The following is a 115,343-nucleotide window of genomic DNA, read 5'->3' as shown; positions in this document are numbered from 1 at the left end:
ACAAGATCGTGAGCGCCGGTCTCACGTACGTCTCGCCGCTGGGCTTCTACTCGAAGAAGTTCAAGTCGCTGAAGGATCTGCCGAACGGCGCGAAGGTCGGTATCCAGAACGATCCGTCGAATGGCAACCGTGCGTTGTTGCTGCTGCAAAAAGAAGGCCTGATCAAGCTGCGCGCGGGGTTGGAAGGCAAGAACGCCACGCCGCTGGATATCGTCGAGAACCCGAAGAAGCTGAAGATCGTGGAACTCGAAGCCGCGCAACTGCCGCGCGCACTGCCGGATCTGGACGCCGCTTCGATCAACACCAACTTTGCTGCGCAAGCCGGTCTGGTGCCGAAACGTGACGCCATCGCTATCGAAGACCTGAAGGGGCCGTACGCCAACCTGATCGTCGTGCGCGCGCAGGATGCGAATAAGCCGTGGGTCAAACAACTGGTCGACGCCTATCACTCGGATGAAGTGAAGAAGTTCATCGAGACGCAGTTCAAGGGGGCGTTGATTGCGACGTGGTAAGCATTGAGGCCGCTTTCGATGCGCATTGTGCGCATCGGCCGAGGTCAATGAAAAACCGGGGTTTCGACCCCGGTTTTTTTATGCCTTCGCCGCCGGAAGATCGGGACACCGGTATGAAAATGCTTGACTAGAATGGAAGCGGGATTTCGACCGTCAGGAGGCCGCCATGTCCATGCTCAACGTTTCGATGATGCTCGTGGCGCTGCTCGTCGGCTTCGCCATCGGCATGGTCGTCGATCATTTCTGGGTGACGCATCACGATGAGCCGTTCGAGCACAAGCGTCTGAACTGGCACGAGATGTGGGATCGTATCCGCCACCAGCATTGACGAGAGGCGCTCGGGCGCAACGAGACTCAGCCGCTTGCGGCGTCGCGAAGTTTGCGCCAGAGCGTCGAGCGACTGATACCTAGTGCTTCGCAGGCGGCGCTGCGGTCACCGCCGCAGGCTGCTAGCGCGGCGTGTATGCGCGCGAGTTCTTCCGCTGCGCGGCGGGCACGGCCCGAGAGGGGGGGCGCAGGGTCGACGCCTGTTCCGGCAGGATCCGTGCCGTGATTGTCCAGAACGCCGATTTTCCGTCCGTTGTTCGCTTTTGAAACATCCGGCGGTGCCATCCCCAGTTCCGGGGCAATCTCGATCAATCGCGCGTGGCCGATCTCGCGGGCGTCGACAACGTCCGCGCACACGACTGCGATGCGCTCCAGCAGGTTTTCCAATTCCCGCACATTCCCCGGCCAGCGATAGGTCGCGAGCAGTGGCAGCAACGATGCTTGCAGCGCATCGACACTCATGCGCGCTCCTGCGCGAGCAAGTGCACGTTCGAGAAAGAGGGGGGTGAGGCGTGGCAGGTCGTCCATGCGCTCGCGTAGCGGCGGCAGGACCATGCGCAAGATGTTGAGCCGGTAGTAAAGGTCTTCGCGAAACAGCCCGGCAGCCACTTGCTGACGAAGATCGCGGTGCGTGGCGGCAATCACGCGCACGTCGCAGGGCACGGGCTCGGTTGCGCCCAGGCGAAGCACTTCGCGCTCCTGCAATACCCGTAACAGACGCGTTTGCAGCGGCATCGGCATCTCGCCGATTTCGTCCAGAAAAATGGTGCCGTTGTGCGCCGTCTCGAACAGTCCCGCCTTGCCGCCGCGCCGGGCGCCGGAAAATGCGCCGTCTTCGTAGCCGAACAGTTCGCTCTCGAGCAGCGTCTCGGGAAACGCGGCGCAGTTGATGGCGACGAACGGATAGTCGCGCCGCCGGCTGGCGTTGTGAATGCCTTGTGCGAGCAGTTCCTTGCCAGTGCCGCTTTCGCCGTGGACGAGTACCGTCGAATCGGTCTGCGCGTAACGGCGTGCCAGCGCGCGCACGTGTGTCATGGCGGCGGAGTCGCCGATCAGATCGTCGAGGCGGTAGCGCGCTACCAGATGCCGGGGACGATGGCGAGAGCGCAGCGAACGATCCACCCGCGCGAACGACTGCGAGTCCTGGCATGTGAGCAACGCGCCCGTGAGCGTGCCCTGATCGAGCAGCGGAATGCGGTTGATGACCCACGTCTTGCCCGCCATCGAGACGATGGCCTCGAGTTCGGCGCTCGCACTCTCCAGCGTGCGTGAGATCTCAAGCGGCGGTGCGATGGCGTCCAGCACCCGGCCGACGGCGTCGGCAACGGTCACGCCAAGCATGCTCGCCATCGACGCGTTGATGGCTTCGATGCGTCCGTTCAGATCGACGGCCGCCACGCCTTCGTGCAAATGCCGCAGCACGGTATCGAGCCGCTCACGCCGCTGCGCTTCGATTCGACCGAAACGCGCGACTTCGAGGGCGGTGTCGAACGCGGCACGCACTGAATCCTGCGAGTAGAGAAAGACGCCCGTCAGCCCGGCTCGCTCGGCCAATTCGGTCACAAGGCCGGGGCCGACGATGACTTCCGTGCCCTCGTCGTGCAACCGATGCACGAGATCTTCGGCATCGTGCGCATCGAAATAGGCGTGTTGCGAGACGTCGAGATGGAAGGCGCTCTTGAAGCGCTCGAACTCGGGGGCGGGCCGCGCATATGACACCAATGCAATACGTGAGGCGGGCGAGGAGGGCGGCAAGGCGCGACGCGCTCTTGCCAGCGCATGCATGACATCGAAACCGGTCACTTTCACGAGCACCACGGGCAGCGCAACGCGCTCGCGCAGAAATGCACCGTTCGATCCGGCCGCGACGATGCCGTCGACGCTGCCGGCGGGCAACCGCGCCAATGCGTCGATAACGGCTTCGTAGCCCTTGTCGATGATCTGCACATCGGCTTGTGCGGCGTAGTCGGGCACGATATCGCGGTATAGCTCGCCGAGCTTGCTGATGCCCACGGCCCAGATGACCGGCTTGCGCGTGGCGGTGATGGGGTGCGCGAGCGCCGCGCGGGCGACGCTCGTGGCGGAGGCGGGTAGACGATGCGGCAAATCGGCGGCGCTGGACATGAGGTGACTCATCGGCAAACGTGCGGCGATGGAATGGCGAAGCCGCGGGGAAACCATGGCGCATCGTAGCATAATGCGACGCGAAGTTTCAGATTGCGTTTCAATATGAAACATTATGCGACATGTTTGAGAGGGAGCACGCGACAATCGATTTGACGTAAACGTCACATCTGCGAAGAATTTCTGCTATTAAATGAACGTCTTAGGGACTCAGTGCCGATAGCGGTGTGCACGGTGATGTCTCGCTGGCACGTCCATTGCTAATGAAGTAACCGCAACTCAACCTACGTGCGATTCGGCGACATCAGACCGCCCATCGCGCACGACACGACCGAGGGATTCAAGTGACGCAAACCATTCGTTCGGCCGGCGCCGCCTTCCGCGAGGCCGTCAAGACCGAGCAACCGTTGCAGGTTGTCGGTGCCATCAATGCCAACCACGCCTTGCTTGCCAAGGCGGCTGGTTTCAAGGCGATCTATCTGTCCGGCGGCGGTGTGGCGGCGGGCTCGCTCGGCCTGCCCGATCTGGGCATCTCCACGCTCGACGACGTGCTCACTGACGTGCGCCGCATCACCGACGTATGCGATCTGCCGTTGCTGGTCGACGTCGATACCGGCTTCGGTCCGTCGGCATTCAACATCGCACGCACGGTGCAGTCGCTGATCAAGTTCGGCGCAGGCGCCATGCACATCGAAGATCAGGTCGGTGCGAAGCGTTGCGGCCATCGTCCCGGCAAGGCCATCGTGAGCCAGCAGGAGATGGTCGATCGCATCAAGGCGGCAGTCGATGCCCGCACGGACGAGAACTTCGTCATCATGGCGCGCACCGACGCGCTGGCGGTTGAAGGGCTTCAGGCCGCCATCGACCGTGCCTGTGCGTGTGTCGAGGCGGGTGCCGACATGGTTTTCCCGGAAGCGATGACCGAGTTGCCGATGTACCGCCAGTTCTCCGACGCGGTGAAAGTGCCGGTGCTCGCGAACATCACCGAGTTCGGCTCGACGCCGCTGTTCACCGTGGAAGAGTTGAAGGGTGCGCAGGTCGGTCTGGTGCTGTACCCGCTCTCGGCGTTCCGCGCCATGAACAAGGCAGCCGAGAACGTCTATCACACGATTCGTCGCGACGGCACGCAAAAGGCCGTACTCGACACCATGCAAACGCGCGCCGAACTCTATGAGAGCATCGGCTACCACGCTTACGAACAGAAGCTCGACGCGCTGTTCGCCCAACAGAAATAACCGAATCCCTGATCCTGGAGGAATGAGCATGAGCGAGACGACTGCCACTGGCTTCAAGCCGAAGAAATCCGTCGCCCTGTCGGGTGTGACCGCCGGCAACACCGCCCTGTGTACGGTGGGCCGTTCGGGCAACGATCTGCACTATCGTGGCTACGACATTCTGGATCTGGCCCAGACCTCGGAATTCGAGGAAATCGCGTATCTGCTCGTCTACGGCAAGCTGCCGACGGTGGCGGAACTGCGCGGTTACAAGGCCAAGCTGAAGTCGCTGCGTGGCTTGCCGGCGGCTGTTAAGGACGCCCTCGAAACCATCCCCGCCGCCGCCCATCCGATGGACGTGATGCGCACGGGCGTCTCGGTGCTCGGCACCGTACTGCCGGAGAAGGATGACCACAACGTACCGGGCGCGCGCGACATCGCCGACCGGCTGATGGCCAGCCTCGGTTCGATGCTGCTGTATTGGTTCCACTACAGCCAGAACGGTGTGCGCATCGACGTCGAGACGGACGACGACAGCATCGGCGGCCATTTCCTGCATCTGCTGCATGGCGAAAAGCCGTCGGATTTGTGGGTGCGTGCGATGCACACCTCGCTGATTCTGTATGCGGAGCACGAGTTCAACGCGTCGACCTTCACGGCACGCGTGATCGCGGGCACGGGTTCCGACATTCACTCGGCAATCACCGGCGCTATTGGCGCACTGCGTGGTCCGAAACACGGCGGTGCGAACGAAGTGGCGTTCGAAATTCAGAAGCGCTACGACTCGCCTGACGAAGCCGAGGCCGATATCCGCGCCCGCGTCGAGAACAAGGAAGTGATCATCGGCTTCGGCCACCCGGTCTACACCGTGAGCGATCCGCGCAACAAGGTCATCAAGGAAGTCGCGCACGAACTGTCGAAGGACCAGCACAACACGAAGATGTATGACATTGCCGAGCGTCTGGAATCGGTGATGTGGGACGTGAAGAAAATGTTCCCGAATCTGGACTGGTTCAGTGCCGTGAGCTACCACATGATGGGCGTGCCGACAGCGATGTTCACGCCGTTGTTCGTGATTGCCCGCACGTCGGGCTGGAGCGCACACATCATCGAGCAGCGTATCGACAACAAGATCATTCGTCCGAGCGCCAATTACACCGGTCCTGAAGATCAGCAGTTCGTGCCGATCGAAAAGCGCTGAAACCGTCTGAATCAGGCGTGCCTTGCGTGCATGGGCCGGGGCGGCGGTCGCAGGATCTCCGCCGCCGCCCGGTGCGTAAGTTCGCAACGCAGGCACGCCGTTTGAACACCGCCACAGGCCCGGCCGACACTTTCCTCACATGATGAACACCGAATACCGCAAAACGCTGCCCGGGACGTCGCTCGATTACTTCGACGCCCGTGCCGCTGTCGAAGCCATTGCGCCGGGCGCTTACGACACGCTGCCCTATACGTCGCGCGTGCTCGCCGAAAACCTCGTGCGCCGTTGCGATCCCGCAGCGCTGACCGATTCGCTCAAGCAACTGATCGAGCGACGCCGAGATCTCGATTTCCCCTGGTTCCCCGCCCGTGTGGTGTGTCACGACATTCTCGGCCAGACCGCGCTTGTCGATCTCGCCGGTCTGCGCGACGCGATTGCTGCGCAAGGCGGTGATCCGGCACTGGTCAATCCGGTCGTGCCGACACAACTCGTCGTCGATCACTCGCTTGCCGTCGAATGTGGCGGCTTCGATCCGGACGCGTTCGCGAAGAACCGCGCCATCGAAGATCGCCGCAACGAGGACCGCTTCGACTTCATCAACTGGACGAAGCGCGCGTTTCGCAACGTCGACGTGATTCCCCCCGGCAACGGCATCCTTCACCAGATCAATCTGGAGCGCATGAGCCCGGTGATTCAGGTGACGGACGGCGTGGCGTATCCCGACACACTCGTGGGCACCGACTCGCATACGCCGATGGTCGATGCGCTGGGCGTGATCGCCATCGGTGTGGGCGGTCTGGAGGCGGAGAGCGTGATGCTTGGCCGCGCGTCGTGGATGCGTCTGCCGGATATCGTCGGCGTGGAACTGACCGGCAAGCCGCAGCCGGGCATCACGGCAACCGATATCGTGCTGGCGCTCACCGAATTCCTGCGCAAGGAAAAGGTGGTGTCCGCCTACCTCGAGTTTTACGGCGAGGGTGCCGCGAACCTGACGCTGGGCGACCGCGCCACAATCTCGAACATGGCGCCTGAGTTTGGCGCCACCGCGGCGATGTTCTACATCGATGCGCAGACGATCAAATATCTGAAGCTCACCGGCCGCGACGACGCCCTCGTCGCACTGGTCGAGACCTATGCAAAACAGACCGGTCTGTGGGCCGACAGTCTGACGAAGGCGCAGTACGAGCGCGTGCTCACGTTCGATCTGTCGAGCGTCGTGCGCAATATTGCCGGTCCGTCGAACCCGCACAAGCGTGTGCCGACGAGCGAGCTGGCCGCCCGTGGCATCAGCGGCAAAGTCGAGAACGAACCGGGCCTGATGCCCGATGGCGCGGTCATCATCGCGGCAATCACGAGCTGCACCAACACGAACAACCCGCGCAACATGATTGCCGCCGGTCTGTTCGCGCGCAATGCCAACCGCGCGGGCCTCGCCCGCAAGCCCTGGGTGAAGAGTTCGCTGGCGCCCGGCTCGAAGGCCGTCACGCTGTATCTGGAAGCGGCCGGGCTGCTGCCGGAACTCGAGGCGCTCGGCTTCGGCGTCGTCGCCTATGCCTGCACGTCGTGCAACGGCATGTCGGGCGCGCTCGATCCGGTCATTCAGCAGGAAATCATCGAGCGCGATCTGTATGCCACGGCCGTGCTCTCGGGGAACCGCAACTTCGACGGGCGGATTCATCCGTATGCGAAGCAGGCGTTCCTCGCGTCGCCGCCGCTGGTGGTGGCCTACGCCATCGCCGGCACGATCCGCTTCGACATCGAAAAGGACGTGCTGGGTGTCGATGCCAACGGCCAGCCCGTGAAGCTTGCGGATCTGTGGCCGGCTGACGAGGAGATCGACGCGATCATCGCCAGCAGCGTCAAGCCGGAGCAATTCCGCCGCGTATACGAGCCGATGTTCGCCGCGTCCGTCGAGCACGGCGAGCCGGCCGCGCCGCTGTACGACTGGCGCGAGATGAGCACCTACATCCGTCGTCCGCCGTATTGGGAGGGCGCGCTTGCCGGTGAGCGCACGCTGCGCGGCATGCGGGCGCTGGCGGTACTGGGCGACAACATCACGACCGATCACCTCTCGCCGTCGAACGCGATCATGGCCGACAGCGCAGCGGGCGAATACCTCGCGAAGATGGGGCTGCCGGAAGAGGACTTCAATTCGTACGCCACGCATCGTGGCGATCACCTGACGGCGCAACGCGCCACGTTCGCCAACCCGACCCTCAGGAACGAGATGGTCGTGGTCGATGGGCAGGTCAAGGCGGGGTCGCTCGCGCGCATCGAGCCGGAGGGCAAGATCACGCGCATGTGGGAAGCGATCGAGACCTACATGGCGCGCAAGCAGCCGCTTATCGTGATTGCCGGGGCCGATTACGGTCAGGGGTCGTCGCGCGACTGGGCGGCCAAGGGCGTGCGTCTGGCAGGCACCGAGGCGATTGTTGCCGAAGGCTTCGAGCGCATTCACCGCACCAATCTGGTCGGCATGGGCGTGTTGCCGCTCGAATTCAAGCCGGGCACGAACCGCAAGACGCTCGGCATCGACGGCAGCGAAACCTTCGACGTGATCGGTGAGCGCACGCCGCGCGCGGAGCTCACCCTGGTCATTCACCGCCATAAGAAGGACGGAAGCCGCGAGCGTGTGGAGGTGCCGGTGACCTGCCGTCTGGATACGGCCGAAGAAGTGTCGATCTACGAGGCAGGCGGGGTGCTGCAGCGCTTCGCGCAGGACTTTCTGGAATCGTCGCAGGCGGCTGCCTGAGGAGAGATGTGATGGCGCATCAGCCACAAATTCGCATTCCCGCCACCTATATGCGTGGCGGCACCAGCAAGGGCGTGTTCTTTCGTCTGCAGGATCTGCCCGCCGCCGCCCAGGTGCCGGGCGCGGCGCGCGACGCGCTGCTCATGCGCGTGATCGGCAGTCCGGACCCGTATGGCAAGCAGATCGACGGCATGGGCGGCGCCACGTCGAGCACGAGCAAGACGGTCATCATCGCGAAGAGCGAGCGCCCGGGGCACGATGTGGACTATCTTTTCGGTCAGGTGTCCATCGACCAGCAGTTCGTCGACTGGAGCGGCAACTGCGGCAACTTGTCGGCGGCCGTCGGCCCATTCGCGATCAGCGGCGCACTGATGGACCCGGCGCGAGTGCCACGCGATGGCGTGGCCGTTGTGCGTATCTGGCAGGCCAACATCGGCAAGACGATCATTGCGCACGTGCCGATGACAAACGGTGCTGTGCAGGAGACGGGGGATTTCGAACTCGACGGCGTGACGTTCCCGGCCGCCGAAGTCCAACTCGAATTCCTCGATCCGGCCGCCGAGGAAGACGGTGAGGGCGGGGCCATGTTCCCGACCGGCAATCTCGTCGACGATCTCGAAGTGCCCGGCGTGGGCACCTTCAAGGCGACGATGATCAACGCCGGCATTCCGACGATCTTCCTCAATGCGGAGGACATCGGGTACCGGGGCACGGAGTTGCAAGACGCGATCAACAGCGATCCGAAGGCGCTCGCGATGTTCGAGACGATTCGCGCGCACGGCGCGATCCGCATGGGGTTGATCAAGGACGTGTCGGAAGCGGCGACACGTCAGCACACCCCGAAGGTCGCGTTTGTGGCGAAGCCGGCCGCTTACACGGCGTCGAGCGGTAAGGCCGTGAACCCGGGTGACATCGATTTGCTGGTGCGTGCGTTGTCGATGGGCAAGCTGCATCATGCAATGATGGGCACGGCGGCGGTATGCATCGGCGCGGCGGCGTCGATCCCGGGCACCCTGGTCAATCTGGCCGCCGGTGGCGGGGCGCGCAATGCGGTACGCTTCGGGCATCCGTCGGGCACGTTGCGCGTGGGTGCCGAAGCGAAACAGGAAGGCGGCGAGTGGACGGTCACCAAGGCCATCATGAGCCGCAGCGCCCGCGTGCTGATGGAAGGTTGGGTGCGTATTCCCGGAGACGCGTTTTGACAACGTGATCACAGGAGGTAGTCGATGTCTGCAGGTTTCTCGAACGTGCGTCCTTCGCCCGACAAGGTTCTCGCGGACATTGTCGACTACGTCCTGACCTATGAGATCCGCAGCGATCTTGCCTTCGACACCGCTCGCAATTGCCTGATCGATACGCTCGGGTGCGGTTTCGAAGCGTTGTCCTACCCGGCTTGCACCAAGCTGTTGGGTCCCATCGTGCCGGGAACGATCGTGCCGAACGGGGCGAAAGTCCCCGGCACGCCGTATCAACTCGATCCGGTGCAGGCGGCGTTCAGCCTGGGGGCGATGATCCGCTGGCTCGACTTCAACGACACCTGGCTGGCGGCCGAATGGGGGCATCCGTCAGATAATCTCGGCGGCATTCTGATGACGGCCGATTGGCTCTCGCGCACGGCCGTGGCGCAGGGCCAGTCGCCGCTGACGATGCGACACGTGCTTGCTGCCATGATCAAGGCGCACGAGATTCAGGGCTGTCTGGCGCTGGAGAACTCGTTCAATCAGGTCGGCCTCGATCACGTAGTGCTGGTGAAAGTCGCTTCGACGGCGGTTGTCGGCGAAATGCTGGGGCTGTCTCGCGACGAACTGATCAACGCACTCTCGCTCGCGTTCGTTGACGGACAGAGTCTGCGCACCTACCGGCACGCACCGAACACCGGGAGCCGCAAGTCGTGGGCAGCGGGCGATGCGACGAGCCGCGCCGTGCGGCTTGCGCTAATGGCGCGCACCGGCGAGATGGGCTACCCGTCGGTTCTCACCGCCAAGACGTGGGGCTTCTACGATGTGTTGTTCAAGGGCAAGCCGTTCGCGTTTCAGCGTCCCTACGGTTCGTATGTGATGGAGAACGTGCTGTTCAAGATTTCCTTTCCTGCGGAGTTTCACGCGCAGACCGCCGCAGAGGCCGCGATGACGCTGCATCGTCAATTGCAGGCCATGGGGCGCAGCGAGCAGGACATTCGCTCGGTCAGAATTCGCACGCATGCCGCGGCGATCCGCATCATCGACAAGCAGGGGCCGCTCGCCAATCCGGCAGACCGCGATCACTGCATTCAGTACATGGTGGCGGTGCCGTTGTTGTTCGGGCGCCTGACGGCGGCCGATTACGAAGATGCCGTCGCCGCCGATCCCCGTATCGATGCATTGCGCGCGAACATCGTCTGCGAGGAAGACCCGCAGTTCACCCGCGATTATCACGATCCCGACAAGCGTTCGATCGCCAACGGGCTGACCGTCACCTTGACCGACGGCACGACGCTGGACGAAGTGCTTGTCGAGTATCCGATCGGCCACAAGCGTCGCCGTGCCGAGGGGATTCCGCTGCTTGTGGAGAAGTTCAAGACCAATCTGGCGCGCCGCTTTGCTGCGCGCGCCCAGGCGCGCATTCTTGATGTCGCGCTGGATCAGCAGCGGCTGGAAGCGATGCCGGTGAATCAGTTCGTGGATCTGATGGTGTGACGGGTTGGGCCGGCGCCCGGCGCCATTGCGCGTCAATGTCATGGCGTGGCGGCGCGGCATCACTCGCGGAACTGGCCCAGACGGGATGTGACGATGGCGCGGCGGGCGGCCGCCGCGCTTGGCATCGTCGAGTGACGCAATGAGGCGATGTCGCTTCAGGCTCAGCGCTTGTGCGAATAGCGCAGGCGCGTCATCTGCTCCGCGCTGTCGGCCAGCAGACCAGCCGCATCGGCAATGGCTTTTTCCAGCGTGGTCGGGCCGAACGTCAGCGAGAAGCATCCCGAGAACACGCGCGAGAGGCTATCCAGCGCGCTGCGATCGATCGCACCCGAGAGCAGCGATGCCGTCGCCCCTGCCTTGATCGCCACCTGAGCCGCAATCATCGGGGTCTTGCCCGAGAGCGTCTGCCCGTCGCTGCGACCTTCGCCGGTGATGAGCCAGTCCGCGCCTTCCACCGCCTGCGGCAGTCCGACACGTTCGGCCACCACTTCAGCACCGGAGCGGAATTGCGCGCCCAGCAAATGCAACGCAAAGCCAAGCCCGCCCGCCGCACCTGCGCCGGCACGGCTTGCTGCCTCGTTGGCACTGAATGCCCGATGGGCGTGTCCGGCGAACTGCGCGATGGCGCGGTCGAGCGGTTCGACTTGCGCTTCGCTCACGCCCTTTTGCGGACCGAAGATGGCCGTCGCGCCTTGTGGACCATTCAGCGGGTTGTTCACGTCGGACATGGCGATCAGTTCGCAGTCCTTCAGACGCGCATCGAGCCCGTTCAGATCGATCGATGCGACACGATGCAGCGCCGCAGGCACCGGTTGCACGGCTTCACCCGACTCGTCGAGCAAACGCGCGCCGAGGCCGACGAGCAGGCCCGCACCGCCATCGTTCGTGCTGCTGCCACCCAGGCCGATCAGCACACGTCGCGCGCCGGTATCGAGCAGTGCGCGCAGCAGTTCACCGAGGCCAACCGTCGAGCGCTCGGCCACCGGCGTCTGCATGCCAATGGGGTCGGTAATGCTCACCACGTTAGCGCTTTCCAGTACGCCCGTACCGTCGGGCATGATGCCGTACTCGGCGCGCACCGACGCCTGACCTGCACCGCGCACGGACAGCGGCACACGGCGTCCGCCGGCGGAGAGCAGGGCGTCGAGCGTGCCTTCGCCGCCGTCGGCCATCGGGCGCAGGCGCAGATCGGCCTGCGGCAGCACGCGGGCGATGCCGGACGCGATGGCGCGCGCCACTTCCGGGGCACTCAGCGAACCTTTGAACGAATCGGGAGCGATGACGATGATCGGGGCTTGCGCATTGCTGGACATGGAAATCGGGACAGTCGCAAAAATGGTTATGGGTTGGCTGGGCTCACTGGCGCCAGGTGCGTGTCTACCGGCCCGCTTGTTGTTATCGCTTATGGCGTACCGGCCGGACGGTTTATCCAGTGCCCGGTGGACGGGATTGCACGTCGGCTCGCTGCAGGGTTGGGCGCGAGGCGGTGCGACGCAGTGTGACAGCAACCTGCAATATACGCGATTCGGGCCAGCGCGCATTGCGCGAATTGCCATGCTGTGAATAACACGAGTAAGATGAGCGCCAACTGGCGGCGCGTTGCCCGATAGGCCGCACGGCCCGCGAAGCAAAGCGCGGGGCGTGCGCGAGTGGCGTGCCGGCATGACCAGAGCAGAACGAACGAATCGGCGCGAGCTGCGGCCTGACACGGATGCAAGAAGACATCGCGTGGCCAGCAGCGATCCGGCGCCTGGACCAGATACCAAGTTGTCGCCACGACGATGCCCGGCCTGCTGCGTGAGCCGGAAGACATGCGCGTGCGACCGTCATTTGCAAGCGTGGAGCGGGGCATGAACCGGGGCAAAGACAAGAATTCCGGCACGACGCGTGTGACGCGGCGCGGTGCCGCGGGGGCGGTTGCCGCAGCGGGCGTGGCGCTCGTTGTGTTGCTGGGCGCGTGCGCGCAGACGGCGCCCGTGGCGTCGCAAGACGATCCGCCTGTAGGCAGCGTCGCCGACGTTGCACCGGAAAATGTAAAAGTCGAGACGTTGCCCCCCTATCGCGACACGGTCGACGATGCACGCAGCAACGGCGCGGTGTGGCAAGGCGCTTCGAAAAAAGCGTTTGCGCGTGTGAGTGCCTGCACGGCCCGTCTCTGGAAGAAGCAACTGCCCTATGCGCGTCTGCAACGGCAAAAGGCCGGCGCAGGTCAGACGCTCCAGCTCTCCTCACAAGACGACGGCATTCTCGCCATTCTTGATCTCACTCCGCGCAAGCCGGGCAGTGAAGGTTCGCTCTACCTCGGGTCGACCGGCCCGCAGTCGCTTGCCGACGCCGTGCGTCAGTGCCTCTGACGGGGCCGCAGCGCCGGTAAAAGGCAGGGCGTCATGCTGCTGTCACGGCGGCGTCATCCAACAGCGGGGTATCATGACGGCGAACGTGCCGCCGGCCGGGTGGCACGAAGGCTTTTATTGCGTGCGCGCCGATGTCCCATACCGAATCCGCCGAATCCGTCGATGTCTCCGAGGCGCTTTGCGCCGCCGTTGATGCCGGGCAGACCTCGCTGAACCCGCGCCAGCAGGCGCTCTTCGACGCGGTCCGCCGCGACGGTTTCCTCACGGTCGACGAACTGGCTGCACGCTTCGACGTCACGCCGCAGACCATCCGGCGCGACATCAACTATCTGGCCGAACGCAAATGGGTGCGCCGCTACCACGGCGGCGTCGGCCTGCCAGGCGGGGCGGAGAACGATGCCTACGACGCCCGTCAGACGCAACTGGCCGATGAGAAGCGCCGCATCGCCGTACGCCTGGCGGAGCAAATCCCTGATCATGCGTCGATCTTCATCAATCTGGGCACCACCACGGAAGCCGTGGCCCGGGCGCTGTCACGTCATCGTGGCTTGCGCGTCATCACCAACAATCTGCATGTGGCGGCCATGATGAGCGGCTATGCCGATGCCGAGGTCATCATCGCCGGTGGCGTCGTGCGCGCTCGCGATCAGGGCGTGACGGGCGAGGCTACGCTCGACTTCATTCGTCAGTTCAAGGTCGATTTCGGCATCGTCGGCATCTCCGCCATCGACGCCGACGGCACGCTGCGAGACTTCGACTATCGCGAGGTACGGGTCGCCGAAGCCATCATCGCGCACTCCCGCACCGTATTTCTTGCCGCCGATCACAGCAAGTTCGGACGTCCGGCGCTGGTCCGGCTGGGACACCTCTCTCAGATCGACGCCTTGTTCACCGATCGCCCGGTGCCCGAAAGCATGGCGCAGGTGATCGCCGAGGCGGGCACGCGCGTACACGTCGCGGACTGACACGAGTCGCAAGTCAGTCGGGCGCGAATTCGCACATCGAGACAGTGAAATGTGCGAATTCGAAACTTTCAAAGCGCTATCTGTTAGAATTCGAATGTTAATGTTCGTAAACGAACATATTCGAACTTTCTTTGATTTGACGCCCATCACCCGGGAGTGACGACGTGCAGACATCCGCCCAATCGCCATCGGACAACCTACTTGCGCCCTACGACCTGCTGGTTGTGGGCGGCGGGATCAATGGGACGGGCATTGCGCGCGACGCCACCGGTCGCGGTCTGCGGGTGTTGCTCGTCGAGCAGGACGATCTCGCGTCTCACACCTCGTCGGCGAGTACCAAGCTGATTCACGGCGGTTTGCGCTATCTCGAGTATTACGAGTTCGGTCTGGTACGCAAGGCGTTGCAGGAGCGCGAAGTGCTGCTGCGCGCCGCGCCGCACATCATGTGGCCGTTGCGCTTCGTGATGCCGCACATGCCGAGCCTGCGTCCGGCGTGGCTGATTCGCGCGGGACTGTTTCTCTACGATCACCTTGCCCGGCGCGAAATTTTGCCCGGCTCGCGCGGCATCGATCTGCGCCAGCATCCGGCGGGTGTGCCGCTGCGCCGTGACCTGACGCGCGGTTTCGTCTATTCGGACGGCTGGGTGCAGGACGCGCGTCTGGTGGTGCTCAACGCACAGGATGCGGCAGAGCGCGGCGCCACGATCCTCACACGGACCCGGCTCATCGGTGCGGATCGCGGCGAACACATGTGGACCGCTCAGCTCGAGACTGCCGACGGGTCGCACCAGACTGTGCGCGCGCGCGCCATCGTCAATGCGGCCGGTCCATGGGTGGGGCAACTGCTTGGCGACGTGTTGCGCCAAAAAGCGACGCATCGCGTGCGCATGGTCAAGGGCAGTCACATCGTGACGCGCAAGCTGTTCGATCACGATCACGCCTACATCTTCCAGAATCCGGACAAGCGCATCATCTTCGCTATTCCGTACGAACGCGATTTCACGCTGATCGGCACGACCGATATCGAGTACCACGGCGACCCGGCGCACGTCGCCATCAACGACGACGAGATCGCTTATCTCTGCAAGTCGGCCAGCGAGTACTTCACGCAACCCATCGTGCCTGGCGATGTCGTCTGGACTTACGCGGGGGTGCGGCCGTTGATGGAAGAGGAGGTCTCGAACCCGTCGGCCGTCACACGCGATTACAAACTCGAGCTGGACGCGCCCGGTTCGCGCGCGCCGCTGCTGTCGGTGTTCGGCGGCAAGATCACGACGTACCGTCGACTCGCAGAAGAGGCGATGTCGCATCTGCATGGCCCGCTGGGCTTCACGCACGGAGACTGGACGGCGGGCGCGCCGTTGCCGGGCGGTGACATGGCCGAGCCGGACGCCGGTTCGTTCGAGACGTCGCTGCGTGCCCAACTGCCGTGGCTGCCACAGGCGCTGGCACATCGCTACGCGCGCACCTACGGCACGCGCGCCCATGTGCTGGTGGGCGATGCAAATTCGCTCGATGGTCTGGGCCAACGCATTTGCGGCGATCTTTACGAAGCCGAGCTGCGCTATCTTGTGCAACACGAATGGGCGCGCACGGCACAGGACGTGCTGTGGCGCCGGACCAAACTCGGTTTGCATGTCGGAAAGGACGGCGAGGCCAGCGTGCACCAGTGGTTTGCACAGCACATGGAAATGGCCGCCTGACGTCCGCAGAAAAACAGGAGACAAGTGCAATGGCAGGAGGATCGTACATCCTCGCGTTCGATCAGGGCACGACCAGTTCGCGAGCGTTGCTGTTCGATCGCGACGGCCATGTCGTGGCGAGCGCGCAGAAGGAATTTCGTCAGATCTATCCGCATCCCGGCTGGGTTGAGCACGATCCGCGCGAGATCTGGTCGACACAAGCCGGTGTTGCCGCAGAAGCCTTGACGCACGCCGGAGTCGGCGGGAGCGACATGGCTGCCATCGGCATCACGAACCAGCGCGAGACGACTATCGTATGGGATCGTCGTACGGGCGAGCCGGTGTACAACGCCATCGTCTGGCAGGATCGCCGCACGGCAGATTTCTGCGACCAATTGCGCGCGAACGGCAAGGAAGATCTTGTTGCGAGCCGCACCGGGCTTCGTGTCGACTCCTATTTCTCCGGCACCAAGATTCGCTGGATTCTCGATAACGTCGACGGCGCGCGCGACGCTGCCGAAGCGGGGCACCTGGCATTCGGCACGGTCGATAGCTGGCTCGTATGGCATCTGACGGGGGGCAAGTTGCATGTGACGGACGTATCGAACGCGTCGCGCACCATGCTCTTCAATATCCACACGCTCGAGTGGGACGATGAACTCCTCGCGCTGCTCGGGGTGCCGCGCAGCATGTTGCCGGAGGTGCGCTCGTCGAGCGAGGTGTTCGGACACACGGCCACGTCGCTGTTCTCCGTGCCGGTGCCGATTGCTGGCATCGCGGGCGATCAGCAGGCGGCGCTTTTCGGGCAGATGTGTCTCTCGCCGGGCATGGTGAAGAACACGTATGGCACGGGTTGCTTCATGGTGATGAACACCGGCAGCCAGCCGCAGGCGTCCAGTCATAACCTGCTCACGACGGTGGCGTGGAAGATCGGTAATCGGGTGGATTACGCGCTCGAGGGCAGCATCTTCATCGGGGGGGCGGTCGTGCAGTGGTTGCGCGACGGGTTGGGCATCATTCGCCACTCGCGCGACATCGAAGCGCTCGCGACCAGCGTGCCCGATGCCGATGGTGTCGTCCTCGTTCCGGCGTTTGCCGGACTCGGCGCACCCCATTGGCAGCCCCGCGCACGCGGCACGCTGTTCGGTGCGACACGCGGCACAACCGCCGCTCACGTCGCGCGCGCCGCACTCGACAGCATCGCGTTCCAGACGCTCGACGTCTTGCGCGCCATGGAAGCCGACGCAGGGCTGCATGTGGCGGAATTGCGTGTCGACGGTGGTGCTGCGGCCAACGATCTTCTGATGCAATGGCAGGCAGATTTGCTGGGCGCAGACGTGGTGCGTCCCAAGGTGATCGAGACGACGGCTGCCGGTGCCGCTTATCTCGCGGGGCTCGCCGTGGGTTTTTGGCCCGATATCGACACGTTGCAACGCCAATGGCAATTACAGCGACGCTTTTCCCGGAAGCTCTCCGAGAGCGATGTCAGCCGCGCTGTGAGTGGTTGGCAACGCGCGGTGCGCGCTGCCAAGGTCTGGGCGGAAGAGGGCTGAAGCCACCTGACGAGGGCTGGCTTCAGCGCAAGGCTCTTCCGGGCGCCACATGGCGGCGGTCTCCGGCAGCATCATGCCGCCGGTGCCGCCAGCTCGCACACCGCTCACGCGGATGACGGCGGGCTGATTTGGCCGGACTCGCAGGCGCGAGCGACCTGACGCAGGGACTTAGGGCGCAAGGCCCGGTGCGGCGCATTTGCATGATCCCCTCCCTGAACATTACCCATCGTCTGACGTGAATCGGTCACTGGTGCAGTCCGTCCGCCTCCGGGGCGCTCCCGGCGAGGGATAGCGTCGGGCGTGCCGGGGCCATGTGGCGTGCATGGCGTGATTCCCGAGGCGGTCGACCCAGGCGAAGAGACTTCCCCGGAGGCAGACGGCTTGCACACATAGCAATGCGAGAAGCGTGCCAGTGGTTGCAACCCTTTGAATCGACAGGGAAGTTCATCAATCGAAACGGGGTGTTTGCTGTCTTTCCGAAGAAAACGTTTCAGGAATGAAAGGCGAGGCGGGTGTTGCGCGCGGGATGGTACTGCATGCGATGCGGCACCCGTTCGAGCGACCGGATGCCGCCCCGGTGACGGCTAATTAGGCAATGCACTTGACACGTAATGCCGGCGGGCGTTTGCGCCGCCGGCTGCGTACTTATGCAAAGGGTTATCAACAGTTGCTGTGGATATCCTTGCCGAGCGGACGTCGACTCGTCAGGCGGCCGGTTTTTCGCCGACGGTGAAGGCGATCTCACCCACACCGGCCACACCGGCGCTGACCTTGTCGCCCGGCTCGAGCGGCCCGACGCCAGCCGGCGTGCCGGTGAAGATCAGGTCGCCTGCAGCGAGCTTCACGCTGCGCGAGATCTCGGCGATCAGGTCGGGCACGGACCAGATCAACTCATTGAGATCGCCGGTCTGACGGTTCTCACCGTTCACGTCCAACCACACGCGTCCTTCCTTCGGATGACCAACCTCTGCCACGGCGTGAAGCGGCCCGCATGGTGCCGAGGCGTCGAATGCCTTGCCCCAATCCCACGGACGGCGCGTGTCCTTGGCCTGCTGTTGCAGGTCGCGACGTGTGAGATCGACGCCGACACCGTAACCCCACACCAGCGAAAGTGCCTGACTGGCGTCGACATTCTCGCCGTCGGCGCCGATGGCGACCACCAGTTCGATCTCGTGATGCAGCTCGCTCGTGAGCGGGGGATAGGGCAGAGTACCTTTGGCGGCAACGACGGCGTCAGCCGGTTTCATGAAGAAGAACGGCGGCTCGCGATCCGGATTGCTGCCCATCTCGCGCGCGTGCGCAGCGTAGTTACGGCCGACGCAGAACACGCGGCGCACAGGGAAACGGGCGTCGCTGCCTGCGACGGCGACCGACGCCTGAGGCGGGGCCGAAATAACGAATTGGCTCATGAGAAGACTCTCGGCTGAAACGAAACAATAACCAACAAAATACAGGCGCCGACACATGACGGTGCCTCGAATACCCTCGCGCCTATCGGCACGAACGACAACAGGGCGGCATTACTTGGCGAAGACCTGCGACAGGTCGGCAAACGCCTTGAACTCCAGCGCGTTGCCGGCCGGGTCGTAGAAGAACAGCGTCGCCTGCTCACCCACTTGCCCGGCAAAGCGAATATGCGGCTCGATCACGAAACGGGTGCCGGCGGCGCGCAGGCGCTCGGCCAGTGCATGCCATGCGGGCATGTCAAGGATAACGCCGAAATGCGGGACAGGAACCTCGTCGCCGTCGACCGGATTCGTGATGCGCTTGCCAGCCTCGTCCGGCGAGAGATGTGCGACCAGTTGGTGGCCGAAGAAATCGAAGTCGATCCAGTGATCCGAACTGCGGCCTTCGGCACACCCCATCACGCCGCCATAGAACCGGCGGGCTGCTTCGAGGTCGTCGACAGGGAACGCGAGGTGAAAGAGGGGTGTTGCCATAGGGGTCTCCGGTGCAATGTGGGGTTGAGCGAGGTTCGTGTGCCGCAAGGTCCCTCGGACGTCGTTTTCCTCGGTCCTCGGCGAGTTGAACCGCCTTGGCGATTTGCTGTAAATTCTATCCATCGATAAAAATAATCAGAAACGAATAATTCGACCACTCAGTCACAAAATTTTCGATCTGTGATCCGTTACCTGAAAACCTTTGTCACGGCAGCCGAAACCGCTTCGTTCTCGGCGGCAGGCGCGCGACTCGGATTGACGCAGTCGGCTGTGAGCGCGCAGATGCAGCGTCTCGAGGACGATCTCGGCGTGCAGCTCTTCGAGCGCACCGGACGCGCCGTGTCGCTCTCGGACGATGGCCGCCGTTTGCTCACGCAGGCGCAGGGGGTGATCGCGGGGTATCAGGCCATGCGTGGCGAGGCCGGGGCACACGACGGGCAGGCGGCGCTCGCGCCTATTCACGTCGGTGCGATCCTTACGGTGCAGCTTGGCCTGCTGCCGGGGGCGGTGCAACGCTGGACCGCGCTCGGTGCGATGCCGCATCTGAACATCGTGCCGGGCATGTCGGTGCAATTGCTCGGGCAGCTCGACGCGAAAGAACTCGATCTGGCGGTGATGATCCGGCCCCGCATCGGGGTGCCGGCCGATATGAAATGGCTCACGCTCATGCAAGAGCCGTATGTCGCCATCGCGCCGAAGGGAACACGGGGAGCGGTGGCCGATTGGGCGGCGCAGATGCCCTTTGTGCGCTACAACCGGCGTTCGTACGGCGGCGACCTGGTCGAGCGATACTTGCGGCGGCACCGGCTTTGGGTGCGCGAAGGCGTGGAACTGGACGAGCCCGAAGTCATTCTCCGCCTGGTACGCGCGAGACTGGGATGGTCGATCGTGCCCGCGACGCTCATCGGCCTGCCCGTCGACGGTCATACGGCTGGCAAGGCTGGCAAGGCTGACCGGGCAGGCAAAGGGGGCGGGACGGCCGCTCACGGCGTTCAGGTGCTGCCGCTCTCCGGGGCACCGCTGACGCGCGAGCTCGGCGTGCTCGTGCGTCAATCGGCGCTCAAACGAGCACCGGTGGCCACGTTGATGAAGTGTCTCGCCGACGAGGCTCAGTCGCGGGGATAGGGTGGCATCTGAGGGGGGGACGGTTCGTCCATCGCGCCACCCAACGCCTGCCACAGCGCAGCCGTGTCCGTCAGACGAACCCCTTGCGCGTCGAGCCGGGCGCGGGTGGCGTCGAGTGCCTGTCGTTGTGCGTCGAGCCACGAGAGATGACTGATGCCACCCACCCGGTATCGCTCGCCCGCAATCCGTAAGGCGGCTTCTGCCCGGCGTGCTGCATCGTCCCGGGCGGCGAGTGTGCTGGCGTCGGCTTCCAGCGCGCGCATGGCGTCGGCCACCTGAGCGAGGCCGAGCAGCACGGTGTCCTGATACGACGCCAGTGCGGCGTCATAGGCGGCGACGGCCGAGCGCCGTTGCGCGCGCAACTCGCCACCGCGAAACAGCGGCTGCAGCAGGTTCATGCCGATATTCCAGATGTTGATGCCGTTGCCCAGATCGGCTGTTCGCATGCGCTGGGTACCAAAGCTGCCGGACAGTGTGAATTGCGGGTAGAGGTTTGCACTCGCCACGCCGACGTCGGCGCTCGCCTTGTGCAGCAACGCCTCCGAGGCGCGAATATCCGGACGTCGCTGTGCCAGTGTCGATGGCAGGGAAACGGGAACCGTCTGCGGCAGTTGCAGGCTGTCCAGATCGATGACGGGAGACGTGAAAGCGCCCGGCGGCTGACCGGTCCAGCGGGCCAGTTGGTGATCGTATTGGGCGATCTGCAAGCGTAGCGCCGGCAACTGCGCTTCGGTCTGCGCAACGAGTGCGGCCTGATTCTCGACGTCCAGCGTTGCCACGCCGCCGGCGCGCTGACGCGAGCGCGTGATGTCGAGTTGTGCGCGTTGCGCGCTCGCCATGCCTTCGAGCGCCGAGAGCTGGGCCCGCGCACTGGCTTGCCGCAGGGCCGCCGTCACGACGTTGCCCGCGAGCGAGAGCCGGGCGGCTTGCGCTTCGAAGCGTTGGTAATCGATCTGTGCTGCCAGACCTTCCAGCGCGCGCCGATTCGCACCGAACACGTCGAGTGTGTAAGAAATGTCGACGCTCGCGTTGTACAGCGTGAACGGCCCGGGATTCGGCACGCTGGAGATGCCGAAAGACGCGAGGTCGACCTGCTCGCGCGTTCCCGCGAGTTTCAGATCTGCAGACGGCAGCAATCGCGCTCCCGCCTGCGCGCGGTAGTCTTCCTGCGCCTGGCGCAGCTTCGCCTCGGCTTGCCGCAGCGTTGGGCTATCTGCCAGGGCCTGAGCGACGAGCGCGTCGAGCGCGGTTGATCCGAAGCGTGTCCACCAGCGGGACGGCACATCGTCCCCTGCGACCAGCGTTTGCGCGTCACCTTGCGCCCCGGTGGTCCCGGCCGTCGTCGAGGGCTCTACGCCGGTGGTGTATTGGGCAATGTTGGCCGGCTCGGGGGTATGGAAGTCCGGCCCGACCGTGCAGGCGGTGAGCGTTGCACTCAGCCCGAGCACCCACCACAGCGAGACGCTGCGCTCAGGGCGTTGACGATGGGCACCTCGGTCAACTCGCATGATGGCCTCAGTCGAGCGTTCGTTTGTAGAGCTTCACAGCCATCGTCATGAGCACGGTGGAGAACACCAGCAGCGGCCACAGGTCGTGCCAGGCGTCGCCCCAGCCATTGCCCTTGAGCAGAATGCCGCGAATGAGCCGGTTGAAATAGGTTAGCGGCAATACGTTCCCGATGGCTTGCGCCCACCCGGGCATGCCGCTGAACGGGAACATGAAACCGGAGAGCAGCATGTTCGGCAGAAAGTAGAACACGGTGAGTTGCATGGCCTGCAACTGGTTCTGTGCGAACGACGACAGCGTGATGCCTACGGTCAGGTTGGCCGCGATGAAGACGAGCGCAGCGAGATAGATTGCGATCACGCTGCCCTCGAATGGCACGTGAAAGACGAAACGGGCAGCGATCAGAATGATGCTCGCCTGAATCAGCCCGATGGCGATATACGGCACGATCTTGCCCGTCATGACTTCGATGGGCAGCACCGGCGTGGCGAGCAGGTTTTCCATCGTTCCGCGTTCGCGCTCGCGCACGATGGCGAGCCCCGTCATCATGGCGAGCGTCATCGACAGAATCACCCCCATCAGGCCGGGAATGATGTTGTATTGCGTGATGCCTTCCGCGTTGTAGAGGCGGTGCACCTGCACGTCGAACGCACTCTGTCCCCCGGCCAATGGTGCGAGCGGGCCGGTCAGATCCTTCTGGGCGACGGACTGCGAGATGGCGGGTAACGCGCCGAGTGCGGACGCCATCGCCATCGGGTCCGTCGCATCGGCCTCGATGAGCACGGCGGGGCGCTCGCCGCGCAGCAGCCGGCGCGTGAAGTCGGCAGGAATGTTCAGCACGAACAGAACGCGTCCCTGCGCCAGCGCGGCACGTCCCGCTTCCTCGCTCGTGAGGGTCTGCGTGAAGCGAAAGTACTGCGAGTGCTCCATCGCTGCCACGATGCTGCGCGTGAATTCGCTGTCGTCCGCAATGATTGCCGCCGTCGGCATGTGTTTGGGGTCGGTGTTGATGGCGAAGCCGAAGAGCGTCAGTTGCACGAGCGGCACGCCCACGATCATCGCAAAGGTCACGCGGTCGCGGCGCAGTTGCAGGAATTCCTTGCACACGATGCTCCACCAACGCGCGACGGAGAACCCCAGTGGCGTGCTCATGCGTCCTCGCCGAAGTTGTCTTTCGCTTGACTCATCAGGTAGATGAACACGTCTTCCAGACTGGTGTCGATAGGCGTGACGCGCAGCCCGTGACTGCCGGCCAGTTCGTGGAGGAGCTTGGCCAACGCGCCGGCGTCCTGGCCGCTCACGTGCAGGGCGCCGCCGAAGGCGACGGTCTGCGCCACGGCGGGTTGTCCATGCAGTTCGCGCGCCAGACCGACGAGGTCTTCTCCCTGCACCGTCCACGTCGACAGATGCTGGCTGCCGATGATCTCGGTCGCGGTGCCCTCCGCCAGCAGTTCGCCATACGAAATGTAGGCGAGCTTGTGGCAGCGCTCCGCTTCGTCCATGTAATGCGTGCTCACCAGCACGGAGATGCCCCGCGAGGCCAACTCGTGCAACTCCTCCCAGAAGTCGCGCCGGGCCATCGGGTCGACGCCGGCGGTGGGCTCGTCGAGCAGCAGCACCTGCGGCTCATGCAACATGCATGCGGCGAGCGCGAGACGCTGTTTCCAGCCGCCGGACAGCGATCCCGTCAATTGCTTGGCGCGGCCCTTCAGGCCGAGCCCTTCGATGGCGCGCTCGACCGCTTCACGCCGGTTCGGCATGCCGTACACGCGCGCCACGAAATCCAGATTCTCGCGAATCGTCAGATCTTCCCAGTACGAGAACCGTTGCGTCATGTACCCGACCTGACGCTTGATCTGCGCGCTCTCGCGCACGATGTCGAAGCCGAGGCAAGTGCCGCTGCCCGAGTCGGGGGTGAGCAACCCGCACATCATGCGGATGCAGGTCGTCTTGCCGCTGCCGTTCGGGCCGAGAAAGCCGAGGATCTCGCCGCGCCGCACCTGCAATGACACATTCTTGACGACGTGCTTGTCGCCGAAGTGCTTGTTCAGTCCTTTCACGTCGATCGCGAGGTCGCCACTTCCGTCGTTGTTGCCGTGGGCAGCCGCAGTGCCGGGCGGCGGGATGTCGCGGCCGCTCATTGGCGCGTCACCTGAACCGGCTGGCCGGGATTGAGTTTGATGGCGTCGGCCGGGGCGGGATGGGCTTCGATCATGTAGACGAGCTTGTCACGCGTGTCGTTGCTGTAGATGACGGGGGGCGTGTACTCCGCCTGATTGGCGACATAGGTAATGCGGGCCTCGACGCCCGCGCCGCAACCATCGCAGCCGATGTGCACCGTCTGGCCGGCGCTCAGGCTGCCCAGCACCGCCTCGGGTACGAAGAAGCGGACCTTGATGTTGCCGGGCGGCAGCAGCCGCACGACAGGGCTGCCCGCCGCAACCCATTCGCCAACGCGATACATCGTGTCGTACACGAGGCCGGCAGCGCTCGCGCCCGGATGCTTTTGCGCAAGCTGCCAGTCGGCCTGCGCGAGCGAGGCACGCGCCACGTCGACTTGTGCGGCCTGTGCCTGCCGCTGGGCTTCGCGCCCCGGCAGTCTCGCCACGGCCAGACTGCTTTGCAATTCCTGCACGCGCGCCGTGCTGCTGCGCGCGTCGGCACGGCTGGCGTCGAGCTGTTCGCGGGAGATGCCCCCTGCGGCGTATTGCGCCTGATCGCGGTCGAACTGCGCAACCGATTTGTCGCGAACGGCGATGGCTTGCTTGAGTTGGGCGGCAGACACGGCAATTTCATCGGGACGCTTGCCGGTATCGAGATCGCGCAACTGCGCTTCGGCGCTGGCAAGGGTCTCGCGCGCGTGGGCCTGCGCGGCAAGCTCGAACGTGGATTCGAGATCGAAGAGGGCGTCGCCTGCCTTGACCTGCTGGCCGCGCTTGACCGACAGCGTCTGGAGCGTTCCGGCCTGCGAGGAGGCGACGTAGACGAACTCGCCTTCCACATAGCCCTGCCACGGCGCCGGGCCGTGATTGCCACAGCCGGCCAGTGTGGCCGTGACGGCAAGAGTCATCGCGTTAGTGCACATGCGAATGGATGCCTGCATGACACGCCTCGTGCGTTGCGGTTGTCCGCTGCCACCTTAGCGCAAAAGCGCCGGCATGGGCAATTCGGGGCGATCGGGGCGAGCGCCATGCGCGCGGAGGGACTCTCTGCTATTGTGCGCACATGTCCGGCGGCGCACGGGGCGCGCGAGCCGTAGCGGCGCAGCGCACCGGACCTCATGCAAGGAGCTTGATTGATATGTCTCACGACACGTTCGACGAAAACGACTGGAAGCGATTCCTGAAACACATCGGCGAAGACCCGGACCGCCCCGGTCTGCACGAAACGCCGTCACGCGTGCAGAAAGCATGGCGTCAATGGACGGCCGGTTATGGTCAGGACCCAGCCGAAGTGCTCAAGGTCTTCGAAGACGGGGCAGAGCAATACAACGAATTGATCGTCGTGCGCGGCATTCCCGTCTACAGTCATTGCGAGCACCATCTCGCGCCGTTCTTCGGCAAGGCGACGATTGGCTATCTGCCCAACGGCAAGATCGTCGGATTGTCGAAACTCACGCGTCTGGTCGACTGCTTCGCACGCCGCCTGCAAGTGCAGGAGCGTCTGACGACGCAGGTCGCCGAAGCGCTGATGACGCATCTGCAGCCGAAGGCCGTTGGCGTGGTGGTGTCGTGCCGTCACATGTGCATGGAAAGCCGCGGCATTCGCACGGCGGGTGAAGAGACCGTGACGTCTTCGATGCTCGGCGAGTTGCAGCCCAATCTCGCGCTGCGCACCGAGTTCCTTGCGCTCGCTCGCGACAAGTAAGCGAGCAACAGACGGGAAGCGAAAAAACGAAAAGCGCCGGCGGGGTGTGTCCCGCCGGCGCTTTTTCTATGGTGTCGCTACGTTTTACCGGCCGTAACGCGCCACGATGGTCGAGCCATTCAGCGTGTGACCGGCGAGTGCGGCGGACAGACCGTTGGCGTCGAGGCCGGCCGGCAATCGGCCCGGCTCGATATCGGTTGCCGTCACCGTGATGATGTAGTGATGCGGCGTATCGCCGACCGGCGGGCAGGCGCCGCGGTACGCCATCGCACCGCTGACGTTTTTGCCGACGGTGACCTGCTGGCTCGTTTCGTTGCCCGCACCGGCGGCGAGCGAGGAGACCGTGGCCGGAATGTTGTAAGCGACCCAATGCACGACCCCGCCGCCTTTCGCACCGTCCGGGTCCTTCATCGTGACGACCACGCTGCGCGTGGCTTGCGGCAGATTTTTCCACTCGATGGGCGGGCTGACATTCTTCCCGCCGCACTCACCCAGCCCGGCGTGGACGGCGGGCAGCAGGCCGCTGTCTGCGAACGCGCTCGACGAGACGCTCATGCCTTCGGCACGCGCCGTACCTGTGGCGAGTGTCATGGCGACGGCCGCCACGCCTGCCACGCACATCGCACTCGGGAATGAAAGCCGTTTCATGAGCCTGTCTCCTATTTGGCAGATGCAATGATGAGTTTGAATGGTAGTGCAAGCAATGCCGTGCCCGCTACACCGGCGCACCACAGCGCGACAAACCAACCCCAACGAATCAGCGCCTGCTGCCACGAACTGCGGGCGACGGCCCGCACGCGTTGCCTGCGCCCTGCCGGGCGTACGAGATCAGTGATAGTGCGCATCGTGAGTCACCTTGCCGCGAAATACCCAGTAGGCCAGCATCGTGTAAGCGATGATCACGGGAATGATGAAGGCCGCACCCCATAGCGTGAACGACAGACTCGAATGCGGTGCCGCGGCATCCCAGAGCGTGACGCCGGGCAGAATCGCGTAGGGATAGGCGCTGATGAGCAGGCCGCTGTAGCCGAGAAACACGAGTCCGATGGCGAGCCAGAACGGCGTGGCGTCGTGCGCACGGCGCAGCACGCGACGCATGACGAGCGTGGCGCCAGCGACGATGAACGGCACCGGCAGGCATCGCCAGAACCACTGGTCGTCGAACCAGCGCTCGGCCACGAGCGGCAGCCGCAAGGGTGTCCACAGCGAGACGATCGCCATGGCGGCCACGAGCGCCAGCGTCAGCGGCCAGGCGAGCACCCGCAGGCGGCGCTGCAAATCGCCCTCGGTCTTGCCGATCAGCCAGCACGCGCCGAGTAGCGCATACGTCACGAGCAGCCCCAGCCCGGTGAACAGATTGAAGGCCGTGACCCAGGCGAATGCGTCGCCCGCGAACTGCCCATTCTCGACGGGAATGCCTGACAGGTAAGCACCGAGTGCGACACCCTGAAAGAATGTGGCGCCAGCCGAGCCGCCGATGAACGCCAGATCCCACCACTGCCGGGTACGGCGTGACTTCCCGCGAATCTCGAACGCCACGCCGCGAAAGATCAGGCACACCAGCATGAACACGAGTGGCAGATACAGCGCCGAGAGCAATACCGAATACACCATCGGAAACGCGGCGAGCAAGCCGGCGCCGCCGAGCACAAGCCACGTCTCGTTGCCGTCCCACACCGGGGCGACGGAGTTCATCATGGTGTCGCGCTCGCCCGCGTCAGGAAAGAACGGGAAGAGAATACCGATGCCGAGGTCGAAACCGTCGAGCACCACGTAGAGAAACAGGCCGAGCGCGATGATGGCGGCCCAGGCTAAGGTCAGATCCATAAGAATTCTCGCTAAGGTCGATGTCGTGTCGGGCGGCGATCAGGTCGCGTGTGCGCGGTCGGTGTCCATTCGGCCGGACAGGCCCGACATAGCGGGGGCCGCTTGCGGCACGAGGTGGCCGTCATGCGGCGTATGGCCATTGCCGGGTGCCCTCGACGATTCGCCGGACAGTCCCGGGCCGCCGCGAAGAATCTTCAGCAGGTAGTACACGCCGGTGCCGAACACCAGGAAGTAGGCCAGCACGAGAATCAGCAGCGAGACCTGCACCTGCTGTGCGCTGACCGGCGACATGGCGTGCGCGGTGCGCATGACCCCGTAGACGACCCACGGCTGGCGTCCGGCTTCGGTCGTGACCCAGCCGGCGAGCAGGGCGACGAAGCCCGTCGGCGAGAGCGCGAGCATGACGCGGGCGAAGTTGCGCGATGTGAAGAGCGTGCCGCGACGGCGCAGCCAGACTGCGGCGATGGCGGCGGCGATCATCGCCACGCCAAGGCCGACCATGATGCGGAAGCTCCAGAACACCAACGGCACGTTGGGGCGTTCGTCTTTCGGAAACTCCTTCAGGCCACGAATCTCGCCGTCCCAGCTATGCGTGAGGATGAGACTGCCCAGATGCGGTATTTCGAGTGCGTAGCGCGTGGTCTCGGCTTCCATGTCGGGCCAGCCGAACAGGTTGAGCGGCGTGCCGCCGGTCTTCGTCTCCCAGAGACCTTCCATGGCGGCGAGCTTGGCGGGTTGGTGTTCCCGCGTGTTCAGCCCGTGAAGGTCGCCAACGAAGGCCTGCAACGGCGCGAAGATCAGCAGCAGCCACATGGCCATCGAGAACATGGTCTTGACGGCCGGGTCGCGGCGCCCGCGCAGCAGGTGCCAGGCGCCGGTGCCAGCCACGACCAGCGCAGCCACGACGAACGCGGCAATGCTCATGTGCGCGAGGCGATAGGGGAAGGACGGGTTGAATATCACGTCCCACCAGGACAGCACGACCACGCGGCCGTCGACGATTTCAAAGCCCTGCGGCGTTTGCATCCAGCTATTCGACGCGAGAATCCAGAACGTCGAAATCAGTGTGCCGATGGCCACACACAAGGTCGCGGCGAAGTGCGCTCGCGCGCTCACGCGATTCCAGCCGAACAGCATGATGCCGAGAAAGCCGGCTTCGAGGAAGAAGGCCGTCATGACCTCGTAGGTGAGCAGCGGGCCGGTGACCGCCCCCGCGAAACTCGAAAAGCCCGACCAGTTGGTGCCGAACTGATAGGCCATTACCACGCCGGAGACCACGCCCATGCCGAAGCATACGGCGAAGGCCTTCGACCAGAAGCGGCACAGATCGAGGTAGTGCGGCTTACCTGTTTTGAGCCAGAGACCTTCGAGAACGGCAATGAAACTCGCCAGACCGATGGAGACAGCGGGGAAAACGATGTGAAACGAGACCGTGAACGCGAATTGCAGGCGTGCGAGGTCCAAGGCTTCCGGAACGGCAGTCATGTTGCGCTCTATGTATGCAAATTAACCCTGTCTTGTATGGCGTCGATACGCTCTGAGCGCCATTTGTTTGCATGCATATTAGGCGGTGCTGCATCGCAGCACGCGTGACAAGTCGTCACATGTGGCGCATTGACGCGGCGCACGGCAGCCTGCCGGCGGGCGCTATTTGTATGTTTTTCAAGGGATTTATATCGGCACCCCGTGCGACGACATGTCACACGGGGGCGAGCTGCCGCGAGTGCAGCGTCTAGCTGAGCAGCCCGGCGCCGATATTGATCGACAGGCCAAGCACGGCCAGATTGAAGAAGAACGAGAGGATGGCCTGTGCGAGCGTGGCGCGTCGCATGCGGCGCGACTTCAGCGCCACGTCGGCGGTTTGCGACGCGACGGCGATGGTGAACGAGAAGTACAGGAAGTCCCAGTAATCCGGATCGCAGTCGCGGTCTGGCCAGGCCAATGCAAAAGGCGATTCTGTGTCCGTGAAATACAGGCGTGCGTAATGCAGCGTGTAGATCGTCGGCACGAGAAACCACCCGGCGATGAGTGTGGCCGCGGCGAACAGCACGTGTTCGGACGCGTGGTGCGGCGCGCCGGATTTAGCGCTGGCAAGAATGTGGATGATGGCGGCCACACTGGCGATAGCCGACAGGCTGACCACCGAGAGTACGACGGCCGCGCTCTGATCTTCCTGCTCGGCAAAGCGTTCGATGCTGCGCTTGGGCGCGGTGACCATCATGAACCAGATCATCGCGAGATAAGACCAGGCGCCTGCATTCCAGCCGATCAGTGTGCGCGTGACGGTGCTGAACTCACCCTTGACGGCGAGCTGAACGAACAGGCCAGCGAGCACGCCGATCACAATCGCGATAAGCAGTCGGGGGTGGAAACGAAGCAGATGAGGGAAGAGCTTGGCATTCATAGGCAATATCCGAATGGTGACGGCGAGCGGGTCGATTATCCACTAACGCCGTCACTGGTTCGGTCAATGGGCCAGCACCAGCACGACGAAAATCGCATTGATCACGCCGTGCAGCAAGATGGATGCGGCGAGGCCGCGCGTCTGCTTCGCCAGCCAACCGGCGGTAAGTCCGACCAACAGGTAGAACAGGAAACGCCTGGCGTCGACGTGAACGGCAGCAAAGATCACGGCTTGCCACAGGTTCGATGCGAAGAAGCTCATGTGCCGCGTCAGGCCCCCCAGCAGACAGCCGCGGAAAACGAACTCTTCGACAATCGGCACCGCGACGGCAAGCAGCAACAGGGCGAACCCCGGGCCACCCAGTTGTGCCGCACCGCGTGCGATCACCTCGGCCGACTGCGGCACCTGCACGCCTGTCGGAAGGTGGCGTGCGGACACCCAGCCACTGAGCGCAATGAGAGCGACGAGGATGACGGGCCAGATGAACCATCTCACCTTCCACTTGCCGCTGCCGAGCCATTGGCGCCAGCCGAAGCGCCATACCGTCACGCACAGGGCGAGCATGATGACGCACAGGGTCACGACGTGCGCAATGGCGATTCTGGGTTCCAGGAGCGGCATGTTGTTGCCGACCCTCAGTGTGAATTGTCCCGCCATGAGGACGGGAATGATGCCTATGGCTACGCAGAGCACTGCCAGGCCATACCACGCGTGGCGCAGACCGATGCCGTCAAACAGGGGAACGGTCGGGCGTCCCTTGCGCGCACGTACGGTGCCGATATAGTGCGCGGGGAACATCAGCACGCCCGGAGACACGGCGACAAGGAGCACGCTGAAAACAAGCGTGGCCAGCAGTCCGATGAAGGCCGGGCGAAACGCTGCGGCGGGATCGATCGTCAGCAGCACGCCGTACGATTGGGCGAGGGGCCAGAGATTGCCCCTTTCGTGTTCGAGCGATGCGAGAAGCGCAGCTTCCGTTGCTTTGGCATCTCCGGCGGCAAGGCCGACCCGCAGACGTAGCGCGCGATTTTGAGGGGTTTCGGTGGCGGCCTGCGGCGCGGTTTCCGCCAGAGCACGTTGCGCCCCGGCGGCATCTCCCGCCTGAAGCAGGGCACGCGCGCTTGCGTACGGATCGACCTTCAGCCCCGCCTTCTGCATACGCTGCAACACCTCGCGTGCCGTCGTGCCGGGCAACAAGTCGTGAGCGGTATTGATGAATGAATTCGCTACCCAAGGCGTCTTCGGCACAGGGGCGTTCATCAGCAGACGCTTTGCCTCGTCCTTCTGGCCTGTCGTTGCGAGATAACGAACGGCGGTCAGTAGCACGGGGGTATCGGGCGCCAGTCTGGCCGCTTTCACAGCCTGCAAGCCGGCATTGCGCGTGTCCTGCGTTGCCTGATAGGCGCTTGAGAGGGCGGCATGCAGACCCGCGCGATCCTTCTCGGGCCAATGCCCGGCCTTGGGCAGAAGGGCCGTGCCTTGCGCGACGGCGGCTTTGCCATAGACACTTTGCAGCAGGTAAAGCGCGATCTCCGGTTCATCGCCGAACCTGGCTTTCAGATCCTGCTGACACGTTTCCAGGTCCTTCTGGGCTTGCTCTGCCCATCGCAACTCGTCCGACCAGGAGAAGTTCTGCATGAACCGGCAGCGTGCCATCGCGAGCGCGGCGTCGCCGGGCCGGGTGCGCACGGCCGCGCTGTAGTCCGCAGCGATCTGACGATATTTGGCGAGAGAGGCGGCGTCGACCTGTCGGGAGGCCTCGTCGAGGTTCAGCAGGGCCTGAGGCGGCGGTGGAGCAGCTTGCGCGGCGTTAAGCCGCGCAAGTGGCGAGATGCCGAGCGCCGCGACCACCAGACAGAGAAGGATGCGGTACACGCGAGAGTTCCGGGAATGTGGTTGTCGCCGAACGCTGGAAACGCGGCCAGCCTGCTTGGGAATAACGACCGAAAGCGGCCGAACTGTAGCGCAGCCCCCCGTCATGGTGGGAGGCAAAGGGCACAGATATGGTGCGCCGCCGCATCGCGATGCGGCATCGTGCCCGTTGTGATGTCACCGCGCACGGCTCGCGCGGGCCATGCATCACCGGGCACCTGGCATCTTCATTCGTCACTCACTGCCCGCAAACCGCCGTGGCGTGGGCGTCTGCGGTGACATCCGCTTTGCCGAATGCCTGCTTGGCACGCCATTTGCTAACCCTTGCGTAAGGCCAACGGCGGCCGAGTGAAGACAAGCGAATTTTCTGCACCGCATGCATGCCCCCGCGTGAGCGGGGACTTCGGGGCAACGGCGTCCCGAAGCCATAGGCCTGTTCACAGGCGTACGGCTTCGGGACGCTTTTTTTTCGTCATACGAACACGAGGGTATCCATGAGCACGCTCACGCAATCGTTGAAAAGTGGCAACTGGCGCGCGCTGGTTGCGTGTTTTCTATACTTCGACACCGGTTTCACCGTCTGGGTGATGCTCGGCCCCCTGGCCCCGTTCATCGGCAAAGACATCGCGATGACGCCCGCGCAAACCGGCTTTCTCGTGGCCGTGCCGGTGCTGGGCGCTGCCATTCTGCGCGTCACGCTGGGCAATCTGTATCAGGCCTTCGACGGTCGCAAGATCGCCCTGATGGGTCTTACGCTGTCGGCCATTCCGTCAGTGGTATTGCTGCTCATGCCGGGCACACCGTCGTATACGCTGCTGCTGGTGCTCGGCGTGTTCCTCGGTATTGGCGGGGCGAGCTTCGCCGTAGCCTTGCCGATGGCCGGCAGCAACTATCCCCCGAAAGTGCAGGGGCTGGTGCTCGGACTCGCTGCGGCGGGCAATGTTGGCGCCGTGCTCGACGGCTTCATGTTTCCGGGGCTGGCCGAGCACTATGGCTGGGCACGTGCCGCCGGTGCCGCGCTGCCGCTGCTCGCGCTTGCCGCGTTGGCGCTGGTGTTCTGGGCCAAGGATCAGGGCGTGAAATCAGGCAGCGCGCCGCGCGCGTTCACGAGCTTCTTCATCACCGTGTTCGGTCTCATCGCACTCGTGCTATGCGTGCATGCGGGCGCCTTCGGGGAAGGCAAGGCAGGGGTGCTGTTGCTGCCGGTGCTGGGAGCCTTGCTCGCGATTGCCGTGTTGCCGCGTCACTATCGCGGCGTGCTGGCCGAGCGCGACACATGGGTCATCATGCTGGTCTACAGCATCACGTTCGGTGGTTTCGTCGGCATGTCGTCGTATGTCACGACGCTGCTCATCTCGCTTTACGGCATGCCCCGTATAGAAGCGGGGCTTTTCATGTCGCTGCTCGCGTTCCTTGGCGCGCTGGTGCGGCCCATTGGCGGTCTGGTCGCCGACCGGATCTCCGGCGTGCGGGCGCTGGTGCTGCTGCTCGCGGCGATTTCGATCATCGACCTGGTTTTCGCCGCATGGATGCCCCCGCAAGGTGCCGGTATCGCACTGCTTGTGCTGGTCTATCTGTGCTTCGGCCTTGGCAATGGCGCAACGTTCCAACTCGTGCCGCAACGCTGGCAGGGCAAGACGGGGCTGATGTCGGGCATCATCGGCGCGGCCGGCGGCATCGGCGGCTTCTATCTGCCGGTGATCATGGGCATTGCGAAGGAATCGACGGGCAGCTATCAGATGGGCTTTGCCACGTTCGGCGCATTGGCAGCGCTCGCGTTCGTGCTGGTCGTCGCGCTGCGCACGCACTGGATGTCGTGGGCGCTGCCGAAGGAAGTGGCGGGCGGCGCCGTCCTCGCGGCAGGCGTGGCGCACGTCGAGTAAGCGCAGCGCTTCGCTTGTCCCTCGCGGCGCGTCGTTGCTCCGGCACGGCGGGCCGCTTTGTTTCCCGGAGACGCTTCGCATAGACTGTCGGGCAAGATCGTATTCCCGCAGGAGCCACCATGCGTCTGGGCGTTCCCAGCCTCTCGGCGTTGCAGGCCTTCGAGGCCAGCGCCCGTCATCAGAATTTCGTGCAGGCCGCACAAGAACTCGCACTCACACATGGTGCTGTCTGCAAACGTGTTGGCGAACTGGAGAAGCATCTCGGCGTGGCGTTGTTCGAGCGCGTGAAGCAACGGCTCGTACTGACGCCGGCCGGTGCGGAATATGCCAAACGCATTCGCGTGCATCTCGACCAGATTCGACGCGACACGCTGGACGTCGTACAGCAGGGGCGGGAGACGGCGCTGGAAATCGCCGTCGGCGTGACGTTCGCCGCCCAATGGTTGATTCCGCGACTGGACGATTTCTATGCCAACACGCGCGATGTTCGTCTTCACCTTCTCGGGCGTGACCAACCGGTGTTCTTCGACGACTCGGCGTTCGACGCGACGATCTACTTCAGCACGCGGCTGTGGCCCGGCATGCCCGGCGCCGCGCTCATCACCGACGATACGCTCCTGCTCGTCGCGGCACCCCGCCTGCTGGAGGGGCGGACGTCGCTCTCACTCGAGCAGATCTCCGGATTGTCATGGATCTGCCCGCGAGATTTGCCGCGCGTCTGGGATGACTGGCTCGCGTCGGTGGGGGCGCTGCAGACGTCGGCTCTCGGGCAGGACGTCACGCCCAAGCGCAGTGCGCAGCGCTACGACATGTTCATCATGGCCATCAACGCGGCGGTCGCCGGGCTTGGCGTGGCCTTGCTGCCGCGCGTGCTGATCGAGCGAGAACTGGCGAGCGGCGCGCTTGTGCAGGCGCATCCGCATACGCTCGCCAATCCGCAAACCATCTACTTTTCCTATCCGGCACAGCGCCGTGACTGGGCGCCGTTGCGTCAGTTCGACGCCTGGTTGCGCCAGGCGGTCGACGCCTATCGGGCCGACAGATCGGGGCTTTCGCGCAGTACTTGTTCGTAAAGACCTTGATAGCCCAGCCACGCCACGTAGTCCGAACCGAGCAGTCGATGCACCTCGCGGGCCTCGCTGTCGGAGAGCACATCGAGCGGGCCTGAGGCTTCGGCGAGCAATTGCACTTGCGCGCATCGCTCCATCGCGAGAAAGCGATAGGCGGCTGCGTCGACCGACGAACCCACCGTCAGCAGCCCGTGATTGAGCAGCACGGCGGCGCGTTTATGCCCCATCGTCTGCGCGATACGACGGCCTTCGTCGGCACCGAGTACGAGCACGTCGCCGCGAAACAGCACATGGTCGTCATAGAAGAGGCACGCTTCCTGATTGATCGGGGCCAGTGGGCGCTTGCGTGCGGAGAAGGCGCGTCCGTGTGTCGTGTGCGTGTGCGCGGCGGCCGTCACATGGGGCAGGGTGGCGTGAATGCCGGCGTGTATCGCCATGGCGGCGGCATTGACCGGGCCTTCGCCGTGATGCAGACCACCGGCTTCGTCGACGAGAATCAAGTCGTCCGGATGAATCGATGAGAAGTGCTGCGCGTAGCGATTGACCCAGAAGCGATCGTGAAACTCGGGGTCGCGCACGGTGATGTGGCCGGCGATGCCCTCTGCGAGACCAAAGCGCGCGAAGATCCGGAACGCCACGGCCAGACGCAGTTTCCGATCGGCGCGCTCGTCTTCGACATTGCTGAAGACGCGCGGCTTGGGCAATGGGGCGCCAAGCGGCGTGGGAATGGCAAAAGCTTCGTGCGGCAGATTCATAGGGGCGCTCCGTCTGATGGGGACGCCGTGCGTGCCGCATTCGGAACACAGTCTGACGCGGCGCATCGGCTGACAGCGAATTGTCCCGGGACGTTGGCAGCACGTCCATCGACGAAAAGTCACTGGTCATCTACCTGCCGAGCCGATTGCGGTATTGCGTCGCGCAGGGACAAGCCGGGGGGGGGGATCACTCGCGCGGCTGGAACAGCCCGTTGAGCGTTGCGCCGCTGGCGGCGCCGTCAAAGCCGTCGAAGCGGCCCTCGGCCAGTGCCGTTGCTGCGCGGATAAAGCCGCCCCATGCGGCGCGGGCCAGCGCGCCGCCGACGCTCACGCGCCGCACCCCGAAATCGGCAAGGTCTTGCAGGGTGAGGGCAGACGTGGCCCCAATCAGCACGTTCACCGGCTTGGGCGCGACGGCTGCGACGACCCGCCGGATTTGTTCGGCCGACTGAATGCCCGGCGCGTAGAGGCAATCGGCACCGGCTTCGGCGTAGGCTTGCAGGCGCGCAATGGCGTCGTCGAGGTCAGGTACACCCGCGAAGAAGTTCTCGGCGCGGCCAATGAGGAGCGTGTCGCCCCCGGTCTCGTCGATGGCGCGGCGGGCCGCTTTCATGCGCGCGACCGCTTCATCGAGCGGGAATAGCGGCGCGTGAGCGTCACCGGTCGAGTCTTCGATGGACAACCCGGCGACGCCGGTCGCCACGGCCATCTTGACGCTTTGCGCGACTTCCCCGGGCGTTTTGCCGAAGCCGCTCTCGAAGTCGGCGTTGACCGGCAGAGCGGTGGCATCGACAAGGGTTCGCAAATGCGCGAGTACGGTGTCGCGCGTTACACCATTGTCGGGATGCCCGGTCGACCACGCGAAGCCTGAACTGGTCGAGGCGACGGCCTTGAAGCCGGCGTGTTCGAGATACCGTGCACTGCCCGCATCCCACGGATTCGGGATCACAAAACAACCGGCTAGATGGAGTTCGCGAAAGGCGGCGCGTTTTTCGGCGGTGCTGCGTGGCATGGATTGTCTCCTTGAAGGGGCGCAGTTCCGCTGTTCTTTATACGCTGCGCACAGAATGCCCGATCATCGCGGTTTTGTGCCGGGCTCGCAAGGCAGACCCGGCGCACGGGACGGAATCTGCCCAAGGCTGGCCATCTTCGTCTTATGGCGGCGTCACCCGTGAGTTCAACGTTGCTTCATGTGAAATTACGTTTCCTGAATTTCACTGTTTGGACATCTGGGACATGTCGACGAACATCACCTCCCAAATATGGCCATCGGGGTCTTCGAAGCTGCGGCCGTACATGAAACCGAGATCCTGCTTGGCATTGATGTCGGCCTTGCCACCGTGCGCAGCGGCAGTTTCAGTCATCTTGTCGACACTCTCGCGATCTTCCGCGCTCAGCGCCAGCATTACCTCGCTTTCTCGCCGCGAGTCCGCGATGGGCTTCTTCGTGAAATATGCCCATTTTTCATGCGTCATGAGCATGACGAAGATGGTGTCTGAAAACACCATGCAGGCACTCGTGTCGTCACTGAACTGGGGATTTCTGCTGGCACCGATGGCGGTATAGAAGGCTGTCGCCGTTGACAGGTCTCGCACCGGCAGGTTGATGAAGATTTGCCTGGACATAGTTTTCTCCGCTTAGTTGGGTTTGAGACAAAAAAATCAATGCTTCCCCTGCGCCCGTGCGTCATGCTCAGACGAGGCGCAAACCACCATCGCGCTCCATGATAGTGGCGGTGGTGTAGCCGCTTCCGATAAGAAAGGCGATGGCCTGCGCGACATCATCGGGCTGACCGACGCGCCCCACTGGCAATTCGCTTGCGTGCCGTTCGAAGCATGCCTGCCGGGCTTCATCGGCCATAGCGTTCCACCACGGCGTCTGCACAACGCCGCAAGCGCAGCCCAGTACCACCACCTTGCCAATGTCGCGGTTTTTCGCATCCTCCTGTGTTCACGCTGCCGCTGTTGCAGCGGGCGGGGATAGCATGCATCCTAGGTGGACTATCACTCCAATCGTTTGTCATGATCACATCCATCATTGAGAATGATCTTCGTCGATTCGATCTCAACCTGCTCCTTGTCTTCCATGCGCTCATGCAGGAGCGCCACGTCACACGTGCGGCGGCGCGGTTGTTTCTTGGTCAGCCCGCAGTGAGCGGAGCCCTGAAACGACTTCGCGCAGCCTTTGATGACGAATTGTTCGTGCGTGGTCGCTCAGGAATGGAACCCACACCTCGTGCGCTGGAGCTTTCCCAGCAGATCGATACGCTGCTCATTGGTCTTCACGAGACCATGCGGGTTGGCCGTCCGTTCGATGCTCGAAACGCCAATCGGACGTTCCGAGTGGGGGTTTCCGAGGCGATCGCAGTGACGCTGTTTCCATCCTTGTTTAAAGCGCTGGCTTCCGAGGCGCCGGGCGTGAAGATTATCTCCGTGGATACGGACTGCCACCGTGTCTCCAGCATGTTTGAACGCAATGAGATCGAGATCGCGCTGGGCGTGTTTAACGAGTGCGCTCGATGGCAACAGCAGTGCGCGTTGTTGGATTGGCGCTTTGTCTGCCTCTACAACCCGATGCTGATACGGCCGCAGGGAGACGCGTTAAGCTTGAGCGAGTTTCTGGCGCATCCGCATGCGCTCACCTCGTTCACAGGCGAGCTTCGAGGATTTATCGACGAGCGGCTGGAGGCGATGGGCAAGCAGCGGCGCGTGATATTTTCGAATCCGCACTTTGCCACTCAGCCTTTCATTGCACGTGACAATCCCGTGCTGGTGACGGTGCCCGACTACATTGCCCGCACATGGAGCCGCAGTCTTGGTCTGCGCATCAGCCCGTTGCCGTTCGATACACCGACGCATCAGATCAGTGCATTGTGGAAGACCTCGCATCAAGGAGATAGCGGCCTGCGCTGGCTCATCGGACTGACCGAGCAAGCCGCCCGCACGAGCTGAGCCCTCGCGCGCACGTGCACATAACCGGTGTTGTCCCCGCCATGAGCGGTGCCGGCGCATGCGCTGTTATCCGCCGTAACAATTTTTTGCAACAACGCGGGAATAAGCGCGATTGAACCCGCGTTATGCCATCATCTCCTCTGCGTTTTCAGGATGTCCGACGTGAACTCTCAGCCCCCTTCGGTTTCTTCCGCGTCTGCACGCAAGCCCGGCGTGGCCTTGTACGAAGACGCCAAGTACACCCGTGTCGCCATGCTGCTCCACTGGGCAGTAGCATTGTCGATGCTCGGCAACGTCGCTATCGGCCAGACGATCGCGTTGCTGTCAGACGCCACCCTTGAGAAGATCGACGTGCGTTTCTGGATCGATCTGCACAAGTCCATCGGCATCACCGTGCTGGGCCTCGCGATCCTGCGCATTCTGTGGCGCGCGACGCATCGTCCTCCTGCACTCTCGCAAGTCTTTGCTTCGTGGGAGCGCACGGCGGCCCATCTCGTGCATTGGTTGCTGTATGTCGTGATCTTCGCGCTGCCGCTCTCGGGCTGGGCACACGATTCGGCCTGGGTCGCCGCATCGACGCACCCGCTGGTGCTGTTTGGCAGCGTACCGTTTCCTCGCATGGGGTTCCTGATGACGATGAACGATGCGAGCAAGGATTACTGGCACGACGTGCTGGGTAACGTCCATGCGTATTGCGCCTACAGCTTGTACGTGCTGCTGGCATTGCACATCGGCGGCGCGCTCAAGCATCAGTGGGTCGATCGTCACCCGGTTCTCGGCCGGATGCTGCCATGAGCGCCGACATGACGACGAAGGCGTCGCAGCTCGAAGCCGCCCGCGAGGCGAACTCGCCGCGCTTCACGCTGCCGCCGACGCCGTTGGCGAGCTGGCTCGTCCATACTGGCGTGGCCGTGCTGTGGTGTCTGTTGTTCGCACAGGCGTTCTTCCTCAAGGGGGTGTTCGCGTGGGGGACCGGTGTGGCCTATGTCGTGTATGACACGGTGCTGCTCGCGTTCGTGTTCTGGCAGGCGTGGCGTCTGATGCGCCCCGATCCCGAAGAGACCGCCGCGCTTGCGGGCAACGACGCTGTCAACGTTCGGCTGACGCTCGGCGTCGTCGTTGCGGCACATAACGAGGCGGCGGCCCTGCCGGTCACGTTGCGCGCGCTCATGACAGGACGCAGGGTGCCGGACGCCATCGTCATCGCCGACGACGGCTCGCAGGATGGCACCGTGGCACTGCTCACCGGCGAATACGGCCTTTCGGACCCCGGCGTAGGAGGGCTCAGTGCGCCGAGCACCCGCTACCCGAATCTGCGATGGCTGCGCGTGCCGCATGGCGGCAAGGCGCGCGCGCTCAACGCCGCGCTGCTGGGCATGGATACGGGTATCGTGATGACGGTCGATGCTGACACACTGCTAGATGCCGAAGCGTGCGCCGCGATGCACGACGCGTTTGTGCGTCGCCCCCGACTGGTGGCCGCGACCGGTGTGCTGACGCCGGTGTGCGGCAACACGGCAAGCGGGCGAGTGCTGCAATTTTTCCAGACCTACGAGTACATCCGCAACTTCATCTCGCGCTTTGCATGGATGCGGGCAGACGGCTTGCTGCTGATTTCGGGCGCATTCGCCTGTTTCCGTCGCGAGGCGGTGCTCGACGTGGGTGGGTTTGACCCCGCGTGTCTGGTCGAAGACTATGAGCTGATCCATCGGCTGCGCCGCTACTCGGTCACGCATGGGCTGGGATGGGAAGTCCGCGTAGTGGGCGGTGCACAAGCGCTCACCGATGCGCCGGACACGCTGACGAGCTTTCTGCGCCAACGTCGCCGCTGGTTTGCGGGTTTTCTTCAGACGCAATACTGGTATCGCGATATGGTCGGCAACGGCCGTTACGGCAATCTGGGGCGTTGGATGTTGCCCGTGAAGGCGTTCGACACGCTTCAGCCGATCTTCGGGCTCACCGCTTTCGCGCTGCTCGTGACGTTCGTCTGCGAGGGGCATTACGGCGTGGTCCTGCCGGTCTCGGGCATCATCCTTGGCAAGATCGCCATCGATCTCGGCTTTCATCTCTGGTCGGTGCATGCCTACCGGCGCTGGACCGGGCACCGCACGGGCACGAGTCTGGGAATGGCGTTTGCCGCGGCCGTCCTGGAGCCGTTTTCGTTCCAGTTGATGCGGCACACGGGGGCGGCGCTGGGGTGGGGCCACTTCCTGACCGGACGCCAACGTTGGGGCGTTCAGGTGCGACGAGGTATTCTGTCGGGCGAGCGCGGGACGCAGGTGTCCCGCGACAGGTGACTTTCCGGCAGTGTCCTTTTTCTGATGAACCGATCTTTGACGTGTTTGGTCCTGGTCTGCGCGCTTGGCGGCGTGCTGAGTGTGGCCGGGTGCAGTGCGCCCGAGCGCAAGCCGTCCGGTCCCGACTATGCTGCGCTCGGTGGCGCGGCGGAAGTGCGTGGCGACTGGGATAGCGCGCGCCGCGCCTTTGGACAGGCCGTGCTTGTGGCTGACCAGTCGGGCTGGCCGGCGTCGCAGCGCGCGGCCATACACTTCGACTATGGCCGGGCGCTGGGCGTGACCTGCTACTACACCGAGGCCGAACGAGAGCTTGGCCTCGCCTACGATCTCGATATTCTGACGGCGCGTTACCGCTATCCGGCGCTGATCGAGCTGGCGCGACTGTCGCTCGCGCAGCGGCAATTTGCGCAATCTGCGAAGTACTTCGGCCGGGCGCTGGGTTCGCTCGATCGCATGGAGGCAGCGCGCAAGGTCCCGTTCGCCTATGCCGAGCTGCTCGATGACTACGCGCTGGCGTTAGGCGGCGCGGGCGACGCCGAGGCGGCCAACCGCATCATCGAGCGCGCCGCGAAGGTGCGCGCGGATCTTGGCGACGTGCTCCCCGGGCAGGCGACATCGCGCACACCTTACGGCACGCACTGCGGGCAATTGGCGGCGGGGGCACGATGAACCTTCAGCGCGTTGGTCTGGACAGTGCCGGCGACTTCGACGACATCATCGACGTTCGCACACCGCTCGAGTTTGCAGACGACCACATCCCCGGCGCCATCAACGTGCCGGTGCTCAGCAACGAAGAGCGCGTCATCGTCGGCACGATGTACAAGCAGGAGTCCCCGTTCGACGCCTCGCGCGTGGGCGCGGCCATGGTCGCGCGCAACATCGCGGCGCATCTCGACACGACGTTTGCCGACCGGCCGCGCAATTGGCGCCCGCTCATCTATTGCTGGCGAGGCGGTATGCGCTCCGCGTCGATGACCGTCATGATGAACATGATCGGCTGGCGAGCGCGGCAGCTCGAGGGCGGCTACAAGACCTACCGGCGTGAGGTCGTGACTGCGCTCGAGGCGCTGCCGCCGACGCTCGAGTACATCGTGCTGACGGGGCACACGGGTAGCGGCAAGACCCGCCTGCTGCACGCACTGGCCGGCGCCGGTGCTCAGGCGCTCGATCTCGAAGCGCTCGCCAGGCATCGCGGTTCTTTGCTCGGGGCGATGCCAGACGTTCCACAGCCGTCGCAAAAATCGTTCGATACGTCGTTGGTCGGGACATTGCGTGCTTTCGATCCGAAGCGGCCGGTGTTCGTCGAAGCGGAGAGCCGTCGTATCGGGCTCATTACGCTGCCCGAGTCGCTGATGTCGTCGCTGCGTGGCACGACGACATGTGTCGAGGTCAACGTCTCTCTTGAAGAGCGTGTCGACCTGTTAATGCAGGAGTACGGTCATTTGCTGATGGCGCCTGAGCACTTCCGCACGCAACTGCTTCGGTTGGTGCCGCTTCACGGACGCGCAGTCGTCGATCAATGGTTGACGCTGCTCGATGCCGGGCAGCAGCGCGAACTGTCGGAAGCGCTCATCACCCGGCATTACGATCCCGCGTATTCGCGAAGCTCGCGCAAGATGCTGCACGGGTTGGCGAAGGCCATCCCGTTCGAGTTTCATCCGGGGGCGCAAGACCTGCACACGCAAGCGCAGGCCTTGCTCGCGCTCACTTCACCGGCAGGCAGATCCGGGTGCGCAACTGCGCCGCAGGCGTCGAGCGGGGATCGTTGAGATACTGCTCGAACATCGGGAAGTCGGCTGGCTCCAGGCCGCTGTTGGGCAGCCACGCCGAAAAGAGCCACTGATATGGCTGGCTCATTTCGTTATACGGCCCGGTATAAGTCAAGACGGCACAACGCCCGGCCGGAATCTCGAAGCGCTCCAGATCGTTGCCGAGATCGGCATCGGCGGGCACCGATACGCCCGCCAGCGAACGCAATTGCTCGGCGGGGACCTGTTCAGGGTCGTCGAAATACACACCGAAGCCTGTGGCGTCCGGTTGTGCCAGCCCGTGGGCCGCGGCGAGCATGAACGCGCGCACGAACACGGGGCCGATTTCCTGATAGCTGCCGCTGTGCCTGAGCACGGCGAGGGTAGTGGCGGGGAACGACTCGACGGTAATCGGATACATGGTGAGCTCCTGGGGATCGATAGGTCCGGAGCGAGCGTCGCGGTAGCGTCCCGGCGGCATGCCGAAGAACGCACCGAAGGCCCGGTTGAAGGCCGCATCCGACGCATAGCCGGCTCGCGACGCCACAACACGCATCGAATCCTCAGACCCGGCCAACGCCACCGCCGCACGGTGCATGCGAATGCGCTGCACCGTGCCGTTCACCGTCTCACCGAGCAAGGCGCGGTAGATGCGGTGAAAGTGATACGGCGACAGGCATGCCAACTCCGCGAGGTGATACAGATCCGGTGTGCTGTCCGGATGGCTGGCAAGCCATGCCAGCACGGGCTCCATGCGTTGGGCATAACGAAGGCGGGTCTCGGGTTTCATCTGCGCTCCTTGGACACCAATGTATCGACAGACGATTTGCCGATTTTGCTGTTTTACCGCACCAGTGGACTCGTTTCGAATGGCCGTCGCGTCGGCGGCCTGAGCATCGCTGCGCTTCGCGCCGACGCGGTTGACACACCGTCGCCTACTGTCCGATATGCAATGGCGCTTCCGGATCGTATACGGCGTACAGCTTCGTGTAGCCGCTCGATTCGAACACCCCCGTCCAGCCCTTCGGCAAGGTGACGGCGTCCCCCGGGCCGGCGTCGACGACATTGCCGTCGCTTGAGGTGAACTTCGCCCCGCCGCTCAGAAAAACCAGCAATTCCGTGTACGGATACCCGGGCGCTGAACGGATCTCTTCCCGCACCGGGCCGGACTTGAACACCCCGGTCTGAAAGGCTTTGTCGCCCGAAGTGTACGTGTTGACGTCGACCGTTTCGTTGCCGTCCTCATTCTCATGCACGGCGTCGTCGCGATCGAATACCGGACCGGCCAGCGCGTGCCTGGACGTCTTGATGGGATGAAGCGTCTCGGCACCGGCACCCGGGGCGCATGGGGGCGTCCGGTCGCTGGCCGGCCGAGAGCTTATCAACCGCGTGCTGCGTCAGGCAAGGCCTGTGCGCGAGTCGGCCACAGGGGGCGGAGCCGTGGCGGCTCAGTCGCCGAACTGCGCGATCATGCGCTGCTTCGTATAGTCGACGAAGGCCTTTGCGAGTTGCGAGGGCGGGTGCTGCGTCGAGGTGACGAGCGAGAAGCCCGACAGGACTGCCGGCTCGAATGGCTTGACGATGACACGACCCGCCGCATAGCGGGCTGTGATCTGATCGATGATTGCCACGCCCGCACCGTGCTGCACCAACACGCAAATCGCTGCGGACAGTTGCGATTCTGCGCTCATCACCCGGTCGATCTGCCGCTCGGCGAAAATGCGGTCGATATACATCCGCCCGTCGAATTCCTTCGGATACGACACGAACGACTCGTCGCGCAAGTCTTCGGGATGGATCACATCGCGCTCTGCCAGACGATGGCCGAGGGGCAGGATACAGCGCATGGGCGCACGGTGCAGTGTCTCGACGTTGACCCCCGCATGCGTGAGTGGGTGAGCGATGAAACCCACGTCGCAACGGCGCCCGACCACCATATCCACCACGATGCTCGACGCGTGAATCAGCAACGTGGTGCTGATGCCCGGATGTTCGCGCATGAAGCCGGTCAGGGTCGTCGGCAGGAATTCCAGCGCGAGGGCGGGCGCACCGGCGATATGCAGCGAGCCGCGCCGCAGCGACTTGATCTGCTCGGCCGTTTGCGCGATACGGTCGATGCCCGCAAACGAGCGCTCCACCTCCTCGAACAGCACCATTGCTTCGGGCGTCGGGTTCAACCGGCCATTGATCCGGTCGAATAAGGAAAACCCTACGTCGGCCTCCAGATCGTTGATCAGGCGAGTGACCGCCGGTTGGGAGATGTGAAGCATGTCGGCTGCACGCGTGACCGTCTGGCGCAGGATCAGCGCGCGAAATGCCTCCAACTGCCGGATCTTCATCGAAGCCTCGTCTGACCCATTCCATAACATTTACGTATGGTCGGGCTAAAAAATGTGATTTGACGGTGGGTGTGTCGAAAATGACTCTACGAAAACCACGCAATAGTTTGATTTTTTTCGTAATGCCGGGCCATAACATCACATAACACTGCATCACGCAAGGAGCCTCTCGATGAAGACTGTCGTTCCCCAAACGCTTCGCACGCTTGGCCGCGCCGCCGCCGTATCCGTCGGTGTTGCCGGATGGGTATTCGGTGCCACGGCCGCTTATGCCGACACGACCCTGTATGTCGGCGCCTATGGCGGCTCGTTTGAGCAGATGCTCAAGAAGGACGTCATTCCCGGATTCGAACGGGCGAACCCCGGCACCAAGGTGGTGATCGTGCCTGGCGATTCGACGACAACCCTTGCCAAGCTGCAGGCGCAAAAGGGTAAAGCCGGCATGGACGTCGTCTTCCTCGACGATGGTCCGATGTATCAGGCCATTCAGATGGGCTTCTGCGGCAAACTCGCCGACGCACCGGTCTATCAGGATCTGTACGACATCGCGAAGTTCAAGAGCGGCAATGCCGTTGCCGCCGGGCTGATCGCTACGGGGATCGCTTACAACACGCGTCTGTTCCAGTCGAAGGGCTGGCCCGCGCCGACGTCGTGGAAAGAACTCTCCGATCCGAAGTACAAGGGCAAGCTCGTGATGCCGAGCATCAAGAACACCTATGGCCTGCATGCCCTGCTTGTCGAGTCGAAGCTCAATGGCGGCAGCGACACCAACATCGATCCGGGTTTCCGCGAAATGGAGAAGATCGCACCGAACGTACTGTCGTTCGATCCGTCGCCGGGCAAGATCGCCGAGCTGTTCCAGGCGGATGAAGTCGGTATCGCCGTATGGGGCAATGGCCGTGTGCAGGCGCTGCGTCAGCAGGGCATTCCCGTCGAGTTCGTGTATCCGAAGGAAGGTGCGGTAGCCCTCGGCATGGGCATGTGCGCGGTGGACAAGTCGGCCAACGACGCGCTCGCGCAGAAATTCATTCAGACGATTCTCTCGCCGCAGACGCAAGCTGTCCTCGCCGAAAGCCAGGGGGTTGCGCCGTCCAACAAGAAGACGCAATTGTCGATGTCCGTCGCGGCACGTGTGCCATCGCCTGCGCAGATCGACAAGCTCGTGCGTGTCGATTGGGACGTCGTCAACGCCAAGCGCGCTGAGTGGACGCAGCGCTGGAACCGTCAGATCGAGCGTTAAGGCGCACGGAGATCACAAGCGTCATGAGCACCCCATACTTGCGTCTCGAGCAACTCGGCAAACGCTTTGGTGACACCGTTGCGGTCGAGGGCGTCGATCTGTCGATTGCACAGGGCGAATTCATCTCCCTGCTGGGCCCGTCAGGCTGCGGCAAGACCACGACCTTGCAGATGATCGCCGGGTTCGTCGTGCCGAGCGCCGGCCGCATTTTGCTTGAGGGCCGCGACCTCACGCCGGTGCCGCCGGAGAAGCGCGGGCTCGGTATCGTGTTCCAGAGCTATGCGCTGTTCCCGCACATGACCGTGGCGCAGAATGTCGCTTTCGGTCTGGATATGCGCCGTGTGGACCCCGGGCAGAAGCAGCGCCGCGTGCAGGACGCGCTGGAACTCGTGCACCTCGGCCAGCATGCGCAGCGCTATCCGCGCGAACTCTCGGGCGGTCAGCGTCAGCGGGTGGCGCTTGCCCGCGCGCTGGTGATCGCCCCCCCGGTGCTGTTACTCGACGAGCCACTGTCGAACCTCGACGCGAAGCTGCGCGAACAGATGCAAGATGAGTTGCGCGCCATTCAGCGCAAGGTCGGCACGACCACTATCATGGTCACGCACGACCAGGCCGAGGCGCTGGCCATCAGCGACCGTGTGGTGTTGCTCAACGCCGGACGTGTGGTGCGCATCGATGCGCCGCACGAGGTGTACGAAGACCCGCGTGCCACGTTTGCCGCGCACTTCATCGGCCAGACCAATCTCATCACGGGTCAGCTTGACGTGCGCGGCGGCGTGGCGGTGCTCGACGCGCAAGGGCACCGGCTCGCCGTGTCGCCCGCGCACGCCGGCGCGGTGCCGGCCGGCGTTGCGATGGGTGCGAGTGGGCCGGTCACGTTCAGCCTGCGGCCCGAGCGCATTCGCCTGACACCGGCGAGCGCGGGACGGCTCGCCGGCCGCGTGGGCCAGCGCAGCTTCCACGGCAGCCATTGGGTGCTCACGGTGTCCACGGCGCTGGGTGAACTGCGTGTGCTGGTATCGAATGACGGCGTCGTTGCGGCGAACGATGGCGAAGCGGTCGGGCTTGATTGGGCCGACGATGCACTGCGTCTCGTGCAGGAGGGCACATGAACGCCGCGACGTCTACGCCATCGGGAGCCAGCAACATGCCCGAGATGAAGGCGACTGCGGCGGTCTCACCCGAGATGGCCAGCCAGCGTCGCGCGGCCTGGACGCTGGTGATGCCAGCGACGATCTACTTCCTCGTGCTGCTGGCGGTGCCACTTGTGCTGACGTTCGTGTTGAGCCTGCATGGCTTCGACCCGAATCTTGGCGGGATCCTGCCGACGATCTCACTGCAGCATTACGTCGACATTCTCACGGACAGCTATTTCTACGAGATATTCCTGCGCACGCTGCTGCTCTCCGTCGGCGTGACGGTGCTGTGTGTACTGGTCGGCGTGCCGGAGGCTTACTTCCTGTTCCGCATGCGCGATCCGTGGCGATCGCTTTGTCTGGTGCTGGTGCTCGGGCCGCTGCTGATCTCGGTCGTCGTGCGCACGCTGGGCTGGTCGATTTTGCTGGGCCGCGAGGGACTGGTAAACACGGTGCTCGTGAAGTTGGGGCTGATCGATCATCCGTTGCAGATGCTTTTCACGATGGGCGCGGTCACGGTGGCGCTGGTCCATGTGCTCGTGCCGCTTATGGTGCTTTCGGTGTGGACTTCGCTCACCCGGCTCGACCCGGCCGTGGCGCACGCTGCGCGCTCGCTCGGTGCGGGACGCGCGACCGTGATGTGGCGCGTGGTGCTGCCTCAGATCACGCCGGGAATTCTCTCGGGCAGCCTGATCGTGTTCGCGCTCACGGCAAGTGCCTTCGCTACGCCGGCGCTGATTGGCGGGCGTCGCCTGAAGGTGGTGGCGACCACGGCTTACGACGAGTTTCTCGGCACGCTGAACTGGCCGCTGGGTGCTGCTATTGCCATCGTGCTGCTGATCGTCAACGTCGTCATCATCAGTGGATATAACCGCGCACTCGAGAAGCGCTTCACGCGCCGTCTCGGTTGAGGAGGGGATATGAATCGACAAGATCCTCAATTCGATCGTAACGGTGCAGCGGCGCTCGCGTTTCACGTGCTGTTTCTCGTCTTCATTCTCGCGCCGCTGGTGGTGGTGTGTCTGGTGGCGTTCACGCCGGACAACTTTCTGTCGATCCCGACGCAGCACTTTTCGCTGCGCTGGTTTTCGTCACTGATGGGCGATGAGGACTTCCAGTCGGCGCTGCGCACGAGTCTGTGGCTGGGCGTGACGTCGGCCAGCGTGTCGACGGTGTTGGCGGTTCCAGCCGCGATGGGACTGGCGCGCTACCGTTTCCCGGGACGCGATGCGATCAATTCGTTTTTGCTCTCGCCGCTAATGATTCCGCCGGTGGTACTGGGCATTGCGTTCCTGCGGTTGTTCACGCTGCTCGACGTGGGCGGATCGTTCGTGAGCCTCGTTGCCTGCCACGCGCTGCTGATCTTCCCGTACGCGCTGCGTCTGATCATGTCGGCGCTGGTGGGGCAGGCCGACGAAGCCGAACGTGCGGCGCGCTCGCTCGGTGCGGGACGCTGGACAACGTTCCGCCGCATCACGTTGCCGGCGATTCTGCCGGGCGTGGCGGGTGGCTGGGTGCTGGCGTTCATCAACAGCTTCGACGAGCTGACAGCCACGATCTTCGTCACGTCGCCCACGACGATCACGCTGCCGGTGCGCATTTACATGAACATGAGCGAGACGGTCGATCCGAGTGTGGCGGCGATTTCGACGCTGCTCATCGGGCTGACGCTGGCAGTGATGCTGCTGCTCGATCGCCTCTATGGGCTGAACAAGGTTCTGGTTGGGAATCACTAAAACATGCAAAAGACATACGATATCGCCGTCATCGGCGGCGGCCTGGTCGGCATGGCGATCGCCTACGGGCTCGCCAAGCGCGGACAACGCGTCGTCGTTTGCGATGGCGAAGACAATTCGCTGCGTGCTGCCCGTGGCAACTTCGGATTGGTCTGGGTGCAGGGCAAAGGAGGCACCTGCACGGACTATGCGCGCTGGTCGCTGCACTCGGCCAATACCTGGCAAGGCTTTGCCGACGAGTTGTTCGCACGCACCGGTGTGTCCGTGGGCTTTCAGCGGCCCGGCGGCTTCAACATTGCGCAAACGCCGGAGGAACTGGCGATCAAGGTCGAGAGCATGCGCAAGTTGCAGGAGGCCGAGCCTGCACTCGTGTACGAGGTGCTCGATCACGACGCGCTGGCCGAGCGTCTGCCGGCCATCGGCCCCGATGTGGCAGGTGGCATCTACTCCCCGAACGATGGGCACGTGAGCCCGCTGTACACGTTGCGAGCGCTCTTCGCCGCGTTCGAGCAGGCGGGCGGCGAGTACGCGCCGAATGGACGTGTGACCGGTATTCGTCAGGTCGGCAGCGCATTCCGTGTGAGCATGGGCGATACGTCCTTCGACGCCGGGCGCGTGGTGCTTGCTGCCGGCCTTGGCAATCGCGATCTCGCGCCGATGGTGGGACTGAACGCGCCTGTCAAGCCGCTGCGCGGCCAGATTCTCGTGACCGAACGCGTCAAGCCGTTTCTCTCGTATCCGACGATCTATGTGCGGCAAACCGTTGAGGGTTCGGTCATGCTCGGCGACTCGGCCGAAGACGTGGGCTTCAACGATGGCGTGACCCCGGACGTGCTGGCCGACATCGCGCGTCGCGGCATTGCGCCGTTCCCTTTGCTCAAGAACGTGCGCGTGGTGCGCGCCTGGGGGGCGTTGCGTGTCATGACGGCCGACGGTCTGCCGATTTACGAGGCCTCTGAGGCTTGCCCGGGCGCATTTCTGGCGACCTGCCACAGCGGCGTGACGCTTGCCGCCGCACATTGTGAAACCATCGCGCCGTGGATTCTCGGCGCGCCGCGTCCCGCGCTTCTGGATCATTTCTATGCCAAACGTTTCGCTGCTTAAGTCGCTGGCGCGCAAGGATGGCGCGACAGTGCGGATGTTTATCGAAGGCACGCCAGCCGACGTGCCGGCCGACATGAACGTGGCCGCCGCCTTGCTCTTCGCGGGCGTGACAGCGTGCCGGACCACCCCTGTGACGGGCAGCGAGCGCGCACCGTTTTGCATGATGGGCGTGTGCTTCGACTGTCTCGTGGAGATCGACGGTGTGCCGAACCGGCAAGGGTGCATGACGCCCGTGCGTGAAGGCATGCAAGTGCGTCGAATGGATGGTGCGAGGAGTGTGGCATGAGCACGAAGATCGTGGATTTGTTGGTGATAGGCGCCGGGCCTGCGGGGTTGGCGGCGGCATTGGAGGCAAAGCGTCACGGGCTCGCACCGCTGGTCGTCGATGAAAACGCGCTGCCCGGCGGACAGATCTATCGCAGCGTGAGCCGCTCGCCGCTGGCCGACCCGGGGGTGCTCGGGCCGGACTATCTGCGTGGACGTGCGCTCGTCGACGCGTTCACGGACGCAGGCATCGCCTATTGGCCGCAAACGCTCGCCTGGCAGATCGGCGCGGACAGACGCGTGTCCGTCACGCGGCAGGGCGCAGGCGGCGGAACGCTGCAAGTCGAAGCGGGCGCCATCGTGCTGGCGAGCGGCGCGCAGGAGCGGCCGTTCCCGATTCCCGGCTGGACGCTGCCGGGGGTCATGGGCGTGGGCGCGGCGCAAACGCTGCTCAAAGCGTCGGCGCTGGTGCCGGACTCGCCTGCGGTGCTGGCCGGTTGCGGCCCATTGCTCTACCTGTTTGCGTGGCAACTCATCAATGCCGGCGTGCCGGTGCGCGCCATTCTCGACACGGCCGAGGCGAGCGGGCGTCGCGACGCCTTGCGTCACGCCGGCGGGGCCTTGCGGGCGCCGTCCTATCTGATGAAAGGCTTCAAGCTGCTGCGTGCGATTCGTGCGGCAGGCGTGCAACACGTCAAGCATGTGGAAGCCTTGCGCGTGCTCGGGGCCACGCGGGCCGAGGGCATCGAGTATGTTGTAGGCGGGCAGACGGCGCGCATCGACGCGGCGCTGGTGTTGCTGCATCAGGGCGTGGTGCCGAACACGCAGGTCACGCGCTCGATTGGCTGTGAGCACGAGTGGGACGAGGCGCAGTTGTGCTGGCGTCCGAAGCTCGACGCCTGGGGGGAGACGAGTCTTCCGGGCATCTTCGTCGCCGGTGACGGCGCGGGGATCGCCGGCGCGCTGGCCGCCGAGCCGTCGGGGCGGCTCGCGGCTGCCCAGGCCGCGGTGACACTCGGCAAGCTCGACGATGCGAAGCGCGACTCTCGCGCGCTTTCGCTGCGCCGCGAGTTGGCGGCACACACGGCGATTCGTCCATTCCTTGATGCGCTGTACCGGCCGGCGCAAGCGTTTCGCGCACCGGCCGACGACAGCACCATCGTGTGCCGTTGCGAAGAGGTGACGGCCGGAGACATACGTCGCATGGCGGGGCTGGGCTGTGTCGGCCCGAACCAGACGAAGAGTTTTTCGCGTTGCGGCATGGGGCCGTGTCAGGGCCGGTTCTGCGGACTGACGGTCGCGGAGCTGCTGGCGCAAGCCCAGGGCTGTGCGGTGCCGGAAGTCGGGTACTACCGGATCCGTCCGCCGATCAAGCCGGTCACACTGGGCGAGTTGGCTGCCGCAGTCGAGGCCCCTGAATTCCTGAGCGAGCGCGCAGGCTTCCCCAAGTAGGTGAGGTGGGCTCGCGCCTCTCACCCGCTTCTTTTTTCCTTTTGGAGACGTGGTTAATGAGCGACATTCAACGCCATCACACGAATGCACGGATGAGCCGTGTTGTGGTGCATAACGGAACGGTCTACATCGGAGGCCAGACGGCAGACGACCGAAGCCAGGACATCACCGGACAGACGCAGCAAGTGCTCGCGAAGATCGACGGTTATCTGAAAGACGCCGGTATCGACAAGTCGCGTCTGCTCTCGGCGCAGGTCTGGCTCAAGGACATCGAGTCCGATTTTGCGGGCATGAACGCGGTGTGGGACGCATGGACGAGCCCGGGCAACACACCCACGCGCGCCACCGTCGAGTCGCGTCTCGCGGCCGCAGATCTGCTCGTCGAGATTGCCGTGATCGCTGCTGCGAAGTAAGCGGCACAACCGCACGTCATCTGCATTTCAGGCCCGCGATTGTCTGCGGGCCTTTTTCATGGGGGCATGCGCCGGGGGCGATCGGATGATCCGGTAAATGCACTGATGAAATAAATGTGTCAGTTGTTTGGCGCTCCCATATGGTCGGAAAGAAAGGGGCGCAGGCATAATGCGCAGGCCGCCAGGCGAAGTGACTTTCCCAAACCGATGACGCCTTAGACGTTGGCGAGATGACGGATCAATCGACAGACCAGATCACACCCCCAAAATCACAAAGGGCGAGAGACTTCTCGCGTCGCGTGCTGGGCCTGCGCAGTCTCGGCTGTGCGCTGAGTGCTATCGCCGTTTTCACGGTGTTTCAGCATACGGGGGCGTCGCACTTCGCCTACGGTGTTTGGGCGCTCAACGCGTTCCTCTGGCCGGCCTGCGCCCATGCCATCGCAATGTCGGCGACGGATCAGGTCGCGGCGGAGCGTCGCAATCTCTTGTGCGATTCCGCATTCGGTGGTGGCTGGGTGGTGGCGATGCACTTCAGCGGGGCACCGTCGGCCGTCTTGATCTCGGTGTTGCTGATGCACAATGCGTCGGCAGGCGGCGGCCGGCTGCTGCGCGACGGCATTCTGGCCATGATCGCCGGCGGCATGCTCGCCGGCGCGGCCGTCGGCTTCGTAGTCAAGACCGAGATCGAACTCTCTGAATTGCTCGCGAGCCTGCCGCTGCTGCTGATCTATCCGACGCTCGTCGGGCTGACGAGCTTCCGGCTGGCGAAACGACTCTCGAAGAGCGAGCGCGCCTTGCGCCGCATCAGCGATCAGGACGATCTCACGTCGCTGCTCAACCGCCGCTCATGGATGCGCGCATTGACGAATTGCCATGCCGACAAGCGAACCGGCCGCTCAGGGACGGCGAGCATCGCGCTGCTCGATATCGATGGGTTCAAGGAAATTAACGACGTCCATGGCCATCTCCAGGGCGATTCGCTGATTCGGATACTCTCTGACGTACTCTCGAGCGAACTGGGCGGCCGCGACGTGATCGGCCGATACGGCGGTGACGAATTCTGCGTCCTGTTCGACGGGCAAGCGGCCGAGAAGGCACGCAAGAAGCTGGAGAAAGTGTGTGCGGCGTTCGCCGAGGCCACCCGGGGTCTCGATGCGTCGGGCAGCGTCACCCTGAGTGTTGGCGTGGCCAATTTCGACGGAGATCTCGTCTCGCCGACCGCATGGCTGGCACTGGCCGACGGGGCACTGTACTCGGCCAAGCGCTCGGGCAAGGATCGCATCGTGATTGCGCCTGCCAAGCGCGATTTCGAAGGCGCAGTGTTGCGGTAGCGATGCGGTGTTATCCGGCGGCCGGCCCGCGCGCCAGCTTGCCTTCCAGCGCGGCCTTTACCGTCGGCCACTCGTCGTCGATGATGCTGAAGCGCACCGAGTTGCGCTTGCGCCCGTCGGGCATGATGCGTTCGTGGCGGACGATACCTTCCTGCCTGGCGCCAATCCGCAAGATGGCGGCTCGGGACTTCTCGTTCAATTCGTCGGTCGTGAACTGCACCCTCACGCACCGCATCGTCTCGAACGCGAACGTGAGCAGCAGGTACTTGGCTTCGGTGTTGATGCTCGAGCGTTGAGCCGTCGCGCTTAACCACGTGTGCCCGATCTCCAGCTTCCGGTTCGCACGGTCGATTTTCCAGAATCGCGTGCTGCCGACAATCTGCCCGGTCGCTTTCGACACGATGACGAACGGCATGACGGTGCCGTCTTCGCGACCCTGCAAGGCCTTGTCGACGTAGCCGCCGACAGTCTCCGGGCCGGGCACGACGGTCACTTTCAGATTCCACAATTCCCCGTCTGCCGCGGCGGCGAGGAGCGCCTGCGCATGACCAGCTTCAAGGGGGTGGAGTTCGACGCTGTTGCCAACCAGCGTGGGGCGCATTTCGTCGGCCTGGAAATCGGTCGGGGACATGGGGAGGGGGTCTCGTAACGGGACTGCCTGCAAAAGACCGATTTTGCCCTGAGCGCTCTGCGTCGACAAGGCAATGGCAGCGAGGCGATGACAAGGCGCCGCCGCCCCTACATCCCGAATTCGCGCAACCCTTCCAGGTCGAGAATCGTCAGCACGCCATAGTCCACCTTCACCAACCCGGCTTGCTCGAGTACCTTGAGCGCGAGATTGACGCGCTGACGCGAAACCCCGGCGAGATAACTCAGCTCTTCCTGCGAAATCTGCACAGTGTTGTCGTCGGACGGGTACAGGTTCGGATTGAACATCGACGAGAGCGAACGAGCGACGCGGGCATCGGTGTCGAGCAGGCGCTCGTGTTCGACGGCCGCAATGAACTGACCAAGGCGCTCGTTGAGTTGAAGCGTCAGAAAGCGGTTGAACGGGATGCTGGTATCGAGCAACCAGTCGAACGTGGCAATCGGCATGTGAGCAACGACCGAGTCGCGCAGCGCCATCACATCGTATTTCCGGATCTCGCGCTTGAGAACCGATCCTTCGCCGAACCATGCCCCCGCCGGCACACCGGTGAATGTCACTGACTTCCCGCTTGCCGATGCCGTGGCAATTTTCACCAACCCTTCGATGACACCGAACCACGCATGGGTGGGATCGCCCTTACGACACACATAGCCACCATTCTCGACAGGGCGCACCTGAATCTCCGCCGCCACGCGTTCGCGTTGTTCTGGCGTCAGTCCTTGCGCCCACACGCTGCGCTGCAACAGGGTTTCGAGCGACATATAGGGATTTTCCCTTGATTGTCATCCGGGTGACAAATCCGTCGTGAGCCATGAGGTATCTTCGCCTTGCCTGGCAGCGCCGAGACAAGCATTCATGGCGGTTCGTACACGACGCCGAAGCACAAGTATAGAAGCTGCCGACTGCCGGGCATAGCCGTCATCGCTTCGTATTGCAGACTTTCGCAGACTAACGCAGGGCATCTAACAAAAGCGTCGTTCGAAGACGCGACCAGCACGAGAGCACTAGAGAGCGTGCCACACGCACGCGCGCCGACCGAGCCACGCCACTCCCCCTCGACAGACGTCGAATCGTGGCGAGACACAGGAGACAGGCATGCAGGAGCGGACCACATTCCCGCGTTTGTTGCTGGCCCATGCCGCGACGCGCGGCGCCCGCACAGCGTATCGGGAAAAAGATCTGGGAATCTGGCAAAGCTGGAGCTGGCAGGAAGCCGCGCACGAAGTTCGGATGCTGGCTTGCGCGCTGGCCGCCGCCGGATTCAAGCGGGGCGATAACCTCGCTATCGTTGGCAACAATCGCGTACGCCTGTATTGGGCGATGACGGCTGCCCAAGCGTTGGGTGGCGTGGCCGTGCCGTTATACCAAGACGCCGTCGCGGCGGAAATGATCCACGTCCTCGAAGATGCCGAGATCGATTTCGCCATCGTCGAAGACCAGGAGCAAGTCGACAAGCTGCTCGAGTTGCGCGAGCGCGTGCCGCGTCTGTCGAACATCATCTACGAAGACCCGCGAGGGCTGCGCAATTACGACGCTGCCGGTTTGCTGTCATACGCCGATGCCGTCGAGCAAGGGCGCGACTTCAACGCCAGACATCCGCGCTACTTCGACGAAGCCGTGGCGAGCGTCGATCCCGACGACACGGCGACGATCCTCTACACGTCGGGCACGACCGGGAAGCCGAAGGGGGTCTGCCATTCGCACGCTGGTCTGATCGGCGCAGCGTTTCACGGCAGCGCATTCGACAGGCTCGCCCCCGGCGACGAAGTGCTGTCGTACTTGCCGATGGCGTGGGTCGGCGATCATCTGTTTTCTTACGCCCAGGCATTGGTCGCGGGCTTCACCGTGAATTGCCCCGAGTCGCCCGACACGATCGCCACGGATATGCGCGAGATCGGCCCGACCTATTACTTTGCGCCGCCGCGTGTGTATGAAAACGTGCTGACGCAAGTGATGATCCGGATGGAGGACGCGAATCGTTTCAAACGAAAGATGTTCGCGCATTTCATGGACGTGGCGAACCGGTGCGGTGCGGCGGTGCTCGACCGGCGTCCGGTGCCGCTGCTCGACAGGCTGCAGTATGCGCTCGGCAATCTCTGTGTCTATGGTCCGCTGCGCAACACGCTCGGCATGAGCCGGATTCGCACGGCGTATACCGCCGGGGAAGCCATTGGTCCTGATCTGTTCCGCTTCTATCGGGCGATTGGCGTCAACCTGAAGCAGTTCTACGGGCAGACGGAGACGTGTGCCTATGTCTGTCTGCAACCGGATCGTCAGGTGCGATTCGACAGCGTGGGGCCCGTGGCGCCGGGAATGGAAATCAAGATCGGCGACAGCGGGGAAGTGCTGGTGCGCGGCGTGGGATTGCTCAAGGAGTACTACAAGCGGCCAGACGCCACGCGCGAAGCCCTCGACGAGGCCGGGTATTTCCGCACGGGCGATGCTGGCATCATCGACGCGGACGGTCATCTGCGCATCATCGATCGTGCCAAGGACGTGGGCAAACTCGCCTGTGGTTCGCTGTTTGCGCCGAAGTACATCGAGAACAAGCTCAAGTTCTTCTCCTATATCAAGGAAGCGGTGGCGTTTGGCGACGGGCGCGACGGGGTGTGTGCGTTCATCAACATCGACATGGATGCCGTGGGCAATTGGGCGGAGCGGCAAAGCCTCGCCTATGCCGGGTATGTCGACCTTGCCAGCAATCCACGTGTTGCCGAATTGATTCTGGGCTGTGTCGACACGGTGAATGCGGATCTTGCCAAGGAGCCGGCGTTCTCGGCAGCGCAGATTCAGCGCTTCGTCATCCTGCACAAGGAACTGGATCCGGACGACGACGAACTTACGCGCACGCGCAAGGTGCGTCGCGCGTTTATCGCGCAGAAGTATGACGTGCTTGTCGACGCGTTCTATTCGGGCAAGTCAACGCAGTTCATCGAGACGCGGGTGAAGTTCGAGGACGGACGCGAGGGCAGCGTAAGCGCCACGCTCACGATACATCCCGCTCGCGTGATCGGTGCCCGTGCGCACGTCGACGACCCTGCGCCTGAGAAGTTGCGCTGCGCCGCCTGATACTCGCAACGCCCCCCTCGTGGGAATTCAGCCAGGCATTTTGCAGGAGAAGGCATGAACGACAATCGCAAAAGCGGCGATATCTTGCTCGATTTGCAGCACATCAGTCTGTCGTTTGGTGGCGTGAAGGCGTTGACGGACATCTCGTTCAACGTTCGCGAGCACGAGGTTCGCGCGATCATCGGGCCGAACGGCGCGGGCAAGAGTTCGATGCTCAACGTCATCAATGGCGTCTACCACCCGCAGCAGGGCACGATCGTTTTCCGGGGGCAGGTCAGACAGCGCATGCACCCGACATCGGCCGCACGTCAGGGGGTGGCACGCACATTCCAGAACATCGCCTTGTTCAAGGGCATGACGGTGCTCGACAACATCATGACGGGGCGCAATACCCGGATGCGCGCCGGGTTGCTTGCGAGCGCGCTCTGGTGGGGGCGTGCGCGTCAGGAGGAAATGGCCAATCGCGCCAAGGTCGAGGAGATCATCGATTTCCTCGAAATTCAGCACATTCGGAAAACGCCGGTCGGACGGCTGCCTTATGGCCTGCAAAAGCGTGTCGAGCTGGCACGTGCGCTGGCTGCCGAGCCGGAGTTGCTGCTGCTCGACGAGCCGATGGCGGGGATGAATCTCGAAGAAAAGCGCGACATGTGCCGATTCATTCTCGAAGTGAATGAGGAGTTCGGCACGACGATCGTGCTGATCGAGCATGACATGGGCGTGGTGATGGATATCTCCGACCGTGTCGTGGTGCTCGACTACGGCAAGAAGATCGGCGACGGCACGCCCGCCGAGGTCCGGGAAGATCCAGAAGTCATTCGTGCCTATCTGGGCGCCGCTCAGGGCATGCCCGCCGCGGCGTGACAGGGGGAAGGGCAGGAACGTAACCGGCGGTTGGCGACGCATTGGCAATTTGGAGACATCGATGCAGTTCTTTCTGGAAATCCTGATCGGCGGATTGCTCTCGGGTGTGATGTATTCGCTCGTTGCGCTCGGTTTTGTGTTGATCTTCAAGGCCTCCGGCGTATTCAACTTCGCACAGGGCGCCATGGTGTATTTCGCGGCGTTGTCCGTGGTTGGCCTGATGGAGCGGGGCTTGCCGCTGTGGCTGGCCGCCATCGGCGCGTTCGGCGTCATGGTGCTGGTGGGCGCCGCCACGGAGCGCTTCGTGCTGCGAAAGCTGGTGAACCAGTCGCCCATCACGTTGTTCATGGCGACCATCGGCTTGTCATTCTTCCTCGAGGGACTGGCGCCGCTGCTGTGGGGCAACGAGGTGCGTCCGCTGTCGCTGGGCATTGTCGACGAACCTATCGCGTCGATCATGGATTCGACGGGCGTGCTGGTCAGCAGCTTCGATCTGGCGGCGGCGGGCATTGCCGCCGTGTTGGTGGCGCTGCTCGCGCTGTTCTTCAAGGCAACGAGTATCGGCCGAGCGCTACGCGCGGTGGCCGACGATCATCAAGCGGCGCTCTCGCTGGGTATTCCGCTGCAGCGGATCTGGGTGGTGGTGTGGAGTGTCTCGGGGTTCGTCGCGCTCGTGGCAGGCATGCTCTGGGGCTCGCGCAACGGTGTTCAGTTTGCGTTGACGATGACTGCGCTCAAGGCGCTGCCCGTGTTGATCCTGGGCGGTTTTACGTCGATCCCGGGGGCCATTGTCGGCGGGCTGATCATCGGTGCGGCGGAAAAGCTCGCGGAGATCTACGTGCCGCAGTTTCTCCAAGGCCAGTTCGGCGGGAATTTCGGGGGCATCGAGGGCTGGTTCCCGTACGTCTTCGCACTGCTGTTCCTGTTGGTTCGCCCGGAAGGGTTGTTCGGCGAGCGGCATATCGATCGGGTCTGAACCGGCGGTATTCAACTCAGGACGTACGCGCACGCATTCATCGCAGAGGCCATACATGTTCTATCGCGAAGCTGGGCAGTTCAAGACATCTTACGAAGCCGACAGCCAGATTTTCCCGATCCGGCAGGATCGAATTGCCGTATGCACCGTGCTGGCCGTTGCGTTCGGCGTGCTGCCGTGGATCGCCACCGAATACTGGCTGACCGCGATTCTTGTGCCGTTTCTCGTGTTTTCGCTCGCCGCGCTGGGCCTTAACCTCCTGACGGGCTACGCCGGGCAACTGTCGCTTGGGACGGCGGCGTTCATGGCGGTTGGCGCGTATGCGTCTTACAACTTCCAGTTGCGCATCGAAGGCATGCCGATTCTCGCGTCGTTTGCCCTGGGGGGCGTTTGCGCGGCACTCGTCGGCATTGCGTTCGGCTTGCCGTCGCTGCGCATCAAGGGCTTCTATCTGGCGGTCGCCACGCTCGCGGCGCAGTTCTTCGTGCTGTGGGTGCTGACGAAGTTTCCGTGGCTCTCGAACAATAGTTCGTCGGGCGTGATTACCGCGCAGAAGATCTCCATTCTCGGGGTGGACGTCGACACGCCGGTGCGCAAATACCTGTTTGTGCTTGGCGTCGTGACGGTCATGGCGCTCGTCGCGAAGAATCTGGTGCGCTCGCACATTGGCCGGGCCTGGATGGCGGTGCGCGACATGGATGTCGCCGCCGAGGTCATTGGCATTCCGCTGATGCGCGTCAAACTGCTGGCTTTCGCCGTGAGTTCCTTCTATTGCGGCGTGGCGGGGGCGCTTTACGCCTACTGCTACCTCGGTTCGGTCGAGCCGGATGGTTTCTCGCTGGATCTGTCCTTCCGCATTCTGTTCATGATCATCATCGGCGGCGTGGGCAGCATTCTCGGCAGCTTTCTGGGGGCGGCCTTCATTCTGCTGCTGCCGATTCTGCTCGACAGCACCCTGCCCACCATCGCTTCGTTCCTGCATTTGCCGTTCACTAACGCTACCGTCTCGCATATTCAGTTGATGGTGTTTGGCGGTCTCATCATCTTTTTCCTGATTGTCGAACCGCATGGGCTGGCGCGGCTCTGGCAGATTGCCAAGGAGAAGCTGCGCATCTGGCCCTTCCCGCATTGAGCTTCGACTGGTTTGCGCATCGGGATGTCGTGCGTTGCCAGACACGTTTTGCCACGAATAAAACCACAGATGGAGACACAGCATGATGACGAAAAACTTGGCGGTCTCGTTGGGTACGGCGCTTGTGCTAGGCATGGGGAGCATGAGCACATCGTTCGCGCAATCGAACGATCAGTTCATTGCGCTCGCTGACTATCGGGTCGGGCCCTATGGCGCGAACGGGCAGTCCTTCTACGGCGGGTTCATCGACTATCTGCAGTACGTGAATCTCAAGAACGGCGGCGTCAACGGCGTCAAGCTGACGTGGGAGGAATGCGAGACCGAGTACAACAACGCCAAGGGCGTGGAGTGTTACGAGCGTCTCAAGGGGAAGAATCCGGTCACCAAGGGCACGGCGTATCACGTGATGGCGACGGGTATTTCCTACGCGCTGATCGACAAGACGGCGACGGATCAGGTGCCGCTGGTGATGATGGGGTATGGCCGCACCGATGCCGTGGATGGCACGGTGTTCCCGTGGGCGTTCCCGCTGGTGACGACGTATCAGATGCAGGCGTCGGCCATCATCAAGTTCCTGGCCGACAAGAATGGCGGATCGCTCAACGGCAAGAAGATCGTCTTCCTCTATCACGACTCGGCATATGGCAAGGAGCCGATCGTCGCCATGCAGGCCGAGTCGAAGATCAACAAGTTCAACCTGATCGAGATTCCGGTCGCCCATCCGGGTAACGAACAAGGCGCGCAGTGGCTGCGCATTCGTCAGGAGAACCCCGACTACGTGGTGTTCTGGGGCTGGGGCGTGATGAACCAGACGGCGCTCAAGGCGGCACAGAAGGTCGGTTATCCGCGCGAGAAGATCGTCGGTAGCTGGTGGGCCGGCTCGGAAGAGGACACGATTCCGGCAGGCCCGGCGGCCAAGGGCTACATGAGCGCCACCTGGAACGTGGCGGGCAAGCAAGTTCCGCTGATCGCCGACATCGAGAAGGTGGTCTACGGTGCGGGCAAGGGCAATATGCAAGACCCGTCGAAGGTCGGCTCCGTGCTCTACAACCGTGGCGTTTCGGCGGCAGTGGCTACCGTCGAGGCGCTCAACACGGCGCAGAACAAGTTCGGCAAGGGCAAGGTCATGACGCCGGTGCAGGTGCGCTGGGCGCTCGAGAACCTGAATATCGACGCCGCCCGGCTGAAGGCCCTTGGCGCGACCGGTCTGCTGCCCGACATCAAAACGAGCTGCGAGGATCACGAGGGGTCGGGCAAGGTGCGCATCCAGCAATGGGACGGCGCGAAGTGGGTACTCGTGTCTGACTGGATCGAAGGCAACCGGCGCTTGATTCACCCGCTGTTCGAGGCGTCGGCCAAGCAGTACGCCAAAGAGAAGGGAATCACGCCTGCCTGCTACAAGATGTAATCGACGCCTTCGCCCGCATGGCATAGCGCGATGCGGGCGAGGGCTGACGAACTACGGCCGGTGCGTGAACCCGGCAGCATCGATTCCGGAGTCCTGCATGGAAGCGAGTTTGCGCGTCAACAATATCGAAGTCATTTATGACCACGTCATTCTTGTGCTCAAAGGCGTATCGCTCGTCGTGCCCGAAGGCAAGATCGTGGCATTGCTCGGGGCCAACGGCGCGGGCAAGAGTACGACGCTCAAGGCCATTTCGAATCTGCTTCACGCCGAGCGCGGCGAGGTGACGAAAGGCACGATCGACTATCGCGGCGAGCGCGTGGAGAGACTTACGCCGAACGGTCTGGTCAAGCGCGGTGTGATTCAGGTGATGGAAGGGCGTCACTGCTTCGGGCATCTGACCATTGAAGAGAATTTGCTCACGGGCGGTTATGTGCGTCATGCGTCGCGCAGTGCCCAGCAGCATGCGCTGGAACGAATCTATGCCTACTTCCCGCGTCTGAAGACGCGACGCAAATCGCAAGCGGGTTACACGTCGGGCGGCGAACAGCAGATGTGCGCGATCGGGCGCGCCATGATGGCGCAACCGTCGATGATCTTGCTCGACGAGCCGTCGATGGGCCTCGCGCCGCAGATCGTGGAAGAGATCTTTGACATCGTGCGCGACCTGAACCAGCGCGAGCGCGTCAGCTTCCTGTTGGCCGAACAGAACACGATGGCGGCGCTTCGATATGCGGACTATGGCTACATCCTCGAAAACGGCCGGGTGGTGATGGATGGCGATGCCGTGTCGCTGCGCGATAACGAAGACGTGAAGGAGTTCTACCTGGGGATCGCCAAGGACGGCGCCAGCAGTGCGGGGAGCTTCCGTAACGTCAAGAGCTATCGGCGGCGCAAGCGCTGGATTGCTTGAGCGTTGGAGCGCTTGCGTGCCCGGGTGAGTGGCTGACCGTTAATTCTCAACGTATTTCCGTCTATATGAACGATTACTTCGACACGCTGGAAACTCGTGCGCCGGAGGTTCGCGAGAAGGCCTTGCTGGCGGCGCTGCCGACGCACGTGTCGCATGCGCAGACGCGTGCGCCGTATTTTGCGCAGGTGCTGGGAGGTGTGGACGCGAAGGACATCGGCTCGCGTGACGCGCTGGCAGGCTTGCCGGTGACGCGCAAGTCGGATCTGTCGACGTATCAGTTGCGCCATCCTCCGTTGGGTGGCATGAACGCGACGCCGCTTGGCGGTCTGGCGCACGTGTATCAGTCGCCGGGGCCAATCTACGAACCGGACGGACGCGGCAGCGATTGGTGGCGCTTTGCGCGCGCCATGTTTGCGGCGGGCCTGCGGGCGGGGGATTTGGTCTACAACACCTACTCGTATCACTTCACGCCAGCCGGGATGATGATCGAGACGGGCGCTGCCCGGCTTGGCTGTTGCGTGTTCCCGGCGGGGGTAGGGAACACGGAGTTGCAGCTCGAGGCGATTCGCCACCTGCAACCGGTCGCGTATGCGGGAACGCCGTCGTTTTTGAAGATATTGATCGAGAAGGGCGAGGCGGCGGGGGCCGACATCAGCAGCATCCGGCGGGCGACGCTGTCGGGTGAGGCACTCCCGCCGTCGCTGCGCGACTGGTTCAAGACGCGAGGCATCACGGCGCGGCAGTTATATGGAACGGCCGATCTGGGGTTGATCGCGTTCGAGAGCGACGCCCAGGCGGGATTGATCGTCGACGAGAACGTGTTGGTGGAACTGGTGGAGCCGGGCGGCACGAAGCCGGTGCCGGACGGCGAAATCGGTGAGGTCGTGGTAACGAACTTCAATCCGGACTATCCGCTGATTCGTTTTGCGACAGGCGATTTGTCTGCGGTGGAAGCGGGCATTAGTCCGTGCGGGCGCACCAATGTGCGGCTAAAAGGCTGGCTCGGACGCGCCGATCAGACGGTCAAGGTGCGCGGCATGTTCGTCCATCCCGGACAGATCGGCGAGATCAGCAAGCGGTATCCCGAGTTGGTCCGCTTGCGTTTGCGCGTGGAGGGGCGAGTCGGCGATGATCGGATGCGGCTGCTTTGCGAGACGAACGCGTCGCCGCCTGAAGGGCTGGCTGCCCGTGTACAGGAAACGTTGCGTGACGTGACGAGGCTGCGCGGAGAAGTCGCTTTTGTTGCGGCCGGAAGCCTGCCGGCAGACGGGAAATTGGTGGAGGATGCGCGGGCTTACGACTGACGCTTTGGCTGCGCTCGCGAGGTGCTCAGTCAGATACGCCGTCCGGCATCTGGCGGCTGGCCTGACGGTAGCGTTGATAATCCACCGCTACCGCAGGCCGCTTTGACTTCTTCGTACGCCTCACTCGCGCCGACGCCAGTTCGCACTGACTGCACCCTTCGTTCCCGATGCCGGCCCGAGGGGCGACGCTTACTTTTCTGTCGTCGCGGAAATTCCGGTCAGGACTGTCGGCGCTACAAAGGCGACGTAGTCCTGCCCACGGTGCTGACCAATCTGCTCAAGGAAGCCCCGGAACTGCGACGACTTATCGCTGGTTTTCTTCCCCAAATCGGAATCGATCTCAAAGCCGAAATACGTCGGAATGACTTCCGTGTCCTTGACGGCCCACTGAATCACTTCCGTGACTGATTTCACACCGTCATATTTCTTGTGAAGATTGGCGATGTCGTCGGCGTAACGCTGTTGATAGCTTTGCCGCGATCCTTCCAGCGATGCGGTGTTCGCGCCGGCATTGGCCTTGTCCAGTTCTGCCTGGTAGCGTTCAAGTTCTGACGCCGCGTAAGCCCTGGAGGCATCCCACACTTGTTTGGCCTTCAACGCCGAGGGGCCGTCCATGCCGGCCATTTGCGCCTCGCGCTTCTCGTCGATCTCGTGCAATTCCGCCTTCTTCTCTTCGACGAGCTTCGCATAACGAGCCGCGTCGCCCGCCGCGCCCTCAATGGCCTTTCCGAGGTTGTCGTTGCTCGCCTTGAGGTAGCCGTTGATCGCTTCAATCTGCGCGTCGCGGACCTTGTTCAGCTCGGCGACAGCGTCGTTCAATTCGCAGCGATATTCGACCGACGTTCGATTGCTGCTGTCCTTGAACGTCTTCCAACTGATGTTCTTGCAGGCTGCGCGCTCGGACAACGCCGAGCCGTAGGTGTGCGTTTGATCGACGGGGTCATGGGCGGCTTTCACCTGACCGATTTCGGAGTCCCCGCAACCCGCCAGAAGGGCGCAGAGGAGTGCCGTGGCGACGCAATATCGTAATCTCAGATTCATTTCTTCTGCTTCTTGTAATGACGACGGCCCCTTATCTCTTGCTGCGGCGTGCCGAGATTCCGGTGGCGCTCGATCGGGGGACTGTGACGGTGTAGCCGTTGACGCTGAACCGCCAGAGAGATAACGGCACTTTTCTGCGGATGTTTAATACGCCTGATGATCTGTGCGGCATGCAACAGGGGGGGCTCGCAGCGATTGCACCCATAAAAAAATGGCGCCGCGAGCTGAATGCTCGCAGCGCCATTTCGCGGTATTCCCGCAGGATTACGGCACACGCAACGCGCCGTAACCCGGCTTCAGATTTACATCTTCACCGTGTCGGCGACTTCCTTGAAGTCTTCGATCTGGTCGAAGTTCATGTACTTGTAGATCTTGTCGCCGTTGGTGGTGAGCACGCCCATGTCGGCCATGTACTCTTCCTTGCTCGGGATCTTGCCCAGACGCGAGCAAATGGCCGCCAGTTCCGCCGAGCCGAGGTACACGTTCGTGTTCTTGCCCAAACGGTTCGGGAAGTTGCGGGTCGACGTCGACATGACCGTCGCGCCTTCGCGCACTTGTGCCTGGTTACCCATGCACAGCGAGCAGCCCGGCATTTCCGTGCGGGCACCGGCAGTCCCGAAGACGCCGTAGTGACCTTCTTCGGTCAACTGCTTCTGGTCCATCTTGGTCGGCGGGGCCACCCACAGCTTGACCGGAATGTCGCGCTTGCCTTCGAGCAGCTTGGATGCTGCGCGGAAGTGACCGATGTTGGTCATGCACGAGCCAATGAACACTTCGTCGATCTTCGCGCCAGCCACATCAGACAGGGTCTTCACGTCGTCCGGATCGTTCGGGCAGGCCACGATCGGCTCGTGGATGTCGGCCAGATCGATTTCGATGACCGCAGCGTATTCGGCGTCGGCATCCGGCGAGAGCAGCTTCGGATCGGCCAGCCACTGCTCCATTGCCGTAATACGGCGTTGCAGGCTGCGCGGGTCCTGATAGCCTTGGGCGATCATCCACTTCAGCAGCGTCACGTTGCTGTTGAGGTACTCGATGATCGGTTCCTTGTTCAGATGCACCGTGCAACCGGCGGCCGAGCGCTCGGCGGACGCATCCGACAGTTCGAACGCTTGCTCGACCTTCAGGTCGGGCAGGCCCTCGATTTCAAGGATACGGCCCGAGAAGATGTTCTTCTTGCCTTGCTTGGCAACGGTCAGCATGCCTTGCTTGATGGCGTACAGCGGGATCGCGTTGACGAGATCGCGCAGCGTGACGCCCGGCTGCATCTTGCCCTTGAAGCGCACCAGCACCGATTCCGGCATGTCCAGCGGCATCGTGCCGGTGGCAGCCGCGAAGGCGACCAGACCCGAGCCTGCCGGGAAGCTGATGCCGATCGGGAAACGGGTGTGCGAGTCGCCGCCCGTGCCGACGGTATCGGGCAGCAGCATACGGTTCAGCCACGAGTGGATCACACCGTCGCCCGGGCGCAGTGCGATACCGCCACGGGTGCTGATGAAGTTCGGCAGGGTCTGGTGAGTCTTCACGTCCACCGGCTTCGGATAGGCGGCGGTGTGGCAGAACGACTGCATGACGAGGTCGGCCGAAAAGCCGAGGCAGGCCAGATCTTTGAGTTCGTCGCGGGTCATCGGGCCAGTCGTGTCTTGCGAGCCGACCGAGGTCATCTTCGGTTCGCAGTACGTGCCCGGACGCACGCCTTGACCTTCAGGCAGACCACAGGCGCGGCCGACCATCTTCTGTGCCAGCGAGAAGCCGCGGCCGCTGTCGGCCGGCTGCTGCGCCAGGCGGAACAAGGTCGATGCGGGCAGACCGAGAGCTTCGCGTGCCTTGGCGGTCAGGCCACGGCCAATGATCAGGGGAATACGGCCACCGGCGCGCACTTCGTCGAACAGCACGTCGGATTTGACCTGGAATTCGGCGATGACTTCACCGTTCTTCAGGGCTTTGCCTTCGTACGGACGCAATTCGATCACGTCGCCCATTTCCATCTTCGACACGTCGAGTTCGATCGGCAGAGCGCCGGCGTCTTCCATCGTGTTGTAGAAGATCGGGGCGATCTTGCTGCCGAGGCAAACGCCGCCGAAGCGCTTGTTCGGAATGAAGGGGATGTCTTCACCCGTGAACCACAGCACCGAGTTGGTGGCCGACTTGCGCGAAGAGCCGGTACCGACCACGTCGCCCACATAGGCGACCAGATGGCCCTTTTCCTTCAGCGATTCGATGAACTTGATCGGACCGCGCTTGCCGTCTTCTTCCGGGGTGATGCCGGGACGTGCGTTCTTGAGCATCGCCAGCGCGTGCATCGGAATGTCCGGGCGCGTGGTGGCGTCCGGGGCCGGCGACAGGTCGTCGGTGTTGGTCTCGCCCGTCACCTTGAACACGGTGATGGTCAGGCTTTGCGGCACTTCCGGACGGCTGGTGAACCATTCGGCGTCGGCCCAGCTTTGCAGCACGGCGCGCGCATTGACGTTGCCCTTGTCGGCCAGTTCCTTGACGTCGTGGAACTGATCGAACATCAGCAGGGTTTTCTTAAGGGCGTCGGCGGCGACGGTGCCGACTTCGGCGTCCGACAGCAACTCGATGAGCGGCTGGATGTTGTAGCCGCCGAGCATGGTGCCGAGCAGTTCGGTGGCGCGGGCGCGCGAGATCAGCGCGCAGGCGGTCTCACCCTTGGCGACGGCGGCCAGGAAGCCAGCCTTCACACGAGCGGCTTCGTCCACGCCGGCGGGCACGCGGTGGGTGATCAGGTCGATCAGGGTTTGCGCTTCGCCAGCCGGCGGGTTCGTCAGCAGTTCGACCAGTTCGGCAGTCTGCTGTGCCGTCAGCGGCAGGGGGGGAATACCAAGCGCGGCGCGTGCGGCCACGTGAGCACGATAGTTTTCAAGCATGGGGAGACCTGCTGTGTTGCGTTTCGGGGGAAGGCTTTTCAGGCCTCCAAGGCGATACCGGGGGCTACTTTGCTCGTGATTTTAGTCCCGGCGCTTCGTCTCGTCAAATGTCTTATATCTTATATAAGAGTTGAGTGGCGTAATGGAAACACCGTCGCGGCCTGGCCCCGGATGCTGTCGAAGGGAACTTCAATGCGGTGGGTTGCCAGACGAGGGGGCGCGGCTCGCGATGCGTTCATTTTCCAGTGGGGGATGGCGGAACGGCTGCATCGGGTGCGCCGTCGTGCGATATGAGAATTGCCAACCACCGGGAGCTTTGAAACTGCGCGGCTATCACCATCACGAGGACGGTCAGCGGGGTCGAGAGAATGGCACCCGGCACGCCCCATACCAGTGTCCAGATTCCCAGTGCGAACAGCCCGACGAGAGGGTCTGTGTTCGTGCTTTTCGCCTGGAGTTTGGGTTGCACGAGATTGTGTGCAATCTGGAAGATGGACAGGGTGACGGCAAACACAGCGAGCGGCACGGTCATTGAATCGCTGTGAAGCGCCGCAAACAGTGCGGGCACGACGCTCGCAACGAACGGCCCCACGACGGGCATGAATGCGAGAAGAAACACCATCACCGCCCAGAACGCCGTATTGGGCAGTTCGGCGACGCGAAATACCAGGGCGGAGATCACGGCAATCGCAAGATTGATGGCCGTCTGGGAAATCAGGTACGCCTGTACGCCATGCACGATTTTGTTGAGAACCATGCGCTGGGAATTTGCTCGGGCCTCACTGGTCGTGATCCGCAGAATTTTGGGCTCAGTGTTTGTCATTGACCCAAGCAGCATAAACACGAGAAACATCAAGGTGAGAAATGCCGTCGACACGGCATTTCCCAACCTGGAGGCAAGGCTGTGTTCAAGTTGGGGCAGGTCGATCAATGCCAGAACCGTTGCCAGGTCGAATTTTCGCCCGAAGCCCACGCTGGCTGACCGTATGAGGCGGTCGAGTTGAGCGGGGAGGGCGGCGGACTGCTGGATGAGATCGCTGATTCCCTGGAGCGTGACGATGAAGATGCTGTAGGCACTAAAGCCCACAATTGCTGCGGTCGCCGCCAGGACCAGCCATTTCGGTGCTCGTGGAAGCAGGCGAACGACCACCGAAACGATGCCCGAGATGAGAATTCGCAGGAGCATGGCGAGAAAAAAAGGAATGAGTACCGGACGAAGAAAATACAGGATCGCCAGACCTGCGGCGACGCCCGTGGTGGTCTGTGCAACAGACCCAGGTGTTGATCTCATGATGGATTTTCGTAACGGTAAAGGCAGAAAGTGCGTCTCTGATGGCGCGCCTTTCGTCCGCAAGAATATCAGGCCAATGGGTGTCGGGGGATATGGCGTCAACGCCGCGGTGTGGCCCGAGCGCGGGCGGGCGCGACCGACCATCGATCTAGAAAAAATGCCCCGTAAGTCTTCCGACCTACGGGGCATTCTCGCTACAAGCCGTGCGGCTCCACGCCTCGGCTAATGACTGATCATCCAGGGCCGCCCGGCGGGCCGTTTGAGGCCACCTGACACTTCCCGGCTAGCCCCTGCCAACGTCACCTTCCCGCCCGCACAGCAACTGCACCCGGCCCGATGGTTCCGCGCCGGCCCATCGCCGGACTGACGTGGCGCATTCGCGGCCCTCTCGTTCGTTGCATGCGCGGTGCGACCGGTACTCCCCATCAACGCCAACGACGGTGCGGTAATCATCCGCGTCCCTTCGCTTCCGCAGTCCGGACAATGACACGGCGCATCGCGATCCGCGATCCGTCTCATCACCACAAACGGCCCGCAACTCGCGCATTCGAAGTCGTATATCGGCATGTCTTCCTCCGTTTGACGCGGCGCGTCAAGACTTCACAAGATCGGGCGAACACGGCATATCCACGCCGCTCTTCACATGCTGCACCGGACCATCCGCGTTCGGTCGGATGTCGAAATCGAAGATCTGCGTTGGCAGCCACAGCGTCGCGCAGGCATTCGGAATATCCACCACCCCGCTGATATGCCCCTGCACCGGTGCGCAGCCGAGGATCGAATACGCCTGCGACCCCGAGTAGCCGAACTTTTTCAAGTATTCGATGGCGTTCAGACATGCCTGACGATAAGCCACCGTCACGTCGAGATAGTGCTGTCCGCCTTGTTCGTCCACCGAGATCCCTTCGAAGATCAGATAGTCGTTGTACGCGGGCGTGATCGGACTCGGCTGGAATACCGGATTGCGAATTCCGTACTTTGCCATCCCGCCCTTGATGACGTTGACTCGCATGTGAACCCAACCAGCCATTTCGATAGCGCCGCAGAATGTGATTTCGCCGTCGCCCTGACTGAAGTGGAGATCCCCCACCGAAAGTCCCGCACCGTCTACGTACACTGGGAAGAACACCTTCGAGCCACGCGACAAGTCCTTGATGTCGCAATTGCCGCCATGCTCACGCGGCGGCACTGTCCGTGCGCCGGTCGCCGCTGCTTTATCGCGCGCGGCGCCGGACAACTTCCCCATATGCGCCGTCGCGGCAAACGGCGGATTCGCCAGCGGCGGCACGCGCTCGGGCGCCGTCGCGATCAGTCCGGTCTCACGCGCGTTCCATGTCTCCAGTAATTTCGGATCCGGCAGACAGCCGATCAGCCCCGGGTGAATCAATCCGGCAAAATTGACGCCCGGAATGTGGCGCGAACTCGTGTACAGACCGTGAAAATCCCAGATTGATTTTTGCGCATGTGGGAAGTGATCGGTCAGGAAACCGCCGCCGTTCGTCTTTGAGAAGAAGCCGTTGAAGCCCCACTGACTGTCCGCCTTTGCGCCAATATCCAGCAGATCCACCACGAGTAGATCGCCTGGCTCTGCGCCGCGCACGCCCACTGGGCCCGAAAGAAAGTGCACGATCGACAGGTCGATGTCGCGAACATCATCCGCACTGTCGTCGTTCTTGATGAAGCCGCCGGTCCAGTCGTACGTCTCCAGGATGAAATCGTCGCCGGGTTTTACCCAGCACGCCATCGGAATGTCCGGGTGCCACCGGTTATGCACCTGCTCGTTCTCGTACGCGGACTGCTTCAGGTCGACCTTGATGAGAGTTTCTGCCATTGCGCTCGCTCCTGGTTTCAAATGCCGGCGTTGTGACACCAGCGTTCTATTGGACGCCATCCGGCGCCGGTCTTACACAGAGAGGTATTCGCGGACGTACTGACACATCAACAGCACAAATGCTTCGCACTACATCGAATCAAAGCATAAACTACCGTAATCTCGCCTAGGAGATTTTCTTTTTTCCATTATCCGGGGTCTGTTTATATTTGCTGAGATGGGTTCACCCCTTGTCTTTTGCGCGAGCCGGTCGGCAAGATTCGCATGTCATTGAACGGTGAGGCGTGGGCACGAATCGAATCGGCGTTGCCGGGTGAGTCGGCCGCGCAGAAAATTGTGGAAGTCGCTGATGCCTCAATATCAATAAATGACCATCAAGAAATCGCGTCCTATGCGTTTGACCTTCCCTGCCACTACCGAATCCGACGCGGATGCCTTGGTTGACATTCGTATTGCTGCGATGCGCGAAAGTCTGGAGGGCATCGGCCGCTTTGATCCACGGCGTGCTCGCGAGCGCTTCCTGGCGTCATTTGATCCCGATCTGTGCAGATTCATTGAAGCCGACGGTATTCAGACAGGTTTTATCCTGATCCGCCCTTTGGAAGATCATTGGCTCCTCGACCATCTTTATATCCTGCCCGAACACCAGGGCAGAGGCATTGGCGCAGCCGTCTTGGCGGATATATTCAAAAGAGCCGACGCCCAGCGCATGCCTATCCGCTTGGGCGCCCTGCGCGGCAGTGATTCGAACCGCTTTTATCAGCGGCATGGCTTCGTACAGACTGGCGAAGCGGAGTGGGACATCTACTACGTGCGTCATCCGAGTTGAGTGACCGCTTTCGGAAACTCGGTAGTTAATGTCGGGGGAAACAAGGAAATCTGGCGGAGGCGGTGAGATTCGACGCCGAGGATTGAAACGTATTAGAAATCGAATGGTTAAGTTTTTCTTGATGAGCGGCTTTGTACCAGCGTGTTCGCATCAAATTTTGTGCCTGGATGGTTCGCCATTTCGTGTGAAAAAAATCGCAGCGAATTTTGCCAGCGTCTCTGGTTCCGGCGTAGTTCGCCCGGCCGCACGACGCAAAGCAGCAGTTTTGACTTCGGACTTCAGTTGTCGCTCGGACTACACCTCGTTGCCGCGACGTTGCTCATTGCAAGCGGCAGGAGGGCTCGCCGCGGGCGGTGGGTGATCGGAATGGGGGGCACAGGTGCACGCAAACAGCCTGACGGTGGGGCAAGCCGCGCTACCACTGATGCCACGCGCGCTGGGCGGACGTGAGATCGTAACGCAAGCGCTGCGCAGTCAGGTCGTCATTCTCACTTTCTCGGCAACCCGGTGCGAACAATGGCCGCGAGCCTGAGCTTTCCGTTGGGGTTTCCGGGCAGTGCGTACGCCCGGTGGGGACGGGCGAATCACGCGTATTCCGGTGAACTTCGCTATTGATCGTGCGCGCTGGTTGGCGCACAACGGGTGGGACAATCCGGCACCGCCCGCGTGGACCGCCGAACGTCTCGAGATGTTCGTCATGCCGCTATTGCGGGCTTCGCAATAGCGGCGGGTGGTGTGGTAGACGGGGAGGGGGGGAAGTCGTACTATGCCTTCACCTCTGCCGAACTGTCCTTTGCGCAGCGACTCAACCGTCAGAACGAAAATGCGGCGGTAACCGTCACCGTTCTCGGCAGCGCTGGAATGACCTGGCCGCCGAGGAAGTAGTTGGAGGGCACGAAGTACTTCTTGTTCGTCAGATTGAAGATGTTCAGCCCGTAGCGCGCCTTTCCGATGGTGTAGGACGCTTGCGCGTCCCATACCGTGGTTGCCGGTGTAAAGAACGTGTTAGTCGAGTTGCCCGGGAGCTCCGAGTTGAACGTCATGCCGAGACCCAGCCCGAGTCCGGCGAGCACCCCGGTGCGAAAATCGTAACGCGTGGCCAGTCGAAGCGTTTGCTTCGGCACGTTAAACAACTGTTTGCCGACCAATGCGGCGTTGCCATCGTCCTCGATTTCGGCGGTCTGCTGAGCGTAGGCAGCAATCCAGGTCCACGATGGCGTAGCCTGCCACCGCACATCGATATCAATGCCTCGCGAGCGCTGCTTGCCCGCCTGAATGTAATAACCCGCGTTGGCCGGATCGGCCACGGCAACGTTTTTGCGGTTCAGGTCGAAGAGGGCCACGGTCGCGGTGATCCCGGCAAGATCCTTGAGACGAAGCCCAATTTCCTTCTGGCTGTACTCCTCCGGCTTGGGGGGCGACGCGAACAGATAGAACGCTGGCACTCTGATGTCTTCGCCGTAACCTGCAAACGCCGATATCTTCGACGTGATTTCGTAGACGGCGCCAACGCGCGGTGAGACCTTCGAATTGCTGCTGACGTTGTAGATGCCGTAAGCGTAGTTGTTGTCGGTAATTCTGATGTCGGAATAACGGACGCTACCCAGGAAGTGCCAGCGGCCTACGTCGATCTGATCTTGCAAATAGGCAACCGTCGAGATGTAACGGTTCTGCTGATCCGGCGTTGACGGGGCAACGGGCTCCGACCAGGCCGGATACACTGGATTAGTCAGATTCACGTTGTCATACGAGACAGGCCCGAGCATGTTCGAATAGGCCATGAATTCGTCGTCACGCGTGTACTCGTAATCCACCCCGAGATTCAACGTGTGCTTCAACGCACCTGTCGTGAACTTGCCAGTGAGGCTTGGCGAGAGTGTGGTGGTCTTCAGACGTGCCCACATTCGCACGCCGCACATGGTGTTGTTGTACGGTGTAGCACTTCCGAAGTCACCACAGCCCATCGGGCTTTCCGAATCCACAAGCCAGGTCCCTCGCTGATCGAGCCGCACTTCGTTGTAAGCGCTCAACAGCGAGAAGCTCCAGCCGTCCGTCAGTCGCTGGGTCCATTGCAAATTGAGTCCCTTCGACGTGTTGGTCGTATTCGGCAGCCCAACGGCCGCAATATTGGTCTGCCTTGGCAGCGTGAAGATCGACGTATTCAGCGTGCCGCTCACCGGCAGACCGCTGTAGTCGAGCGTAGTGGTATCGAGATAGCGTGCCCTGAGCACGACTTTGGTATCGGCGTTCGGGGTCCAAGACAGACTCGGAAACAGCGCCCGCTTTCTAAAGAAGACGCGATCCGTTTCACTGTCGCTGTTCGACGCCTCTCCTGTAACCCGGAACGCCCATGCGGAATTCAAGGGCTGGTTGATATCGAAGTCAATGCCCCTTTCGCCGTAGGAACCGGCTTTAAAGCCAATCTTCCGCACGGTCTCCAATGTTGTCGGCTCCAGTGTGGTGATGGCGATAGTGCCCCCGGCCGTGTCGTAGGCACCCACGCCCTGAGAGCCAAAAAGCGCCCCCGCCGGGCCTTTGATGACATCGATGCGGTCTACGTTGACAAGGCTCTCTTGATCCGTAAAGTTGCCTTTCATTGCGACGCCGTCGACCACTGTGCCGGAGTGAAATCCACGAATATTGAACACCGTGTTGTTGGCGTCGCGCGAATCGATGGCATTCACATTGCTGACGTTGCGCAACGCATCCGAGACCGTCTTGGATCCCTGATCGTCGATCATCGCTCGCGGCACTGTGATGATCGATTGCGGGATGTTCTCGATAGGGGTATCGGTTCGCGTCGCCGCGCTACTCGATTCCACGACGTAGCCGTTGTCGCGCGCTGCACTGACTTCGGTCGGCGCGAGTTGTACCGCCTCGTCAGCCATCGCCATACCGATGCAGCCCGCAGCTAGCGAGCACGCCACCGTCGATTGCACGGCAATCAGCGCTGCCGAAGCATGTGTTCTGGACTTTTCCACTCAATCCTCGGGGACCTTTTTATTGAGCCCCTGAGGCTACTAGGAGTGAGATCTGTCACAAAGGCGACAATTTGTCGCACACTTATGCACATTCTCTTCGCAGTGATTACCTTATTTTCTTTGGAAAATCTCCGTAAGCGAAAGCGGGTACGGACAAAGCCGCAGACGTTGGTGACATACGCACCGCACGCAAGCCACTCGCTCATATAGGCGTCACGACTACCGAGTGCTGCATGCGGAACCATCGGGGCGCCAAGGCAGCGCCAACGCAATGATTCTTGACCGTATGACATGCATCCATATTGGCAATCGGCCAGCATCGGCCATTCAGATATTGCCGGACGAATAGCCGAAGTCTCGTCGAACCTCATATGCATGAATTGCGTTGCCGGGGCGTGTCAAGGCAGCCCGGGAGAGCGCCGTTGGTGAGGGAGAGCGACAGCACTCAAGACCCGAGAAGCCCGCTTGCCAAGCGCTGTCTTCTAGCGGGGTGAATTTTGCAACCGGGCGATGACAAGTCTCATCGCCGTATTTCGGCCTAGGGCTAAGGCGCCGCCTCAGGCGAAGTACTGGCCTGGCGTGCGTCCCAGGGATTTACGGAACATTTCGATGAAGCCTGTCGTGCTTTCGTATCCCAGTTCGTTGGCAACTGCGGAGACGGCCCTGCCTTCGGCGAGGCGGTAGAGCGCCTCTTGCAGGCGCACATGGCGCCGCCATTCGTCGAAGGTGAGATTCAGTTCGCGGGTGAAGAGCCGCGACAGGGTGCGAGCACTGGCCCCCACGTGCTCGCCCCATTCCTGCAGCGTCCGGTTGTCGGAGGGTTCGCGCAAGAACTCGGTACACAGACGCGCGAGGCGTCGCTCACGTGGGATTTCGAGCGAAAGCGGCATCTCATCGCTGAATTCGAACTCGTCGAGAATGATCTCGAAGAATTTGTCGACATGGCGCTTGCGCTGCAGCGGCGCCTCGGTGCTTGCCGCACGCAGAATGAGTTCGCGCATGAGATTGGAGACGACGAGCGGCTCGCAGGTCTTGGGCAGGTCTGCCACGGCGTGCGGCGAAATCAGCAAGTTGTGCATGCCGAACGAGGCGCGCAGTCGCACCGCGTGCAGTGTCATCGGCGGAATCCAGACAGCGCGCTGTGGAGGCACGACCCAAGTGCCGCGCGGCGTGTCGACGCACATGATGCCTTCGCCGCCGAACAGCACCTGCCCGTAGGGATGGACGTGCGGTTCGACACCGCCGCCCGACGGAAACGCGAAAGCCAGCCCGACCATGGGGGCGGGCGAGATTCGCGACTCGAAAAATTCCACATCCTGTGCGGTGATGATTCGGGTTTGCATGACGTGCCCCCTGGCGCTAAGGGAAAGAAATGCCCGTTCCATTCTTTCCTCAACCTCAAATGCACGACATGGGGGTTAACTCGGGTGGGGAAGCGGGGCAAGCCGCCCCGCGATGGCCAGAGGGCGGCGTTCGGAGCGATTTCCCATGCCACGCCGCGGCACCAGGTTCTCATGCGAGCGCCTTATTCCAGCGCACGACCACGCGTTTCCGGCATCCAGATGACGGCGAGAACGGTTAACAGATTCAGCGCAATCAGATAGGCGGCGAACCACCCCAAATGCCCGTGATCGGCCAGCCAGTTCTGTAAATAGGGGGCAGTGCCGCCGAAAATCGCCACGGTCAGCGAGTAGGGAATGGCCACGCCACTGGCGCGGATGCGCGTGGGGAACAACTCCGCGTAGACCGCCGGCGCGATGGCAGTCCAGGCCGCAAGGACCGCGAGACCGGCACAGATCGCCAGCGTCAGCCGCACGAAGGACGCATCGATAAGCATGAGTAACGGCACGATGACCAGCGCCGATCCGCCCGCTCCCATCAGCAGGTTGGGCTTGCGGCCGATGCGGTCCGAGAGCGCGCCCCAGACCGGCTGTACCGCCATGTACACCAGACAGCCGATGCATAGCGCCAGAAGCCCGTCTCGCGCATCGACGCCTTTGAAATGCGTGGCGAACGTGATCGCGCCGGACATCCACGTATTGAACGTCAACGTCGGCCCTGCCGTGAGCGCGATGATCCTCAGTACAGAGGCGCGGTGTTCCCAGATCGCCTGCGCTATCGGTTGTGGGGCAGCATCGGTGCACGCTTCGTTTTGTCCCCGTTCGAATGCCGGCGTTTCTTTGAGGCTGCTGCGCAGAAACAGCGCGTATACCCCAAGGGCGGTGCCGAAGAAGAACGGGATACGCCAGCCGTAACGCGTCATCTCGTCGGTCGAGAACACTTGTGTCAATACCAATCCGACAGCGGTGGCGAGCAGCGAGCCGCCGGTAATGGCGATGAACATGCTGCTCGACCACAGGCCACGGCGGTGGACGGGGGCGCTCTCCACGAGGAAGGTAAACGATGCGCCGATCTCACCGCCGAGACCGAAGCCCTGCAACAAGCGTCCGAACACGAGCAGCACCGGAGCCATCAACCCGATTGACGCATACGTGGGCGAGACCGCAATGACGAGGCAACCCGCCGCTGTGAGGGCCATCGAGGTCACCATCGCACTACGGCGGCCGCGGCGATCGGAAAGCCAGCCGAAATAGATCCCGCCGATAGGGCGCAACAAAAAACCGACGGCAAAGACGGCAAGCGTCGACAGAAAGGCGGCGGTCGGATCTTCGGTGTGGAAGAACTGTGTCGAGAAGTAGCGGGAAAAGAGTGCGAACGAGGCAAAGTCGTACCACTCCAGCGCGTTGCCGATGCCCGCGCCCAAGATGACCGACTTTGCGGGTGAACCGCGCTCGTTGCGGGCGACGGTTTGCAGGGTCGCATCCATGGTATGTCTCCTGATGGCTGATGATCGTTTTTTTGTCTGACGGCCCAAGTCACCTTAGCGCCTCTCTCGCCCTGCGCACACCGCGCACGGGACAACACATATCGCAAAGCGGACAAAATTTCACTCGGATGGCACGTGCCGCTTCCGATCCATTCGCCTGTCTTTCCCGCTTGCCCGGTTTGACCGCGCAGCCCGTCGGCCACTTTGGCTGATTTGCTGGATGGCGTGTCCCGATGGCTGCATCGGAGCCCGGTGCGCTGCCCACAATGAACCCATGGCATTCAACCGTCTCACAGACCCACAACCCGCCCGAGGAGGGCACTGCTGCGATGAAGGTAATCCATTGTGATGTCGTGGTCGTTGGTGGAGGCGGTGCGGGCACCTACGCCGCCTTGCGTCTGCACGATCTGGGCCTGAAGCCCATGTTGATCTCCAAGGGACTGGTCGGCAAGAGCGGCGCATCGATCATGGCGGGTGCCGTGATCGTCGGCTCGAAGATGCTCGGAGGCACCGAGCAGAATGCCTCGAGTTCCCTGGAATTCTTCGCCAAGTACTACAGCCATTTCCTGGTGGATCAGTCGTATCTGGCAGCGGCTGGTCGCTGGATCGAGAACGTTTTCTATCCGGAGATGGAATCGCTGGGATTGCTTTTCACGCGCGACGCCGACGGCGGCATCGCGATGAGCCATTCTCCCGTGCGCTGGGCGGTCGCTCCCATGCAAGGGCAGACCGGCATTCTTCTGATGGATATCCGGCGCAAGCAACTGCAAGCCAGAGGCATTCCGATGCACGAGGAGTGTGTCGTGACGGCGCTCTTGCGCAGCGCAAACGGTGACGTCTGCGGCCTGACCGCGATGGACTATGTGCACGGCGAGATGTTTGCGGTGTACGCAAAGGCGGTTGTCATGGCGACGGGGCACGCCGACCGGTTGGTGCGTCGCTCCACGGGCACGCGTGAGCAAACTGGTGACGGCATTGCGCTAGCCCTGCGCGCTGGCGCGGAGATGACCAATCTGGAAATGCAGTTCTGGCACATCAGCGACTTTGCGAATCCGCCCACATGGCAGCGTCTGCATATCTATCCGAATCCGCTGGTGGGGACCGACCAGAGCTCACGCATGTACAACGCGCAGGGCGAATGCTTCTTCGAGCAGTCGCGCGACGCACCTGCCGCACTGGCGCCGTATTCGCTCCAGGTCAAGCGGCTCACGCAACAAGTGCTTGCGGGAAAGGCTCGCTTCAGCGGCAACTACTACACGTCATACAGCCATGTCGACGCGCAGGTGCTGCGTCGCTACCAGTACGCCGGTTCGGCGTTCGAGAAGCTGGGACTCGACATCACTCGGGACAAGGTCGAAGCGCGCACCACGATGCATTACCGGCAGGGCGGCATAGAGTCGGACCCGCACTCGATGCGCACCAGTGTGGCCGGCTTGTGGGTGGCTGGCGGTGTCGGGGCTCATGTGACGGGAAGTCTGGCGGTCGCGATTTATGACGGGGGGCTCGCGGCGGAGTCAATTGCGGGGAGTCTGTCCGAGCGCCATCGTCACGACGATCACACGGCGCAGCAGATTCGGGAGGAGGCGCTGCGGGTGGAGGCGCTTCGTGTAGGGGCGGGGGCAGACAGTGGTGACGGTCGGCAGTGTCCGTCGCCCATGTACATCAAGACATGCATTTGGGATGTGATGGACGAGGCCTACGGAATTATCAAGCACGGGGCAGCGATGCGCGAGGGTCTGACGCGGCTTGCTGGATTGCGCGCGCGGGACCTGCCGCGTATGAAGCCACCGAGTGCATCGCGGCGCTTCAACACCGCATGGATCGACGCCCTCGACGTTCATAACCTGATCGATGTGTGCGAAGCCACATTGCAAAGCGCGTTGCGGCGTGAGGAGAGCCGGGGCAGCTTCTATCGCACTGATTTTCCCTACGTTGACAACACCGTATGGCAGTGCAAGAACATCATCGCTCGCGACGGCAGCGACTACCGGTTCAGGCAGGAGCGATATCCAGAGGGGGCTATCGCGCCGGGATTCGATCGGCAAGCCTATTTCAGTGTGCCGTGGTGACCCGCGGGAAATTTCGACGCTAAAGATTCGTCGTCAATAAAACATTTGCGCGGAGGGGACACATGCATTCGGACGTCAGGCAATTTCGGGGAGATGCCGCCAGTGAGTTAGCGGCGGTGACCTTGCACATCTCGCGTTTCGATCCGGAAACGGATGCAGCGCCATATGTGGAGACCTACGTGGTGCCGCACGTGCCGCACATGCGCATCATCGATGCGCTGAACTACGTGCAGGAAACGCTCGCGGTTGACATCGGTTACCGGTGGTATTGCGGCACGAAAAAATGTGGGACCTGCGCCGCACGGGTCAATGGGCGGGAGGTGCTGATGTGTTGGGAGGCGGCCGAAGCGGAGATGCATCTCGAGCCGCTTCGCCATCTGCCTCGCATCCGCGATCTCGCGGTCGACCGCTCGCCTGCCGAAGCGAAGCTGGTGTCGCTGCAAACCTGGCTTCAGCGTTCACGTCCTTACGCCGGGTTCCCGGAAGCGATCGACGCAGCAAACGCCGCGACGTTACGCGCGACGATGGACTGTCTGAGTTGTCTCGCCTGCTATTCGGCGTGTCCTGTGCTCGATTTTCCCGACGATATCGCGTTCGCGGGGCCTGCGCCGCTCGTGCATCTGGCCCGTGTCGCCCTGGACGCGCGCGACGAGGGCCCGCGTCTGCAAGCCATTCTGGACGAGGCGCAAGTTCACCATTGCGTGTCTTGTTATCAGTGCGAAGCTGTCTGTCCGGCGGCCATTCCGATCGTGAGTGCCGCCATCGAACCGCTCAAGCAGCTCGCTTACGAGCGGGCGCGCGAGGCGTCACCGCATGCGCGCACGTTCATGGACATCGTGGCGCGTCGGGGGCGGATCGAGCCCATGCTGCTCGTTCTGGGCACGCGTGGATGGCGCGCGGTGCTGCAACGGCCCGGGCGCACGCTCAAGCTGATGCTGCGGGGCAAGGTCAATCCGTTGGCCGCGTTGTTGCGTCGGCCGGTGCCCGGCATCAAGACGATCCGGCGCATTTTTTTCCGATAGATTTCTTTCGACGAGGCATGACCATGCGAATTGCTTTCTACCCCGGTTGCAGCGCACGCACTACCTGTAGTGAGTTGTTGGTGGCAACGCACGCCGTGGCTGAACGACTGGGTGTCGAACTGGAAACGCTAAGTTCGGCGACTTGCACCGGGAGTCGCGAGATTCGTGCGGCCGATGCAGCGCGCTTCGTTGCGCTGAACGTTCGCATCATTGCACTGGCTGAGGTGAAAGGCCTCGATCTCATGACGATCTGCAATACCTGTACGTTGAACCTGATCGAAGCCAAGCAACGTGTGGACAATGATTCAGACTTGCGCGCTCGCGTGAATAGCCAGCTTGCCGAGGAAGGCCTTGTTTACTCCGGGACGGCACGCGTGATGCATCTTTTGTGGTATCTGCTTGAGGAGGTCGGGCAGGCGCGCTTGCGTTCGCTCGTGAAGGTGCCGCTGTCGTCGCACCGGATCGCAGCGTTCTATGGCTGTCACATCGTTCGGCCACCGTCCGTCGTCGGGGGCATGGAGGCGCAGAGCGTCAGGTCAATCGAGACGCTGGCGCAGATCCTGGGCTGCACGACCGTCGAATATTCCGGCAGGACGTCGTGCTGCGGTTTCCATTGTTCCGCGCAAAGCGATGTCATTCCCATCAAACTCAGTGGTCGACACGTCGCGTCGGCGAAAGCGGCCGGTGCGCACGCCATGGTGACGCCGTGCCCTTTGTGCCATACGGTGCTCGACACCTATCAGGACGACATGGCGCGCGATCTGGGTACCACGCTGGACCTCCCCGTGCTGCATTTGCCGCAACTTGTCGGCCTGGCGCTGGGCATCGACGCGGCGGCGCTCGGTCTCGCACGGCATGTCGTGTCGGCGCAGGCCGTCAGCCGGGGGGCGTGAGGCACCTGATGCCGGATGCTGGATCGACACGCGCCGTCTGGCGAGTGCGATGCAGGCGCGCCGTCGCTCGGTGGCCGGGACGGAATGGTCGTTGGGCCTGAGGTACCCAACCGTCAAGCCGAGCGCGACCTTCCCCATTTTCGCCGTATTACTTTTCCAGTGGCGTCCCGGTGAACGGAGATTTCATCGGGGAAACAATGTAAGTAATTGATTTTTATTGAAGTTGTTGGCGTGCTTCCGCTCGGTGAAATGACGTCCCGCGACGAATTTTTAGCGACTTATATTGGCCCTGTCGGGTGCCTGGGTCGCAATCAAAGTGCGCTCGAAAACCGTCAAATTCACCACACACGGTACATCGCTATGTTCAATACACAAAATGAAGTGCGTTCCTGTAAAAGCATCGCCCGACGTTTGAGGCAGGCGTTCGTCCTGGGGCTTGCCGGGATGGCCGTGGTTTCCGCTTCGGCGTTTGCTGCAGAGAAGGCTGCGATTCTGTTGCCCGGCAGCATCAACGACCAGAGCTGGAACGCACAGGGTTACGCGGGGGTGAAGCAACTCAAGGCCATGGGTTGGGACGTCGCTTACTCGGAGAACGTCCAGCCTGCGGACATGGCACAGGCCATGCGCGACTACGCACGTCAGGGCTATCGCCTGGTCATCGGTCATACCGGGCGCTTTCAGTCGGCGGCGCAAGCCGTCGGCCCGCGCTTTCCAAAGACGTTGTTCGTCGTGGGCTCCGGCTCGGCCGGGTCTGGCAAGAACGTGGCTTCGGTCGACTTCGACAACACACAGTTCGGCTATCTGGAAGGAGTGCTGGCGGCACGAATGAGCAAGACCGGCAAGATCGGGTCGGTGAACGGCCTTGAGGGCCTGCCTAATGTGGTCGCTCAGGTCGGTGCATTCCGTAAAGGGGCAAAGAGCGTGCGGCCGGACATTCAGGTCAAGGTGATCTATATCCAGGATATGGAGGACGCCGGCGCGGCCAAGGAAGCTGCACTGTCGCTGATCGCGTGGGGAGCCGACTTTGTCACTGGCAAGTTGAATGCGGGTCAGTCCGGGATCATTGCCGCGGCGAAGGAGAAAAATGTCTACGCCGCCGGCCGTTCGGTGGCTGACACGGCGCTCGCACCGAAGAATGTGCTGACGAATATCGTCGAGCAATGGGGCGATATGTACGCCGCCGTTGCCGATTCGGCAGCGCACGGCCCGAAGGGCGGGGAATATCGCTTGTACGGCCTGAATAGTCAAGGAAGCACGGGCGCGCAACTCGCCTACCAACCGGGGCAGCAGTTCAACCCCGTGGTACCGGTCGCTATCTCGCAGGAGCTGGACGACGTCGAGAAAAAGTTCGCTTCCGGCAATCTGAAGGTCACCGTGACACCGCAAGACGCGCGCGGCGGACTGTAACGATGACGAGCGTGCAGAGCACGGCGGGCAACCCGCCGTTGCGGCCCATTCTCGAGCTGCAGAAGATATGTAAGCGGTTTGGCGCTGTCGTGGCCAATGACAGCGTCGATCTGGTGGTGCCCCGCGGGCGCATCGTTGCACTGCTTGGCGAAAATGGGTCGGGAAAGAGCACCCTGATGAAGCTGGTGTTTGGCATCACCCGTCCTGACAGCGGGGTGATTCTATTCAAAGGGCGAGAGCTCGCGGGGCATGACCCGCGCGATGCGATTGCCGTGGGCATCGGCATGATTCATCAGCATTTCATGCTCGTCGAGTCGATGGCCGTCGTGGACAACGTCATGCTCGGATGGCCCGCATCCGGACGCTGGCTACGCCGCGCAAAGATGGCGGAATTGGTCAGGAAGGCCAGTGCCCGCTACGGTCTGGAACTGGACCCCGAGAGTCTCGTCTCGGACCTCTCTTTTGGCCAGCGTCAGCGCGTCGAGATCGTCAAGGCGATCCTGCGCGGCGCGGATCTGCTTATCCTCGACGAACCTACCTCCAACCTGAGCGCACCTGAGGTGAAGAGCCTCATCAAGATCATGCACGTGCTCAAGGAGGAGGGGCGGTCGGTCATTTTCATCACCCACAAACTCGGGGAAGTGATGGAAGCCTGCGACGAGGGCATTGTCTTGCGCTCAGGCCGGGTGGCGAGCCGGTTTGACGTAGCCCACACTCATCGATCCGAGCTTGCCCGTCTTATGGTCGATCGCGATATCGAGGAGCCGACGCGTCGCGCCGAATTTGGCAATCGCGAAACCGTGCTTCAGGTTCGCGGACTCACCGTCGCGGACAAGCTCGGCCAACCGCGGATCAACGACGTGAGTTTCGAGTTGCGCCGCGGCGAGATTCTGGCGATTGCCGGCATCGATGGAAACGGTCAGACGGAACTCGCCGAGGCGCTCGCCGGACTGCGCCGGCGGCGCAGCGGTTCGATCACGCTCGACGGCGTCGACATCTCCGATATGGGCGCACGCGGCCGCCTCGCGGCAGGCATGGCTTATGTGCCGGTCGATCGTGCTCACACGAGCCTGATTCCCGCAATGACGGTCGAAGACAACCTCGCGATTCGAGATTTCTCCCGAAAGCCATTCAGCAACGGGGCAACGCTCAATCGCAAGGCGTTTCGACGTCGTGCACAAGAACAGATCGCGGCGTTCCGGATTGCCTGCCCGGGCCCTGAGGGCATTGCCGGTGCGTTGTCCGGCGGCAATCAGCAGAAGATCGTGCTGGCCCGAGAGATAGGGCGAGGGCCACGTGTACTGATCGCGATGCAGCCGACATGGGGCCTCGATCCCGGGGCGACGAGGTTCGTCGTGGACCAGATTCTGGCGCTTCGCGATGCCGGCGCGGCCGTCATCTACATTTCGGCTGAGTTGGAAGAGGTGCTGATGCTGGGAGATCGCATCGGTGTATTGAGTGCAGGGCAATTGAAGGGCGTCGTCGCTCGCGAGCAGGTTGATCTGACGCAGATCGGCATGCTGATGTCCGGGGCGGACGAGATGCCGGAGCGTTCGACAGCGATGGAGGGGTCGTTGACGTGATGAGCACTGACGACTCTACGATGGCAATCACCCGGCCAGAACCGCTGATCGACCGTATCTTGCAGCGCCTCACGCTGGCTCGCGCGCTTAGAGACGCGAGCCTCGCCGTTCTCCTCGCGTTCGGCCTGACGGCTATCTTCATCATGATGTCGGGGCACAACCCGGCGGTCGCATTCGGGCATATGGCGATCGGCGCATTTGGATCGGCCGATGCAGTGGCTTTCGCATTGAACAAGAGTGCGCCATACATCCTCGCGGCTGCCGGCGTCGCCTTGTGTTTCCGCGCCCGCATCATCAGCATCGGTGCAGAAGGACAGATTGCCGTCGGCGGGATCTGCGCGACATGGGCGGCGTTGCATACCGGCGATCTGTCCGGCCCGTTACCGCTTCTGATGTCACTGCTGAGTGCGGCCATCGGGGGAGCCCTCTGGGCTTTCCTTGCGGCAGCGCTACGGATTTGGCGGGGCGTCAATGAGGTCATCTCGACACTGATGCTCAATTTCGTGGGCCTTCTGCTCGTGGGCGAGATGCTCAACGGCCCGATGGGCGAGCCGGGGGCCGGGTTTCCCCAATCCCCGGTGGTTCCGGAGAGTACGTTCTTGCCGCTGCTGATTTCGAATACCGATCTGACGATTGGCATTCTGCTGGCGATCTTCGCCTGCATGGCCGTAGCCTTCCTGCTGTGGCGAACTCCCTTCGGATTCAGCACTCGCATGCTCGGTGCGAGTCCGTCTGCCGCTCGCTACTCGGGTGTGTCGCAGACACATGTTGTCATCGTCGCGATGTTGATCGCCGGTGGATTGGCCGGTGTCGCGGGGGCGATCGAAGTGCTCGGCGTGCAATCTCGCCTGATTGAAGGGTTTTCCGTCGGCTTCGGTTTCAAGGGGGTCGCTGTGGCGCTGCTGGCCGGACTGGACCCGCTGGCGGTCATTCCGGCGGGGCTGTTCTTTGGCTTCGTCGAGGCTGGCGCCCTCGCAATGCAGCGAGACATTGGCGTGCCGTCGTCACTTGTTTATGTGCTTCAAGGACTGACGATGGTGTTTGTGCTTTGCGCACGCGGGCTGGACCGGAGGCATAAGCGCGTATGAACCTCTTTCTCGACACGAACGTTGCGGCCGGACTGATCGCCTCCACGGTTCGCATTGCCACGCCGCTGATGTTCGCCGCGCTTGGCGCGACACTTTGCGAGGCCGCCGGAACCTTCGGCGTCTGTGTGGAAGGCATGATGCTGATGGGTGCGTTCTCGGGCGCGGTTGTCGAATACCTCAGCGGAAACTACATGGCCGGCCTTCTGTTCAGCGCTTTGGGGGGCGCAAGCATTGGATTGATCATGTCCGTCGTCACGGGCAGGTTCCGAACCGATCACATGGTTACGGGGCTATCGGTCAATATCCTGGTCGCCGGTGTGACGAGCTTTGCGCTTCGCGCCCTCTTTGGTGGACGTGCGCCGAATCTGCAACTTCCTACGCCTGGCCCGGTGTTGATTCCCGGCTTATCGAAGCTGCCCGTCATCGGCCCAGGTTTGTTCCATCAGACATTGCTGACCTATGTCGCCTTTGCCTGTCCCTTCCTGCTTCACCTTCTGATGCGACGCACACAAACCGGGTTGTTGGTTCGTGCCACGGGCGAAAACCCATCGGCGGTTTTCGCTGCCGGCTCCAGTCCGGCCGCCGTGCGGGCGTGGGCGCTCATCGCCGCCGGGGCATTTGCCGGTGTGGGCGGCGCCGCATTGGCGCTGGATCAACTGGGCACCTTCACCGACGAGATGACCAACGGTCGGGGATTCATCGCGCTCGCCGCCGTGTTGATCGGCCGCTGGCGGCCTGTGCCCGTCATGCTCGCCTGTCTGCTGTTCGGCGCGAGCAATGCCGTCGGTCTCAACATGCAAGGTTGGGGGCTAGCGACGAGTTCGTATGTGATCCAGATGGCCCCGTATCTGATGGCGCTCGCCGTCCTGTGTTTCTTTGGCCGTGCAACGCGCATGCCGGCTGCGTTGGGCACGGCGATTGTCCGTCATTGATCGTCCATCATCAGATAGGGATAGGCCGCCCGTCTTCGCCGTTGATGCCTTGATGTCGCATTGGGAGAGGTTGGGGCGGCATATCCGACGTATTCCGTATTCCGTAACCCGATGAAATTCATATCGATCTTTTAGGAACCGCTAATGAAGATCCATCTGCATAAAATCCCCATGATGTCGCCGAGCGATACGTCGGCGTTGGAACGACTGATCGATAGCGGCGATATTGATCCGTCCACGATTGTTGCCGTCATTGGTAAAACCGAAGGCAATGGCGGCGCTAACGATTTCACACGAGGGTTTGCCACGCAATCGTTTCAACTGTTGATTGCGACCAAAATGGGCGTTTCGCGCGACGCGATCGCGAGCCGGATTTGCTTTGTGTGGTCAGGAGGCACGGAAGGGGTGCTATCGCCGCACGCAACCATTTTCACGCGAATCGACGACGGTGGCGCTACGAGTTCCAACGGCGCGGCACGACTCGTCTTGGGTGTCGCCGTAACCCGAGATCTTCTGCCCGAGGAAGTCGGCACGCTCAGGCAAGTCGAGCTGGTTGCGGAAGCGGTACGTGGCGCGATGCTTCAGGCCGGCATTTCGGATTCCAGGGACGTCCATTACGTGCAGGTCAAAGGACCGTTGTTGACACCGGCCCTCATCGCCGATGCAGACAAGCGCGGCCAGCCAATCGTCACCCGTGACGCGAATGCATCGAAGCCGTATGCGCGGGGTGCAACCGCGCTGGGGGTTGCTGTCGCGCTCGACGAAGTGGATGCCTCCGGCGTGTCGAACGAAGCGATTGCGAAACGGCTAGAGCTGTACTCGTCGGTCGCGTCGACATCGGCGGGCGGGGAGTTGAGAAATTGCGAGGTCCTCCTTTTCGGCAATTCACCACAGTCGACGAGCGATTTCTCGATTCGTCATGGTGTGTTGACGGACATCATCGATGCGAACACGGTCCGGGATCTGATTGGCGATGCGCCGCGCGGCGCCGTTGCCGCGATCTTCGCAAAGGCCGACGCGAGTCCGGACGGCCGGATACGCGGATGGAGAACCACGATGCTGACCGACGCCGATATCAACTATGAGCGCCACGCGCGTGCCGCGTTAGGGGCAGTGATCGGATCGGTCACGAGCGACCCGGCGATCTTCGTTTCGGGCGGGACGGAGCATCAATGCGCGCCGGGAAAAATGCCGATTGCCGCCATCATTCGTCACTAAGTCGGGGATCCCTTTGCCGAAAGACGATCAGTTGTGGACATATTCCGCCAGCGAACTCGCGACGGGATTCGGGCGAGGCGACTACACGCCGATCGACGTTCTGGAGAGTGTCATCGCTCGCATGGAGGACATCAATCCACGCATCAACGCGGTGGTTACAACGGATCTTGATACCGCGCGTGTCGCCGCGAAGGCGAGCGCGCAGCGATGGCGCAATGGCTGTCCGTCAGGCGCGCTGGATGGGGTTCCGATGACCGTCAAAGACAATGTCCCCGTGGCGGGAATGCGTGCGACGTGGGGGAGCGAACTCTTCAGCACCTACGTTCCGAGCGAGGATGAGTTGTGCGTGGCGCGTTTGCGTGCGGCGGGAGCCGTTATTGTGGGGAAGACGAATTGCCCCGAACTCACCGTGCAGGGATATACGGACAATGCGATTTTCGGGCTCACCCGGAACCCCTTCGACCTGGATCTGACGCCGGGTGGCTCGAGCGGCGGGGCCGTGGCTGCGGTCGCCGCAGGCATCTGCCCTATTGCGATCGCGACGGATGGCGGAGGATCGATTCGCCGGCCTGCGTCGTATACGGGACTTATCGGTATGAAACCCTCGCGGGGCCGGGTGGCCCGTGCGGATGGCTTTGCCGCCATTCTTCACGACTGCGAGGTGGTCGGCCCCATTGCTCGCACCGTAGCGGACGTCCGCCGGGTGATGGAAATCATCGGCCGCCCCCATTTCCGCGATCCGATGTCTGTGCTCCTCGCCGATGAGGCTTACGAAGCGGGCCGCCCGAAGCCATGTCGAATTCTCTACTTGCCGGAATTCGGTTCATCGCCGGTCGACCGTCAGATTGCCGATAGCGTGGCACGGGCCGCAGATCTGTTGTCGTCGCTGGGACATCGCGTCGAAGCCGGGGCGGTGCCATTCGACATCGACGCGCTCGGAATGGCATGGACGACCATCAGCCAGACCGGTCTGACGTGGTTGCTGAAGCGTCATTTCAGCGCGGGAAGTCGCGTGGGCACCGACATTCAGGCGATGTACGAGGCGGGTAGCCGCTTACGGGCCGAGCAGTACTACGAGGCACTGGCAATGCTGGCGGAACTCAAATCCACACTCGCGCAGCTTTACGAAGCCTATGACATGATCATGACTCCCTCTGCTGCCGCGATGCCATGGCCTGCCGGCGAAGCGTTCCCAAACATCATCGACGATCAGCCGGTGGGACCGCGCGGGCACGCGATCTTTACGGGGTTCGTCAACATGGCAGGTTGCGCGGCGATCAATTTGCCCTCGGTACCCAATGCGCGAGGCATGCCGATCGGCTTTCAGCTCGTCGGGCCGGTGGGTGCCGACAAGCTGCTTTGCGACATTGGCGAGCAATACGAAAGTGCATTTCGTCCACCACGTATTTGGCCTTTGCGCTAAGTCAGCTTGCCGTTATCGGGTGTCGGTGTCTGGGGCAGGGCCGTCAACCGCATGTGACCGTCGACATGCGGGTGGAAATGATGGCCCTGACCTCCACAGGCAGACGGCCACCGATGGCGGCCGTAACTTCGGCGGCAGCTACCATCACCGATTTGCTCAAACCGTCCAGGCGTTCGAGCGTGACGCGAAGCGTCGGGCCGACTACGGAGATCGCGGCGATGGGCAGCGAGAACTCGTTGAAGACTGGTGCCGCAATGCATCTCAACCCGATAGCCACCTCTTCGTTGTCGACGGCATATCCGGCCTGGCGAATTTCCCGCAACGCTGAGTGAAGCGCGGTGCCACGATTAATCGATTGCGGTGTCAGGCGCGGGAGGCCTTGCTGGACCAATTGCGTGACGCGCTCTGGGGGCAACCACGCAAGAATCGACTTTCCCATGGCGGTGTTCGCGAGCGGTGAGCGCTGCCCCGGACGACAGATGGCGCGCATCGTCTGCTTGCTCTCGATCTGATGCAACAGCAGGATTTCGTCCTGATCGAGTCCTCCGACATTCACCGTCTCTCCGACGATATCGCGCAGACGCCGCAGCATAGGCGTTGCGATGGCGACCATGTCGCGGCGCTGCATGAACGCCGACCCGACGGCAAAGCACTGCGGGCCGATTCTCCACAGATTCTTTTCCGATTCGAACGCCACGAAGCGTCGCTGCTGAAGCGTTGTGAGCAGTCGATGAATCGTCGGGGCAGGCAGGCCGCTGCGCTCGGCAAGATCGACGAGCCGGTAGCCGTCGTCATCTTCCGAAAGGATTTCCAGCACGGTGAGCGCTCTCGATAGCGCCTGAACGGAGGACTTATCTTCGCGCAGGATGGGTTCCACCTTGCGTGATGCGTCGTTGCGAGACTTTCCGGGGAGCAGTGCCATACGCGTTATACCGAAAGTTGCCGCGCGCGATTCCGAAGCGCAGGCGATGCCGCGTACGGTCGGTGAGGGGGCGACGGGGTTTGACAGCTATCGGGGAATAGCAAGCAAACAACGTGCCTTCGTATTTCCGTGAGAAAGCTGTCGATTTGCACCACGGCAGTGGCGTGTGCGTTGTCATTGACCCGTTATAGGGAACGGGCTGCACCACAAGCGCACATGGTGTCGGGCGGCACGTGGCGTCCAACGCATTTTTTCTCTAACTATATGAAGTGGCGAGGTTTTTTCGGCGGGCTTCCATCCTGCGAAATGTCGAATGCGTCGTGATTCTGGCTCGTTAATTTACAGCGGGTCCTTTGGCAGTCGAACTGCTGACAGAGGGGTCAACAATCACACAGGGCAGACCAACTCAATCATGAATGTCACATCGGAAGCCACGCTTCGCCGCATCATGTTTCCTTGGCTCGCAACGGCATTGATCGTCGCGCCGACGCTCGCGTCGGCGCAGGTGCTGGAAACATGGCAGCCGCCGGAAGCCAGCAGTCTTGCGGGACTCTTCACGGAAGGCCATGTCTCGGGGGATGTACGCGCGTTCTACTACGGCGCGCACAATGCGTTCTATAACAAGGGACTCAACCAGAACACGATCAATTACGGCGGTGGCTTGACGTTGCAATCGGCGTCGCTCTACGGCATTTCCTTTGGCGTGAGCGCATACGCTTCGCGTCCCCTGCTTCACCCGTCAGACCCGTCTCGCGTAGATGGCAGTCTTGGGCCGTCATTCACGACACTCGGCGAGGCCTATGTCCAGTACCGGAAGTCGCTATTTACGGCGACGGCGGGGAATCAGTCGTTTGACGTGCCGTTCATCTCACCGTACGACTACCGCATTGCGCCGCAACTGTTTCAGGGGGTCTCGGGCAGATACGGCACGAAGGACAATTACATCGAGGCCTTCCGGATGTTCCGTTGGAAGTCGTGGACCAGCGACTCGTTCACCGACAGAACGGCTTACAACTCGGACTTCGATGGCGGCTCGACGATCGGCATGAAGGGCACGCCAGGCTTTTACGGTGCCGGCGGAGCCGGCAAGCACTCGTTTGGCGCTTACGGCGTGGACGGCCAGGCGTGGTACGTGAACTACATGAACTATGCGCGGATGTTCTATGCGGACGGCCACGTGTCGCTGAACGAGGGCGTGCTTCAACCGTATGCGGGCGTTCAGGTCGCGTATGAGAACGGCGGTGACAGCAATCTTCTGGGACGAATTCGCAGTCAGGTCTACGGCTTTCAAGTCGGCGTGAAACACAATTCGTTGAATGTCTCGCTGGGCTACGACTATACAAGGCCGGATGCCAACGCTTATCAGAATGGCTCGCTGGTGACGCCCTATGCCCACAACATGTCATCGGGACCGTTCTTTGCCCAGCCGTTCATCACCAGCACGCAGGATTTGGGCGCTGGCAGGGCTTATGGGCTGTCGATCAGCGGCAAGCCTGTGGACAACCTGACGCTCGGCACCCAGTACTCGTTCATGGATCTCGTGAGCACCCCTGGGGCACCGAGTCTGAATCAATCCGAGTACCTGGTGTACGTCATGTACAACTTTCAGGGAAAGCTGAAGGGCTTCAGTATCGTCGACTTCTTCGCCTATCAGTCGTCGCCGGCCAAGCCCGCAAAGTTCTTCCAGAATCGATTGCAGCTTCAGTATGCATGGGGCCAATAATGAGTTCGCCCGGCGGACGATAGTCTGCCGGGCGTTAATGGCCCGATGCGCCGGGACTTAGGCGGGGGCGTGAGGCCGGAAGGTGCCTCGATGCCGGCGGCTGTCCAGACCGGGAAGTCTGGGCGGCTCAGTCATCAAACACCGCATTTGCTCATCATCCCCGCGACTTCCCTTGTAAGCTGCGCCTCCCAGCGTTGCAGGATATAGACGCACACGGCCGACGAGTGGATGCCTTCGCATGGCCAATTCAGTGGCAGCGTGTCCGTCTTTGCCTTCTGGATGCTGTTGCCGCCACCGTCGGTCTGGTTGGCCGTCTGAGCGGCCTGATTGGCGGCTTCGTCGAGTTCCGCAATGCGTTGGTTGACGATCGCCATCGTGACACCTTTGCGACGCATGTCCGCCATCGTCTCCGGTACGGACGTTGTGAGAATCGCCTGCCGCGCCTGTGCCAGATCGCTATTTGTGTAGGCCCGCAGGTCCGGTGCCATATAGCTGAAGTCGCCGCGACATTCCGCAGATGCGCTCCCGCCCCTGGCCGCGCCGGATGCCGCAGCACTCGTCTTGAGCATCACGCCAGGCGTTGTCGCCGCGGCACCTGCCTGCACCGCCCGCCGAGCGGGCAATTTGCTCTGAGGCACCTGCACCAGGCTGCCATCTTGCAACGTAATCGACGCGTTACGAAGTTCGAGAAAGTCCTCGTCGACGACGTTCAACTGGCCCTTGACGCTCAGCGACGTCATGCCGTCCAGTCGTCGCGCCTGCGCGCTGGGCATTGGCACACCGATCGGCACACCCTGATAGGTGCCGGAGAAATAGCTACCGTCCGCGTTGTAGTCGCGTACGGCAACTTCCATCTCGAAGGGCTGCGCGAGTTTCGCGACGCGATTGCGGTACTCGGCCGTCGTTTCGTATTTGTCTTTCCGGAGCGCCTTCAGGTACGCGGCGTACGCATCGCCTTTGCCGTTTGCGCTCGATTGCACGATGCGCGTGATCCGGATCGGTTTGACCTTGTTCCATTCACCTGCCTCGGCCAGCGTGTAGGCCACCGATGATCCGCGCAGGCGTCCAGCCGGCTGTTGCACCAATTGGCCAGTCTTGCTATCGAACACCTGCGCAAAATCGTCACTGCGATCATCGCCGTAAGCCGGGTTGCCAACGATCACATACTGGCTGCCCGGGGCTGTGGCTCGTGCGCTTATGTAGTCGCCGCGTACCTGCGTCGTCACGGTCTTGCGGACTTGCAGCGTATCGGCGTCGAGCAGCGTCAGTTGCCCCGACTTGCCGTCCATTACCGCCGCGAAATCGCCATCGCGAAAGAACCGGCCCGGAATATTGAGTGCCTGCAACCGGCAGTTGGGCACGTCGACACTTGCCGGCGGCGTGCTGATGCTGACACGCCCTTGTTTGTCGGCGCCGAGCCAGCCGTCGTTGCGTGGCAACTCGCACAGCAACTTGTTGGCGCGCACATCCCAGACCCTGAACGGCATCGTCTTTTCAGGCTCGCCGCCGCTTAGCCAGGAGACCGCGTAGCGCCCGTCTTCGACGACGACGTACACCGTTGAGGCGTATTCGCTGCCCTTGCGGCCGTCGCCCGAAAACGACGCTGTCTGCTGGCCGTTGACGTAAATCGAGACTTCATTGCCACGCTGTACGATGACCTGGAACTTGCCGTCTTTCGTCAGGCGAGAGTCGCAGCGATTGGCCGACTGTCCGCTGAGATCCATCTGGGCGATCGGCTTGCCGCTGGTGTCGTAGAGTGCGACCTGATGACAGACGTGCGGCGAGAAAGTCTGGTGACTGCCGTAAATGCGGTCTTCATACGCATATACCGACCATCCTTTCGGCCACGACATCAGCACACGCCCCTGGAAATCGACCAGTTCGACGCCGATGGTCATGCCGGAGATGCCATTGATGAGAAGGGCTTGATTCCCTGCGAATGAGAGTATGACGGACGAATCCGGTTTGGGCAGCGTGTAGACGACGCGCTCCGGGCCACCTGCGAATGGCCGCACGACGACCTGATTCGATGTGTTGACGTACGCCAGAAGGCTACTGTCCTGTGAAACGGCCGGTGACATACGGGACATGATGTCCACCTCGCCGCCGCTCGAAGCCGGGTTCCGCTCGAGTAGCTTGCGATTGATGACCAGATGGTTTGCCCATTCCGGCGGCGGCGCGAGCGCGGCGAGTTCCTGGGACGAGGCTTGCGCACGCGCTGCCGCAGCGCGCTGACGCTGATCATCCTCTTGCCGCTTTTTCTGGGCATCGGCAGCGTCGCGCCGGGCTTGCTCGGCTGCGGCCTGTGCCCGGCGGTTCGCATTGTCGCGATCATTCTGGTCAAGCACCGTCTGCAATTGCTGCAAACTGCGCATGACCGCGCCGACATCGGCTGCCAGGGCGGCCGATGAGCCGAGTGCGAACACGGCGGCGAGGCCAACGACATTGGCCGCGATTCCCTTTGTTTTCATTAATATTCTCCTGTCGCGTACGCTGCACGATCAGCTTGGCAGCGGACGTCTACGCTAAGCGATTATCTCGTCGCGCGGCGCCCGCCGTATTCATCCATTTGGAGGATGCGTTGACGAAAAAAAACGCCGTGATGCGACGCGTAACGCGTCAAGCACTTCATCCTTGGTGGCGTCCCAACTGCAGTGGCTAAAGCGTCGCGACACCTGCGGCGCCGATATAGCGTACCTCAGCGCACGTTATAACGAACGTTTAGCCGCACTCGCCGGTAACCCCGATACAGCAGTCAATCGCTGGACCCAGACGTGGCATCTGGATAGCAATTACCCCGGCGTGGGCGGGACCCTGACCTTCACAGGTCAGCTCCCGCGTCTGCATTTTGAAATCGCCGGCTACAACGGTGGGCACGCCGGGGGGGATGACGGGGATGTTGTTGTCCAGGGAGAGGGCGCGAGCTACCGGGCGAATGGGTGTGGCCTTAACTTCAAGCGCTCGGGCGATCACGTCATAGTCACGCAGGATGGTGATCCCATGGCTTGCGGGCAAGCCATGGGCGTTGACTACAGCGGGACGTATATCACCACTTCGCGGCTCGCTGACAAGCCGGAAGCGGATTTATTGTCCCTTAAGGTGTTGGATAACTCTCGCCAGAACGTCGCAGCACACGCGCTATTGCGGAGCGACTATCAAGCGCTTGTCGACACCATCAACATGAGCGAGGGAGAGAGTCCCGACCTGGACCATCTCGGCGCAAAGGTGAGTAGCTTCTTCGTACGTGGACTGGCACCAACCAACGCCTCCATTGTCATGAGTCGAGGTGAAGAACTGTGGATCGGCCTGCTCGCCTTCGATGCGAATGGCAGGACGCGCATGCGCTATTACACCAATGTCGCGGCGTGGAAGACGATGGTGCCCAAGACGATTGAGCGGTGGCACGACGATATCGATACGGCTATACCCGTTGACCGGATGCCATGAGGGCGTCGCCTGGCAGCACCTTGGGCGTGTCTGCAGTGGCAATTCGTCTGAGAAAAGCCTTAAGCTGATGGATCGCGAGAAGCATGGCTTCAGCGAGACGGAAATCATCCTTGCCTATGATGCTTGTTCATTCAACAGCAAGCTGGGGCAGTCCGAACTCGCGGTCAAGTCAACACTTACACATTGAGCGGGTGGTCGAATCCATAGTCGAAAGCCGCCATGAATTGCACCAAAGCGCCCTCGTCATCGCCTTGTCCAAGCGACGCGTCACCCCGGCGCAAGTTCCTGCATTTGCGGAGCACCGCCCGCAAAAGTCGGTAGCGGCTACCGGGGTAAGCAAGAATCACTGGCGGAGGCGGTGGCTGACGATTGTTCGCTGGCAATCCAGGTGCGCCATCGGACCTCACGCCCCACGTCTTACATTTCGTCAAATATCACGCGCACTTTGAATGCATGTGGCGTGCCTGCCAGACTCGGAGGCGCAGGGGGCATCGCGGCCCGTTGCACTGCGGCAATGGCGGCTTCATCCAACGTAGCAACACGCCCACGGCGAGTGACGTGTACGTTCGATACTCTCCCATCCATATAGACGAACTCGACATCTATGCTTGCCGCCAGCCCCATGCCCCGTAACGCCGCCGGATAGACGACAGCCGCCTGCACGGCCGCGCGCAACTTGGCAACGAACCGCTCGTCGGGACCGGAACTGGTGGCTACTGGCGGTGCGGGGGGCAAGGTCGGGGGAGCTGCGGACGGCGCTGGTGGGGCGTCCGCACCGCTCACCGTCTCGATCGGTGGCGCTTCGGCAGTTGCCGTCGCGCGGGGCACCTGTGCCGGCTTGCGGACGTGCGACGTGTCCGGTTTCGGTACGACTTCGCGCTTGAGGGGCGGAGAAGGCAACTTGGCAGGCTCGGCGGGTTTGACAGCCGGCGTGGGCGTCGCTTCCGGTTCAGGCACAAGCATCGATAACATCACCGGGGCGTCGGCGCTAACCGCTTTCGGCGTTGGCGTGCTACTGGCGAGCCATCCTGTCGTCAACCCCAACAGGATCACCTCCACCGCTAACGCTCCCGCCATCGCCCGCCAAGGCCAGCGCCCGGAGTGCGGCGTCGTCGGGAACGTTGCATTTCGCGAGGGGAGGGCGTCGGCCACGTCGATCGTCATCATGAGGCCTCTTTCGTCGCGATCCCGATCTGCGTTACACCCGCCGTTCGGCAGGCGTCCATCAAACGGGTCAACTGCTGGACGTTGGCGGCCTTTTCACTGGCGATGGTGACCACCGTGTGTTCAGGGTCGTGCGCACGGAGGCTGGCGGTCAGGGCGTCAAGCGTGACGGGTTGGTGATCGGCTTCGACGCTACCGTCCGCGTGCAACGCAACGAGCACTTTGGGGTGTGGCAGGTCTTGCGCGGTCGAGCTTCCCGGCAGCTTGGCCGACATGCCCACCGACGGCATCATTTTGAGCGTGATCATGATGAAGAACACCAACAGGAAGAACATGATGTCGATCATCGGCACGACTTCGATGCGGGTTTTTTTCGTTTCGAAATATCGCATCGCAGACTCTCACGCGGAAGCACGTTCGTGACGCAGTACCACGCCCGTCGGCTCCTGGGCCTGTTTTGCGACGTAATGCCGGTTGAGCAGCAGACGCTTGAGCGTATCCATTTGATGGACCGTCTGACGCACGGTGTCCTGCATGCCGTTGAAGAACCACAGATGGCTCATGGCGATGGCCAGACCGCATGCGGTCGCGATCAGCGCTTCTGCCACCCCCGAGGTCACGCGCGTGGGATCACCGCCGGAAGCGCCGAGCACGTCGAACGCGTGGAACATGCCGATGATCGTGCCGAACAGGCCCAGCAGCGGCGCCACGGTGATGACCGTGTCAAGCACCCACAGTCCGCGATCGATACCCGGCACTTCCAGGTAGATCGCTTCATCGATGGCGGATTCCATATCGCCATCGTGCGAGCGTTTGAGATTGTGCGCGTACGTGTCGAGCAGATGGCCGTGCGGCAAGCCTGCGGCAGCCGCGCGCAATTCGTCGGCGTCGTGCACGTCGACGACGGGCAATGCGCTCACGGCCGCGACAATGCGCTCGCCGCGGCGGAACGTCCGGCGCAGGCGCAAACCGCGATCCACGATCACGGTGATGCCGACGAACGCCAGCAGCGCCATGAGATAGAGCGTGCCGCCCGAGGACATCGCCAGTTGATTGAATTGAGTCAGATTCATGAAAAATTCCTTCCCGCAGAAATGAACGCCGGCCGCATGATCGTGCGGCCGGTGATTGGGGCGCCGATCAGATCTCGGCGCGCAGGTTGACGTAGACGCTGCGGCCCGGCACGAAGTAGTAGAGGAACTGGTTCGCGTCGGTCCCCTTGCTGGTGTCGGTCGCGGCTGGTCCGAGGTTGTCGGTAATGCGGTGCGTGTCAAACAGGTTGTCGATCCCGAACGACACGCGAACCTTCTTGAGTACCGAGCTGAGGTTGGTAAAGTCGCGCGCGATCATCATGCTTGTGACGTTATACGGGCCGACCTTGTAGATCGAGCCGTCAGCCGCCCCGTTGCTGCCTTGATACATCGAGCCGACGAACTTGGTGTTGATGCCCGCGTGCCACGGCCCCTGATCGAAATTGAGCGCGATGGCCGCCGTGTACTGCGGGACAAACGAAATTCGCTGACCCGATTTCCAGATCTGCGAGCCCGTGCCGTCCTGCGTGTACGTGGCGTTGTTAAGCGATCCGTTCGCGTAGAACGAGAAGCCGCTGCCGAGCAACACGTTGCCTTCGGCTTCGACGCCCGTGTAGCGCACGCCACCGGCGTTGAAGTAAGTGGCGTTCGCCCCCGAACCATTCTTCGTGATGTAGTTGCTGAACTCGATCAGGTAGGCATCCGCATTGAACGTAAAGCGATCCGCCTTGAATACCGTGCCGATCTGGTACGCCATCGACGTTTGCGGATTGACGTTGTTGTTGCCCGCCGGATTGGCGGAGTACAACGTGTTCAGGTTCGGCCCGAGCGCGCCGCGCGAGACCTGTGCATAGCCCGACCACAGCGACGTGAAGCGATAGTTGACGTCCAGGCTTGGCAGCACGCTGTTCCACGACTTGCTGGCCGACGTCCCGGGCAGGTTGTTCTGCAACACGCTGGCCGACAGCGAGCGCTCGAAGTGTTGGTAGCGGATGCCCGGTGTGACGGTCAGTGCATCTGTCGCTTTCCATGCGTACTGCGAGAACGCCTGAGCGGTGTTCACCTCATCGACCATGTCGTAGTAGGTGTTGCCGTAGGTGGCGTTCTGTTTGACCGACTGGCCGGTCGTGGCGTCGTACGCGAAGCGATTGCGCGGATTGCGCGTGTGCTCGACCCAGAAGCCGCCCGTGAATGTGCCGTAGGTGCCGGTGTGCGTCGCACTCAGCGTGTCCCCGTACGTTCGGTACTCGTTGAGCTTCAGCGCGCCGGCAATGTCGGAACCCGATTGTCCCGCAGAGAAGGGCTTGGCAGCACTCAATGCCGAGAGTGGCGACGACGTGTTGTCGCCGTTCAGTTCGTGGCTCAGGTTGTAGTAGTAGTACGTGTAGAGCTTGTTGTTCAGGCTCCACCCGTTGTCGAAGTCGTGTTTGACATCGAGGTAGGCGAACTCGGTGTTCTTGTCCTGATAGTTGTAGCCCCAGTAGTTCGGGCTCTTCGGGTCGCCGTTCAGGCCGTAGTTGTAGCCGTTCTGGGCCACTTGGTTGAGCGTGGCGCCGCCCGGGTTATTGAAGTGAATCTTGTCGTACGCGTAGACCCACGTCACGAGCGTGCTGCTGCCGATCGGCGTCACGCCTTTGAGGAAGATGTTCGTGTTGCGTAAGCCGCTGTTGCTCAACGCGCCGTTCGAGTCGGTGCGCTGGACGTTCAGGAAGATGTTCGAGTCGAGCAGGCCGGGCATGATGCCCGTCGTCACGCCGAGGTTCTCCTGCCACGTTGCGTGCGAGCCGATGGTTTGCGAGTACTCGATCTTGCGTGTCGGGCTGAGCGTGGGCGAGAACAGGTTGACCGAGCCGCCAAAGGTTGCATAACCGAGTGTCGTGGCGTTGCCCGGGCTGCGATCGATGGTGACGCCGCCGATGGTCGCTGCCGGGAAATACGAGGTCGTGTGGTGCGAGAAGTCGTTGGTGTCGCCAAACGGAATGCCGTCATACGTTACGTTGAACTGCCCGTCCGGAAAACCGCGCAGTGTCTGGTTCTTCGCTTCCGAGAGGCCGAGGCCGTTCGGCGACGAGCTGCTGTAGCTCGGCGCGATGCGCAGAATAGTGCCGTAGTCGGCCTGCGGGTTGATCTGATTGGCGATGTAGTCGCTACTGATCTGCGTTTGCGGCGAAGTCGCTTCGAGTGGCGCTTGCGTGAGCGCTTTTGCGGCGGCCTCTGTGGGTGCCTTACGTGACTTGCTGGCCGTGACGTTGACGGGCGCGCCGACATCGGAGGCGGAGACATCGCCAATGTCGGTGATTGAGGCGGTGCTCTGGGCATGAGCTGTGCTTGCCAGCACCGCTAGCGCGATGGCGGTGAGCGTCAGATGCGGCGCGCTACGGGTGAAGGCAAGACGGGCGGGACGAGCAGGATGCGCGTGACGAGGGTTACGCAACGTCTGAAGTTTCATGGCTTGGGTGCGTTCTCTTTGGAAGTTGTGCCGGCCAAAGATGGCCGGCGGCCCTGATACATCGTGTTAAGTCGTGTTGAGTCGTGGTGAGTCGTGATAAGCCGGTGTCGGGACGCGACGGCGCCTCAGTCGGCAGATGTGCGGAAAACGATGCCGGGCAGCGGGGCGGTGCCTTCGCGGCGCACGGCGTCGAGCGCGCCGGGCTTGAGCGCCAGCGCTTGAAGCAGCGTCGGGGCGACCTGACGCGTCGAGACCGGAACATCAACCTCCTGTGCTGCAATGTCCGGACGGGAGATCAGCAGCGCCACGTGGCGGTCGTCGGCATGAAAGCCGCCGTGCTCGGCGACCTTCGTGCCGTGCGTGTAAATGACGCCGTACGTCGTCTCGATGGCGATATCCGGCACACGGCTGTCCCGACCGACGCGCCTCCAGCCTTCCGGCATGTCATTGCCTGCATACACATGTTCGATGCCCAGCGCCTTTGCATTGGCTCGCAGCGCCTTGACGATGGTCTGCGTCGCGCGAGGCGCTTTGAGCCACAGCAAGCCGACGTCGTCGAGTGTGGCTTTGGCCAGGGCATTCGGGGCGCTTTGCGCGATGACGTCGAGCACGCGCTTGCCGTCGATTCGACGAAGTTGTCCTGGTGTGATGGGGGATTGACCGTGCTTGGCGGCAATCACGACAAGCGTGGAATTCTCGAGATGACGAGCGGCCAGCGCGCTGAGCAGGCGTTGCAGCGAGCCGTCGATCTGGTCAAGTGCGTGGCCGATGGCGTCTCCCGGCATGGCGTGCGCGTCGCGATAGCCGTCGCCTGACTTCTGCGCCACGCTCAACTGCTGAAAATTCATGCCGAACAGACGCGGCACGCCCGGCGACCCGCTGTCACGGCTGTCGCGGCCCTCGATCTGCTTGAGCAACGCGTCGACCTTCAAGTTGTCGTAGGCCGGGAAGGCGGCGAGTTTCTCGCCGACAGCGGCGATCTCCGGCGTATAGAGATCGTCGACCCCTTGTCCGCTCGGACCGTGCACGAAGTCGTAGGCGAGATGTTTGTCTGCCCAGGCGGTGCGACCACCGGCGGCACGCACAACTTCGAATACGGTGTTCGTACGCATATAGTCATGCGGATAGACCGGTGCACAGTGGCGAGCGGGGTCGCGCGGCAAACGGGTGGCTTCGATGGCGCCGCCACCGTCGATGCGGCTCGGATCGCGATCGATCGAATCGTCGTAGACGACTTCGGCGCCGGGGCCGCGAGCCGTCGTGCAGAATTCGCCGGCCGGTAAGAGCTTGCGGTCGAAGCTGTCGTCGTAGTACACCCCGGACGTGGCGGGGCTGGCGCCGCTTACGAGCGCGACCATCCCCGGGAACGAATCGGACGGCACGGGCGTCAGTGCATTTCGGTACGTCACGCCGTGACGGGCGAGGGAGGCCAGTGCAGACCCTGGATGCGACGCTACGTAGCGCGCCAGATCCTGGTCGTGCATGCCGTCGATGCTGATCAGCAGGACGCGTTCAGCTGGTGCAATGGGGGTGGGCTGGCCGGCATACGCCGCCGCCGAAGCCAGCATGGCGCAAGCGAGCGCTAAAGTCGGGGTAATGCGAAAAGTCGTCGGCATCATGGGGATCGGTTGAATGGATCGGTGTACTCGCCGGTAGTCAGCGAGGCGAACTGTAGGGGACACCCGTGATGCGCAGATGAAGCAAAAGTTGCCAACATGAACACCGGATTCGGTTGCCGTATCGCCAGGCATTTTGAAATCGATAAAGAGGCATTAACGATGGGCGTCCCAGCGAGGCAGACCGTGTGCGTCAGTCCTTGCGGCGCTTTGTGAACCTTTCCGGGTGGAAAGGTTTGCGCCTTTGCCGAGTCACAGACGGCTCGTAGCCTGCTTGCGTTCATGAACCGATCGACCTCACTGCGTTGATCGCGATGACTGACCCGACAATTCGATCCTCGAAGGAATGAACCGATGTTTTCTGTCTTAACTCACAATAGACGCGCCTTCGCATCCGCAGCACTGCTCCTTTGTGCGCTGCACGCGGTGCATGCGGGCGCAACGACACTTGTCGCACCTGAGGGAAATGCCGCAACTGGGGCCGATGTCGCTAACGTCGGCTATCTGGCTGCGGCGGCCCCGGATCTGACAGTGCTTGTCGCGCCACCCCCTGCGCCCGGCAGCGTCGCGCAGGCAGACGATCTGCGTCAGTTGCTTGTGCTGCAACGTTCACGCACTGCTGAGCAACTTGCGCTTGCCGACGGCGACACGCACAAGAGCGTGTTCCGCTTTGCCGATGTTGTCGGTGCGGGCTTCCGCGCGGACCGGTTGCCGTTCACGGAGATGTTTTTCAAGCGTCTGGCGAAGGAGGGCGCTGCACCGCTCAAGGTGGCGAAGGATTACTGGAAGCGTCCGCGTCCGTACAACGTCAGCGCCGAGGTGCGCCCTGGCATCGTCACCGAGGGCACGTCTCCGAGCTACCCGAGTGGACACGCGACGTTCGCCTATCTGACTGCCGTGGTGCTCGCCGAGATCGTTCCGGAGAAGCGCGCGGAGATTTTCTCCCGCGCCGACGCCTACGCGCAGGGTCGGGCGTTGGGCGGCGTGCACTACGTAAGCGATGTCGAGGCCGGTAAGGTCAGCGGCACCGTGATTGCCTCTGCCATGCTCGCCAATCAGGCGTTTCGGGACGATCTTGTCAAGGCGGCGCACGAGACGCGCGAAGCATTGGGGTTGCCGCCGTTGCGATAAGGAGGTCAGGCGCTCGCCGTGCCGGTCGGGTGGGGCTCGCAGGGGGGCGCGGGCGAGGCATCGGATGTTGAGTGGGTGGCTGGTGCGGCCGGGAAACGCAACGCGACGCGGCAGCCGGGCTGGGCGTCGTCGATTCGCATTACGGCGTTATGAATGCGGGCTGTCGCCGCGACGACGCTCAGCCCTAATCCGTGGCCCGGCGTTGGCATGCCGCTCACGCCTGCGCCGCGATAGAACGGCCGCAGCACGGCGTCGCGCTCGATGCTGGCAATGCCCGGGCCGGTGTCACTGACCTCCACCATGGCGTGCTGCGGCGTCGCCATCATACGCAAGCATACGGTGCCACCTGACGGGGTGAATTTCAACGCGTTGTCGAGCAGGTTCTGAATCGCGCCGAAGATCAGATCGCTGTCGCCAAGTACGGGAGCGCTGCGCTGCGCTTGCACGGTCAATGTCACCATGCGCTCTTCGGCAAGCGGTTCATAGAGATCCACGACGTCTTCGACAATGCGGGCGAGGTCGACCAGACGGAAGTTCTCGCGGCGAGCGTGAGCGTCGATTTCAGCGATACGAAGCAGGGCCGAGAAGCGATCGAGTACGTGGTCGGTCTGCTCCAGGGCACGCTCGACTGCCGTATCGTAATCACCGGCGGAGGTTGCGCTACGGCGCGCGCGCTCCAGCCCTGCGCGAAGGCTCGTCATCGGTGTTCGCAGATCGTGGGCAATCCATGCGCACACGCCGCGTAGTTCGGATACGAGGCGCTCGATGTCGTCGAGCATTGTGTTGACGAAGCCCACCAGCAGGTCGATGTCGTCGCGACGGCCGCGTGTCGGAAGACGGCGCGTAAAGTGGCTGGAGATGATGTCCTGACACGACTCCCGCAACTGACGAACGCGCTGGTTTGCGGCGCGATGCAGTGCGTATCCACACAGGGCGCCAAGCAGAATCGTCGCGAGCAGACCGCCGATGGCGACGCGCACCAGCATGTGATCAAAGCGGTCGATATCGTCGACGGCCTGCCCGACGATTACCCGGTTGGCGTCGGGCATCGTGGCGATCATGGCGCGGTAGGGGCGTGCCCACGCTTGGCCTTCCTTGTCGACAACAGTCTGCGTGTATCGATAGGCTTTCCAGTCGGGCACATCCTTTGGCAGCGTATCGATATTCCCGGCCAGTCGCTGACCGCTGGCGGTGAACAGGCCGTAGGGACGCACATTGGCGGCTTCGCGACGGCTGCGCTCCGAGATGTTGATCCGTGCGTCGGCAGCCGTGCGCCGGATAAGCTGGGTGCTTTCGCGGTGCAGGCGGGCGTCGACAAGATCTGTTAGGTAGCCCATCGTGAGCCAGTAGACCACTGCGAACAGCGAGACGACCGACACGATGAAGATCGCGAAGATGGGGCCTGCACCCCAAAGACTGCGCAGAAAGCTGCGCTCAGTCGTCGGCATGGAGGACGTAGCCGGTGCCGCGAACGGTGTCGATCATGGCCGAGCATTCGCCATCGAGTGAAATCTTCTTGCGCAAGCGCGCGATATGGACGTCGATGACGTTGCTCTGCACGTCGTGCTGATATTTCCATACCGACTCGAACAACAGTGCACGCGTGACGACCTGATTGGCGTTGCGCATCAAATACTCGAGCAGGCGCATCTCGCGAGGCTTCAATGAGACGGGCACGCCAGCGCGCGTCACGGTGCCGTTGTCTCGATCGAGGTGCAGGTCACCCACACGCAGGTTGGCGCCGGTGTCCGTATCGCTATGCCGACGGAGCAGCACATCGATGCGAGCCGTCAGTTCGTCGAAGCTGAAGGGCTTTGTGAGGTAGTCGTCGGCGCCGTTGCGCAGGCCGCGCACACGTTCATCGGCGGCGCTCAGTGCGGAGAGCACCAGGACAGGTGTCTTGATACCGACGTTGCGGGCCGTAGCGAGGATCGACATACCGTCAATTTCAGGCAGTAGACGATCGAGAACCACGCAGTCGTACTGACCGTGCAGCAGGCGTTGCAACCCCTCTCCGCCAGCACGTGCAAGTTCGACCGCGAATCCGTGCTCCCCGAGCGCGGAAACAAGTTCGTGGGCGACCTTGGCTTCGTCCTCAACGACGAGAATGCGATGGGCGGAAGCGGCCGAGCGGACAGCATGGGTTTTGTCAGCGTTCGCGGCGATTGCGTCCATAGCTCGGGTTCAGGTCGAAGAGTGACGCATGACTATATGGCATTTGCGTGAACAAACCGTGACGGCTTTGAGCTATAGGCGCGATGGGCGCACTGGCGGGTGTCGACGCAGCATGTCGTCGACGAACCGAGTGCGCTCAAACGGTCGTAGCGAAACAGATGTGTCTATGCCTGTTAGCGATGCTATTTGAATTGGTTCAGTGTCGGGTGTATCGCCTCGTGCCAATTGCGGAACAACCGGCATCATTTTGCTGAGCACTCCCCACAAAAGTCGGTCGCGACCGTCGGGTGAAGATCGGGAAAGGCGAAGAAATCTGGCGGAGGCGGTGAGATTCGAACTCACGGAAGGGTTACCCCTTCGCTGGTTTTCAAGACCAGTCCATTAAACCACTCTGGCACGCCTCCGGGGCGTTGCGCACGACGCGATGTCGCGGCTTGGGATGCCGTCTGAGACGACGGCTTGGGATGCGTGCGGTCCGGGGGAATCGGCGTCGGCACTCCGGCGCAGACCGGTACCGCACGGCAGCCGGCATTATACCCGCTCCTCCCGTCATGTGAAGCCCTCATTCCACCCAAATCGCTTCACACCCCGCTCAAATCCTTGCGTTTCCCCCATCCCCCTTGTTTTGTCACCGTCCGGCATGCATCATGCTTCAAGACGTGCGGTGAACGCCCCCCGCGTTACCGTGCGAGGCCAGACATGACCCGGAGACACCGCATGGATGCCGACACCTCCCGCGATTCCGCCCAAGAGACGTCAAATGACGCCAGCGGCGAGCGCGTGACCGACGCCCCGACTGCCAATGCTTTCACCTGGCAGATTCCAACCCTTTACAACATCGGCGTCGACGTCTGCGACAAATGGGCCGACGGCACCAACCGTCTCGCCCTCATTCACGAAAGCGCAGACGGCTCGCACGTGCGTCTGACGTTCGACGTCCTCAAACAACTCTCGAACCAACTCGCCAACGAATGGCGCGCCAATGGCGTCAAGGCCGGCGACCGCATCGGCATCTTCTTGCCGCAATCACCCGCTACGCTCGTCGCTCACGTCGCCGCCTACAAGCTCGGCGCCATCGCCGTTCCCCTCTTCACACTCTTCGGCCCCGAAGCGCTCGCCTATCGTTTGCAAAACTCCGGCGCCGCCGTACTCGTCACCGACCTCGCGAGCATCGCGAAGATCGACGACATCCGTGCCGAAATCCCGGATCTGCGCCTCGTGTATGTCGTCCACGACGACCTCCCCGAAGCCCATCATCACGTCGCCGATGATCAGGACTGGGGCGTCGCCGAAGACGGTCTGCTCGCACTCTGGCCTGCCATCGCGTCGCGCGATGCGCACTTCGAACCCGTCCAGACCCGGGCCGATGCCCCCGCACTCATCATCTACACCTCCGGCACGACCGGCAAACCCAAGGGCGCCCTGCACGCGCATCGGGTGCTGCTCGGCCATCTGCCAGGCGTGGAGACGTCGCACAACGGTTTCCCGCAGGAGGGCGACCTGATCTGGACGCCAGCCGACTGGGCCTGGATCGGCGGGTTGCTCGACGTCCTGCTGCCCGCCCTGCATCACGGCGTCCCCGTACTCTCAAGACGCTTCGAAAAGTTCGATCCGGTCGCCGCATTCGATCTCATGGCCCGCCACGGCGTGCGCAACACCTTCCTGCCACCCACCGCGCTCAAGATGCTGCGTACCGTCCCGTCGCCACGCGAGCACTGGCCGCTGCAACTTCGCTCGGTCGCCAGCGGCGGAGAGTCGCTCGGCCCCGAACTACTGACATGGGGACGCGAGCACCTCGGCGTCGACATCAACGAGTTCTACGGGCAGACGGAATGCAATATGGTCGTCTCGTCATGCGCCGCAGAATTTCCCGCATTGCCCGGCGCCATCGGACGCGCCGTGCGCGGTCACGCCGTCACCATCGTCGATGACGACGGCACACCGCTTCCCCAGGGCTCGGTCGGCAACATCGCGATCGCCCGGCCCAACCCGGTCATGTTCCTCGGCTACTGGCACAACCCGGACGCCACGATGGAAAAGTATCGCGGCGACTTCCTGCTGACCGGCGACTCGGGATTCGTGGACGAACACGGGTACATCACGTTCACAGGCCGCTCGGATGATGTCATCACCAGCGCAGGCTATCGCATTGGTCCCGGACCCATCGAAGACTGCCTCATCCGGCATCCGTCCGTGCAGTTCGCGGCCGTGATCGGTGAGCCCGACGACCTCCGCACCGAGATCGTGAAGGCGTTCGTGGTGCTGCGCGAAGGGCACACGCCGTCCGACGCGCTGGCGAAGGAGATTCAGGATTTCGTGAAAAACCGCCTGGCGGCACATGAGTATCCGCGCAAGGTGGTCTTCCTGCCGGAGTTGCCGATGACCGTGACTGGAAAGATCATCCGCAAGGCGTTGCGGGAGATGGGCGCCGCGTCAAAGTGATGCCGGCGCGAGCAGGGCGGGGCAAGGGGAGGGCAGGGTTAATGCGCAGGTAATGCGCAGGCGGAAGTGCGCAGAGGGAAGAGCGCCGGGCGCCGGCGCATGTCTCTGAAGAACGCTTCGCCGCCCGGCGCGAATGCTACGTCAGACGATTACTTTCCGTCGCGCTCCAGAAACATCGCCTGCAGGTCGTTCAGGAACCGCTGGCCCAGCTCGGTCGGCGCAATGCGCTGCGGGTCGTCGACGAGCAATCCCTTTTCCACGCCTGCGCTCAACGCCTTGGCAATCCTCGCCATCGGCAAGCCTGTACGGTCCGCAAAAAGTTCGCTCTTCACGCCGTCGGTCAGCCGCAACGCGTTGAGCATGAACTCAAACGGCAACTCGCGCACGTCGACCTCGCGCTCTTCCTGAACCGCATTGCCAGCCGCCGCCGCTTCCATGAAACGCTGCGGATGTTTGTGACGGATCTGCCGCAGCACCCGATGCGGGAAGGAAATCTTGCTGTGCGCGCCCGCGCCAATGCCAAGATAGTCGCCGAACTCCCAGTAGTTCAGGTTGTGCTTCGCGCGACGATGCGGCTGCGCATACGCCGACACCTCGTAATGCCCATACCCTGCCGATGCCGTACGCTCGGCTATCCAGTCCTGCATGTCCGCAGCCGTGTCGTCGTCGGGCACGGTGGGCGGATACTTGTGGAACTGCGTGTTCGGCTCGAGCGTGAGGTGATACAGCGACAAATGCGGCGGTGCGAACGACAACGCCGTCTCCACATCCTGCTGACACTGCGCCAACGTTTGATTCGGTAGCGCGAACATCAGATCGAGGTTGAAGTTCTCGAAGTTCGCCTGCGCGATCTCGATCGCACGACGCGCTTCGTCGCCATCATGAATGCGTCCGAGCGCCTTCAGATGCTCGCTGTTGAAGCTCTGAATACCGATGGATAGCCGGTTGATGCCGCTCGCCCGGAAACTGCGGAACTTGTCAGCTTCGAACGTGCCCGGATTGGCCTCCATCGTGATTTCTGCGTCGGCATCGAGCGGCAGCAACGCGCGCAGATCCGAGAGCAGACGGTCCAGGCCGGCCGCCGATAACAGGCTCGGCGTGCCGCCGCCAATGAAGACGGTGTGCACCGGACGCCCCCACACCAGCGGCAACGCCTGCTCCAGATCCTGACGCAAGGCGTCGAGATAGGCTTGCTCCGGGAATGCCTGTGCACCGCCGTCGCCACGCCACTCGTGCGAGTTGAAGTCGCAATACGGGCACTTGCGCACACACCACGGAAAGTGCACGTATAGCGACATCGGCGGCAATGCCGGCAAGCTGATCTTGCCGGGCCGCAGGAAGTTCTGCACGGGCAGCACGGACTGACTCATACCGCTCACGCCTCCCGGCCCAGTTTTTCCAGCAGCACGCGCAACGCACGTGAACGGTGGCTATGGGCGTTCTTGACCGCAGGATCGAGTTCGGCCGCCGTCTGATTCAGCGAGCGGATGAGGAAGTGCGGATCGTAGCCGAAGCCATGCGCACCGCGCGGCGTGTCGATGATCTCGCCATCCCAACGGCCTTCGGCAATGATCGGCTGCGGATCGGCCTCATGACGCATCAGCACCAGCGCCGCGAAGTAATAAGCATTGCGATAGCCGGGCGTGTCGGCGTGCGGTGCGAGCTGTTCGATCAAGTGGCGGTTGTTCGCAGCATCCGATTTCTCATGCCCGGCGCGCGCCGCATAACGTGCGGAATACACGCCCGGCGCCCCGCCGAGAATCGGCACGCATAGTCCCGAGTCGTCTGCCAGCGCGGGCAGGCCGGTCGCGGACGCGGCATGCCGCGCCTTCGCCAGCGCGTTCTCGATGAAGGTGACATGAGGCTCGTCGGCTTCGGAGACGCCGAGCATGCCCTGCGGCACCAGCTCGATGCCAAGCGGCTCGAACAGCGACGCGAATTCGCGCAGCTTGCCCGGGTTGTTCGACGCCAGCACGATCTTCTGCATGGTCATCGTCAGACTCCCAATGCACGCTTCTGGGCGTCGATCAACTGACGGATGCCGGCGTCGGCCAGATCGAGCAACGTGTTGCTCTGCGCGCGCGTGAACGGCGCACCTTCGGCCGTGCCCTGAATTTCCACAAAACCGCCTTCGCTCGTCATGATGACGTTCATGTCGGTATCGCAGGCGGAATCTTCGGCGTAATTCAGATCAAGCACCGGGTTGCCCTGATACAGCCCGACGGAGACGGCGGCGACGTGCGCCCGAATGGGCGACGACTCGAGTTTGCCGTCGGCGATGAGCTTCGAGACAGCGTCGTGCGCCGCGACGAACGCACCGGTGATCGAGGCGCAACGCGTGCCGCCGTCCGCCTGAATGACGTCGCAGTCGATCTGGATCGTGCGCGGGCCAAATTTCTCGAGATCGAACACGGCGCGCAGCGAACGGCCGATGAGGCGCTGAATCTCCTGTGTGCGTCCGCTCTGCTTGCCGCGGGCCGCCTCACGATCGCCGCGCGTGTGCGTCGCGCGCGGCAGCATGCCGTATTCGGCCGTGAGCCAGCCCTGGCCGGAATCGCGCAGGAAACCCGGCACTTTCTCTTCGACGCTGGCGGTACAGATGACCTTGGTCTCGCCGCATTCGATCAGCACCGAACCTTCGGCGTAGCGGGTGTATTGGCGGGTGATGCGCACGGGGCGCAGCGCGTCTTGCGCACGGCCGTCCGGGCGGGTGATTTGCGTCATGAGTGAATGTCCTGCGAGGTGAGTTTATGCGGCAATACCCGAATGGTATCGCTAAACGCGGCAAGCTTGGCGGCGCTGCCCCGGTGCCGCGCGTCGATTCCGGAGCCTCGGGCCGGAAAATGCGATAATCGCGTTTCGTCCATGCATGCGAATCCGATTGCTGCATCGCCTCGCTGAAGAACTGTCATGAGGCTGTGGTACCGGACACCCCGATGAAAGACAACAACATCTACAGTATGACCGGCTACGCCAGCGTCACGCGCGACATTGCGCATGCCGATGGAGCCGCAGGCGCGAGCGTGTCGGTCGAATTGCGCACGGTCAATTCGCGCTTCCTCGATCTGGCATTCCGTATGCCCGAAGAAGCGCGTGCCTGCGAACCGGTGCTGCGCGAAGCGCTCACCGCCAAACTCTCGCGCGGTAAGGTCGACATCCGCATCAACGTGCAACGTCCGGAGAGTGGCACGAACGGTGCCCTCAATCTCGATGCCGTCAAGCAACTCTCCGATCTCGAGCAACAAGTCCTCGCGATCTTCCCGGACGCAGAACGCATGCGCACCGGCGAAATCCTGCGCTGGCCGGGCGTGCTCGGTGAAGAGTCGGTGACGGCCGACGCGCTGCGCGATGCCGTGATCGACGCCGGGCGCACCGCCATTGGCGACCTCGTCGATGTGCGCAAGCGCGAAGGCGCGCAGCTCAAGACCAGCCTTATCGAACGCATCGAGAACATGGAGAGGATTCTCACGGGCCTGCAGCCGCTGGTGCCGGAGCTGATCTCGCGCCAACAGCAGAAGATCGTCGATCGTTTGCAGGAAGCGCTGGGTATCGTGGTGCCGGAAGGCTCGACCGCGCCCGGCAAGGACGAAATCGCCGAGCGCATTCGTCAGGAAGTGACGATTTACGGCGTGCGTATCGACGTTGCAGAAGAACTCACGCGTCTCGATGCTCACCTGAAGGAAACCCGCCACATCCTCGACAAGGGAGGATTGGTCGGCAAACGGCTCGACTTCATGATGCAGGAGCTCAATCGCGAAGCGAATACGCTCGGCTCGAAGGCCGCCTCGAAGGAACTCGCCGACGCGTCGATGGAGCTCAAGCTCTACATCGAGCAGATGCGAGAGCAAGTGCAGAATCTGGAGTAAGTCGCATGACCCCGCAATCGCAAGTCCCGCAACCGCCCCTGCACGCCGAGTATCCCGGCAATCTGTTCATGGTGGTCGCCCCCTCGGGCGCGGGCAAATCGACGCTCGTCAACGCACTGCTCGCGCAGGACAGCGAGGTCCGTCTGTCGATCTCGTGCACCACGCGCGCACCGCGTCCGAATGAAGAAGAGGGCGTGCATTACAACTTCATTTCGGTCGAGCAGTTTCTGGAGCGCCGCAAGCGCGGCGAGTTTCTGGAAAGCGCCGAAGTGCACGGCAATTATTACGGTACGTCACGCGTCTGGATCGAAGATCAGATGCGCGAGGGGCGCGACGTGCTGCTGGAGATCGACTGGCAGGGCGCGCAGCAGGTGCGAAAGCGCTTTTCGAATGCCGTCGGTATCTTCATCCTGCCGCCGTCCATCGAGGCACTCGAAGAGCGGCTGAAGAAGCGCGGCACGGACGAGCCGAAGGTGATCGCACGACGTCTGCTGGCGGCCGGTGGCGAAATCGCCCACGCGCCGGAAGCGGATTTCATCATCATCAACGACGAATTCCAGCGTGCGCTCGATCAACTGCAATCGGTCTTTACTGCGGTACGCCTGCGCTTCGCATCGCAGTACGCCCGGCACAAGACGTTGTTCACCGACCTGGACATTCACGCACCGAGCGAGCACCAGTAACACCCTTGCGTTCGCCGGTGGCGCTTGCGTTTTGCGCGAGTCTGCGCCGGCTGCGATAGAATACGCCTGATATCAAGAAGGAACCTCCTTATGGCCCGTATTACCGTTGAAGACTGCCTGAAACGAATCCCGAATCGCTTCGAGTTGGCACTCGCCGCGACCTACCGCGCCCGCCAACTGGCGCAAGGTCACACCCCGAAGCTCGAGAACAACAAAGACAAGCCGACCGTTGTCGCGCTGCGCGAAATCGCAGCGGGGCAGGTGGGCATCGAGATGCTCAAGAAAGTGCCGCTCTGATCAGGAGACAGCACTGATGCGATGTGACGTTCCGGGCCGCTCGACGATGCAGGTACACGTATGAGTCACGCGAAATCACCGGCCGCGTCCATCGCTGCGGATGAACCCAAAGCGGGGGAGCCCAAGCCCGAGCGCAAGAAAAAGAAGAGCGAGAGCGCCACGCGGCAGTACATCGACGCGCTGCTAGAGCAGTCGTACCGGCATCTGTTCGGTCCGACGGCAACGCCTGAGCAGCCGCGCAAGCATGAGGTCGTTTCGATTGCCCGTCTGAAGGGCATGCTTGGGGAGTACCTCAAGGACAACGACCTCGCGCAAATCAAAGAGGCATTCCAGTTCAGCGACGAGGCCCATCTGGGCCAATATCGCCAGAGCGGACAACCCTACATCACCCATCCCGTCGCCGTTGCCGAGATCTGTGCCGAGTGGAAGCTCGATGCGCAATCGATCATGGCCGCCCTGTTGCACGACGTGATGGAAGACCAGGGCGTGACCAAGGCCGAACTCGCCGAGCGATTCGGCCCGAAGGTCGCGGAACTGGTCGACGGCCTCTCGAAACTCGACAAGATGGAGTTTCGCAGCCGTGAGGAAGCGCAGGCCGAGAGCTTCCGCAAGATGCTGCTGGCGATGGCGCGCGACGTTCGCGTCATTCTCGTCAAGCTCGCGGACCGCCTGCACAACATGCGCACGCTGGGCGTCACGTCGACGGAAAAGCAGCGCCGCGTGGCGCGCGAGACGCTCGACATCTACGCGCCCATCGCGCACCGGCTGGGCCTGAACAATACCTATCGCGAGCTGCAGGATCTGAGCTTCGCGAATTATCATCCGCGCCGTTACGCCGTGCTCGATAAGGCCGTGAAGGCCGCGCGCGGCAACCGGCGCGAGGTGGTCGGCAAAATCCTCGACGCCGTCGAGAAGGCGCTCACCGAAGGGGGCGTGAGCGCCGATGTCTTCGGTCGCGAGAAGACGCTCTTCAGCATCTACAACAAGATGAAGGAGAAGCAACTGTCGTTCTCGCAGGTGCTCGACGTTTATGGCTTCCGTGTCGTAGTGGAGTCGAATGCGCAGTGTTACCTGGCGCTTGGCGTATTGCACGCGCTCTACAAGCCGGTGCCGGGCAAGTTCAAGGACTACATTGCCATCCCGAAGGTCAACGGCTATCAGTCGTTGCATACGACGCTCGTCGGCCCCTTCGGCACGCCCATCGAATTCCAGATTCGCACGCGCCGCATGCATGAGATTGCGGAAGCGGGCGTTGCCGCGCACTGGCTGTACAAGAACGGCGGCGCAGACATGAACGATGTGCAAAAGCACGCACATCAATGGTTGCAGTCGCTGCTGGACATTCAGAGCGAAACCGGTGATTCGACTGAATTCCTCGAACACGTCAAGATCGACCTGTTCCCCGACGCCGTCTACGTCTTCACGCCGAAGGCGCGCATCATGGCGCTGCCGCGCGGCGCGACGGCCCTCGACTTCGCCTACTCTGTGCACAGCGATCTGGGCAACCAGTGTGTCGCCGTCAAGATCAACAACGAGTTGCTGCCGCTTCGCACCGAGTTGAAGAACGGCGATATCGTGGAAGTCATCACCGCGCCGTATTCGAAGCCGAACCCGGTCTGGCTTGGGTTCGTGCGCACAGGCAAGGCGCGCTCGGCCATCCGCCATTACCTCAAGACGATGCGTTTTGCCGAGTCGGTACAGCTTGGCGAACGTCTGGTGGAGCAGGCGCTCAAGGGCTACGGCCTGACGATGAACGAGATTTCGCCGCAGATCTGGGACAAGCTCGCGCAGTGGACCGGCAACAAGGATCGGCAGGACATCTTCGCCGATATCGGCTTGGGACGCCGCGTGGCGGCCGTCATGGCCAAGCGCCTCGCCGTGCTCCTGTCGGGCAAGGAAAGCGAGAACGATACCGACAGCCCGGACGATCCGGAATCACCGCGTACCGGCGACGAGAATGTCGGGCCGCCGGTGCTCATCACGGGCACGGAAGGCATGTCGGTGCAGTTCTCGGCCTGCTGCCGCCCGATTCCGGGCGACGCGATCATGGGCTACATCGGTATTGGCATGGGCATGGCGATCCACACGACCGATTGCCCGGTCGCACGCCGTATCCATCGCAAGGATCCGACCCGCTGGATCGACGTCGCGTGGGCGCCGCAGCCGGGGCGTCTGTTCGACGTGGCTATCAAGGTGCTCGTGCGTCACAATCGCGGCGTATTCTCGCGGGTGGCGGCCGACATTACTGCGTCGGACGCGAACATCGTACACATTGGCATGGATGAAGTCGTGCCGGACGAATCGGCAACGCTGCGCTTCCTCATTCAGGTGAGCGACCGCGTGCATCTGGCTAACGTGATGCGTCGTATCCGCGTGAATCCGGACGTGATGCGGGTAGCGCGCGAGCGTTCGAGCGAACGCCATCATGAAGAACTGCACGCCATGCGCGTGGCGCGCGAACGCGGCAATTTCTGACGGGACGGCCGGCGCACGTCGTCAACGGCGGCGCGTCGGCATAGCCTGCCTCTGTGTTTTCAGACGCCGAAAGCCCTTGTGCGCGCCGTGATTACTCCGACGGCGGGTAGCGCACGTCCAGAATCTCAATCTGCTCGAGTCCAGCCGGGGTGCGCAGCGGCACCGTGTCGCCGATTTTCGCCTTGGTGATCGCGCGGGCGATGGGGGAAATCCAGCTCACGTGACCCCGGTCGAGATCGACCTCGTCGATGCCGACGATCATGATCGTGTGCTCGTCGCCCTTGGTGTCGGCATAGGTCACTTCCGCGCCGAAAAACACCTGATCGACGTTCTCCTGACGGCGCGTGTCCACCACCTCGGCATTATCGAGACGACGCGTGAGAAAGCGGATGCGACGGTCGATTTCGCGCAGACGCCGCTTGCCGTAGATGTAATCCCCGTTCTCCGACCGGTCGCCATTGGACGCCGCCCACGACACGACTTTCACGACTTCCGGGCGTTGATTGTCGATGAGGTCGAGCAATTCATCCTTCAGGCGGCGATAGCCGGTCGGCGTGATGTAGTTCTTGGTGCCAGCGGGAATTTCCGGGGCGCCGGCGTCGAGATCGTCATCGTCGTCGCCACTGTCTTCCTTGACGAAGGCTTTGTTCATAGGTCCACGCACGCCACGA

The 115,343-nt window shown here is 62.6% G+C and carries 97 protein-coding genes and 1 tRNA gene (1 of these 98 cut by a window edge); 54 read left to right on the top strand and 44 right to left on the bottom strand.

Annotation, left to right across the window (positions count from 1 at the left end):
* On the top strand, positions 1–512 hold the 3' portion of the coding sequence (locus PBR20603_RS07225; RefSeq protein WP_150558829.1) for a MetQ/NlpA family ABC transporter substrate-binding protein. 292 nt of this gene lie to the left of the window's left edge; 512 of the gene's 804 nt are visible here — the last part of the coding sequence; its start codon lies beyond the left edge, outside the window; its stop codon occupies positions 510–512.
* Between the two features lie 166 nt (positions 513–678).
* Entirely contained in the window at positions 679–840 is a 162-nt protein-coding gene (locus tag PBR20603_RS24075) for a hypothetical protein (RefSeq protein WP_174977814.1), read from the top strand.
* Positions 841–866: 26 nt separating this feature from the next.
* Here PBR20603_RS24075 and prpR read toward each other — a convergent pair whose 3' ends face one another.
* Positions 867–2,963: a propionate catabolism operon regulatory protein PrpR gene (gene prpR / locus PBR20603_RS07220; protein ID WP_246174446.1), complete on the bottom strand. Its 2,097-nt coding sequence runs from the start codon at positions 2,961–2,963 to the stop codon at positions 867–869.
* Positions 2,964–3,307: 344 nt separating this feature from the next.
* On the opposite strand from prpR, the gene prpB reads away from it, so the two are divergent.
* From prpB to PBR20603_RS07195, 5 genes are all read left to right on the top strand, one after another.
* A complete protein-coding gene (prpB, locus tag PBR20603_RS07215) occupies positions 3,308–4,198 on the top strand; it encodes a methylisocitrate lyase (protein WP_150558828.1) in 891 nt (296 codons plus the stop codon).
* A gap of 28 nt (positions 4,199–4,226) precedes the next feature.
* Positions 4,227–5,378, top strand: coding sequence for a bifunctional 2-methylcitrate synthase/citrate synthase (prpC, locus tag PBR20603_RS07210; protein ID WP_150558827.1), 1,152 nt, complete (start codon positions 4,227–4,229; stop codon positions 5,376–5,378).
* 139 nt (positions 5,379–5,517) lie between these two features.
* Entirely contained in the window at positions 5,518–8,130 is a 2,613-nt protein-coding gene (gene acnD, locus PBR20603_RS07205; RefSeq protein WP_150558826.1) for a Fe/S-dependent 2-methylisocitrate dehydratase AcnD, read from the top strand.
* Positions 8,131–8,141: 11 nt separating this feature from the next.
* Positions 8,142–9,332 carry a 2-methylaconitate cis-trans isomerase PrpF gene (prpF, locus tag PBR20603_RS07200; RefSeq protein ID WP_150558825.1) on the top strand — a complete coding sequence of 397 codons (1,191 nt, stop codon included), beginning with the start codon at positions 8,142–8,144 and terminating at the stop codon, positions 9,330–9,332.
* Between the two features lie 24 nt (positions 9,333–9,356).
* Positions 9,357–10,805 (top strand): bifunctional 2-methylcitrate dehydratase/aconitate hydratase, encoded by a 1,449-nt coding sequence (locus PBR20603_RS07195; protein WP_150558824.1) that lies wholly within the window; start codon positions 9,357–9,359, stop codon positions 10,803–10,805.
* Positions 10,806–10,966: 161 nt separating this feature from the next.
* Here PBR20603_RS07195 and PBR20603_RS07190 read toward each other — a convergent pair whose 3' ends face one another.
* The gene (locus PBR20603_RS07190) at positions 10,967–12,118 is read right to left on the bottom strand and encodes a glycerate kinase (RefSeq protein ID WP_150558823.1); all 1,152 of its coding nucleotides are present in this window, start codon (positions 12,116–12,118) and stop codon (positions 10,967–10,969) included.
* A gap of 537 nt (positions 12,119–12,655) precedes the next feature.
* Between PBR20603_RS07190 and PBR20603_RS07185 the strand changes: the two genes are divergently transcribed.
* The 4 genes from PBR20603_RS07185 to glpK all read left to right on the top strand — a co-directional run bounded on the left by PBR20603_RS07185 (position 12,656) and on the right by glpK (position 17,359).
* Positions 12,656–13,159: a hypothetical protein gene (locus PBR20603_RS07185; RefSeq protein WP_150558822.1), complete on the top strand. Its 504-nt coding sequence runs from the start codon at positions 12,656–12,658 to the stop codon at positions 13,157–13,159.
* Positions 13,160–13,290: 131 nt separating this feature from the next.
* Positions 13,291–14,124, top strand: a complete 834-nt coding sequence (locus PBR20603_RS07180) for a DeoR/GlpR family DNA-binding transcription regulator (protein ID WP_150558821.1) — start codon at positions 13,291–13,293, stop codon at positions 14,122–14,124.
* A gap of 164 nt (positions 14,125–14,288) precedes the next feature.
* Positions 14,289–15,827, top strand: coding sequence for a glycerol-3-phosphate dehydrogenase (gene glpD / locus PBR20603_RS07175; RefSeq protein WP_150558820.1), 1,539 nt, complete (start codon positions 14,289–14,291; stop codon positions 15,825–15,827).
* A 29-nt stretch (positions 15,828–15,856) separates the two neighbouring features.
* Entirely contained in the window at positions 15,857–17,359 is a 1,503-nt protein-coding gene (glpK, locus tag PBR20603_RS07170; protein ID WP_150558819.1) for a glycerol kinase GlpK, read from the top strand.
* Positions 17,360–18,063: 704 nt separating this feature from the next.
* On the opposite strand, the gene PBR20603_RS07165 is transcribed toward glpK, so the two are convergent.
* Both PBR20603_RS07165 and PBR20603_RS07160 read right to left on the bottom strand, forming a co-directional pair.
* A complete protein-coding gene (locus PBR20603_RS07165) occupies positions 18,064–18,768 on the bottom strand; it encodes a fumarylacetoacetate hydrolase family protein (RefSeq protein WP_150558818.1) in 705 nt (234 codons plus the stop codon).
* Positions 18,769–18,879: 111 nt separating this feature from the next.
* The gene (locus PBR20603_RS07160; RefSeq protein ID WP_150558817.1) at positions 18,880–19,299 is read right to left on the bottom strand and encodes a VOC family protein; all 420 of its coding nucleotides are present in this window, start codon (positions 19,297–19,299) and stop codon (positions 18,880–18,882) included.
* A 180-nt stretch (positions 19,300–19,479) separates the two neighbouring features.
* On the opposite strand from PBR20603_RS07160, the gene PBR20603_RS07155 reads away from it, so the two are divergent.
* Positions 19,480–20,424 carry a LysR family transcriptional regulator gene (locus PBR20603_RS07155; RefSeq protein ID WP_150558816.1) on the top strand — a complete coding sequence of 315 codons (945 nt, stop codon included), beginning with the start codon at positions 19,480–19,482 and terminating at the stop codon, positions 20,422–20,424.
* Here the strand turns inward: PBR20603_RS07155 and PBR20603_RS07150 are convergent.
* The 4 genes from PBR20603_RS07150 to PBR20603_RS07135 are packed head-to-tail and all read right to left on the bottom strand — an operon-like array spanning position 20,409 to position 25,033.
* Positions 20,409–21,932 (bottom strand): efflux transporter outer membrane subunit, encoded by a 1,524-nt coding sequence (locus PBR20603_RS07150; RefSeq protein WP_150558815.1) that lies wholly within the window; start codon positions 21,930–21,932, stop codon positions 20,409–20,411. The genes PBR20603_RS07155 and PBR20603_RS07150 overlap by 16 nt on opposite strands.
* Before the next feature lie 7 nt (positions 21,933–21,939).
* Entirely contained in the window at positions 21,940–23,082 is a 1,143-nt protein-coding gene (locus tag PBR20603_RS07145) for an ABC transporter permease (RefSeq protein WP_150558814.1), read from the bottom strand.
* Complete coding sequence (locus PBR20603_RS07140; RefSeq protein WP_150558813.1) at positions 23,079–24,071, bottom strand: ABC transporter ATP-binding protein; 993 nt, start codon at positions 24,069–24,071, stop codon at positions 23,079–23,081. The genes PBR20603_RS07145 and PBR20603_RS07140 overlap by 4 nt, the downstream gene beginning before the upstream one ends.
* Positions 24,068–25,033, bottom strand: a complete 966-nt coding sequence (locus PBR20603_RS07135; RefSeq protein WP_150558812.1) for an HlyD family secretion protein — start codon at positions 25,031–25,033, stop codon at positions 24,068–24,070. Before PBR20603_RS07135 ends, PBR20603_RS07140 begins: the two co-directional genes overlap by 4 nt.
* Before the next feature lie 197 nt (positions 25,034–25,230).
* Here PBR20603_RS07135 and folE point away from each other — a divergent pair, with 197 nt between their 5' ends.
* The gene (folE, locus tag PBR20603_RS07130) at positions 25,231–25,797 is read left to right on the top strand and encodes a GTP cyclohydrolase I FolE (RefSeq protein WP_150558811.1); all 567 of its coding nucleotides are present in this window, start codon (positions 25,231–25,233) and stop codon (positions 25,795–25,797) included.
* Between the two features lie 84 nt (positions 25,798–25,881).
* On the opposite strand, the gene PBR20603_RS07125 is transcribed toward folE, so the two are convergent.
* The 5 genes from PBR20603_RS07125 to PBR20603_RS07100 all read right to left on the bottom strand — a co-directional run bounded on the left by PBR20603_RS07125 (position 25,882) and on the right by PBR20603_RS07100 (position 31,903).
* A complete protein-coding gene (locus tag PBR20603_RS07125) occupies positions 25,882–26,445 on the bottom strand; it encodes a YbhB/YbcL family Raf kinase inhibitor-like protein (protein WP_246174444.1) in 564 nt (187 codons plus the stop codon).
* A 180-nt stretch (positions 26,446–26,625) separates the two neighbouring features.
* Entirely contained in the window at positions 26,626–27,624 is a 999-nt protein-coding gene (cydB, locus tag PBR20603_RS07115; protein ID WP_150558809.1) for a cytochrome d ubiquinol oxidase subunit II, read from the bottom strand.
* 39 nt (positions 27,625–27,663) lie between these two features.
* Positions 27,664–29,109: a cytochrome ubiquinol oxidase subunit I gene (locus PBR20603_RS07110; protein ID WP_150558808.1), complete on the bottom strand. Its 1,446-nt coding sequence runs from the start codon at positions 29,107–29,109 to the stop codon at positions 27,664–27,666.
* A gap of 247 nt (positions 29,110–29,356) precedes the next feature.
* Positions 29,357–30,028, bottom strand: a complete 672-nt coding sequence (locus PBR20603_RS07105) for a DUF1345 domain-containing protein (protein WP_150558807.1) — start codon at positions 30,026–30,028, stop codon at positions 29,357–29,359.
* Between the two features lie 63 nt (positions 30,029–30,091).
* Positions 30,092–31,903 carry a type II CAAX endopeptidase family protein gene (locus PBR20603_RS07100; RefSeq protein ID WP_174977813.1) on the bottom strand — a complete coding sequence of 604 codons (1,812 nt, stop codon included), beginning with the start codon at positions 31,901–31,903 and terminating at the stop codon, positions 30,092–30,094.
* A gap of 491 nt (positions 31,904–32,394) precedes the next feature.
* On the opposite strand from PBR20603_RS07100, the gene PBR20603_RS07095 reads away from it, so the two are divergent.
* Together PBR20603_RS07095 and PBR20603_RS07090 are read left to right on the top strand one after the other, a co-directional pair.
* Positions 32,395–33,783 (top strand): MFS transporter, encoded by a 1,389-nt coding sequence (locus tag PBR20603_RS07095; protein ID WP_150558805.1) that lies wholly within the window; start codon positions 32,395–32,397, stop codon positions 33,781–33,783.
* A 119-nt stretch (positions 33,784–33,902) separates the two neighbouring features.
* Positions 33,903–34,856 (top strand): LysR substrate-binding domain-containing protein, encoded by a 954-nt coding sequence (locus PBR20603_RS07090; protein WP_150558804.1) that lies wholly within the window; start codon positions 33,903–33,905, stop codon positions 34,854–34,856.
* Here PBR20603_RS07090 and PBR20603_RS07085 read toward each other — a convergent pair.
* The 4 genes from PBR20603_RS07085 to PBR20603_RS07070 form a co-directional block, all read right to left on the bottom strand.
* On the bottom strand, positions 34,811–35,608 hold the full coding sequence (locus PBR20603_RS07085; protein WP_150558803.1) for a class II aldolase/adducin family protein: 798 nt from the start codon (positions 35,606–35,608) through the stop codon (positions 34,811–34,813). The two genes, PBR20603_RS07090 and PBR20603_RS07085, sit on opposite strands and share 46 nt — an antisense overlap.
* 187 nt (positions 35,609–35,795) lie before the next feature.
* Positions 35,796–36,620, bottom strand: a complete 825-nt coding sequence (locus PBR20603_RS07080; RefSeq protein ID WP_150558802.1) for an isocitrate lyase/PEP mutase family protein — start codon at positions 36,618–36,620, stop codon at positions 35,796–35,798.
* Positions 36,621–36,822: 202 nt separating this feature from the next.
* Positions 36,823–37,233 carry a VOC family protein gene (locus PBR20603_RS07075; protein WP_150558801.1) on the bottom strand — a complete coding sequence of 137 codons (411 nt, stop codon included), beginning with the start codon at positions 37,231–37,233 and terminating at the stop codon, positions 36,823–36,825.
* A 67-nt stretch (positions 37,234–37,300) separates the two neighbouring features.
* Positions 37,301–37,492: an SDR family oxidoreductase gene (locus PBR20603_RS07070; protein WP_281355990.1), complete on the bottom strand. Its 192-nt coding sequence runs from the start codon at positions 37,490–37,492 to the stop codon at positions 37,301–37,303.
* A 137-nt stretch (positions 37,493–37,629) separates the two neighbouring features.
* On the opposite strand from PBR20603_RS07070, the gene PBR20603_RS07065 reads away from it, so the two are divergent.
* The 5 genes from PBR20603_RS07065 to mnmH all read left to right on the top strand — a co-directional run bounded on the left by PBR20603_RS07065 (position 37,630) and on the right by mnmH (position 42,625).
* The gene (locus PBR20603_RS07065) at positions 37,630–38,559 is read left to right on the top strand and encodes a LysR family transcriptional regulator (RefSeq protein WP_246174442.1); all 930 of its coding nucleotides are present in this window, start codon (positions 37,630–37,632) and stop codon (positions 38,557–38,559) included.
* Between the two features lie 162 nt (positions 38,560–38,721).
* The gene (locus PBR20603_RS07060) at positions 38,722–39,354 is read left to right on the top strand and encodes a cytochrome b (protein ID WP_246174440.1); all 633 of its coding nucleotides are present in this window, start codon (positions 38,722–38,724) and stop codon (positions 39,352–39,354) included.
* Complete coding sequence (locus PBR20603_RS07055; protein ID WP_150558798.1) at positions 39,351–40,856, top strand: glycosyltransferase family 2 protein; 1,506 nt, start codon at positions 39,351–39,353, stop codon at positions 40,854–40,856. Before PBR20603_RS07060 ends, PBR20603_RS07055 begins: the two co-directional genes overlap by 4 nt.
* Positions 40,857–40,892: 36 nt before the next feature.
* A complete protein-coding gene (locus PBR20603_RS07050; RefSeq protein WP_150558797.1) occupies positions 40,893–41,525 on the top strand; it encodes a tetratricopeptide repeat protein in 633 nt (210 codons plus the stop codon).
* Positions 41,522–42,625 carry a tRNA 2-selenouridine(34) synthase MnmH gene (gene mnmH, locus PBR20603_RS07045; protein ID WP_150558796.1) on the top strand — a complete coding sequence of 368 codons (1,104 nt, stop codon included), beginning with the start codon at positions 41,522–41,524 and terminating at the stop codon, positions 42,623–42,625. The genes PBR20603_RS07050 and mnmH overlap by 4 nt, the downstream gene beginning before the upstream one ends.
* On the opposite strand, the gene PBR20603_RS07040 is transcribed toward mnmH, so the two are convergent.
* The 3 genes from PBR20603_RS07040 to PBR20603_RS07030 form a co-directional block, all read right to left on the bottom strand.
* The gene (locus PBR20603_RS07040) at positions 42,561–43,394 is read right to left on the bottom strand and encodes an AraC family transcriptional regulator (RefSeq protein ID WP_150558795.1); all 834 of its coding nucleotides are present in this window, start codon (positions 43,392–43,394) and stop codon (positions 42,561–42,563) included. The genes mnmH and PBR20603_RS07040 overlap by 65 nt on opposite strands.
* Positions 43,395–43,539: 145 nt before the next feature.
* Positions 43,540–43,989: a cupin domain-containing protein gene (locus tag PBR20603_RS07035; protein WP_150558794.1), complete on the bottom strand. Its 450-nt coding sequence runs from the start codon at positions 43,987–43,989 to the stop codon at positions 43,540–43,542.
* Positions 43,990–44,052: 63 nt separating this feature from the next.
* Complete coding sequence (locus tag PBR20603_RS07030) at positions 44,053–44,943, bottom strand: LysR substrate-binding domain-containing protein (protein WP_246174438.1); 891 nt, start codon at positions 44,941–44,943, stop codon at positions 44,053–44,055.
* Between the two features lie 172 nt (positions 44,944–45,115).
* Between PBR20603_RS07030 and PBR20603_RS07025 the strand changes: the two genes are divergently transcribed.
* From PBR20603_RS07025 to PBR20603_RS06985, 9 genes are all read left to right on the top strand, one after another.
* Positions 45,116–46,183 carry an ABC transporter substrate-binding protein gene (locus tag PBR20603_RS07025; protein WP_150558792.1) on the top strand — a complete coding sequence of 356 codons (1,068 nt, stop codon included), beginning with the start codon at positions 45,116–45,118 and terminating at the stop codon, positions 46,181–46,183.
* Between the two features lie 23 nt (positions 46,184–46,206).
* Complete coding sequence (locus tag PBR20603_RS07020; RefSeq protein WP_150558791.1) at positions 46,207–47,295, top strand: ABC transporter ATP-binding protein; 1,089 nt, start codon at positions 46,207–46,209, stop codon at positions 47,293–47,295.
* On the top strand, positions 47,292–48,230 hold the full coding sequence (locus PBR20603_RS07015) for an ABC transporter permease (protein ID WP_246174437.1): 939 nt from the start codon (positions 47,292–47,294) through the stop codon (positions 48,228–48,230). Before PBR20603_RS07020 ends, PBR20603_RS07015 begins: the two co-directional genes overlap by 4 nt.
* 9 nt (positions 48,231–48,239) lie before the next feature.
* On the top strand, positions 48,240–49,055 hold the full coding sequence (locus tag PBR20603_RS07010; RefSeq protein ID WP_150558790.1) for an ABC transporter permease: 816 nt from the start codon (positions 48,240–48,242) through the stop codon (positions 49,053–49,055).
* Between the two features lie 3 nt (positions 49,056–49,058).
* Entirely contained in the window at positions 49,059–50,159 is a 1,101-nt protein-coding gene (locus tag PBR20603_RS07005; RefSeq protein WP_150558789.1) for an NAD(P)/FAD-dependent oxidoreductase, read from the top strand.
* Positions 50,137–50,445 carry a (2Fe-2S)-binding protein gene (locus tag PBR20603_RS07000; protein ID WP_150558788.1) on the top strand — a complete coding sequence of 103 codons (309 nt, stop codon included), beginning with the start codon at positions 50,137–50,139 and terminating at the stop codon, positions 50,443–50,445. Before PBR20603_RS07005 ends, PBR20603_RS07000 begins: the two co-directional genes overlap by 23 nt.
* Positions 50,442–51,875 (top strand): FAD/NAD(P)-dependent oxidoreductase, encoded by a 1,434-nt coding sequence (locus tag PBR20603_RS06995; protein ID WP_150558787.1) that lies wholly within the window; start codon positions 50,442–50,444, stop codon positions 51,873–51,875. The genes PBR20603_RS07000 and PBR20603_RS06995 overlap by 4 nt, the downstream gene beginning before the upstream one ends.
* A gap of 56 nt (positions 51,876–51,931) precedes the next feature.
* Positions 51,932–52,288, top strand: a complete 357-nt coding sequence (locus PBR20603_RS06990) for a RidA family protein (RefSeq protein ID WP_010806204.1) — start codon at positions 51,932–51,934, stop codon at positions 52,286–52,288.
* 230 nt (positions 52,289–52,518) lie between these two features.
* The gene (locus PBR20603_RS06985) at positions 52,519–53,619 is read left to right on the top strand and encodes a sensor domain-containing diguanylate cyclase (RefSeq protein ID WP_150558786.1); all 1,101 of its coding nucleotides are present in this window, start codon (positions 52,519–52,521) and stop codon (positions 53,617–53,619) included.
* Positions 53,620–53,629: 10 nt separating this feature from the next.
* Here PBR20603_RS06985 and PBR20603_RS06980 read toward each other — a convergent pair whose 3' ends face one another.
* A complete protein-coding gene (locus PBR20603_RS06980) occupies positions 53,630–54,250 on the bottom strand; it encodes a GNAT family N-acetyltransferase (RefSeq protein ID WP_150558785.1) in 621 nt (206 codons plus the stop codon).
* 107 nt (positions 54,251–54,357) lie between these two features.
* Positions 54,358–55,029 carry a pandorabactin biosynthesis transcriptional regulator PanV gene (gene panV / locus PBR20603_RS06975; protein WP_150558784.1) on the bottom strand — a complete coding sequence of 224 codons (672 nt, stop codon included), beginning with the start codon at positions 55,027–55,029 and terminating at the stop codon, positions 54,358–54,360.
* Positions 55,030–55,363: 334 nt separating this feature from the next.
* Here panV and PBR20603_RS06970 point away from each other — a divergent pair, with 334 nt between their 5' ends.
* From PBR20603_RS06970 to PBR20603_RS06940, 7 genes are all read left to right on the top strand, one after another.
* On the top strand, positions 55,364–57,337 hold the full coding sequence (locus tag PBR20603_RS06970) for an AMP-dependent synthetase/ligase (RefSeq protein WP_150558783.1): 1,974 nt from the start codon (positions 55,364–55,366) through the stop codon (positions 57,335–57,337).
* A 54-nt stretch (positions 57,338–57,391) separates the two neighbouring features.
* On the top strand, positions 57,392–58,198 hold the full coding sequence (locus PBR20603_RS06965) for an ABC transporter ATP-binding protein (RefSeq protein ID WP_150558782.1): 807 nt from the start codon (positions 57,392–57,394) through the stop codon (positions 58,196–58,198).
* 61 nt (positions 58,199–58,259) lie between these two features.
* Positions 58,260–59,174, top strand: a complete 915-nt coding sequence (locus tag PBR20603_RS06960; protein WP_150558781.1) for a branched-chain amino acid ABC transporter permease — start codon at positions 58,260–58,262, stop codon at positions 59,172–59,174.
* A gap of 55 nt (positions 59,175–59,229) precedes the next feature.
* On the top strand, positions 59,230–60,306 hold the full coding sequence (locus PBR20603_RS06955) for a branched-chain amino acid ABC transporter permease (protein WP_150558780.1): 1,077 nt from the start codon (positions 59,230–59,232) through the stop codon (positions 60,304–60,306).
* A 133-nt stretch (positions 60,307–60,439) separates the two neighbouring features.
* Positions 60,440–61,714 carry an ABC transporter substrate-binding protein gene (locus PBR20603_RS06950; RefSeq protein ID WP_246174466.1) on the top strand — a complete coding sequence of 425 codons (1,275 nt, stop codon included), beginning with the start codon at positions 60,440–60,442 and terminating at the stop codon, positions 61,712–61,714.
* 97 nt (positions 61,715–61,811) lie between these two features.
* Positions 61,812–62,624, top strand: a complete 813-nt coding sequence (locus tag PBR20603_RS06945; RefSeq protein WP_150558778.1) for an ABC transporter ATP-binding protein — start codon at positions 61,812–61,814, stop codon at positions 62,622–62,624.
* Between the two features lie 65 nt (positions 62,625–62,689).
* A complete protein-coding gene (locus PBR20603_RS06940; RefSeq protein ID WP_150558777.1) occupies positions 62,690–63,928 on the top strand; it encodes a phenylacetate--CoA ligase family protein in 1,239 nt (412 codons plus the stop codon).
* A 189-nt stretch (positions 63,929–64,117) separates the two neighbouring features.
* Here PBR20603_RS06940 and PBR20603_RS06935 read toward each other — a convergent pair whose 3' ends face one another.
* The 5 genes from PBR20603_RS06935 to fmdA all read right to left on the bottom strand — a co-directional run bounded on the left by PBR20603_RS06935 (position 64,118) and on the right by fmdA (position 70,979).
* Positions 64,118–64,885, bottom strand: a complete 768-nt coding sequence (locus PBR20603_RS06935) for a hypothetical protein (protein WP_150558776.1) — start codon at positions 64,883–64,885, stop codon at positions 64,118–64,120.
* Positions 64,886–65,271: 386 nt separating this feature from the next.
* Complete coding sequence (gene acnB / locus PBR20603_RS06930) at positions 65,272–67,857, bottom strand: bifunctional aconitate hydratase 2/2-methylisocitrate dehydratase (protein ID WP_150558775.1); 2,586 nt, start codon at positions 67,855–67,857, stop codon at positions 65,272–65,274.
* 235 nt (positions 67,858–68,092) lie between these two features.
* Positions 68,093–69,148, bottom strand: coding sequence for an AI-2E family transporter (locus PBR20603_RS06925; protein ID WP_174977812.1), 1,056 nt, complete (start codon positions 69,146–69,148; stop codon positions 68,093–68,095).
* 222 nt (positions 69,149–69,370) lie between these two features.
* The gene (locus PBR20603_RS06920; protein WP_150558773.1) at positions 69,371–69,715 is read right to left on the bottom strand and encodes an FmdB family zinc ribbon protein; all 345 of its coding nucleotides are present in this window, start codon (positions 69,713–69,715) and stop codon (positions 69,371–69,373) included.
* A 25-nt stretch (positions 69,716–69,740) separates the two neighbouring features.
* The gene (gene fmdA / locus PBR20603_RS06915) at positions 69,741–70,979 is read right to left on the bottom strand and encodes a formamidase (RefSeq protein WP_150558772.1); all 1,239 of its coding nucleotides are present in this window, start codon (positions 70,977–70,979) and stop codon (positions 69,741–69,743) included.
* Between the two features lie 391 nt (positions 70,980–71,370).
* Between fmdA and PBR20603_RS06910 the strand changes: the two genes are divergently transcribed.
* Positions 71,371–71,808: a GNAT family N-acetyltransferase gene (locus PBR20603_RS06910; protein ID WP_150558940.1), complete on the top strand. Its 438-nt coding sequence runs from the start codon at positions 71,371–71,373 to the stop codon at positions 71,806–71,808.
* A gap of 812 nt (positions 71,809–72,620) precedes the next feature.
* On the opposite strand, the gene PBR20603_RS06900 is transcribed toward PBR20603_RS06910, so the two are convergent.
* From PBR20603_RS06900 to PBR20603_RS06885, 3 genes are all read right to left on the bottom strand, one after another.
* Complete coding sequence (locus tag PBR20603_RS06900; protein WP_150558771.1) at positions 72,621–74,789, bottom strand: TonB-dependent siderophore receptor; 2,169 nt, start codon at positions 74,787–74,789, stop codon at positions 72,621–72,623.
* Positions 74,790–75,346: 557 nt separating this feature from the next.
* Positions 75,347–76,132 carry an AraC family transcriptional regulator gene (locus tag PBR20603_RS06890; RefSeq protein WP_174977811.1) on the bottom strand — a complete coding sequence of 262 codons (786 nt, stop codon included), beginning with the start codon at positions 76,130–76,132 and terminating at the stop codon, positions 75,347–75,349.
* A gap of 182 nt (positions 76,133–76,314) precedes the next feature.
* Positions 76,315–77,616 carry an MFS transporter gene (locus PBR20603_RS06885; protein ID WP_150558769.1) on the bottom strand — a complete coding sequence of 434 codons (1,302 nt, stop codon included), beginning with the start codon at positions 77,614–77,616 and terminating at the stop codon, positions 76,315–76,317.
* A 329-nt stretch (positions 77,617–77,945) separates the two neighbouring features.
* On the opposite strand from PBR20603_RS06885, the gene PBR20603_RS06880 reads away from it, so the two are divergent.
* The 9 genes from PBR20603_RS06880 to PBR20603_RS06840 all read left to right on the top strand — a co-directional run bounded on the left by PBR20603_RS06880 (position 77,946) and on the right by PBR20603_RS06840 (position 89,251).
* On the top strand, positions 77,946–79,685 hold the full coding sequence (locus PBR20603_RS06880; RefSeq protein ID WP_174977810.1) for an FAD-binding protein: 1,740 nt from the start codon (positions 77,946–77,948) through the stop codon (positions 79,683–79,685).
* 62 nt (positions 79,686–79,747) lie between these two features.
* On the top strand, positions 79,748–80,707 hold the full coding sequence (locus tag PBR20603_RS06875) for a succinate dehydrogenase/fumarate reductase iron-sulfur subunit (RefSeq protein ID WP_150558767.1): 960 nt from the start codon (positions 79,748–79,750) through the stop codon (positions 80,705–80,707).
* A 23-nt stretch (positions 80,708–80,730) separates the two neighbouring features.
* Positions 80,731–81,600, top strand: a complete 870-nt coding sequence (locus PBR20603_RS06870; protein ID WP_174977809.1) for a CoB--CoM heterodisulfide reductase iron-sulfur subunit B family protein — start codon at positions 80,731–80,733, stop codon at positions 81,598–81,600.
* 450 nt (positions 81,601–82,050) lie between these two features.
* Entirely contained in the window at positions 82,051–83,007 is a 957-nt protein-coding gene (locus PBR20603_RS06865) for a BMP family protein (RefSeq protein ID WP_174977808.1), read from the top strand.
* 2 nt (positions 83,008–83,009) lie between these two features.
* The gene (locus PBR20603_RS06860) at positions 83,010–84,590 is read left to right on the top strand and encodes an ABC transporter ATP-binding protein (protein WP_150558764.1); all 1,581 of its coding nucleotides are present in this window, start codon (positions 83,010–83,012) and stop codon (positions 84,588–84,590) included.
* 20 nt (positions 84,591–84,610) lie between these two features.
* The gene (locus PBR20603_RS06855; RefSeq protein ID WP_174977807.1) at positions 84,611–85,678 is read left to right on the top strand and encodes an ABC transporter permease; all 1,068 of its coding nucleotides are present in this window, start codon (positions 84,611–84,613) and stop codon (positions 85,676–85,678) included.
* Positions 85,675–86,610, top strand: coding sequence for an ABC transporter permease (locus PBR20603_RS06850; protein WP_150558762.1), 936 nt, complete (start codon positions 85,675–85,677; stop codon positions 86,608–86,610). The genes PBR20603_RS06855 and PBR20603_RS06850 overlap by 4 nt, the downstream gene beginning before the upstream one ends.
* Positions 86,611–86,754: 144 nt before the next feature.
* The gene (atzD, locus tag PBR20603_RS06845) at positions 86,755–87,828 is read left to right on the top strand and encodes a cyanuric acid amidohydrolase (RefSeq protein WP_150558761.1); all 1,074 of its coding nucleotides are present in this window, start codon (positions 86,755–86,757) and stop codon (positions 87,826–87,828) included.
* A gap of 13 nt (positions 87,829–87,841) precedes the next feature.
* Positions 87,842–89,251 carry an amidase gene (locus PBR20603_RS06840; RefSeq protein WP_246174432.1) on the top strand — a complete coding sequence of 470 codons (1,410 nt, stop codon included), beginning with the start codon at positions 87,842–87,844 and terminating at the stop codon, positions 89,249–89,251.
* A 43-nt stretch (positions 89,252–89,294) separates the two neighbouring features.
* Here the strand turns inward: PBR20603_RS06840 and PBR20603_RS06835 are convergent, their stop codons facing one another.
* Positions 89,295–90,173, bottom strand: a complete 879-nt coding sequence (locus PBR20603_RS06835) for an IclR family transcriptional regulator (RefSeq protein WP_150558760.1) — start codon at positions 90,171–90,173, stop codon at positions 89,295–89,297.
* Between the two features lie 412 nt (positions 90,174–90,585).
* On the opposite strand from PBR20603_RS06835, the gene PBR20603_RS06830 reads away from it, so the two are divergent.
* The gene (locus PBR20603_RS06830; RefSeq protein ID WP_150558759.1) at positions 90,586–91,896 is read left to right on the top strand and encodes a hypothetical protein; all 1,311 of its coding nucleotides are present in this window, start codon (positions 90,586–90,588) and stop codon (positions 91,894–91,896) included.
* Positions 91,897–92,030: 134 nt separating this feature from the next.
* Here PBR20603_RS06830 and PBR20603_RS06825 read toward each other — a convergent pair whose 3' ends face one another.
* Positions 92,031–94,367 (bottom strand): WD40 repeat domain-containing protein, encoded by a 2,337-nt coding sequence (locus PBR20603_RS06825; protein ID WP_150558758.1) that lies wholly within the window; start codon positions 94,365–94,367, stop codon positions 92,031–92,033.
* Positions 94,368–94,530: 163 nt separating this feature from the next.
* On the opposite strand from PBR20603_RS06825, the gene PBR20603_RS06820 reads away from it, so the two are divergent.
* A complete protein-coding gene (locus PBR20603_RS06820) occupies positions 94,531–95,343 on the top strand; it encodes a lysozyme inhibitor LprI family protein (protein WP_150558757.1) in 813 nt (270 codons plus the stop codon).
* A gap of 417 nt (positions 95,344–95,760) precedes the next feature.
* Here PBR20603_RS06820 and PBR20603_RS06815 read toward each other — a convergent pair whose 3' ends face one another.
* The 5 genes from PBR20603_RS06815 to PBR20603_RS06795 all read right to left on the bottom strand — a co-directional run bounded on the left by PBR20603_RS06815 (position 95,761) and on the right by PBR20603_RS06795 (position 101,606).
* Complete coding sequence (locus PBR20603_RS06815; RefSeq protein WP_150558756.1) at positions 95,761–96,510, bottom strand: TonB family protein; 750 nt, start codon at positions 96,508–96,510, stop codon at positions 95,761–95,763.
* The gene (locus PBR20603_RS06810) at positions 96,507–96,899 is read right to left on the bottom strand and encodes an ExbD/TolR family protein (RefSeq protein ID WP_150558755.1); all 393 of its coding nucleotides are present in this window, start codon (positions 96,897–96,899) and stop codon (positions 96,507–96,509) included. The genes PBR20603_RS06815 and PBR20603_RS06810 overlap by 4 nt, the downstream gene beginning before the upstream one ends.
* Positions 96,900–96,908: 9 nt before the next feature.
* Entirely contained in the window at positions 96,909–97,580 is a 672-nt protein-coding gene (locus tag PBR20603_RS06805; protein ID WP_150558754.1) for a MotA/TolQ/ExbB proton channel family protein, read from the bottom strand.
* Between the two features lie 67 nt (positions 97,581–97,647).
* On the bottom strand, positions 97,648–99,987 hold the full coding sequence (locus tag PBR20603_RS06800) for a TonB-dependent receptor (protein WP_150558753.1): 2,340 nt from the start codon (positions 99,985–99,987) through the stop codon (positions 97,648–97,650).
* Between the two features lie 125 nt (positions 99,988–100,112).
* A complete protein-coding gene (locus tag PBR20603_RS06795; RefSeq protein WP_174977806.1) occupies positions 100,113–101,606 on the bottom strand; it encodes an alkaline phosphatase family protein in 1,494 nt (497 codons plus the stop codon).
* A 351-nt stretch (positions 101,607–101,957) separates the two neighbouring features.
* Between PBR20603_RS06795 and PBR20603_RS06790 the strand changes: the two genes are divergently transcribed.
* Positions 101,958–102,734: an acid phosphatase gene (locus PBR20603_RS06790; RefSeq protein WP_150558751.1), complete on the top strand. Its 777-nt coding sequence runs from the start codon at positions 101,958–101,960 to the stop codon at positions 102,732–102,734.
* Positions 102,735–102,739: 5 nt separating this feature from the next.
* On the opposite strand, the gene PBR20603_RS06785 is transcribed toward PBR20603_RS06790, so the two are convergent.
* The 3 genes from PBR20603_RS06785 to PBR20603_RS06775 all read right to left on the bottom strand — a co-directional run bounded on the left by PBR20603_RS06785 (position 102,740) and on the right by PBR20603_RS06775 (position 105,313).
* On the bottom strand, positions 102,740–104,182 hold the full coding sequence (locus PBR20603_RS06785) for a sensor histidine kinase (RefSeq protein ID WP_150558750.1): 1,443 nt from the start codon (positions 104,180–104,182) through the stop codon (positions 102,740–102,742).
* Positions 104,169–104,909, bottom strand: coding sequence for a response regulator transcription factor (locus tag PBR20603_RS06780; RefSeq protein ID WP_150558749.1), 741 nt, complete (start codon positions 104,907–104,909; stop codon positions 104,169–104,171). The genes PBR20603_RS06785 and PBR20603_RS06780 overlap by 14 nt, the downstream gene beginning before the upstream one ends.
* Positions 104,910–105,223: 314 nt before the next feature.
* Positions 105,224–105,313 (bottom strand) — tRNA-Ser (locus PBR20603_RS06775).
* Between the two features lie 313 nt (positions 105,314–105,626).
* On the opposite strand from PBR20603_RS06775, the gene PBR20603_RS06770 reads away from it, so the two are divergent.
* The gene (locus tag PBR20603_RS06770) at positions 105,627–107,351 is read left to right on the top strand and encodes an acyl-CoA synthetase (protein WP_150558748.1); all 1,725 of its coding nucleotides are present in this window, start codon (positions 105,627–105,629) and stop codon (positions 107,349–107,351) included.
* 149 nt (positions 107,352–107,500) lie between these two features.
* Here PBR20603_RS06770 and hemW read toward each other — a convergent pair whose 3' ends face one another.
* The 3 genes from hemW to rph are packed head-to-tail and all read right to left on the bottom strand — an operon-like array spanning position 107,501 to position 110,075.
* On the bottom strand, positions 107,501–108,721 hold the full coding sequence (gene hemW, locus PBR20603_RS06765; RefSeq protein WP_150558747.1) for a radical SAM family heme chaperone HemW: 1,221 nt from the start codon (positions 108,719–108,721) through the stop codon (positions 107,501–107,503).
* A 5-nt stretch (positions 108,722–108,726) separates the two neighbouring features.
* Positions 108,727–109,344, bottom strand: coding sequence for an RdgB/HAM1 family non-canonical purine NTP pyrophosphatase (rdgB, locus tag PBR20603_RS06760; protein ID WP_150558746.1), 618 nt, complete (start codon positions 109,342–109,344; stop codon positions 108,727–108,729).
* A 2-nt stretch (positions 109,345–109,346) separates the two neighbouring features.
* Positions 109,347–110,075: a ribonuclease PH gene (gene rph / locus PBR20603_RS06755; RefSeq protein ID WP_150558745.1), complete on the bottom strand. Its 729-nt coding sequence runs from the start codon at positions 110,073–110,075 to the stop codon at positions 109,347–109,349.
* Between the two features lie 212 nt (positions 110,076–110,287).
* On the opposite strand from rph, the gene PBR20603_RS06750 reads away from it, so the two are divergent.
* The 4 genes from PBR20603_RS06750 to PBR20603_RS06735 all read left to right on the top strand — a co-directional run bounded on the left by PBR20603_RS06750 (position 110,288) and on the right by PBR20603_RS06735 (position 114,672).
* Entirely contained in the window at positions 110,288–111,217 is a 930-nt protein-coding gene (locus PBR20603_RS06750) for a YicC/YloC family endoribonuclease (RefSeq protein WP_174977805.1), read from the top strand.
* Between the two features lie 5 nt (positions 111,218–111,222).
* Positions 111,223–111,900: a guanylate kinase gene (gmk, locus tag PBR20603_RS06745; protein ID WP_150558744.1), complete on the top strand. Its 678-nt coding sequence runs from the start codon at positions 111,223–111,225 to the stop codon at positions 111,898–111,900.
* A gap of 90 nt (positions 111,901–111,990) precedes the next feature.
* Complete coding sequence (rpoZ, locus tag PBR20603_RS06740) at positions 111,991–112,197, top strand: DNA-directed RNA polymerase subunit omega (protein ID WP_010804294.1); 207 nt, start codon at positions 111,991–111,993, stop codon at positions 112,195–112,197.
* Between the two features lie 60 nt (positions 112,198–112,257).
* Positions 112,258–114,672, top strand: a complete 2,415-nt coding sequence (locus tag PBR20603_RS06735) for a RelA/SpoT family protein (protein WP_246174429.1) — start codon at positions 112,258–112,260, stop codon at positions 114,670–114,672.
* A 91-nt stretch (positions 114,673–114,763) separates the two neighbouring features.
* Here the strand turns inward: PBR20603_RS06735 and greB are convergent, their stop codons facing one another.
* Positions 114,764–115,324 (bottom strand): transcription elongation factor GreB, encoded by a 561-nt coding sequence (greB, locus tag PBR20603_RS06730; protein WP_150558743.1) that lies wholly within the window; start codon positions 115,322–115,324, stop codon positions 114,764–114,766.
* Positions 115,325–115,343 lie beyond the last annotated feature (19 nt).

Source organism: Pandoraea bronchicola (genome assembly GCF_902459805.1).
In the GTDB taxonomy this organism is placed as follows: domain Bacteria; phylum Pseudomonadota; class Gammaproteobacteria; order Burkholderiales; family Burkholderiaceae; genus Pandoraea; species Pandoraea bronchicola.
Note: the sequence above shows the minus strand (reverse complement) of the source record. Positions and strands in the feature narration are given on the sequence as shown.

Bases quoted from the DNA above. Each gene is read 5' to 3' on its own strand.
- PBR20603_RS24075 (WP_174977814.1), top strand. From the start codon at position 679: ATGTCCATGCTCAACGTTTCGATGATGCTCGTGGCGCTGCTCGTCGGC.
- prpR (WP_246174446.1), bottom strand. From the start codon at position 2,963: ATGTCCAGCGCCGCCGATTTGCCGCATCGTCTACCCGCCTCCGCCACG.
- prpC (WP_150558827.1), top strand. From the start codon at position 4,227: ATGAGCGAGACGACTGCCACTGGCTTCAAGCCGAAGAAATCCGTCGCC.
- acnD (WP_150558826.1), top strand. From the start codon at position 5,518: ATGATGAACACCGAATACCGCAAAACGCTGCCCGGGACGTCGCTCGAT.
- prpF (WP_150558825.1), top strand. From the start codon at position 8,142: ATGGCGCATCAGCCACAAATTCGCATTCCCGCCACCTATATGCGTGGC.
- PBR20603_RS07195 (WP_150558824.1), top strand. From the start codon at position 9,357: ATGTCTGCAGGTTTCTCGAACGTGCGTCCTTCGCCCGACAAGGTTCTC.
- PBR20603_RS07190 (WP_150558823.1), bottom strand. From the start codon at position 12,118: ATGTCCAGCAATGCGCAAGCCCCGATCATCGTCATCGCTCCCGATTCG.
- PBR20603_RS07185 (WP_150558822.1), top strand. From the start codon at position 12,656: ATGAACCGGGGCAAAGACAAGAATTCCGGCACGACGCGTGTGACGCGG.
- PBR20603_RS07180 (WP_150558821.1), top strand. From the start codon at position 13,291: ATGTCCCATACCGAATCCGCCGAATCCGTCGATGTCTCCGAGGCGCTT.
- glpK (WP_150558819.1), top strand. From the start codon at position 15,857: ATGGCAGGAGGATCGTACATCCTCGCGTTCGATCAGGGCACGACCAGT.
- PBR20603_RS07165 (WP_150558818.1), bottom strand. From the start codon at position 18,768: ATGAGCCAATTCGTTATTTCGGCCCCGCCTCAGGCGTCGGTCGCCGTC.
- PBR20603_RS07160 (WP_150558817.1), bottom strand. From the start codon at position 19,299: ATGGCAACACCCCTCTTTCACCTCGCGTTCCCTGTCGACGACCTCGAA.
- PBR20603_RS07150 (WP_150558815.1), bottom strand. From the start codon at position 21,932: ATGCGAGTTGACCGAGGTGCCCATCGTCAACGCCCTGAGCGCAGCGTC.
- PBR20603_RS07145 (WP_150558814.1), bottom strand. From the start codon at position 23,082: ATGAGCACGCCACTGGGGTTCTCCGTCGCGCGTTGGTGGAGCATCGTG.
- PBR20603_RS07140 (WP_150558813.1), bottom strand. From the start codon at position 24,071: ATGAGCGGCCGCGACATCCCGCCGCCCGGCACTGCGGCTGCCCACGGC.
- PBR20603_RS07135 (WP_150558812.1), bottom strand. From the start codon at position 25,033: ATGCAGGCATCCATTCGCATGTGCACTAACGCGATGACTCTTGCCGTC.
- folE (WP_150558811.1), top strand. From the start codon at position 25,231: ATGTCTCACGACACGTTCGACGAAAACGACTGGAAGCGATTCCTGAAA.
- PBR20603_RS07125 (WP_246174444.1), bottom strand. From the start codon at position 26,445: ATGAAACGGCTTTCATTCCCGAGTGCGATGTGCGTGGCAGGCGTGGCG.
- cydB (WP_150558809.1), bottom strand. From the start codon at position 27,624: ATGGATCTGACCTTAGCCTGGGCCGCCATCATCGCGCTCGGCCTGTTT.
- PBR20603_RS07110 (WP_150558808.1), bottom strand. From the start codon at position 29,109: ATGACTGCCGTTCCGGAAGCCTTGGACCTCGCACGCCTGCAATTCGCG.
- PBR20603_RS07105 (WP_150558807.1), bottom strand. From the start codon at position 30,028: ATGAATGCCAAGCTCTTCCCTCATCTGCTTCGTTTCCACCCCCGACTG.
- PBR20603_RS07095 (WP_150558805.1), top strand. From the start codon at position 32,395: ATGAGCACGCTCACGCAATCGTTGAAAAGTGGCAACTGGCGCGCGCTG.
- PBR20603_RS07090 (WP_150558804.1), top strand. From the start codon at position 33,903: ATGCGTCTGGGCGTTCCCAGCCTCTCGGCGTTGCAGGCCTTCGAGGCC.
- PBR20603_RS07085 (WP_150558803.1), bottom strand. From the start codon at position 35,608: ATGAATCTGCCGCACGAAGCTTTTGCCATTCCCACGCCGCTTGGCGCC.
- PBR20603_RS07080 (WP_150558802.1), bottom strand. From the start codon at position 36,620: ATGCCACGCAGCACCGCCGAAAAACGCGCCGCCTTTCGCGAACTCCAT.
- PBR20603_RS07075 (WP_150558801.1), bottom strand. From the start codon at position 37,233: ATGTCCAGGCAAATCTTCATCAACCTGCCGGTGCGAGACCTGTCAACG.
- PBR20603_RS07065 (WP_246174442.1), top strand. From the start codon at position 37,630: ATGATCACATCCATCATTGAGAATGATCTTCGTCGATTCGATCTCAAC.
- PBR20603_RS07055 (WP_150558798.1), top strand. From the start codon at position 39,351: ATGAGCGCCGACATGACGACGAAGGCGTCGCAGCTCGAAGCCGCCCGC.
- mnmH (WP_150558796.1), top strand. From the start codon at position 41,522: ATGAACCTTCAGCGCGTTGGTCTGGACAGTGCCGGCGACTTCGACGAC.
- PBR20603_RS07040 (WP_150558795.1), bottom strand. From the start codon at position 43,394: ATGAAACCCGAGACCCGCCTTCGTTATGCCCAACGCATGGAGCCCGTG.
- PBR20603_RS07030 (WP_246174438.1), bottom strand. From the start codon at position 44,943: ATGAAGATCCGGCAGTTGGAGGCATTTCGCGCGCTGATCCTGCGCCAG.
- PBR20603_RS07025 (WP_150558792.1), top strand. From the start codon at position 45,116: ATGAAGACTGTCGTTCCCCAAACGCTTCGCACGCTTGGCCGCGCCGCC.
- PBR20603_RS07020 (WP_150558791.1), top strand. From the start codon at position 46,207: ATGAGCACCCCATACTTGCGTCTCGAGCAACTCGGCAAACGCTTTGGT.
- PBR20603_RS07015 (WP_246174437.1), top strand. From the start codon at position 47,292: ATGAACGCCGCGACGTCTACGCCATCGGGAGCCAGCAACATGCCCGAG.
- PBR20603_RS07010 (WP_150558790.1), top strand. From the start codon at position 48,240: ATGAATCGACAAGATCCTCAATTCGATCGTAACGGTGCAGCGGCGCTC.
- PBR20603_RS07005 (WP_150558789.1), top strand. From the start codon at position 49,059: ATGCAAAAGACATACGATATCGCCGTCATCGGCGGCGGCCTGGTCGGC.
- PBR20603_RS07000 (WP_150558788.1), top strand. From the start codon at position 50,137: ATGCCAAACGTTTCGCTGCTTAAGTCGCTGGCGCGCAAGGATGGCGCG.
- PBR20603_RS06995 (WP_150558787.1), top strand. From the start codon at position 50,442: ATGAGCACGAAGATCGTGGATTTGTTGGTGATAGGCGCCGGGCCTGCG.
- PBR20603_RS06990 (WP_010806204.1), top strand. From the start codon at position 51,932: ATGAGCGACATTCAACGCCATCACACGAATGCACGGATGAGCCGTGTT.
- PBR20603_RS06985 (WP_150558786.1), top strand. From the start codon at position 52,519: ATGACGGATCAATCGACAGACCAGATCACACCCCCAAAATCACAAAGG.
- PBR20603_RS06980 (WP_150558785.1), bottom strand. From the start codon at position 54,250: ATGTCCCCGACCGATTTCCAGGCCGACGAAATGCGCCCCACGCTGGTT.
- panV (WP_150558784.1), bottom strand. From the start codon at position 55,029: ATGTCGCTCGAAACCCTGTTGCAGCGCAGCGTGTGGGCGCAAGGACTG.
- PBR20603_RS06970 (WP_150558783.1), top strand. From the start codon at position 55,364: ATGCAGGAGCGGACCACATTCCCGCGTTTGTTGCTGGCCCATGCCGCG.
- PBR20603_RS06965 (WP_150558782.1), top strand. From the start codon at position 57,392: ATGAACGACAATCGCAAAAGCGGCGATATCTTGCTCGATTTGCAGCAC.
- PBR20603_RS06960 (WP_150558781.1), top strand. From the start codon at position 58,260: ATGCAGTTCTTTCTGGAAATCCTGATCGGCGGATTGCTCTCGGGTGTG.
- PBR20603_RS06955 (WP_150558780.1), top strand. From the start codon at position 59,230: ATGTTCTATCGCGAAGCTGGGCAGTTCAAGACATCTTACGAAGCCGAC.
- PBR20603_RS06950 (WP_246174466.1), top strand. From the start codon at position 60,440: ATGGGGAGCATGAGCACATCGTTCGCGCAATCGAACGATCAGTTCATT.
- PBR20603_RS06945 (WP_150558778.1), top strand. From the start codon at position 61,812: ATGGAAGCGAGTTTGCGCGTCAACAATATCGAAGTCATTTATGACCAC.
- PBR20603_RS06940 (WP_150558777.1), top strand. From the start codon at position 62,690: ATGAACGATTACTTCGACACGCTGGAAACTCGTGCGCCGGAGGTTCGC.
- acnB (WP_150558775.1), bottom strand. From the start codon at position 67,857: ATGCTTGAAAACTATCGTGCTCACGTGGCCGCACGCGCCGCGCTTGGT.
- PBR20603_RS06925 (WP_174977812.1), bottom strand. From the start codon at position 69,148: ATGAGATCAACACCTGGGTCTGTTGCACAGACCACCACGGGCGTCGCC.
- PBR20603_RS06920 (WP_150558773.1), bottom strand. From the start codon at position 69,715: ATGCCGATATACGACTTCGAATGCGCGAGTTGCGGGCCGTTTGTGGTG.
- fmdA (WP_150558772.1), bottom strand. From the start codon at position 70,979: ATGGCAGAAACTCTCATCAAGGTCGACCTGAAGCAGTCCGCGTACGAG.
- PBR20603_RS06910 (WP_150558940.1), top strand. From the start codon at position 71,371: ATGCGTTTGACCTTCCCTGCCACTACCGAATCCGACGCGGATGCCTTG.
- PBR20603_RS06890 (WP_174977811.1), bottom strand. From the start codon at position 76,132: ATGCAAACCCGAATCATCACCGCACAGGATGTGGAATTTTTCGAGTCG.
- PBR20603_RS06885 (WP_150558769.1), bottom strand. From the start codon at position 77,616: ATGGATGCGACCCTGCAAACCGTCGCCCGCAACGAGCGCGGTTCACCC.
- PBR20603_RS06880 (WP_174977810.1), top strand. From the start codon at position 77,946: ATGAAGGTAATCCATTGTGATGTCGTGGTCGTTGGTGGAGGCGGTGCG.
- PBR20603_RS06875 (WP_150558767.1), top strand. From the start codon at position 79,748: ATGCATTCGGACGTCAGGCAATTTCGGGGAGATGCCGCCAGTGAGTTA.
- PBR20603_RS06870 (WP_174977809.1), top strand. From the start codon at position 80,731: ATGCGAATTGCTTTCTACCCCGGTTGCAGCGCACGCACTACCTGTAGT.
- PBR20603_RS06860 (WP_150558764.1), top strand. From the start codon at position 83,010: ATGACGAGCGTGCAGAGCACGGCGGGCAACCCGCCGTTGCGGCCCATT.
- PBR20603_RS06855 (WP_174977807.1), top strand. From the start codon at position 84,611: ATGGCAATCACCCGGCCAGAACCGCTGATCGACCGTATCTTGCAGCGC.
- PBR20603_RS06850 (WP_150558762.1), top strand. From the start codon at position 85,675: ATGAACCTCTTTCTCGACACGAACGTTGCGGCCGGACTGATCGCCTCC.
- atzD (WP_150558761.1), top strand. From the start codon at position 86,755: ATGAAGATCCATCTGCATAAAATCCCCATGATGTCGCCGAGCGATACG.
- PBR20603_RS06835 (WP_150558760.1), bottom strand. From the start codon at position 90,173: ATGGCACTGCTCCCCGGAAAGTCTCGCAACGACGCATCACGCAAGGTG.
- PBR20603_RS06830 (WP_150558759.1), top strand. From the start codon at position 90,586: ATGAATGTCACATCGGAAGCCACGCTTCGCCGCATCATGTTTCCTTGG.
- PBR20603_RS06825 (WP_150558758.1), bottom strand. From the start codon at position 94,367: ATGAAAACAAAGGGAATCGCGGCCAATGTCGTTGGCCTCGCCGCCGTG.
- PBR20603_RS06815 (WP_150558756.1), bottom strand. From the start codon at position 96,510: ATGATGACGATCGACGTGGCCGACGCCCTCCCCTCGCGAAATGCAACG.
- PBR20603_RS06810 (WP_150558755.1), bottom strand. From the start codon at position 96,899: ATGCGATATTTCGAAACGAAAAAAACCCGCATCGAAGTCGTGCCGATG.
- PBR20603_RS06805 (WP_150558754.1), bottom strand. From the start codon at position 97,580: ATGAATCTGACTCAATTCAATCAACTGGCGATGTCCTCGGGCGGCACG.
- PBR20603_RS06800 (WP_150558753.1), bottom strand. From the start codon at position 99,987: ATGAAACTTCAGACGTTGCGTAACCCTCGTCACGCGCATCCTGCTCGT.
- PBR20603_RS06795 (WP_174977806.1), bottom strand. From the start codon at position 101,606: ATGATGCCGACGACTTTTCGCATTACCCCGACTTTAGCGCTCGCTTGC.
- PBR20603_RS06790 (WP_150558751.1), top strand. From the start codon at position 101,958: ATGTTTTCTGTCTTAACTCACAATAGACGCGCCTTCGCATCCGCAGCA.
- PBR20603_RS06785 (WP_150558750.1), bottom strand. From the start codon at position 104,182: ATGCCGACGACTGAGCGCAGCTTTCTGCGCAGTCTTTGGGGTGCAGGC.
- PBR20603_RS06780 (WP_150558749.1), bottom strand. From the start codon at position 104,909: ATGGACGCAATCGCCGCGAACGCTGACAAAACCCATGCTGTCCGCTCG.
- PBR20603_RS06770 (WP_150558748.1), top strand. From the start codon at position 105,627: ATGGATGCCGACACCTCCCGCGATTCCGCCCAAGAGACGTCAAATGAC.
- hemW (WP_150558747.1), bottom strand. From the start codon at position 108,721: ATGAGTCAGTCCGTGCTGCCCGTGCAGAACTTCCTGCGGCCCGGCAAG.
- rdgB (WP_150558746.1), bottom strand. From the start codon at position 109,344: ATGACCATGCAGAAGATCGTGCTGGCGTCGAACAACCCGGGCAAGCTG.
- rph (WP_150558745.1), bottom strand. From the start codon at position 110,075: ATGACGCAAATCACCCGCCCGGACGGCCGTGCGCAAGACGCGCTGCGC.
- PBR20603_RS06750 (WP_174977805.1), top strand. From the start codon at position 110,288: ATGAAAGACAACAACATCTACAGTATGACCGGCTACGCCAGCGTCACG.
- gmk (WP_150558744.1), top strand. From the start codon at position 111,223: ATGACCCCGCAATCGCAAGTCCCGCAACCGCCCCTGCACGCCGAGTAT.
- rpoZ (WP_010804294.1), top strand. From the start codon at position 111,991: ATGGCCCGTATTACCGTTGAAGACTGCCTGAAACGAATCCCGAATCGC.
- PBR20603_RS06735 (WP_246174429.1), top strand. From the start codon at position 112,258: ATGAGTCACGCGAAATCACCGGCCGCGTCCATCGCTGCGGATGAACCC.
- greB (WP_150558743.1), bottom strand. From the start codon at position 115,324: ATGAACAAAGCCTTCGTCAAGGAAGACAGTGGCGACGACGATGACGAT.